A 114,631-nucleotide genomic window follows, 5' to 3' on the forward strand; every position below is an offset into this window, starting at 1 on the left:
GCAGATCCCGCGCGCCGCCTTCCGACCCGAAAAGGGTAAAATCGCGGCGAGCAACTGTCCTACTCCACAGACTTGTCCATGGCATCCGCAGAATCGCACCCGCAAAACGACTTCATGAACGCCGCGCGCAAAGAGCGCAAGCGCGTCGAAATCTATCTCGTCAACGGTATCCGGCTGACGGGCTGCATCGAGTCGTTCGACCAGTATCTGGTCATGCTGCGCACGCCGGTCGGCCTGCAAGGCATCTACAAGCGCGCCATTTCGACGATCCAGCTCGACACCGGCACCCGCCCGTCGCCGCGCCCGGGCGGCCGCACATCGCACGGCGAACACGGCACGCGCGGACCGCACGGCCCCCGCGAACCGCGTGAACACCGCGAACCGCGCGAGTTCCGCGACTCGCGCGACACCTATTCCGCGCCCGCTGAACGCACCCCCTCGGAACGCGCGCCGGGCGACGGCCCGGTGGTCGTCACGCGCCGGCGCCGGCTGTTCGGCACGGGCTCCGGCAGCGGCGGCGGCGACAACAACGGCGGGCACGGCGGCAACGCCTGAGACGCGCCCGCACGGGCGTGGCCGCGCGCAGATGACGCGGCCGTCCCGCATGCATCCCGCTAGCGGCCCGCTAGCCTCGCGCGATCGTTGCGACACAAGCCGGCTGCTTCGTCACGGCCCACCGCCCCCGGCCGGGTCTGCGCAACGCACGCGTCCCTCTTGTCCTCGTTGCCGCCATTCGGCCAGGTGACGCGCGCGAACCCGTTTGCGCTATGCTGGTTCCCCGACGTTCAATCGCGGAGCCCGCCATGGCCAAGCCGAAGTCCACCGCCCCCGCGCCGTTCAGCCAGACCGACGCCCGTCTCGACGAAGCGCTCGACGAAACGTTTCCCGCCAGCGATCCGATCGCAGTCCACCCGACCACCCCGGCGCCCGTCGCTGCCCCGGTCCGGCATGCGCCGCGCAAGCCCGCCCGCGCGGCACCGGCCCGCCGCACCGCCCACTGAGCGGCAATCCGCGCGCGCCGTCAGCGGCGCCTCAACGCCATCGGCAGCCGGCGCGCCTGTCCGCCGGCCGCCCGGGCACTGCCGGAAACCGCGCGGCAACCACCCGGGTAGCGCCCGATCTACCCTCCCACGCTACGAGGAACGCCCCGCATGACCGAGCCTACCGGCCAGCCGCTGCTGGCCCGCCCCGCGCGTTTCCTGCGCGCGCGCGACGGACACGAAGCGCGCGTCACCTACGTCGAGCTGTTCTTCGACCTGATTTACGCGTTCGCCGTCACGCAACTGTCGCACCGGCTCGTGCACGACCTGAGCCTCACCGGCGTGTTGCAGACACTCGTCCTGTGGTTCGCCGTGTGGCTCGGCTGGCAATACACCTGCTGGGTCACCAACTGGTTCGACCCGGAGCGCCTCGCGGTGCGCCTGCTGCTGTTCGCAGTGATGGTGGTCGGCATGGTGATGGCGGCCAGCCTGCCGCTCGCCTACGGCCCGCGCGGACTGCTGTTCGCGCTCAGCTACGTGACGATCCAGGTCGGCCGCAGCATCGCCGTGCTGCGTTTTCTCGGCCCGCACCACGCGCTCACGCCGAATTTCCGCCGCATCTGCGGCTGGCTTGCGATCTCCGGTGTCGCATGGATCGCCGGAGGCCTCGCCGGCGGCCTGCCGCGCTTCGCATGGTGGAGCGCCGCGGTGCTGTGCGAGTACGTGTCGCCGATGTTCGGCTTCGCGCTGCCGCTGCTCGGGCGGTCGCGCGCGGCCGACTGGCGCAGCGCCGCGGGCGGCCACATCGCCGAGCGCTGCCAGGCGTTCGTGATCCTCGCGCTCGGCGAGTCCGTGCTGATGACCGGCGGCACGCTGTCAGACGAGATACGGTGGAGCGCGCCGGCGCTCGCCGCATTCCTCGTCTGCTTCGCGGGCAGCGTCGCCATGTGGTGGATGTACTTCGACACCGGCAGCCTCGCCGGCAACCGCGCAATCGAGCGCACGGACGAGCCTGGGCTGATGGCCGCCGGGTTCCAGTACGTGCATGTGGTCCTCGTGGCCGGCATCGTCGGCTGGGCCGCAGCGGACGACCTCGTGATCCTGCAGCCGCACGCGCCCGCCGGCACGGCCGTCGCCGCACTGCTGCTCGGCGGCCCCGCCCTCTATCTCGCGGGCAGTGGACTGTACAAGCGGATCGTCTACGGATGGTTTCCGCTGTCGCACTGGATCGGACTCGCGCTGTTCGCGCTCGCTGCGCCGCTCGTCGTGCATGCGAATCTGCTGGCGGCCAGCGCGCTCACCACCGGGGCGATGATCGTCGTGGCCGCATGGGAAAGCGTGTCGCGCCGCGGGTCGGCCCACGCGGACACGGTCGGCACAGACTAGGCGCATCCACCCGGCGCGCCGCAGCGGCGCACCTCGCCCGCGCGCGAAGCCGTACCGGCCCGCCCGCACCGCGCGGTGCGCGCGGACGCTAACGTTTGCCCGGTGAGCGGCCCGCTTGCCCGCTGTTGCGTGCGGCTAACGCGGCGAAGCCGGCAGGCCGCTATCCAGCTCGCGCTGCAGCTCCTGCACCTGCCGCTGCGTCGCGCGCAACTGGTTCTGCGCCTGGGTCTTCTGCTGCGCGAGCGCCGTGGCTTCCGCGTGCGCCTGCTGCTGCTGGCTGGACACGATGCTCTGCTGCTGGTGCACGACATCGAGATCGGCCTGCAGGCGGTTCGCGCGATCCTGCTGCAGCGCGACCAGATGCTCGGTGAAGGTCTTTTGCGCCGCCAGCAGCGTCCGGCGAATTTCGACGTCGGACAGCCGCACGGTTTCGTTGACGAAATCCCGGTAGATCATCTCGGCGCGCGCTTCGTCATCGGTCTTGATGACACGCCAGAACGTCTTGTTCTGGAACAGCGCAACGTAATACGTCATGTCCTTGCCGAGAAACAGCAGGCTCGCCCCGTACGTCCCGTTATACGTGGTGCGCAATTCGCTCAGTTCGGTGCCGCGGATCAACTGCTGCAGTTCGGCGACATTGCCGCTTGCCGACTGTTTCGCCTCGTCCGGCGTCAGCGCGGTGGTTTGCGCGCCGCTTGCCGGCGTGGCCGGCAATGCGGCGGGGGTCGACGGCTCCGAAACGACCGCTGCGCTGGCCGCGCTGTCGGACAGCGCCTGCGCGTGCACACCCTGCATGGCCCCCAGCGCCAGCGCCGCACCGAAGGCAATCTGTCGAAGTTTCGACCGAAGTTTCGACTCGTGGTCCATGTATTTCCTGCTTGAACAGTGTTTTGTTGTGGCACAGCCGTCGCATTATTACTCACTTTCGCGAATTTCGGGTTCTTCGTCGAAAATTTGGTACTTGCGCATCTTCTCCCAGAGCACCTTGCGGCTGATGCCGAGATGGCTCGCGGTATCCTGGCGTCGCCAGCCGTTCGCCTCCAGCGCGGCAATCACGCGGTTGCGCTCGGCCATGTCCCACTTGCTGCGATCCACCAGCACTTCCGCCGCGCTTTCCGCCGGCACCGGCTGGGTGCTGCGCGCGAGCGCGAGCAGCCGCTGCAGCCGCACCGCATCCCACGAACCGACCTGGCGCACCGTCACGCCGATCCGCTCGGCCAGGTTGCGCAGCTCCCGCACGTTGCCGGGGAAATAGGTGTCGGCGACCGCGTCGGCCAGCCAGTACGGGATGTCCGGCAGCGCCGCGAGCCGGTCCGGGCCGACCACCGACGCGATGAACGACTTGAAGAGCGCAATCTTGTCGACCGCGCCGCGCTCCTCCAGCGACGGAATCTTCAGTTCGATCACCGCGAGCCGGTAGAACAGGTCCGCGCGGAACGCGCCGTCCTTCACGAGCTGGCCAAGGTGCTTGTTGGTCGCGGCGACCAGCCGGAAATCCAGCTTCACCGGCGTCGCCGAGCCGATCCGCGTGACCGCGCTGTCCTCCAGCACGCGCAGCAGCTTCACCTGCTGATAGAGCGGCAGATCGCCGATCTCGTCCAGAAACAGCGTGCCGCCGTCGGCCTGCTCGAAGTAGCCCTTGTGCGCGACGACCGCACCGGTAAACGAGCCCTTCGAGTGGCCGAAAAACAGCGACTCGAACAGCCCGTCCGGAATCGCGCCGCAGTTGACCGGCACGAACGGCCCCTTGCCGTAGACCGAATGCTTCTCGTGCAGCAGTTGCGCGATGCGCTCCTTGCCGACGCCGGTCTCGCCGTGCACCAGCACGCTGGTGTCGCAGTCGGCGAAGGTGTCGACCTCGTGCAGCAGCGCCTGCATGCACTCCGAGTTCGCCACGAGCGCGCTCGATTCGAGCGTCTGCGCGCTGTGCGCGCGCAGCTGCACGACGAGCTTCGTGACCATCCCGCGCAATTCCGCGCAGGTGAAGTCGAGCGGCAGGATGTGCGAGTACTCGGCCGGATATTTCGCCGGATCGTGATCGCGCGGCGCGGCGCCGACCCACACGACCGGCATCCCGTACGACGTCTGCCAGTCGCGCAGGCTCAGCGCGCCGCTGTCGATCACCGAGACGCTGATGATCGCCAGCGACGGCCGCAACGCGGTGCGCTCCGGCGAGATCGCGATGTCGTCCGCGCGGATCACCTCGACGTCGAAGCTCGCCATGCAGCGCGCGACCCGGTCGACGATGTCGGCCTTGCCTTCCCAGACATAGATATCGAGTTCCTCGATTTTGGCGGCAGTTCTCATAAGCGAATTCAATCTACCAGTTGTGCCTGACCGCACGACAGCCCGAGATCGTGGACCGTCGCCACGCCGATCTGTACGCCGAGCAGTTGCAGCAAGGGGACGACGAGCGCATCGAGCGACGACAGCACCGGGCTCAGCGCCGTGCTGACTGCGCTCAGCAGCGGTTGCAGAAGCGCGGCGACCACGGGCCCCGGCGTCGCGCCGCCGACGGTCAGATAAAGGGAGGAAGGCAGCACGCTCGCGAGCTGCGCGATCAGATCGCTGGCCACGGAGCCGACCGCATTCGAATTGGTCGACTGGTAGGCGTCCGCGTCATCGGGAATGCCGTTGAACGTGAGCGGCGTCGCCTCCGGCGGCTCGATCGTCAGTTGCAAGCCGGTCTGGGTCGAAGGTTTGCCGGCATACAGCGTGATCGCCGGATAGCCGAGTATCGACACGTTGGTGAGCGGCGCAGGCTGCGTGCAGCTCGCGCTCGTGGTCGTGTTCGTGAAATCGGCGAGCGCGTTGTTGCCCACGCACAGGCTCGCGAGTCCCGGCTGGGCGAGGATCACGCTCTGGCTGGTCGCCTGCGAGGTCGTGCATATCGTGCTTTCGAGCTGGGCGGTGCCGGGCGCCACCTCGATGTAGAGCGGCAGGTTCAGCGCGCTGACGCTTGCAAGGCCGAGATTCAGGTTCAGCAGGTTCAGGTTCAGGTAAAGGCGCACCTGTGCGGAGTGCGCGCTCGTGCGCCAGGTGCCGTCCGCATTCTGCCCGGCTTCGCCGACCGCAATGACCGGCGGCTCCATGACCTTCAGCTGCGTGGTCACGTTCGCGAGCGGGCCGAGGCTCACCGCGGGCCCGAGATTGACGGCGGACTGGCCGTTTGCGATTTCGGCGGCCACGAGCAGCATGTCGAGCACGTTGACCGTCGCGTTCGCGGCCGCCTGCGGGTCGCCGAGCGCGACCGACAGCAGCCCGTTCTGCGTCGACGTCGCACCGAGCGCGATCGACGTGCCGCCCGGGATCGCGGCCGCGAGGGTGCCCAGGTCGGTCACGGCAGTCGCGCTTGCGGTAGTGCTCTGCCCGAGCGCGGTGACCATCGCGGCCGCGAGTTGCGCGACCGTCACGCGGGTCGTCAGCAACTGGCTGATCGTCCCCACGCCGAGCGCGGTCGCGAGATCGCCCAGCGTGATCTGCGCGGACGCCAGCCCTTCATACGACGCAACACCCAGATTCACGCTCGCGCCCAGCAGTCCGTTCAGCAGCCCGTTGAGCACGCCGCCCGACAGGCTCGCGACGGCCGTCGTGATCGAGAATGCGCGGATGTCGGTCGCCGTCGCCGTGGCGCTCGCCTGGAGCGTGCGCGCCGGTCCGAGGAAAAAGTACGGCACGCTCTGCTGCACGGTGACCTGAACCGCGTTCATCGGCGTGCCGGAGGTCGAAAAGTACGACGGCGCGCTATTGACCGACGGATCCCAGCGGCCGCAGACGACCGTCAGCGTCGCGCTCGACGGCAGGCTGTTCCCGCTCGCCGCATTCTGCTGCGCCGATGCGGTCGCGGCCGCGCAGCCCCCGGTGCTGCTCGTGCTGCTGCCGATGGTCTGGGCTCCGGCGGCGGCCGCGAGGTCGGCGGTGCGCTGCAGTTCGCGGCGCACGAAATAGTCATGACCGACGTCGAGCGTGCCGAGCGCCGCCACCACCAGGCCGAGCGAGATTGCCGCGAGCACCATCGTCGCGCCGCATCCCCGAAGGGCGGCCGACGAAGCAGGTGGCGCGGCGACTTCATCTCAGTTCTGCGGCGCCGTGCCGCCGGTGCCGCCGGTGCCGCCGCCCCCGCCCTGATCGAGCGCGGAGCCGTACAGCGCCGGAATTTTCGCGGTGAACGACTGCAGATAACGCTGGTACGCAAGGCTCGCTTCGGCGCCGAGCATCGGCTGCGCCGGCGCGGCGGCCGCGTTGCTGCGCTGCAGGTCGAGCCAGGCGAGCGTCGCGTGGTCCACTTCGCTCGCGGGCGGCTGGGCCCGCGCGACGCCGGCGGCCGCGAGCAGCAGCAGCCCGGCGAGCCGCGCCCTTCGTCCGGTGATGGTCAGATCGGTCATGCGCACTCCCCTGGCGGCGCTCGCGCGGGCGCCGGTCATTGTGAAAAACGCTGCAACAGCGGCGGCGCGAGCACGAGATCCTGCGCGCTCGCGAGCGGCGCCGGGCGATGCGCCGCCGTGTTCGCCGTGTTCGCCGTGTTCGCCACGTTCTCCGCGTCCGCTGTGTGCGCCGCGGCGTCCGCCTCCCCCGCCCGCGTCGCCGCGTGCGGCGCCGGCGCGTACGCAGCGACGCGTTGCGCGCCGGCCACCGCCAGCGCGTCGCGGCGGATGGCCGCGCGCACGTCCGCGTCCAGATGCTGCGCGTCCATCAGCGCCGTCGCGCGCGCGTCGTCGCCCTGCGCGAGCAGGTAGAGCGCGACGTTGCTGATGATCCGCGGATTGCCCGGATCGAGTTCGGCCGCCTTCATCAGCGGCACGCGCGCGCCGCTCGCGTCGCCCGCGCGCAGCTGCGCATAGCCGAGGTCCGACAGCGTGGCCGCGTCGGTCGGCGCGAGCCGCACCGCGTCCTGCAACTGGGCGGCGGCCCCGCGGAAGTCGCCCGCCGCGCCCGCCAGCAGGCCGAGCCCGCGATGCCCGCGCGCCGCGAGCGGCGTGTCCAGCAGCTTCGTATAAACGGCGGCCGCGGCCTGCGGCTGGCCCGTCATGCGCAGCGCGTCCGCGCGCAGCAATTCGGCGCGCGGCGACATCCCATACTGCTTCTCGTACGCGTCGATATGCGCAAGCGACGCGAAGTACAGCCCGCGAGCCTGCATCCGGCCGATCAGGTCGAGATAGACATCCGGTGCGGCCGGTGCCGGATCGCGGCTCGCCTGCTGCATCTCGGCCGCGCGCTCGGCCTGCGCGCCGACGCCGTAGCCGGTCGTCGCCGAGCACGCGCCGAGCAGCGCGAGCGCGCCGAGCGCCGCCGCGCGAAGGCCCGCGCGCGCGGCAAGAGACATCGGGGTCGGTAAGGCGGTCATCGCGGATTCCTAACGTTTCGTGTTCTGCAGCGAATGCGTGACGGCGAGAATGCCCGGCCCGGCGGTCACGATCATCAGCGCCGGCAGCAGCGTGACCACCATCACGCCGGTCATCTTGACGGCGAGCCGTCCGACCCGTTCGCGCAGCATCGCGCGACGCACCTCGCGCAGCCGGTCGCCGAACTGCTTGAGCGGTTCCTGCACCGCGCCGCCATGCCGGTCGACCTGCACGAGCAGCCGCACGATCGCGCGCAGATCCTCGTTTTCGTAACTCGACGCGAGCCGCTGCAGCGACTGCTCGCGCGTGCGGCCAGTGACGAACTGACGCTGCGCGATCTCCAGTTCGCGCGACAGCACCGGCAGCACGCCGCGAAAATCGCCGACCATCACCTGCAGGCTCTGGTCGAGCGACAGCCCGACACCCTGCAGCAGGCGCAACAGATCGACCAGCATCGGCAGCTCGTCGACGACGGCGCGCCGGCGCGCGGCGGCGCGGCGCTGGATATAGATCTTCGGCAGCATGAAGCCGCCGATCAGCGCGAACGCGACGAAGACCGCCTCGCGCCCGCTGCTCACGTGCCCCGCCGCCAGCATCGCGACGGCCACCGGCAGCACGATCGCGCCGGCAAGCCGCGCGACGAGAAACAGGCTGCGCGCCCGCGTATCGACAAAGCCGCATTGTTCGAGCAGCCGCCGGTCCTCCGGCGCGACGAGCTGGCGGCCGGCGCGCGTATCGAGCCAGCCGGCGCCCATCCGTGCGAAGCGCTCGACGAGTCTGCCCGGGTCGCGCGCCGGCGGCGCGGACGACGACGAGGACGCCGCCCCCGCCGAGAGCGGCGACGCGGACGACGGCGACGCAGCGCCCGCCGCGGACGGTGCGCTGTGCTGCGCGCGCTGGTCGAGCGCGCGCGCGAGCGTGCGCTCGCTGCGCCGCGCGGCAGCCGCGCGCGCCAGCGCGAGCCCCGCGATCAGCAGCAACGCGAGCGCGAGCAAGGCGAACGCGAGGGCGGCGAGCTGGTTGCTTTGCATCAGCGGCCTCCGAGCCGGGTCATCCGGTACAGCACCCACGCGCCGACGATCTGCAGCGCAAACGCGAGATACACGAGATCGCGCCCGAACGGGTCGTACCACATCGCGCCGAAATAATGCGGATTGCCAAGAATCAGCAAACCACCGATGCCGACCGGCATCAGCGCGAGCACCCACGCCGACAGGCGCGTTTCCGCGGACATCGCGGCGAGTTCGTGCTCCGCCTGTTCGAGATCGCGCATGAACGACGCCATGCGGTCGAGCATCACGTCCGCGCGGCCGCCGTACTTGACCGACAGCCGCAGCACCGCGCCGACCAGTTCGAGCTCGCGGGCGCCATAGCGCAGCGCCGCGAGCGACAGCGCGCGATCGATCTCGACGCCGGTGCGCAGCATCCGCGACACCTGGTCGAGGCAGTCGCGCAGCGGCGCCTCGGTGCTCAGCAGCGCGCCCTGAAACGCCGCCGGCACGCTGTTGCCGAGCGTGATCAGCCGCACGATGCCGTCGAGGAACGACGGCAGCTGCCGCACGATCGCCCGGCGCCGCCGCTGCATCCGCATCGACAGCAGGAACGCGACGAAGCACAGGCATGCGAGCAGCGCGACGGTCGCCGCCGCGAGGCCGCCTTCGCGCGCCGCGCTCACGCACAACAGCAGCGCCGCGCCCAGCGTGACGAGCGCGAGCGCGCGCGCATGAGCGATGCCGGCGCGGCTCATCAGCGTATCGAGCGCGTGCCGCGCGCGCAGCGTCAGCGCGGCGAGGCGCCCGCGCGGCGCCTGCGGACTGTGCAGCCCCTGCTGAGCGTGCTGAGCATGCACCCCTTGCGCCCCGCGCGCGGCGGCCGTGGCCGCCCACCCCGCGCCCCCCGCGCCCCCCGGCCGCGGCGCCGCGGCGCCGCGCGGCGCGGCCGCACCGGGGGCCGCTGCGGCAGGCGCCATCCGGCTGTCGATGAAGCGCTCGGCGCCGGCCTGCTCCTTGCGCTGCGCATCGCGCTGCAGCAGCAGCAGCGCGAGCGCCGCGCAGACCAGCGCAAGCGCGATGACGACGAGCAGCGCGCTAGACATTGAAGCCCCCGCCGAAGCCGCCGAAGCGCTCCTGCGGCTCGCCGGCGCCCAGCGCCTGCCGGAAGCGCGCGAGCTTCGGCGAATGCGGATGAATGCCGAGCGAGGTCCAGTTGTCGAGCTCGTCGCCCTCCTGCGTCGGCAGCGGCTCGTAGCGGTACAGCTCCTGGGTTGCGATGATGTTGTCGGACAGACCCGTGACCTCGGTGACCGACAGGATGCGCCGGCGCCCGTTCGAGAGCCGCCCGATCTGCACGATGAAGTCGATCGCGTTGGCGATCTGCCGCCGCAGGCTCGACTCGGTGCCCTGAAAGCCCGCGAAGCCCGCCAGCATTTCGAGCCGGTACAGGCATTCGCGCGGCGAACTCGCGTGCACGGTGCCCATCGAGCCGTCGTGGCCGGTATTCATCGCCTGCAGCATTTCGAGCACTTCGCCGCCTCGCACTTCGCCGACGATGATGCGATCCGGGCGCATCCGCAGCGTGTTGCGCAGCAGGTCGCGTATCGACACGACGCCCGCGCCGTCGAAGCCGCCCGGGCGGCTTTCGAGGCGCACCACGTGCGGGTGGTTCAGCGACAGCTCGGCGGTGTCCTCGATCGTCACGACGCGCTCGGCCTCGGGGATATGAAACGCGAGCGCGTTCAGCAGCGAGGTCTTGCCCGAGCTCGTGCCGCCGGACACGAGCACGTTGCACCGCGCCGCCACCGCGGCTTCGAGCAGCGCGCCGATCTCCGCGTTGTAGGTACCGTTGCCGAGCAGGTCGTCGGGACGCAGCGGATCCTTGCGGAACTTGCGGATCGACACGACCGGCCCGTCGATCGAGAGCGGCTCGATCACGACGTTCACGCGTCCGCCGTTGGGCAGCCGCGCGTCGACCATCGGGTTCGACTCGTCCAGACGCCGCCCGATCGGCGCGAGAATACGCCGGACGATCCGCAGCAGATGCGCGTTGTCCGCGAAGCGCACCGGAATCTTCGCGAGGATCCCGTGGCGCGACACGTACACGTCGTTGTAGCCGTTCACGAGGATGTCCTCGACCGCCGGATCGTTCAGCAGGTCCTCGATCGGCCCGAAGCCCGCCAGCTCCTTGGTGAGCGCCTCGGCAATCAGCCGCACCTCGCTCTCGTTGATCGGAATCCGGCGCAGCCGCACGAAGCTGTCCATTTCGAGGTCGACGAACTGGTTGATCGCGTTGCGCGACCAGCGGCCGAACTCCGCGCCGAGCTCCTCGATGCGCGTGAGCAGATGCTCGTGCGCCGCGTTCTTGATGTCCTGGAACTGCTGGCTTTGCGCGAACGAAGGCGCGTCGTCGGCGAATTCGATGTCTTTAGCCATCTCGTCTATGACCGCTTGCTGGAGGTTGGAATGAAGCGCCGCAGCGCACCGAGCGCCGCGCGGCCGCGCGGCTCGGCGCCCTGGGACGCGCCGCCGAGCCGCTCGACGAGCGGTTCGAGCGCCCGCACGTAGGCGTCGCGCGGCGCCGTGTCGGCAAGCAGCGTGCCGTGATTCGCGGCCTGCCCGAGCGGCACGCGGCGCTCCGGCAGCGTCGCGAGCAGCGGCAATTCGAGCCGCTGCGCGATCTGCGCGGCAGCGAGACCGAGATCCGGATCGAACCGGTTGACGATCAGGTGCACGTTGTCGGTGCCGACGCCGGCTTCGCGCAAGCCGTCGAGCACGCCGACGGCCGACACGATCGACGCGACGCCCTGATCGCAGACGAGCCACGCATCGTCCGCGGCCTGCACCGCCTGCGCGATGAACTCGTTGTTGCTGAAGCCGCCGAGATCGACGATCTGCTGGTCGAAGAACGCGCGCAGCCGGTTGAACAGGCTCACCGCGCCCGCATACGAGACCTCGCGCATCTCGCCCAGATCCGGCGGCAGCGACGTGAGCGCAAGGCCGCTCGCGTGATGCGACAGCGCGGTATGCACGAAGGTCTGGTCGAAGCGGCGCAGGTTGCGCACCGCGTCGACGAAATGGAATTCGCAACGCGTGTTGAGCAGCAGCGCGCCGTCGCCGCCGGGCAGGCCGAGATCGAACAGCACGGCCTGCTTGCCGCACACCGCGTCGCGCCGGTGCAGCAGCACGGCCAGGTTGGTCGCGAGCGTGCTCACGCCCATCCCGACCCGCGCGCCGAGCAGCACGGTCAGACGGCCGTGACGGCTGACCGGCTCGACGAGGTTGTCGAGCACCGAGCGTGTGACGCGCAGCGCATCCTCGGCCGGCGCCGCGAGATCGACGAAGTCGCGCACGCCCGCGCGCAGCGCGGCGAGCGCGCTCTCGGGCTCGGCAAGCGAGCCGACCGCGACGATCTGCAGACCCGGATACGCGGCGCGCACGGCCGCGCTCGCCGCGCTCGCCGCCGCGGCGCGCCCGCCGGAAAAGTCGACGAACACGAGCGACGGATTGAGCGCCGCAATGCGCTGCGTGAGCAGCGCCGCGTCGAGCGTCGCCGACTCGACCGCGCCCGCGGACACGAGCGTATCCGATAGCCAGTGCACGTGCGCGTCGGCCAGCGACGCGAACACGAAATAATCGGTGACGGCCCGTTCAGTCAATGACAGCGTTCTCGCGTTCATGTCGCACTTCCCCATGCGGCTGCGCCCGCGCAGCCGCCGAATCGCTCTCCACGCCGCATGAGCCGCGCGTCCCGGCATGTGCCGCCGCGCTCATCGCGAGAATCCCGGCGCCGCATCGGAGGACAGCGCGCCGCCGAGCAGCGCGCGCCAGACCGGCCCGTCGCGCTGCTCGGACTGCTCGCCCGGCAGCGCCGGCAACGCCGCGCCCCGCGCGATCGGCGACACCAGATGCGGCGTGACGATGATCACCAGCTCCTTGTCCGCCTGCGAATAGCTCAACTGCTTGAAGAACGCGCCGATGATCGGCAGATCGCCCAGCAGCGGCACTTTCGACACGTTGGACAGCGTCTCGCGATCGATCAGCCCGCCGATCACGAAGCTCTCGCCGTCGCCGAGCTCGACCGTCGTGTCGGCGCGCCGCGTGGTGATGGCCGGCACCGACACGCCGTCGATCGTCACCGCGTTGGTGAAGTCGAGCTCGCTCGCCTCCGGCGCCACCTTCAGCGCGATGCGCTCGGGACTCAGCACGGTCGGCGTGAGCGTGAGCCCCACGCCGTACGGCTTGAATTCGATCGACGTGGTGCCGAGCCCCTGCGGCACCGGCACCGGAATCTCGCCGCCGGCCAGAAAGCTCGCGCTTTGCCCCGACAGCGCGACGAGCGTCGGCTCGGCCAGCACGCGCGCAAGGTCGTTGCTCTCGAGCAGGCTCAGGTTGGCGGCAAGGCCGCGCGTCGCCGAATTGAACACCAGGTTGAACGCGGACGAGATCGGCGAGGTCGACTGGAACTGCGGCGACGCGCCGTACGTCGCCGACGTCAGCGCCGACGGCGCAAACGAGCCGAACGAGAAGCCGTTGTTCTGCTTCAGGATGTTCAGCCCGACCTCCTTGAGCACCGAGCGGCTGAATTCGACGACCCGCACGTCGACCTGCACCACCGGACGCGTGGCCACCGTCGACAGGTCGACCACCGCGCCACTGCCGGCCGCGCCGCCGCTGCCGCCGCCGCTACCGCCGCTACCGCCGCTGCTGGCCGCGCCCTGCCCGCCCGTGCCCTTGCCGGCCGGCAGTCCCGCGCCGCCGCTCGCTGCGTTCGCGTCGGCGAGCGCGGCCGCCCGGGCGCGCGCCTGCGCGTCGGCGACGGCCACCGCGCGTTGATGCTGCTCCATCGTCGCGGCCGAACCCGTGATCAGCGCGGTATCGCCGAGCGTTCTGACCGAGGGCGTCTGCGGGCCGAGCAGCGCGCGCGCCGCCGCGGTCGTCACATTCACCGTATACGTCAGCGGCGCGGTACGGCCGCGCTCCCAGAGCATCACCGTGGTCGTGCCCGGCGACTTGCCGATCAGCAGCAGTCCGCCGTGCCGCTCGCCGCGCAGCACCAGCACGTCGGCCACGCTCGGGTCGCCGACCGCGACGCGCTCCAGCGCGCCGGTATCGGCGAGCGTCCGCTGTGTGCCGACCGTGATGTCGAGCGTGCGCGGCAACGCGTCGGCCGCGCACGCGGGCGCCGCCGACAGCATCGCCGCGACCAGCCAAAGCCCCGTCTGGCATGCATCAATACGTTTTTTCATATTCTCCTGGACGCCCGTGGCCGCCCGCTCAAAGGCCTATCGGGCGACCATCCCGGCCTGCCCGCCTCGTATCACTTCGATGCTGCCGTACGCCCGCCCCGCCTCGCCGCGCTCCGCGGGCCGCGGCCGCGGTTCGCCCGGCGCGGCATGCGCGGTCGCGCTCCCCGCCGCGCCAGACAGTTCGTCGAGCGCAAGCCCCTGGGCCGCGCGGGTCAGCGCTTGCGCGGCCACCCCGGGCGGCACGTTCGCCGCGAGCTTCAGCACGCCGCGCGGCGGCGCGAACGCGGCCGCGTCGATTATTTCGTTATCCTTTGGATTGCGCAGGGCGAAGACGAGCCGGCCCGACGCCTGTGCGAGCGTCAGCTCGTCGACGTCGGCCACCGGCACCGCCAGCACGGCGGTGTGCACGATGCTGTTCATGCCGCCCTGCGCGTCGGTGCCCGCGGTCGCGTTGCCGAAGGCCAGCACGCGGACCTTCGACAGCAGCAGGCGCGCCTGGCTGCGCGCGATCTCCGTGCCGCCCAGGCCGTTGTTGTCGCGCTTGAGCGTGAAGAAAACGTCGACCATGTTGCCCGGGCGCAGACGGCTGCCCACCGCGTTGTCCTCATCGACGCGCACCGCCACCGCGCGCTCGCCGGGGCCGATTTCTTCCGCCAGTCCCGACGACAGTTGCGAGGCGAGCACCGGCGTCTCGACGCCGATCGCCACGGTCGGCACGCGCCCCGTCAGTTGCGCCGGATCGGAGAACGCACCGTTCGGGTGGATCGGCAGCGCCTCGACGCGCAACGCGCCGGGCGAAATCGGCTCGCCGGCGGCCAGCGTGCGCGCCGCGACCACCACCGGAAAGCTGGCGCGCACAAGGGTCGCGGATGCGCGCACGGGCGGGCGGCGCGACAACGACCACGCGAGAAAGCCCAGCAGCAGCGCGAGCGCGATCAGCACGCCAGCGAGGATTCGGGTGAGGTTCGGCTTTGACATCACGCGGCGTCCCACCGGGTCGGCGCGCAGCGCGGCCGGTCACATGGGCGCTGCGCACGCGCAGTCTCGGATCGGCAAACGGAGCGTCGGATCACAGCAGGTTTTCCGGGTTGAGTTGAACGGTGGCACTGCTGGCAAGCGTGGCCGGCACGACGAACTTCATCAGCGGCAGCGTCGGCACGAGCGGCGTGGCGGCATAGTCGTAGGTGAGCGTGACGTTCACGCAATCCATGGCCGAGTTGTAGCTGCACGACGTGGCGTTCGCCACACAGTGCGCACTGCTGACGATCGACGCCACCATGTTGCTCGCCGCGCTGCACGCGGCAGCCGTGCGCGCACTCAGCGCGGCCGCGACGCTGCTGGCCTGCTGGTAGTTGAGCGCGGCGCGCGCGCCTTCTTCAGCGGCAAGCGTCAGATTCTGCTCGGCGACGAAAATCAGGCTGAACGTGACGATCCCGTACAGCAGCGTGAAGAAAAGCGGAAACACCATCACGAACTCGATGGCGGCGACGCCGCGCGACGCGCGCGCGCGTGCCGCATCGGCATGCCTGCGGGGCGCTGCGATGTTGCGTGCACGCGTCATCGCACGCCTCCCGCGAGGCCGAGCCACGCGAGCCAGCCGAGCGCCGCGAGCGTCAGGAACGCCGCGTAGGGTGCACCGCGGCGGCTGCCGAGCGCAAACGTACGGCCACGGTTCGCCGCGAGCGCGGCAAGGGGGCCGCGCGTCGCGCCCAGCACCCACAGCGCATGCACACCGCCCGCGAGGCTCGCGGCGATCCACAGGCCCGCAAGCGCGTGCACGCCGCACCATGCGCCCAGCACCGCGAACACTTTCACATCCGCAGCGCCCATCACACCCAGCGCAAAAAACGGCAGCAACGCGAGCAACCCCACCACGGCGCCGAGCGCGGCGCCGCCGGGCGACACGCCAAACGGCGCGCGCGCGAACGCCGCGCACAGCCCCGCAGCCGCGAGGCCCGCGACGACGAGCGCGTTCGTGACGCGCCGGTAGCGGAAGTCGCTTGCGGCGACCGCCACAGCCCAGAGCGCGAACATCGCGCAGGCGACGACGATGAGATTCATCGAAGACTCGATGGACGAGACAGGCCGGGGCGCGGCATCACGATGCCCGCCCTCGCCGCACCGGGCAGCGCGACTGCGGAGAACAAACGAAGACCGGCCGCGAGGCCGGCCCCGACGATGTTTGCGCCTGCAGGAGCGACCGCCGTTGCGCGGTCAGCTCGTCATAGCGCGTTTGTAATAGAGGTGAACACGCCCTCGATCGCCGTCGTGACGCCGTTGATCGACGTCACCAGCGCGACTGCGATCAACCCCGCAATCAGCGCGTACTCGATGGCCGTAACCCCTTTGTTATCTCTCAGGAAGCTTGTGGTGAACTTTTTCATTTTGCCCTCGGAACTGCTGTATTCGTTGATTTTCGCGCTGCGCGGGACGCATGTTGGCAGTGCTGTGCGCGCCGATTCTCTCTGTCGGCACTCACGGGTCAAATGCACTGTCGCATCCATTTCATCGCAGCCGGACTGTCGCTAGCAACTTGAGTCAGCCGTCTGTTCGATATCGCACCTCCTCGTCTAAACCAGTGCTTGGCCGATTTATAACGCAACAAAGTCATTTAGGCAATTGGTGGCGGCGGTTTTTCTAATCTGTTTGCCTTTGTCTGTCCACACAGATTAGCGCGCGCGGGTGCGACAGCGTACATAGGACTAACCATAGTTTAGATTGAAGTGACTAATTCCGCGTTTGAGCGCGCCGTTTCAAGCGTTACGCGACCGCCGACGTTACGCCATTCGCCGTAACGGCAAAGCAGGTTCGTTACGTTACGCAATCCCCGCAAACGTTTTCTTTACTGCGTTATTCGATCCGCTTTTCATTCGAAAAACGCTCCATCAATCGCCCGCAAATCCACGCGGTATCTGCTTTCTGCGCCATTCAGCGCATTTTTCCGGCGCGTGCCGGGAGCCGAATGGCACGGCTGTTGCAGAGAGTAGACCGCGGCACCAACCAACAACACATGCGATGCGAGGGCGACATGACAATTCAAACGATCAACCACACGATTCGGACAACGATGATCGCCGCGGCAGTGACAGCCATGCTGTCGCTCGCCGCGTGCGGCGGTTCGGGAACGTTGAGCCAGGGTCAGACGGGGACGGGGGGAAGCGGGAGTGCGGGTGGCACGCTGACGACCACCGGCAGCGGTTCGACGGGCGCCGACGGGTCCGGTGCATCGACCACGGATTCGGGTTCGACGAGTACCTCGTCGAACAGCTCCGGCGGCAGCACGACCGGCACCGGCGGCACGACAGCCGTCGCCAATGCGCTCGGCACGGTGGCAGGCAACACCGGCGACGTCGTGAGCAATGTGGGCTCCACCGTGTCGGGCGTGGGCTCGGTGATCGCTTCGCAATCGGTCCCGGGGCTGAGCGCGGCGACCACGCAGTCCGCGGGCGCGGTGGTCGAGGACGTCGGCAACGCGGTGTCGACGCTCGGCAACGGCGTCACGTCAGGGCTCGGTCAGCTCGGCACCGGCGGCAACCCGGTCGGCACGACCGTCGCGAGCGTGGGCGGAGTCGTCGGCAACGTCGGCGATGCCGTGAGCGATACGGGCAACCTCGTCACCAGTCTCGGCAGCGGACCGCTCGCGCCGCTTGCAGCAGTGACCTCGCCGCTGGGCAGCGCGCTCGGCACCGTGGGCAGCGCAGTGACGAATGGCGGCAGCACGCTCGGCACCGCGCTATCGAGCGGTCCGGTCGAGCAGGTCACGCAGACGCTCAGCACCGCGATCACGCCGATCACGTCGATGCTTGCGTCCACAACTGAAACCGTCGGCACCGCGAGCGGTCTCGGCACGCCGGTGAACGGCCTGCTCGCGACCCTTGGCAGCGGCCTCGGCAAGGCCGGCAGTACGATCGCCGCGACCGGCAACAACCCGGTCACGAGCGGGCTCGGCAACGTGGTCAGCAGCACCGGCACCACCGTCGCATCGGTCGGCGGCCTGCTGACGGGCGGCTCGACAAATCCGGCTGCGCCGCTCTCGGCGCTGCTCGGCGGGTTGAGCTCGGCGGCAGGCGGCAGCACCGGCAGCGGCCCGCTCGCCCCTGTCACGAGCCTGCTCAGCAGCGTGACCAGTACTGCGGGCGGCACCACCGGCAGCAGTCCGCTCGCACCCGTCACGAGCCTGCTCAGCAGCGTGACCAGTGCTGCAGGCGGCACCACCGGCAGCGGTCCGCTGGCTCCCGTCACGAGCCTGCTCAGCAGCGTGACCGGCGCAGCGGGCGGCACCACCGGCAGCGGTCCGCTCGCACCCGTCACGAGCCTGCTTGGCAGCGTGACGAGCACGGTGAGCAGCGCGGCAAGCAAGGGCAGTTCGACCGCATCGGGCAGCGCACTCACAAGCGGACTCACAAGCGGGCTGTCGTCCACGAGCGGCAGTACCGCTGCGGGCAGCCTGCTGTCGCCGGTCACGTCGCTGGTAGGCGGCCTGCTCGGCGGCATCAGCAAGAAGTAACCGTGACGGCGCCATGCACGGCATGCCGTGCATGGCGCCCGATCTGAAGCGAGCCGCGCCGGAACGGACACTCGACACCCTCGACGCGCGCCCTCCCACGAAATCCAGAAGACCTCGAGGAGCACACATGTCCAACGTATCTTTCCCCCTTCCCCGCGCGGCGCGCGCCCCGTTGACGGCCATCGCGCTCGCGTGCCTGCTGAGCGCCTGCGGCGGCAACGGCGTCACGGTGCCGTCAAGCGCGTCGACCAGCCCGACCGGCGGCGGCTCGAACGGCGGCACCACGACGACCACCGGCTCCACCGGCACGTCCGGCGTCGTGACGACCGTCTCGAAGACCGTCAGCGATGTCGGCAGCACGATCGCATCGCAAACGATCCCGGGGCTGAGTCCGCAGGTCACGCAAGGCCTCGGCAACACCGTATCGGCCACGAGCGGCACGCTGAACGCCCTCGCGGACGCCGTCAGCGACGGCATCGGCCAGACCGGTTCGACGGCCAATCCCGTCGGCACCACGGTGGCCGGGCTCGGCTCGGTCGTCAGCTCGACGAGCGGCGTGGCGCAAGGCCTCGCCACGACGGTCGGCGGCCTCGGCACCGGCAACCTCGCGCCGCTGGCGCCGGTGACCACGCCGCTCGCGAGCACGCTCGACACGGTGGCCAACGCACTGAACGCGGGCGGCGCGACGCTCGGCAACTCGCTCTCGTCAGCACCGGTGCAGCAGATCACGCAACCGCTCAGCACCGCGATCACGCCGATCGTGCAGAGCGCGGACGTCCTCACGCAGACCGTCGGCACCGACAGCGGCCTCGCGACGCCGGTCTCCGGCGTGCTCGCCCAGGTGGGCGGCGCGCTCACGACAGCCGGCACGACGGTCGGTGCATCGACGCAGAACCCGATCGGCAGCGATGTCGGCAACGTGGTCGGTGCGCTCGGCAATACCGTCACGAATGCGGGCGGTCTCGTGAACCCGAATGGCCCGAACGGCGCCGCGCCGATTCCCGGTCTGATCACGAGCCTGGTTGGCAGTTCGAACGTCGCCGTGGCCGGCGGGCCGCCGACCGGCGCAGCGGCCAACGGCCCGCTCGGGCCGCTGAACGCGGCGCTCGCCAGCCTCGGGCTCGGCAGCAGTCCGCTCAGCTCGCTCACCTCGGTGGTCGGCGGCACGCCGCTGTCCGCGCTGACGACGGCCACGAGCGGCACGCCGCTCGCATCGGTCACTTCGCTGCTCAGCGGCGGACCGCTCAGCTCGCTCACCTCGACGCTGACCGGCGCCACGAGCAGTTCGAACCCGCTGTCAGCCGTCACCAGCACGCTCGGCAGCGCGAACCCGTTGTCGGCCGTCACCAGCACACTCGGCAGTTCGAACCCGTTGTCGGCCGTCACCAGCACGCTCGGCAGCGCGACCGGCAGCAGTGCGGGCAGCTCGCTGCTCGCGCCGGTCACGGGCCTCGTGAGTCAGGTGACGGGCGCGCTCGGCAGCGCGACGGGCTCGTCGTCCACGGCGACGGGCGGTCTCGGATCCGTGTTGGGCGGCCTCGCGCTGGTACAACATAAGTAGTCCGTAGTAATTTTCATTGCATCCGGCAGCGAACAGGTGCGCCGCACCGAACGGCGCACGTGGCGCCGCGCGCAAACTCATGGCAGTATGCGCGAAGCCACACACGGGCGGGCATGACCGGTCGGGCCAGACCGGCATGCCCACTCCATAACAAAAGGGCCTACGAGGAAAGCACATGAAACGCGGGTATCGCAGATGCACCCTTCTGCTGGCGGCCGCCGCGGCCAGCACCGTCCATGCGCAGTCGAGAGCGCCGGGGGGCCCACCGGCGCTGGGCGCGCCCCCCGCCGGCATCGCCACACCGGGTGGCAATCCCCTCAACGCGCTGCCGCAGGTCACGGCGCCCGACAAGGGGCCGAAGGTGACACTCCAGGTGCAGCCACAGGCACCGCGGCTGCAGGCGTTGCTCGCCACCCACCTGACGCCGAAGAAGTTCGAAGTCGAGGGCGTGAAATCCCTTCCGTTCGCCGAGGTCGCGCAGCGCTTCACACCGCTCGTCGGCAAGGACGTGACGATCGGCGAGCTGATCCAGATCGCGGACGGCGTGACGAAGCTCTACCAGTCGCGCGGCTATGCGCTGTCGTTCGCGTTCATTCCCGCGCAACACTTCGAAAACGGCGTGGTGCGCGTCACGGTGGTGGAGGGCTATGTGTCGACGGTGGACATCACCGGCGACCCGGGCCGGGAGGAAGCGAAGATTCGCGCGATCGCCGCGCATATCCAGCAGGACCGCCCGCTGCGTCACGCGACCTTCGAGCGCTACATCAACGTGCTGGGGCTGCTGCCCGGCATTAGCGTCGCCGCGAACGTGCCGCCGCCGAAAAATACCGACGGCGCAACCACGCTCGAACTGAAAGTCACGCACAAGACGGTCAATTTCAGCACCGGGATCGCCGCCAACCAGCCCGGTGTGCAGGGGCTGCTCACCGCGACGGAGAACGGGCTGACCTCGCTCGGCGAGCAGCTGAGCGTGTCGGCGCTGCTGCCGAAGGGCCCGGAAAACATCACGTACCTCGCGGTGAACGGCGCGCTGCCGATCGGCAGCGACGGGCTGATCGCGAAGATCAACGCATCGCACTACAGCGGCAATCCGATCAACACGGGCCTGCCCTCGTACGTCAAGAGCACGGTGATCAACGACAAGCTCGGCGGCTCGCTCGCCTATCCGCTTCTGCTCAGCAACAGCCAGAGCGTGATCGGCACGGTATCCGCCTACGCGTCGCACGACGAGGACCGCTACGCGAACACGATCAACGGCGCGCAGATCGGGCTGCGCTCGCAGGTGCGGGTGCTGCAATTGCAGGCCGATTACGCGAGCGTGGCGACCGGCCAGGTGCGCAAGGCAAGCATCGACGTCGCGCAGGGGTTCAATGTGCTCGGTGCGTCGAAAGCGGGCGAATCGAATATTCCGGGCGTCGTCGAGACCAATCCGATATCGCTGAACTTCACGCGCACCGGCGCGAGCTTCTCGCAGACCAACGAATGGCCGATGAAGATCGGCACCGCCATTGCGATGATCGGCCAGTACAGCCCCGATTCGCTGCCGCCCTCCGAGCAGATCTCGTTCGGTGCGCAGCATTTCGCGCAAGGGTACGAGCCCGGCGAGGCGTCCGGCGATTCGGGATGGGCCGCGTCGTTTGAAATCAATCGCGGCTTCACGCCGGGCTACCGGTACCTGCAGACGTTCACGCCCTATGTCTCGTTCGACATGGCGCGTGTCTACCTGCACGCAGGCATGCCTGCCCCGGCGAGACTCGCCTCGTTCGCGCTGGGCTTTCGCGTCACCGACGCGAAGTATTACTCGCTCGACCTGTCGGTCGCGCGCGCGGTGGGCGATGCGCCGATCGAGAGCCCGTCGCGCAGTCCGCGGGTCAACGCGACGTTTTCGTACCAGTTGAACTAGCGCGCCGCGACGGCTCGATTAGAGGATCCACTATCAATCGGCCTGCGCGGTTTCGCCGCCAGGATGACGTATGCTGCGGCGACACGCTGCATGATCGCGTGCCGCGCCACGCGCGCGCGGCACGCCGCACACACAAGACGTCGCGACCACGATCGCGCGAACCGTTCATCAAGGAGGAAGACAATGACGCACTTTGCCCCGCTCCGCGCGCCGACGCGCGCCACGTTTGCACGTATGGCGAAACATGCCGCCATCGCCGGCGTGCTGCTGGCCAGTGCCGCCTCGGCGCTCGCCGATGCGGCCTCGCCGGTCGGCGTCTGGAAAACCATCGACGATCACACGGGCAAGCCCAAAGCGCTCGTACAGATCACCCAGGACGGCGACGGCACGCTCGAAGGCAAGGTGATCAAGGGGCTCGGCCCGAACGACCAGCCCGATCGCCGCTGCACCGCGTGCACGGATTCGCGCAAGGATCAGTTGATCCTCGGCATGACGATCCTGAACGACATGAAGCCGGATAACGGCGTCTGGGACGGCGGCAGGATCCTCGACCCGGAAAACGGCAAGATCTACAAGTGCAAGATGCACCTTGAAGACGATGGCAGCAAGCTCGTGGTCCGCGGCTACATCGGCATTTCGCTGCTGGGCCGGTCGCAGACCTGGATTCGCGAGCAATAAGCGGCGGCCGCACTCTATTGCCCGCGAAAAAGCCGGCCGGCGACGCACGTCGGCCGGCCGGATAAAGACAGCGCGCTGGGCGCGGCCCGTCAGGCCGCGTGCTTGTACGCGTCCGCGTAGTCGAAGACCGACGGGCTACTGGACAGCGGGTTCGCCGCGCTGGAGGTTTCCACGCCCAGCGCCTTGACGTCCTGGCTTTGCGCAAGCTTCTGCTCCGCGCCGGCATGAATGCGCATGCGCGACTCCATTATCTTGACCAGTTCGTCGCCCGACTCGCCGTAGAGCTCCTGCATGATGCCTCTGAGCGCACCGGACTCGTGCCACGCCTTGAAGCGCCGGTGGCAGGTCTGATAGGACGGGTAGCGGCGCGGCATGGCCGACCAGGTGGCGCCGCTGTACATTACCCACAGCACGCCGTTGAGCACGGCGCGCGTGTTGGCGAGCGGACGGCCGCGCAATTCGGAACGCGGACGCAGTTCAGGGAGCTGCGGCGCGACGCGCTGCCATTCTTCGTCGTTGATATCGCGATACGGGGTCATGGAATTCTCCGCTGTCAATGGACCATGACAACGAAGATATCGGCTCGCCCGTCGGGCGAACATAAGACCAATCCGAATCTTGAAAATGACTGCCCGGCTTGCGCGCAGGCGCACCCTGCCTCGTGCCGGCTCACGCGCTCACGCACGCGAAGCCGGCAGCGGACGCATCAGGTCAGCGACGTATCGACCAGCCGGCGCGGCGCGTCCAGATATTCGCGCGACTGCATCTCGACGATCCGCGACACCGTGCGCGCGAACTCGTTGGCCATCGGTCCGTCGGTGTAGAGCACTTCCGCCGGCACCGCCGCCGACATCAGCAGCTTCACCTTGTGGTCATAGAACACGTCGATGAGCCACGTGAAGCGGCGCGCCTCGGATGCCATGCGTGCGCTCATCTGCGGGATGCCGGACAGGATCACCGCGTGGAAGCGGCTCGCCAGTTCGAGATAGTCGTTCTGCGAGCGCGGACCGCCGCACAGTGTCGCGAAGTCGAACCAGACCACGCCGTCGGCGCGGCGCAGCGCCTTCAGTTCGCGCTTCTCGATATGCAGGATCGGACTTTCGTCCGGCACCGCGGCGAGGCTCGCGAACGCCGCGCGCAGCGCCTTGTCGGACGCGGCGCCGAGCGGCGTGTGATAGACGGAAACCTGTGACAGCGTGCGCTGGCGGTAGTCGATGCCGGCATCGACGTTGATCACGTCGAGCCGCGCCTTCAGCAGCTCGATTGCCGGCAGCATGCGATCGCGGTGCAGGCCGTCGGGATAGAGCGTGTCCGGATCGTAATTGGACGTCATCACGAACTGCACGCCGTTCGTGAACAGCCGGTCCAGCAGCCGATACAGGATCATCGCATCCGCGATATCGGACACGTGGAATTCGTCGAAGCAGATCAGCCGGTAGCGGCGCGCGATGCGGCGCGCGAGCTCGTCGAGCGGGTCGGCCTGCCCTTTCAGCTCTTCGAGTTCGCGGTGCACCTCGCGCATGAACTCGTGAAAGTGCAAACGCGTCTTGCGGGTGAGCGGCACGACGGAATAGAAGCTATCCATCAGGAAGCTCTTGCCGCGCCCGACGCCGCCCCACATATAGATGCCGCGCGGCAGTTCCGGATGGATCAGCAGCTTCCTGAACGCGTTCGAGCGGCGCGCCTTGTACGCGCTCCACGCATCGAAGCACTGCTGCAGACGGTCCACCGCCGCGCGTTGCGCCGGGTCGGATTGATAACCGCGATTCTGCAGTTCCTTTTCGTAGTACTCGGTGACGTTCATGCTATGGCGGCAAAAAAAGAAGGCGGACGGGGTCGACCCCGCCCGCCTTCGTCGTGATGCATCGTGCGATCAGGGAGCGCGACGGGTGCGCATCACATGTTCAGTGCGCGCTTGTCGACGGCGAGCGCCGCCTCGCGCATCACTTCGGACAACGACGGGTGCGGATGGCAGATGCGCCCGATATCCTCGGAGGCCGCCTTGAACTCCATCGCCACCACGGCCTCGGCAATCAGATCCGACGCGTTCGCCGCGATGACGTGCACGCCGAGCAGCTCGTCGGTCTTCGCATCGGCGATCATCTTGACGAAACCTTCCGCCTTGTTGATGCCGAGTGCGCGGCCGTTGGCCATGAACGGGAACTGGCCGGTCCTGATTTCGCGGCCTTCCGCCTTCAGCTGCTGCTCGGTCTTGCCGACCCATGCGATTTCCGGCTCGGTGTAGATCACCCACGGAATGCAGTTGTAGTCGATGTGCGGCTTCTGGCCGTCGATCACCTCGGCCACCAGCACGCCTTCGTCTTCGGCCTTGTGCGCGAGCATCGGGCCGCGCACCACGTCGCCGATCGCGTAGACGTTCGGCACCGCGGTCGCGCAGTGGTCGTCCACGTCGATGAAGCCGCGTTCGCCGGCCTTCAGGCCGATCGCCTCGAGGCCGAGGTTGTCGGTGTTCGGCACGCGGCCGACCGACACGATCAGACGGTCGGCTTCGAGCGTGTGCGCGTTGCCGTCCTTGTCGGTGTAGTTCAGCGTGACGCCGTTGCCGGTGTTCTTCACCTCGCCGACCTTCACGCCGACGTGAATGTCGAGACCCTGCTTTCTGAACTGCTTGGCCGCTTCCTTCGCGAGCGCCTGGTCGGCCGCGCCGAGGAATTCCGGCAGCGCTTCGAGCACCGTCACGTCGGCGCCGAGGCGGCGCCAGACCGAGCCGAGCTCCAGACCGATCACGCCCGCGCCGATCACGGCGAGCTTCTTCGGCACCGTGTCGAAGCTGAGCGCGCCTTCGTTGTCGGCAATGATCGTGTTGTCGACCGGAATGCCCGGCAGGTGGCGGGCTTTCGAGCCCGTCGCGATGATCACGTTCTTCGCGGTGACGACTTCGGTTTCGCCTTCGCCGCTCACCTCGATCTGCACGCCGGCGTCGGTGCGGCCGGTGAACTTGCCATGACCCTTGAGCCACGTGATCTTGTTCTTGCGGAACAGGAACTCGATGCCCTTGGTCATCTTCTCGACGATCGATTCCTTGCGGCCCAGCATCTTCGCAATGTCGATCTTCACGTCCGACACCGCGATGCCGTGATCGGCCAGATGGTGCTGCGCGTTCTCGAACTCCTCGGACGACGCGAGCAGCGCCTTCGACGGAATGCAGCCGACGTTCAGGCACGTGCCGCCGAGCTTCAGCGCACCGGCCGGGTTCTTCCACTTTTCGATGCAGGCCACCGACTTGCCGAGCTGTGCCGCGCGAATGGCCGCGATGTAGCCGCCGGGACCGGCACCGATCACGACGACGTCGAATTCTTTGGACATGACAATCCTTTGGATGACGAAGCGGCGCGGCCGCGCTTCGCGGCGCGCGCTCCGGGTACTGCGCAATGCGGACAAATGCGGCCCGGGCGTGACCCGGGCCCGGGCTTACAGGTCGAGCAGCAGGCGCGCCGGGTCTTCCAGCGCGTCCTTCATCGCGACCAGCGACAGCACCGCTTCGCGGCCGTCGATGATCCGGTGGTCATACGACAGCGCGAGATAGTTCATCGGACGGATCACGATCTGGCCGTTCTCGACCACCGCGCGCTCCTTGGTCGCGTGCACGCCGAGGATCGCCGACTGCGGCGGGTTGATGATCGGCGTCGACAGCATCGAGCCGAACACGCCGCCGTTCGAGATCGAGAACGTGCCGCCGGTCATTTCCTCGATCGACAGCTTGCCGTCCTTCGCTTTCTGGCCGAACTCGGCGATCTTCTTCTCGATGTCCGCGAGGCTCATCTGATCCGCGTTGCGCAGGATCGGCACGACGAGGCCGCGCGGCGAACCGACCGCGATGCCGATGTCGAAGTAGCCGTGATAGACGATGTCGTTGCCGTCGATCGACGCGTTCACGAGCGGGAACTTCTTCAGCGCGTGCACGGCCGCCTTCACGAAGAACGACATGAAGCCGAGCTTCACGCCGTGTTCCTTCTCGAAGCGGTCCTTGTACTTGTTGCGCAGGTCCATGACCGGCGCCATGTTCACTTCGTTGAACGTCGTGAGGATCGCGTTGGTCTGCTGCGATTCGAGCAGGCGCTCGGCGATCCGCGCGCGCAGACGCGACATCGGCACGCGCTGCTCCGGGCGATCCTTCAGCCATGCATCGGCCGAAGCCGGCGCCTTCACGTCCGGCAGCGACGGCTTCGCGGCCCGCGGCGCGGGAGCGGCAGCCGGCGCGGCCTTCGCGGCCGGCGCGCCGGAAGCGAGCACGTCGCCCTTCGTGATGCGGCCGTCGCGGCCGGAGCCGGCAACGTCGGCCGCGCCCAGATTCTTTTCCGCCATCAGCTTCGTCGCGGCCGGCGAGGCGGCCGTGCTTGCCGCCGGTGCGGCGGCGGCCTGGGCGGCCGGCGCCGGGGTGGCGACCGGGGCGGGCTTGACTTCCGCTTCGATCGCGGCGGCGCCCGCCTTGCCTTCGGTGTCGATCTTCGCGATCACCTGCTCGGCGACGACCGTGTCGCCGTCGTTCGCGATCACCTGCGCGAGCACGCCCGCGGAGGGCGCCGGCACTTCGAGCACGACCTTGTCGGTTTCGATTTCAATGAGAATTTCGTCCTGGGCAACCGCTTCGCCCGGCTTTTTCTTCCACTGCAGCATGGTGGCTTCCGAAACCGACTCCGAAAGCTGGGGAACCTTGACTTCTACAATAGCCATTGTGATTTTCCTGAATACGTATCGGGTGACAACGAACCGTCTGCGAACCGTGAGCGAGCCGTCAAACGCAGTGCGGGAAAGCGCGCGGCGCTTTCCCGGTTCGTCTGTTGACGTTACTTGACGATCGACGCGCTCTTCAGACGGCCGAATGCCCCTTCGATCAGCGCCTTCTGCTGCTCGTAGTGCTTCGCGTAGTAGCCGACTGCCGGCGAGGCCGAGGCCGGACGGCCGCTATACGCGAGCTTCTGGCCTTCCCTCATGCCTTCGCGCAGGTGATGCTCGACGTAGAACCACGGACCCTGGTTCTGCGGTTCGTCCTGCACCCACACCACTTCGGTCGCGTTGTCGTACTTCTTCATTTCCGCTTCGAACTGCTTGTGCCCGAACGGATAGAGCTGCTCGATCCGCACGATCGCGACGTCGTTCGCCTTCGCCTCGCGGCGATGCGCGACGAGGTCGTAGTACACGCGGCCCGAGCACGCGACCACGCGCTTGACCTTCTTCGCGTCGATCGCTTCGTCCACTTCGCCGATCACGGTCTGGAACGAGCCCTTCGCCAGTTCCGACAGGTCCGACACGGCTTCCTTGTGACGCAGCAGCGACTTCGGCGTGAAGACGATCAGCGGCTTGCGGAACAGGCGGATCATCTGGCGGCGCAGCAGGTGGAAGATCTGCGCCGGCGTGGTCGGCTGCACGACCTGCATGTTGTGCTCCGCGCACAACTGCAGGAAGCGCTCGATCCGCGCGGACGAGTGCTCCGGACCCTGGCCTTCGTAGCCGTGCGGCAGCAGCATCGTAAGGCCCGATACGCGACCCCACTTCACTTCGCCCGACGAGATGAACTGGTCGATCACGACCTGCGCGCCGTTCACGAAGTCGCCGAACTGCGCTTCCCAGGCGACGAACGTGTTCGGCTCCGCGGTCGAGTAGCCGTATTCGAAGCCGAGCACCGCTTCTTCGGACAGCACCGAGTCGATCACCGTGAACTTCGCCTGGCCGTCGGCGATGTTCTGCAGCGGCACGTAGGTGCCGTCGTTCCAGCGCTCGCGGTTCTGGTCGTGCAGCACCGCGTGGCGGTGCGTGAAGGTGCCGCGGCCCGAGTCCTGACCGGTCAGGCGCACTGCGTAGCCCGATGCGAGCAGCGACGCGAACGCCAGGTGCTCGCCCATGCCCCAGTCGAGCTTCGCTTCGCCACGGCCCATCGCGCGGCGGTCGTTGATCACGCGCTCGACGAGCGGGTGCACCTTGAAGTTTTCCGGGATCGTCGTGATGCGCTCGGCCAGACGCTTGAGCTCCGCGAGCGGCACCGCGGTATCGGCGGCGTCGGTCCACTTGCGGTTCAGGAACGGCACCCAGTCGACCGCGTACTTGCTCTTGTAGTTCGACAGGACCGGGTCGACCGTGTGATGACCCTCGTCCATCGCGCGGCGGTAGGCCTTCACGAATTCGTCCGCGTCGTCCGCGCCGATCACGCCCTGCTGCACGAGCTTCTCCGCGTACAGCGCGCGGGTGCCCGGATGCTTGGCGATGGTCTTGTACATCAGCGGCTGCGTGACCGCCGGCGTGTCCTGCTCGTTGTGGCCGAGCTTGCGGAAGCAGACGATGTCGACGACGACGTCCTTGTGGAACTGCATCCGGAAGTCGATCGCGATCTGCGTGGCGAGCACGACGGCCTCGGGATCGTCGCCGTTCACGTGCAGCACCGGCGCCTCGATCATCTTGACGACGTCCGAGCAGTACAGCGTCGAGCGCGAGTCGCGCGGATCCGACGTCGTGAAGCCGATCTGGTTGTTGATGACGATGTGCAGCGTGCCGTGCGTGCCGTAGCCGCGCGTCTGCGCGAGGTTCAGCGTTTCCATCACGACGCCCTGGCCGGCAAAGGCCGCGTCGCCGTGGATCTGCACCGGCAGCACCTGCAGGCCGTTGTCGTCGCCGCGGCGGTCCATGCGTGCCTTCGCGGAGCCTTCGACCACCGGATTGACGATTTCGAGGTGCGACGGGTTGAATGCGAGCGACAGGTGAACCGGGCCGCCTTCGGTCGAGACGTCCGACGAAAAACCCTTGTGGTACTTCACGTCGCCGGCCGGCAGGTCGTCCACGTGCTTGCCTTCGAATTCGGCGAAGAGGTCCGCCGGCATCTTGCCGAGCGTGTTGACCAGCACGTTCAGACGGCCGCGGTGCGCCATGCCGATGACGATTTCCTGCACGCCGCGCGCGCCCCCGTGCCGCACGACCTCGTCCATCGACGCGATGAAGCTCTCGCCGCCTTCGAGCGAGAAGCGCTTCTGGCCGACGTACTTGGTGTGCAGGAAGCGCTCGAGGCCTTCCGCCGCGGTGAGGCGGTTCAGGATGTGCTTCTTCTTGTCGGCCGAAAAGTTCGGCGTCGAGCGGATCGATTCGAGCCGCTCCTTCCACCAGCGCTTCTGCTCCGGGTCGCTCAGGTACATGTATTCGGCGCCGATCGTGCCGCAATACGTGTCGCGCAGCGCCTTGACGATGTCGCGCAGCGTCGCCCGCTCGAAACCGAAGTACAGGTTCGTCGCGCTGAACTCCTGGTCCATGTCGGCTTCGGTGAAGTCGTAGAACGCGGGTTCGAGCTCGGGGATGGCGGGACGTTCGCGGCGCTTTAGCGGATCGAGATTGGCCCATTGCGAGCCGAGGAAGCGATAGGCGCCGATGAGGGACTGGACATAGACCTGCTTGCGCGCGGTGGCGAGGTCTTCGCCGCCGGTGGCGGCACGCGGGATGAAGGCATTGGCCTTGGCCCGCTGCGCAAACGACTCGACGATCGGGCCGTGGGCCACGTCGTTGGCGCTGCTGCCATCCGATGCGGGAACGTTCTGCAGCGCATCGAAATAGGTACGCCAGTTCTCGGGCACTGACGCCGGATTATCGAGATATGCCTCGTACAATTCTTCCACGTACGGAGCATTGCCGCCGAACAGGTAGGAGTTCGACTGGAATTGCTTCATCATGTTACGCTCACCTTTCTTCGAGTTTCTCGAGAAATAGCGGGTTGCTCAAACCTTCCGCGACACGGCCTGACCGTTTGGCGGATTGCGCGAATCAAGTCTTGCTTGGAAGGACCTTAACTTGCATCCGCACAAGCATATCACAGAACGGATACTGCAGATAGCAGCCGAAGTGCCGCGAAGCCCCGTCACAGCGGGCTTTCAGCGGCCTTAAACCAACCCGCCGTCGCCATCGCGTTCCGCCGCTGCCGCGCCCCCGGCCAGGCCCCCGTCGACCCTTGACGGCCCGCTTGCGTCACCCCGAGCGTCACCCCGAGCGCCACACTAAGCGCACACTAAGCGCACACTGAGCGCACCCCGAGCGTCACCACGAAAAAAGCCGCCCGAAGGCGGCTTTCGTGCTGCGTTGCGCAATGCGCGCGCGGTCAGTCGACCGCGGCTTCGCGGCTGGCGCGGCGGCGCTCGTGTTCCTTCAGATGACGCTTGCGCAGACGGATCGACTGCGGCGTCACCTCGACCAGCTCGTCGTCGTCGATGAACTCGACCGCGTACTCGAGCGACAGCTGGATCGGCGGAACGAGCCGCACGGCTTCGTCGGTGCCCGACGCGCGGACGTTGGTCAGCTGCTTGCCCTTGATCGGGTTCACGACGAGGTCGTTGTCGCGGCTGTGGATGCCGATGATCATGCCCTCGTAGAGCGCGTCGCCCGGCTTCACGAACATGCGGCCGCGATCCTGCAGCTTCCACAGCGCATAGGCGACAGCCGCGCCGTCGTCCTGCGAGATCAGCACGCCGTTGCGGCGCTCGCCGAGCGAGCCCTCGCGCAGCGGCGCGTATTCGTCGAACACGTGGCTCATCAGGCCCGTGCCGCGCGTAAGCGTGAGGAACTCGCCCTGGAAGCCGATCAGCCCGCGCGCCGGAATGCGATATTCCAGACGCGTGCGGCCGCGGCCGTCCGAGGCCATGTCGAGCATTTCGCCCTTGCGGCGGCCGAGTTCTTCCATCACGCCGCCCTGATGCGCGTCTTCGACGTCCACCGTCAACAGCTCATAAGGCTCATGGCGCACGCCGTCGACCTCGTGCATCACCACGCGCGGGCGCGACACCGCCAGCTCGTAGCCTTCGCGGCGCATGTTCTCGATCAGGATGGTCAGGTGCAGCTCGCCGCGCCCCGACACTTCGAACACCGTTTCGTCGCCGGTATCGCGCACGCGCAGCGCGACGTTGTGGTTCAGTTCGCGCATCAGGCGGTCGCGAATCTGGCGGCTCGTGACGAACTTGCCTTCCTTGCCCGCGAGCGGCGACGAGTTGACGAGGAAGTTCATCGTCAGCGTCGGCTCGTCGACGGTGATCATCGGCAGCGCCTCGGGCGTGTCCTGCGCGCAGATCGTCGCGCCGATGCCGATTTCCTCGATGCCGTTGATCAGCACGATGTCGCCCGCCTGCGCCTCATCGACCTGCACGCGCTCGAGCCCATGGAACGACAGCACCTGGTTGATCTTGCGGTTCACGATCTCGCCTTCCGGGCCGAAGCGCAGCGCGACCGGCTGCCCCGGACGGATGCGCCCGCGCGCGATCCGGCCGACGCCGATGCGGCCGACGTAGGTCGAGTAGTCGAGCGACGTGATCTGCAGCTGCAGCGGACCGTCCGGGTCGGCCGGGCGCACCGGCACGTGCGCGAGGATCGCCTCGAACAGCGGCCGCATGTCGCCTTCGCGCGCGGCCGGATCGAGCGACGCATAGCCGTTCAGCCCCGACGCGTAGACGATCGGGAAGTCGAGCTGCTCCTCGGTCGCGCCGAGCTTGTCGAACAGGTCGAAGGTCTGGTTGATCACCCAGTCGATGCGCGCGCCCGGACGGTCGATCTTGTTGACGACGACGATCGGCTTCAGGCCGAGCGCGAGCGCCTTCTTGGTCACGAAGCGGGTCTGCGGCATCGGCCCCTCGACCGCGTCGACGAGCAGCAGCACCGAGTCGACCATCGACAGCACGCGCTCCACCTCGCCGCCGAAATCGGCGTGCCCCGGCGTGTCGACGATATTGATGTGGGTGCCCTCGTATTCGACCGCGCAGTTTTTCGCCAGGATCGTGATCCCGCGCTCCTTTTCGATGTCGTTCGAGTCCATCACGCGCTCGGCAATCTGCTGGTTCTCGCGGAACGTGCCGGACTGGCGAAGGAGCTGGTCGACGAGCGTGGTCTTGCCGTGGTCGACGTGGGCGATGATGGCGATGTTGCGTAGGGCGCGGGTCATAGGAACCTGGAGACAGTTGGGTGTGCCGGCGGCCGGCGGCAGCCGCAGGCGTCGGGCCGGAGCCGCCCGGAAGGGAGCCCGGAGACAGCCCCGGTGGCGGCCCGGATACAGGATAGGCAGCCCGGACTCCGGCAAGCGATGCCGGACACACTTTTGGGAACCCAAAATTATAGCACGTCCGGATGACACCGCTCGTGCCGCCCGCGAAGCCGCCCGTCCGGCGCCCGCAGCGGTGCGCCCGCCCTGTCTTGAGTGCGTCAAATCCTTTGCCTAAGCTGTGATAACGCTTGTCGCGTCAACTAACGCTGTCTTATAATCATGCCTGGTCAACCATTGCAATCGCATGAGAATCATGACGGATGAGCTCCCCGCGCCGCCGGCCGAAGTCATGTCCTATCCTTTCGGCGAAAGCGTAGGCTATCTGATCAGCCGGGCCCGCTCGACGATGGCCAACCTCGTCACGCAGCGCACGATGGCCGAACTCGGCATCACCAGCCAGCAGGCCAGCGTCCTGTTCATGGTGGCGAGCGGCAAATGCCTGCTGGCCGCCGAACTCGCGCGCGAATACGGCATCGACGCGAGCGCCGTCACCCGTCTGGTCGACCGGCTGGAGAAGCGCAACCTCGTCAGGCGGGTGCGCAGCAGCGAGGACCGGCGGGTCGTGCGGCTCGCGCTGACGCCCGAGGGCCAGAGCATCGCCATGCGCATGCCGGCGATCTTCAGCAGCGTGATGGACGAGTTGCTCGCCGGTTTCACCCCCGAGGAAGTGGGCTTTCTGAAGAGCATGCTGCGGCGCGTACTGACCAATGCCGGCTGCGATCTATCCAGCATAACCCGTGACGCAGCAAGTAATCCGGACGCCAGGCCGGCGTGACTTGCTTGCCCGGTCCACTATTACTTTTCCCTGACACTCAAAGAGTCGAGCGATGAAATCCTTTTTCCCGTCGGCGCCCTCCCTGTCGTGCCGGGTCGCTGTCGCCGCGGCGGCAGCAGCGTTCGCCCTCGCCGGGTGCGCGAACTACAGCGGCATCCGCAGCGACAGGCAGATGACGTCGCCGGCCCAGTATGAAACGGCCCGCAGCCTGCCGTCGCAGGGCGGCCAGTGGCCGTCGCTCGACTGGGCGAACCGGTTCGGCGACCCGCAGTTGCCGCAGCTGATCGACGAGGCGCTGGCCGGCAGCCCGACGGTCGCCCAGGCGCAGGCGCGGCTCGCGAAGGCGTCGTCGTACATCGAAACCACGCGCGCGGACCTGTATCCGAAAATCAACGGCAGCTACTCGTGGACCCGCGAACGCTTCTCGGGCAACGCGCTCTACCCGCCTCCGTACGGCGGCACCTGGTACAGCGAGAACAACGTGCTCGCCAGCGCGTCGTGGGACCTGGACCTGTGGGGCAAGAACCGCCAGCGTCTCGCCCAGGCGGTGTCGCAGCAGAGAGCCGCCCAGGCCGACCTGCAGCAGGCGCGCGTGATGCTCGCTGCGTCGGTCGCGAGCACCTACAACCAGCTCGCCCGGCTGTACGCGCTGCGCGACATCGCCGCGCGCGAGATCGCCAATCGCGACGACATCCGCCGCATCACCGACGGCCGCGTGAACGCCGGCCTCGACACGAACGTCGAGCGCCAGACGGCGAACGGCAACCTCGCAACGAGCCGCGCGAGCCTGACCGACCTCGACGGCCAGATCACGAGCGTGCGCTACCAGCTCGGCGCGCTGCTCGGCAAGGGGCCGGACCGCGGCCTGCAGATCGCGAAGCCGGTGCTCGGCCCCGGCAGCCCGGTCACGCTGCCCGACGACGTGCCGGCCGATCTGGTCGCGCGCCGCCCGGACCTCGTCGCCGCGCGCTGGCAGGTCGAGGCGGCGCTGCACGGCGTGAAGGAAGCGAAGGCAGAGTTTTTCCCCGACATCAACCTCGCCGCCGGCTTCGGCTTCGACGCGTTCGGCTGGGGCCGCTTCCTCACCGCCGGCAGCCGGCAGATCCAGGCGGGCCCGGCGGTCCATCTGCCGATCTTCGACGCCGGCGCGTTGCGCGCGCAGCTGAAGGGCCGCTATGCGGACTTCGACCTCGACGTCGCCAACTACAACCAGACGCTGATCAACGCGCTGTCCGACGTGGCCACGCAGATCACGTCGATCCGCTCGATCGACCAGCAGATGGGCGAGGCGTCGCGCGCGCTCGACGCCTCGACGAAGGCTTACCAGCTCGCGGTGATCCGCTACAAGGCGGGGCTCTCCGAACAGCTGCAGGTGCTGGCCGCGGACCAGAACCGCCTCGCCGCCGAGCAGACCGTGACCGACCTGAAGATGCGCCGCCGCGATCTGCAGATCGCGCTGATCAAGGCACTCGGCGGCGGCTTCGACGCACGGGCAAGCGGACTCGCGGCGCCGTCCGCCGACGCTGCCGCGCCGGGCGCGCCGCAGGCCGCCGCGAACTGAACCCGCACGCCCATCCGACCATACGACGAAGACTGAAAGAACCCGGAGCCTACTCATGAGCACTCCCCAGCAACCGGCCGGCGGCGCACAACCGGCGAACAACGGCAAGCGCAAACGCATGATGACGCTGCTCGTCATCGTGATCCTGATTGCGGCGATCGCGTACGGCCTCTACTACTTCCTCGTCGCGCGCTTCCATGAGTCGACCGACGACGCGTATGTGAACGGCAACGTCGTGCAGATCACGCCGCAGGTCACCGGCACCGTGGTCGCGGTCAACGCGGACGACACGCAGACCGTGAAGGTCGGCGCGCCGCTCGTGGAACTCGACCCGGCCGATGCGCGCATCGCGCTGCAGCAGGCGGAAGCGAATCTCGGCCAGGTGGTGCGCCAGGTGCGCGGCCTGTTCGCCGACGACGCGCAGTATGAAGCGCAGGTGCAGCTGCGCGAGGCCGATCTGTCCCGTGCGCAGCAGGATCTGCGCCGCCGCGTGCAGATCGCGCAGACCGGCGCGGTTTCGCAGGAAGAGATTTCGCACGCGCGCGACGCGGTGAAGACCGCGCAGGCCTCGCTCGTCGCCGCGCAGCAGCAGCTCGCGTCGAACCGCGCGCTGACCGCGAACACCACGGTCGTCAACCAGCCGAACGTGCTCGCCGCGGCCGCGAAGGTGCGCGACGCGTACCTCGCCTACGCGCGCAACACGCTGCCCGCGCCGGTCACCGGCTATGTCGCGAAGCGCTCGGTGCAGGTCGGCCAGCGCGTGTCGCCGGGCACCCCGCTGATGGCGATCGTGCCGCTGAACGACGTATGGGTCGACGCGAACTTCAAGGAAGTGCAGCTGACCCACATGCGCATCGGCCAGCCGGTCGAGATGACCGCCGACGTCTATGGCTCGTCGGTCGTTTATCACGGCAAGGTGGTGGGCTTCTCGGCCGGCACCGGTTCGGCGTTCTCGCTGCTGCCGGCGCAGAACGCGACCGGCAACTGGATCAAGGTCGTGCAGCGCCTGCCGGTGCGCATCTCGCTCGATCCGCAGGAGCTCGCCCAGCATCCGCTGCGCATCGGCCTGTCGATGAACGTCGACGTCGACATCAAGAACGACAGCGGCAGCCAGTTGAGCAATGCGCAGAACACGGTCTATCAGACCAGCGTGTTCGACAAGTACGGCGATCAGGCCGACGCGGAAATCGCGCGGATCATCGCCGAAAACGCCGGCAAGGACCCGGTCCGCGCGGACGCGCAGAAGTCCGCCGCGCATCGGGCGATGTAAGCGCCCTCACGTATCACGCATCACGCAAATCAGGCAAGGCTGAATCCATGGCTCAGGCTCAGGCGGGCGCCGCGCACCCGCCGCTCGAGGGTGCGCAACTCGTGATCGGCACCATTGCGGTGTCGCTCGCGGTGTTCATGAACGTGCTCGACACGTCGATCGCGAACGTGTCGATCCCGGCCATCTCGGGCGATCTCGGCGTGTCCTCGGATCAGGGCACGTGGGTCATCACGTCGTTCGCCGTCGCCAACGCGATCTCGGTGCCGCTCACCGGCTGGCTCACCGAACGGATCGGCCAGGTGCGGCTTTTCATGGCGTCGATCGTGCTCTTCGTGATCTCGTCGTGGATGTGCGGCCTCGCGCCGTCGCTGCCGTTCCTGCTCGCGTCGCGCGTGCTGCAGGGCGCGGTCGCCGGCCCGATGATCCCGCTGTCGCAGACGCTGCTGCTCGCGAGCTATCCGCGCGCCAAGGCGCCGATGGCGCTGTCGATGTGGGCGATGACCACGCTGATCGCACCGGTGGCCGGCCCGATCCTCGGCGGCTGGATTTCGGACAACATCTCGTGGCCGTGGATTTTCTACGTCAACATTCCAGTCGGCACGGTCGCTGCGATCGCCACATGGTCGATCTTCCGGCACCGCGACTCGGCGATCCGCAAGGCGCCGATCGACGGCGTCGGGCTCGGTCTGCTGATCGTCTGGGTCGGTTCGCTGCAGGTCATGCTCGACCAGGGCAAGGACCTCGACTGGTTCGCGTCGCCGACCATCGTGGTGCTCGCGCTGACCGCGGTGATCGCGCTCGCGTTCTTCATCATCTGGGAACTGACCGCCGCGCATCCGGTGGTGGACCTGTCGCTGTTCGCGAAGCGCAACTTCACGGGCGGCACGGTGGCGCTGTCGATCGGCTATGGGCTCTACTTCGGCAACCTCGTGCTGCTGCCGCTGTGGCTGCAGACCGACATCGGCTACACCGCAACGGACGCGGGTCTCGTGATGGCGCCGGTCGGCCTGTTCGCGATCCTGCTGTCGCCGGTCACCGGCAAGGTGCTCCCGCGCACCGATCCGCGCTACATCGCGACGCTGTCGTTCGTCATCTTCGCGCTGTGCTTCTGGATGCGCTCGCGCTACACGACCGGCGTCGACGTGCGCTCGTTGTTGCTGCCCACGCTGATCCAGGGGATCGGCATGGCGGGCTTCTTCATTCCGCTCGTGTCGATCACGCTCTCCGGGCTGCCCGGCCACCGCATTCCGGCAGCGTCCGGCCTGTCGAACTTCGTGCGGATCATGTGCGGCGGGATCGGCACGTCGATCTTCGAAACCGCCTGGGATCATCGCTCGACGCTTCATCACGCGCAGCTCGCGGTGCAGGCGAATCCGTATAACCCGGTATTCGACCAGTCGATCCAGCAGATGGGCGCGGCAGGCTTCAGCCGGCCCCAGGCGTATGGCCTGTTCAACGAGATGGTGACCCAGCAGGCGGCGCAGCTCGGCGTGAACGATCTGTTCTTCCTCTCCGCGGGCATCTTCATCGTGCTGATCGCGCTGATCTGGATCACGAAACCCGAGCGCGCGGGCCGGGGCGGCGATGGCGGCGCGGCCGCGGCGGCGGCGCACTGACGTCCGGCCGCGCGCGCAGGCGCTGACAAAAAAGGCGGAACCGCTTCACAGCGGTTCCGCCTTTTTCATGCACAACGTTACGTGATGGCCCGCGCCGGCGGCGCCCGCCGGACTTCAGCCCGCCTGCCCGCTCGCGACCAGCCGCTCGGGCGCGAGCACCCCCTCGCCGACTTTCGCGACGCCGAGCAGCCGGCCTCGCGCGGCGTCGTAGACGCGCACCCGCGCCGCGCGTGCGGCGGCGTCGTCGAGCGTCAGCTCCGCGAGCCGCAGCCGCTGGCCGTGCAGGAAACGACGGCTCGCTTCGGCGTCGAGCTGCAGCGCGGGAAAATCCGACAGTAGCGCGTCGACAGGCTGCAGCCAGGCGTCGCGCTCGCTGGCGGCACGCGCCGCCAGCGCGTCGAGCGTCACCGCGTGCTCGAGCGTGAGCGAGCCGACGCCGGTACGCCGCAGCATCACCAGATGCGCGCCGCAGCCGAGCGCCTCGCCGATGTCCTCCGCCAGCGTGCGCACATAGGTCCCCTTGCTGCAGGTCACGCGAAACGTCACGTCCGGCAGCGTGCACGCAAGCAGATCGAGTGCGTGGATCGTCACCGCGCGCGCTTCGCGCTCGACCGTCTGGCCGGCGCGGGCGTACTCGTACAACGGTTTGCCGTCGCGCTTGAGCGCGGAATACATCGGCGGTATCTGGACGATGTCGCCGCGAAAACGCGCAAGCGCCGCTTCGATCGCCGCTTCGTCGCATGCGGGCACGCGGGTCTGCACGACGTCGCCCTCGGCGTCGCCGGTCGTCGTGCGGATGCCGAGCCGCATCGTCGCTTCATAAGTCTTGTCGGCGTCGAGCAGATCCTGCGAAAACTTGGTTGCTTCGCCGAAGCAAAGCGGCAGCAGACCCGAAGCGAGCGGATCGAGCGTGCCCGTGTGGCCGGCCTTCTTCGCGAGCAGCAGGCGCTTCGCCTGGATCAGCGCGTCGTTGCTCGACAGGCCGAGCGGCTTGTCGAGCAGCAGCACGCCGTCGAGGACGCGACGCGGCACGCGGGGCCGTTGAGGTGCAGTCATGGCGGACAGTCAAACGAATGGAAACGTTGCGCGGCGCGGCGGCCGCGCCCATCAATCGTCTTTGGCGCGAGTCGCGTTCGCCTCGTCGATCAGGCGCGACATCTCGACGGCGCGCTCGATGGTCTGGTCGTAATGGAAATGCAGCGTCGGCACCGTATGGATATGCAGCCGCCTGAACAGCTGGTTGTGCAGATGGCCCGCCGCATGGGAGAGCGCGGCGAGCGTCTGCTGCGGATCGCCGGTAAGCGTGGTGAAGTACACCTTCGCGTGCGCGTAGTCCGGCGTGAGCTCCACGCTCTGGATCGTCACGATGCCGATGCGCGGATCCTTGACCTCGCGCAGCAGCTCGGAAAGGTCGCGCTGGATCTGATCGGCGATCTGCACGTTGCGATTCGGGGAAGTACGTTTCCTGGGCATATTCAATCCATCATCCGGCGGGCCGGAAAGCCTGGGACAGCTCGCCTGTCGCATGACACGCGAGCCGCTCCGCAAAAACAAGGGGCGGAGCCGGCCGTCGCGCCCGCTCCGCCCCTTCGCGTGGCGCCGGATTTACAGCGTCCGCGCGACTTCGGTGACCTCGAAGACTTCGAACTGGTCGCCTTCGACGATGTCGTTGAAGTTCTTCACCGACATCCCGCACTCGAAGCCCTGGCGCACTTCCTTCACGTCGTCCTTGAAGCGCTTGAGCGAATCGAGTTCGCCGGTATGGATGACGACGTTGTTGCGCAGCACCCGCACCGACGACGACCGCTTGACGATGCCGTCCGTGACCATACAGCCGGCCACCGCGCCGACCTTCGGCACGCGGAACACCTGACGCACCTCGACCATACCGGTGATAACCTCGCGCTTTTCGGGCGCGAGCATCCCCGACATCGCCGCCTTCACTTCGTCCACCGCATCGTAAATGATGTTGTAGTAGCGAATGTCGATGCCGTTGGCTTCGGCCAGCTTGCGCGCCTGCGCATCGGCCCGCGTATTGAAGCCGATGATGACCGCCTTCGAAGCCGTTGCCAGGTTGACGTCGCTTTCGCTGATGCCGCCCACCGCCGCGTGCACGATCTGCACGCGCACTTCGTCGGTCGAGAGCTTCTGCAGCGACTGCACCAGCGCTTCCTGCGACCCCTGCACGTCGGCCTTGACGATGAGCGGCAGGTACTGCACTTCGCCCTCGCCCATCTGCTCCAGCATGTTTTCCAGCTTGGCTGCCTGCTGCTTCGCGAGCTTCACGTCGCGGAACTTGCCCTGACGGAACAGCGCGACTTCACGCGCCTTGCGCTCGTCCGGCATCACGATCATTTCTTCGCCGGCCTGCGGCACTTCCGACAGACCCTGAATCTCGACCGGAATCGACGGGCCCGCCGAACGGGTCGGCTTGCCGGTTTCGTCGAGCATCGCACGCACGCGGCCGTACGCGCTGCCGGCCAGCACCACGTCGCCGCGGTTCAGCGTGCCGGACTGCACGAGGATCGTCGCGACCGGGCCCTTGCCCTTGTCGAGCTTCGCTTCGATCACGAGGCCCTTCGCGGGCGCCTCGACCGGCGCCGTCAGTTCCAGCACTTCGGCCTGCAGCAGCACGTTCTCGAGCAGCTCGTCGATGCCCGCGCCCGTCTTCGCCGAGACCGGCACGAACGGCGAATCGCCGCCGTACTCTTCCGGCACGACGCCTTCGGCGACCAGTTCCTGCTTGACGCGCTCGAGGTTGGCATCGGGCTTGTCGATCTTGTTGATCGCGACGACGAGCGGCACCCCGCCCGCCTTCGCGTGCGAAATCGCTTCCTTCGTCTGCGGCATCACGCCGTCGTCGGCAGCCACCACCAGAATGACGATGTCGGTCGCCTTCGCACCGCGCGCGCGCATCGCCGTGAACGCCTCGTGACCCGGCGTGTCGAGGAACGTGATGACGCCGCGCGGCGTCTCGACGTGATACGCGCCGATGTGCTGCGTGATCCCGCCCGCTTCGCCCGCGGCCACCTTGGCGCGGCGCACGTAGTCGAGCAGCGAGGTCTTGCCGTGGTCGACGTGACCCATCACCGTGACGACCGGCGGACGCGGCAGCAGTTCGGCATCCGACACTTCGCCTTCGACAAGCAGCGCTTCCGGATCGTCGAGCTTTGCGGCGACCGCGCGATGGCCCAGTTCCTCGACGACGATCATCGCCGTTTCCTGGTCCAGCATCTGGTTGATCGTCACCATCTGGCCGAGCTTCATCATGACCTTGATGACTTCCGACGCCTTCACGGCCATCTTGTGCGCGAGATCGGCCACGGTGATCGTTTCCGGCACATGCACTTCGCGCACGATCGGCTCGGTCGGCGCCTGGAACGAGGTCGCCTGCTCCTGATGCTTGCCGCGCCCCTTCGGGCCGCCGCGCCAGCCGCGATCGACGCCGCCGCTGGTGTCGCCGCGCGTCTTGATGCCGCGGCGCTTCGCCGCGTCGTCCTGCCAGCCGCTCTTGCCGGCGCCCGGCTTCTTCCGGTCGGCTGCCGCCGGTGCGCCTGCGGGCGCCGACGGCGCCGCAGTGGTCGTCGCCGGCTTCTTCGCCGCCGGACGCGCGGAGGCCTCGCCGGCCGGACGCGCCGGCTTGTGCAGCGTGCCCTTGGCTTCGGCGGCCTTGGCCGGCTCGGCCGGCTTGGCCGGCGCCGGTTCCGGCGCCTTCACCTGGGCCTTGCGCGGCGTGTTCATCATCTCGCGGATCGCGCGCGCTTCGGCTTCGGCCGCGGCACGGCGCCGCGCGATTTCTTCCTGCTCCGCACGCGCCTTTTCAGCAGCCTGACGCGCCGCGTCTTCCGCCTTCTTCGCGGCTTCACGCTGCGCGGCCCGCTCGGCAGCGGCCCGCTGTTCGGCGTCCTGCTCGGCGACCGGCGCACGGGCAGCCGCTGCCGATTGTGCAGATTGCGCGGACTGTGCCGCCTGCTCGGCCTTGCGCAGCTCCGCCGCTTCGGCAGCCGCCACGGCGTGCTTGCGAGCCGTTTCCTCTTCGGCACGGCGCCGCTCGGCCTCGGCCGCCTGTTCGCGTGCCTGGCGCTCGGCCTCTTCGCGCTCGAGCTGCTCCTGGCGCGCCTTCAGCTCCTGCGCCTGCTGCTCGAGCAGCTCGGCCGCATGGCGCGCTTCTTCCTCGCGGCGCTGCAGTTCGAGATCCTCGCCGTCGGCCTCGATCTCGGCCACCTGATTCGATGCATCGCCGCCTTCGCCGCCGGCCTCGTCCCGGCGCACGAACGTGCGCTTCTTGCGCACCTCGACCTGAATGGTGCGAGCCTTACCCGTCGCGTCGGACTGCTTGATCTCCGACGTATGCCGGCGCGTCAGCGTGATCTTGCGCTTGTCGGCATCCGACGAGCCGTGCGACTTGCGCAAGTGATCGAGCAAACGCGCCTTGTCCGTTTCCGACAAGGTGTCGTCTTCGCTCGCTTTCTGGACGCCCGCTGCCTGCAGCTGCTCGAGCAGCAGCCCAGCAGGCATTTTCAGTTCCGCGGCAAATTGGGCTACGTTGTTACTCGCCATTCATTCCTCTTAGTGCAAGGACCGATTCCTTGCGGTTAGCATCGGGTCATACGGCCTTGCGGCCGCGTTCAGGTCAGTGCGTCATGGTCATTTCTCACTGGAACCAGTGTTCTCGTGCTTTCATGATCAGCGTCCTGGCAGCATCTTCCTGCATGCTGGTCATCTCAACCAGTTCGTCCACGGCCAGTTCGGCCAGTTCGTCGCGCGTATGAATCTGGTGCTCGGCAAGCCGGCCGAGCAGATCGGCGTCCACGCCTTCGAGGCTCTTCAGGTCGAGTGCGACGTTCTCGACTTTTTCCTCGTTCGCGATCGCCATCGTGAGCAGTGCGTCGCGCGCCCGGTTGCGCAGCTCGTGCACGGTGTCCTCGTCGAACGCCTCGATTTCGAGCATTTCGTTCAGGGGCACGTAGGCGATCTCTTCGAGGCTCGTGAAGCCTTCGTCGATCAGGATGTCCGCGACTTCCTCGTCAACGTCGAGACGCGCCATGAACAGGTCGCGCAACACGCCGCGCTCCAGGTTCTGCTTCTGCGCGGATTCGTCCGGCGTCATGATATTGATCTGCCAGCCGGTAAGCTCGCTGGCAAGACGCACGTTCTGGCCGCTGCGGCCGATGGCGACCGCCAGCTCGTTTTCGTCGACGACGACGTCCATCGAGTGTTTTTCCTCGTCGACGACGATCGACTGCACGGCGGCCGGCGCGAGCGCGCCGATGACAAACTGGGCGGGATCTTCCGACCATAGCACGATGTCGACGTTTTCGCCACCGAGCTCGTTGCGCACCGCCTGCACGCGCGAACCGCGGATGCCGACGCAGGTGCCGATCGGGTCGATCCGCTTGTCGTACGCGACCACGCCGATCTTCGCGCGCACGCCCGGATCGCGCGCCGCCGCCTTGATTTCGAGCAGGCCCTGCTCGATTTCCGGCACTTCCATCTCGAACAGCTTCATCAGGAATTCGGGCGCGGTGCGCGACAGCTCGATCTGCGGACCGCGCGCGGTGCGGTCCACCTTCGCGATGTAGGCGCGCACGCGGTCGCCCACGCGCAGGTTTTCCTTCGGAATCAGCTGGTCGCGGCGCAGCAGCGCCTCGACGCGGCCCGACTCGACGATGAAATTGCCCTTGTCGAGCCGCTTGACCGTGCCGGTCATGATGTTCTCGCCGCGCTCGAGGAAGTCGTTCAGGATCTGCTCGCGCTCGGCGTCGCGCACCTTCTGCAGGATCACCTGCTTGGCGGCCTGCGCGCCGATGCGGCCGAATTCGATGGACGGCACCGGTTCCTCGATGTACTCGTCGAGCTGGACGTCGGGCTTCTGTTCGCGCGCCTCGAACAGCAGGATCTGCTGGTCCGGCTCCTGCAGGCCGGCCTCGTCCGGCACGACGAGCCAGCGGCGATACGTCTCGTGCTCGCCGCTTTCACGGTCGATGTGAACGCGGATATCCGCATCTTCAGCGAAGAGCTTCTTGGACGCCGAAGCGAGGGCCGCTTCGAGCGCAGCAAATACGACGTCCTTGTCGACGTTCTTTTCGCGTGCCAGCGCGTCCACCAGCATCAACACTTCGCGACTCATTGTTTGCGGCTCCTAAAGTCAACTTTCGGAACGAGGCGTGCCTTGTCGATATCCGCGAGCGTGAAATCCAGCATCGCGGCGCCTTCCTTCCCTTCAAATTCCAGACCGATGGTTTCGCCCTCGGGCGCATGCAGGATGCCCCGGTACGACTTCCGTCCGTCCAATGGCTTTTTCAATGTGATCACCGCCTCGCTGCCCGCAAAGCGTTCGAAATCCATCAGTTTTTTCAGCGGCCGGTCGAGGCCCGGCGAAGACACTTCGAGGCGCTCGTAATCGATATTCTCGACCGTCAGTACGTGCTGGAGCTGACGCGTGACCTTCTCGCAATCCTCGATGGCGATGCCGGCCGGCTGGTCGATGTACACGCACAGCATGCCGCGCCCGGTACGCTCGAGATCGACGAGCTCGTAGCCGAGTCCGGCGACCGTGGTTTCAATCAGTTCCGTCAGTTGCACAATGCCCTCTAGGATGTTCGCGCGACAAGCCTGCGTCACATCCGTGCGGGCCGCGCGCCAAGCCGGCGCACGATCGCGCTACCCGAGATGCCGGACCACAAACGGGAGCGGCAAAAAAAAATGGGCGAAACGCCCATCATTTTATTGCCGGTGGTGGTCGCACCTGAGCCGCACAAAAACTGCAATCGCACGCCCAGCGACTTTGCGATTGTAGCCTTTTTTCATGTCAAACGCAAACCATCGCCCGCGATGACACGCGCATTTCCGCCCGATTTCGCCGCAATCGTGTCGCGCCGACACACGCGAACCCGAACCCGCGACGCGGGCCGGACGGACATCGGCCGCGACACCGGGCCCGTCGCGCAGACTGCCTGCGCGACGACGCCCCGTGGCGCCCCTAGCGCCCGCGCGAACGGCCCCGGCCCGCACCCGGCTTCGCGTTGCCGCCGGTGGTGCTGCGATTGCCGTTTGCACGATTGCCGTTCGCACGATTGCCGCCCGCGCGATTGCCGTTGACATTGCCACCGCCGCCCGCCCCCGCGCCCGCGACGCTGCTGCCGCGCTTGCCGGCGCGCTTGCCGTTGCCGGCCGGCGCCCGATTGCCGTCGACGTCGCGCCCGCCGCGGCCCGGGCCGGTGCCGGCACCGCCGCCGCTCATCGGCCCGCTCATCGGCCCGCTGAAGCCCCGGCCGTAACCGCCGCCGAAGCCCGATCCCAGCGCACCGAACGCATTCGCGCCGCCGCGCCGCTGGCCGCCGCGCCCTTGCGAATCGAACTGGCCGTGCGACATCAGCACTGGCTCGCGATTGATGAAGCCCATCGACGTCTGCATCGGATCCGGCTGCTTGCGCTCGGGCGCGTGGCGAGCGCCCTTGTCCTCGCTCGGCGCCTTCAGGCCGACTGCGGCCATCAGACTGCGCACCTGGTTGTCTTCGAGCTCTTCCCAGCGGCCGCGTTTCAGGCCGCGCGGCAGCGAGATCGGGCCGTGACGCGTGCGGATCAGCCGGCTCACCATCAGGCCGACGGCTTCGAACATGCGGCGCACCTCGCGGTTGCGTCCTTCGGCGAGCGCAACGTGATACCAGTGATTGGTGCCCTCGCCGCCGCCGTCGCGAATCCGCAGGAAGTTCGCCGGGCCGTCCTCGAGTTCGACGCCGCTCAGCAGCTTCTGACGCATCCCCTCGGGGAGTTCGCCGACGACCCGCACCGCGTATTCGCGCTCGACGCTGTAGCGCGGGTGCATGAACCGGTTCGCCAGATCGCCCGACGTCGTGAGCATCAGCAGCCCTTCGGTGTTGAAGTCGAGGCGGCCGACCGCGACCCATTTGGCGGTCTTCATCGGCGGCAGCTTGTCGAACACCGACGGACGGCCATCCGGATCCGCGTGGCTCACGATCTCGCCGGCCGGCTTGTGATAGAGCAGCACGCGCGGCGGCTTGTTCGGCGCCTTGCGCTTGAGCGGCTTGCCGTTGATGCGCACCTGGTCGGTCGGCAGGATGCGCTGCCCGATATGCGCCGGCTCGCCGTTCACCGACACGCGGCCGGCAATGATCAGCTCTTCCATGTCGCGCCGCGAACCCATGCCCGCATCGGCGAGCACCTTGTGCAGCTTCGGCGCGTCGTCGTCGGGCGACAGCACGCGCTTCGGCGCGGCCTTGCCCCGGCGCAGCATCGGCGCGCGCACGCCGCCGCCTGCGCTGTTGTCCGCGTCGAACGCGGGCGAGATCACATACGAAAACAGGTCGTCCTGCGCGTCGGCTGCGTCGCCCTCGCGGCGGTTCGGCCGGCCGCGCCCGGTGTCGCGCTGCGGCGCGCCGTCGCGCGCGGCGCCCGCCTCGCGGCGCCCGCCTGCCTGGTTGCGGCGCCCGCCCTGCGAACCCTGGCCCTGGCCGCCCTGGCCACCGCCCGCCCCTTTCGCGTTCGCGCCCTTGCGCGGCGCGCGCGCCGGCTGGGCAGCCGCGTCGCCGTCCGGCGGCACGCCGGCGGACGGCGCGTCCGGTGTCGCTTCGGCGTTCTTCGCCTTCGCGCCCGCGCGACGACGCGCGATCAGGCTGCGCGGCCCCCGCCGCAAACCGCGCCGCGGCCGCTCGTCGTTGCCCTCGGCCTGCGCCGGGCGAGCCTCGTCCGCGCGCGCAGCGGGTGCGGCGTACTCGGATTCGGACGAATCAGTGTCGTGAATATCAGTCAAAACAACCTCAAAATGTCAGGTCGCGCGCCCGGCGCGGGCGCGATAAAGGTTGGGTTACGTCAAGCGCGACGCGACGTGTCAGCGCCGTCGGTCAGCATGCCTGCGTCCTGTGCGTCGTCGAGGCGATCTTCTGGATCGCCGTGCGCCGCGCCGGTCGATCCGGCGTCGGCCGGATGCGGGGCGCGCGGAGCATCCGCCGCGTGCGCAGCGGGTTCCGTGGAGACGTCGTCCGTCACGGCCGCCGGCATGGTCTCGCCCGTGGCGGCGTCCTGCTGCGCGCCGGGTGCGGCGCCATCCGGCGCGCCGGACCGCGCGGCGTCGTCTTCGGGCACCGCGGCGTCTTCGGGCGCCGTGCCGTGACCCGCGGCGGCATCCATCACGTCCGGGCCGGCCTCGGCCTGCGCCGCAACGGATTGCGCCACCGCAGCGTCTTCGGTATCGAGCGCGTCCGCTTGATCATCGCCCGCTCGATCATCGCCCGCCTGCTCGCCGCCCGCCGCTTCCGCAAATTCGATCGCATGTTGACCGAGCAGATCTGCGTTGATCTGCGCGGACGGATCGTCGAGCGGCGGCAGTTCGTCGAGCGCGCTCAGGCCGAGGTCGTCCAGAAACTGCCGCGTCGTCGCATAAAGCGCCGGACGGCCGGGTACGTCCCGATGACCGATCACCTCGATCCACCCCCGGTCTTCGAGCTGCTTGACGATCTGGGTATTCACCGTCACGCCGCGAATTTCCTCGATATCGCCTCGCGTCACCGGCTGCCGGTACGCAATGATCGCCAGGGTTTCCAGCACGGCCCGCGAATACTTCGGCGGCTTTTCCGGATGCAGGCGGTCCAGATAGACCCGCATCGCCGGCTTGCTCTGGAAGCGCCAGCCCGACGCCAGCCCCACCAGTTCGATTCCGCGGCCGGACCAGTCGTGCCGGAGGTCTTCGAGCAGCGTACGGACGGTATCGGCCGACACGTCGTCGGCAAAAAGCTTGCGCAGCTCATTCAGCTTGAGCGGCTCCTGCGCGCAGATCAAGGCAGTCTCGAGGACGATCTTCGCCTCTTGGGTATTCATGCAGCTAGGTCAGACCCTGTGGTCAAAGAACCGGATCGAACAGACGATTTGGAACTGAAGACGCGCTCGCCCGATTCTGATCGGTCATATTGATGGGAGCACGCGCCGGGGGGAGGCGAAACAAGCCAATCGAGCCAATCCCAGCCGGACGGAGCAGCGAAATTCCTGAAAGGAACTGCGTGACTGGTCGCCATCTTACGCAAAAACCCGCGGGGCGTAAAGCCGAAATCCGGCCCGCGGCGCCCGGCGGCCGGACGACGTCACGCGAGGCAGGCCGGCGCGCAACGCCCCGCCCCCTGCACCGTCGCACCCGCGCCCGGCGGCGTCGCCGTCAGCGCACGCGGCGCGTCTCGAGAAACCGGGCGAGGCGCGCGACGCCGTCGTCCAGCCGCCCGGTATCGCACGCATAGCACCAGCGCACGAAACCTTCGCCTTCGGGCCCGAACGCACTGCCCGGCGCGAGCCCGAGGCCCGCCTCGCGCACCAGCGTCTTGCACAGTTCGAGGCTGCGCGCGGCCCCCGGCAGCCGGAAAAAGAGATACATCGACCCGGGCGGCGCCTTCGCGTCCACCCCCGGCAACGCCGACAGTGCGCGCACCAGGTGGTCGCGCGCGGCCTTCAGGTCGCCCACCAGCGCGCGCGTGCACGACTCGCCCTGCTGGACGGCCGCGATGCCGGCCTGCTGCACGAATGCCGGCGCGCATGACGTGTTGTATTCGATCAGCTTGCCCAGATCGTCCATCAGCACGGCCGGCGCGACCAGCCAGCCGAGCCGCCAGCCGGTCATCAGCCACGCCTTCGAGAACGAATTCACGCAGATCACGCGCTCGTCGCGCCCGGCCAGATCGAGGAACGACGGCGCGACCGGCGCCGCCCGGTCCGTCGCGGCCGTGCCGTAGTAGAGGCGCTCGTAGACCTCGTCGGCGACGATCCAGATCCCGTGGCGGCGGCAATGGTCGAGCACCATCTGCTGCTGGTCGGCGCTCATCACCCAGCCGGTCGGATTGTTCGGCGAGTTGACCAGCAGCAGCTTCGTGTCGGGCGTGAGCGCCGCGAGCAGCCGCTCGACGTCGAGCGCCCAGCCATGCGGGCCGTAATCGAGCGCGACAGTCTCGACACGCGCACCGAGGATCTTCGGAATCTCGACCAGGTTCGGCCACAGCGGCGTAAGCGCGACCACCCGGTCGCCCGCGCCCACCACCAGCTGCGCGGCCAGCATCAGCGCGCTCACGCCCGCGCTCGTCAGCGCGACGTGCTCCGCTGCGGTCGCGCCGTGCAGGCGGCTCACGTAGTCGGCCAGCGCGGCTCGCAGCGGCGCAATGCCGAGGTTGTGCGTATAGAACGTCGCGCCGCCCGCCAGCGCGTCGCTCGCGGCGGCGCGGATGAACGCCGGCGTCACCCGGTCGGACTCGCCGAACCAGAACGGCAGCACGTTTTCCACGCCGAAGCCGGCGTTCGCCACTTCGCGAATCTGCGACGGACGCAGCGCGCGCACGGCGTCGCGCGCATGAGGTATCGGGATATCGTGCGGATCCGGGGCGGTCATCGGTGCGTCCAGCGGGGTCTGAGGGAACCGCGAGTGTAGCGCGGGCGGCACCGCGCCCGCATGCTGCCGCGCACAGCCGCGGCGCATGCGCGCGGGCCGCCGGCGCGCCGGGCGCTACGTCAGATCCTCCGCGCGCGCGGGCGACTGCCTGATCAGCCCCCAGACCGCCTCGGCCGCCGGCGACAGCGAGCGATCGCGCCGCCGCACCAGTTCGACGGTCCGCTCGGCGCGCGGCACGAGCGGCTTTGCGATCAGCGACGTACCGGCCGGCAGCGGCAGCGCAAGCCACGGCAGCACGCTGATTCCCACGCCGGCCTCGACCAGCCCGAAGACCGTCGCGGAATGCCCGAGCTCCTGCACGACGGTGACGCTCACGCCGCGCTCGAGGATGACTGCATCGATGATCGGCCGGCTGCCGGACGCGTAATCGAGCAACACGAGGCGCGCGCCGTCGAGATCGCGCCACGCGACCTGCGTGCGCATCGCAAACGGATGATCGTCGCGTGCGACGACGCAGAACGAATCGGTCATCAGCGGCTCGCCATACAGGTCATCGGCCGCAAACGGGCCGATGACCACGCCGAAATCGACCTCCCCCGACTTGACCTTGCGCACGACGTCGCTCTGCACGTCGTCGCGCAGCCCCAGCGTGATGTACGGAAACTGGCGCCCGCATGCGGCGACCACCGCCGGCATCAGCCGGCAGGCGACGGTCGGGCTGGCGGCCACCATCACCCGCCCGCGCCGCTGCTCGCCGATCTCGCGAATCTCGCGCAATGCGTCGTCCAGGTCGGTGAGCAGGCGCGACACGCTCGCGACGAGATTGCTGCCGACATCGGTCAACTGGACCTCGCGGGTCGTGCGGTCGATCAGCTTCAGGCCGATTTCCCCCTCCAGCTCGCGCACGCAGCGGCTCACGGCCGACTGCGTGAGGCCGATTTCGTCGCCGGCGCGGCTGAAGCTCTGCCGACGCGCGACCTCGATGAAAACGCGCAACTGGCGCAGCGTCACATTCATCCGCAAACCTCATGAATTATCCGTTCTGATGAGCATTTTATTCGACCAGACGGTTCGCCGCCGCATCCCGGCACGCGGCGCTGCAATGCAGCAATACAGCGCAAACGCACGCTGGACGGGCCCGGTTGCACAAGATTGGTGATTGTCCCGATTTTCGGCGGGGTCTTTTTGGATTCTTATACGGCCCTGACTAACCCCGGCGTTTGCCTGACGTGACAAGGCTAAGCGGCTGTTTGACGCAAAGTGGCACGCTTCATGCGTTGCTATGCGCACAGGGTAGGCGCCACGGACCGGAACCAACCGGCACGCCGTGGCTCAGCCGACCCGCCTGGCACCCGGGATCGGGTGCGAGCAGAGTGCGCGGCGCGGGGCAGCGCACCGGAGTTAGCTTCGCTGAGGTGAGACATGATGCTGTTCGACGATTTGAGAGACAACGAGTGGGCGCTGGTCGAGGCGTTGTTCTGTGCGGAGCCGGCACGGAGCGAGCGGCGGGGACGACCGAGAGTGGAAGCGCGCGCGGTTGTCAATGCCGTGCTGTGGGTGCTGTCGACGGGTGAAGGCTGGTCCAAGCTGCCCGGCCGCTATCCGTCGCCGCCGACCTGTCGTCGGCGCTTCGACGAATGGCAGGCCGACGGCACGCTGGCGGAGATCGTGAAGCGGCTGAGTTCGAGCGGCCGGGAAATCTCGCTGCGCGGGCGCATCGGCGCGACGGCGGCGAAACCGCCGGCGCCGCCGAGCCGCGACCGTCTGCGCGGCGCGTTCTGGACCAATCCGGAGTCGTGGCGCGCGCCGGTCAAGATGGCCTGACGCCGACTGCTGTCATTCCCGCTGGGCGCCGCAAGGCGCCCAGCGCGCATCTGGACTCGCGGCTCGACGGCGCCGCGCTCACCGGCCTGATGCGGCGCCGGGTCTCGCCCGCGGGTTCTCGCCTGCGGCCTCATGCTGTGCCGCGTCTTGCGCGCGCCGCCCGCGCAGAGGCCAGCCATTTCCCGTCGACCCTGCCGGCACGCACACCCGTTCGCCGCTCGCGCGGGCAGGTCGCGCGCGAATGAAACATCCATTTACGATTACTTACAGCACCCTTTCGTCCCGGCTCCTATCGTGACAGCATGGATATCGGCCTGACCCTTCAGGTTTGAATGGAGCCCAGCATGAAAGCAATGCCACGACTGGTGTGCGGCATTGTCCTGTCACTGATTGCCGCACCGACGCTAACCCAGCAGCGCGTCCCGGCGTGGAATGAGGAATCCGCCGCGGCCGTCGCGCCCAGCGCCTGGCACGAGAACCCGCGACCGCACGACTTCCGGCCGCCGGTACCGCGTGGCGATTTGCGCGGAGACATCGAAAGTATCGCGCGCGAGCGGCTCGACACCCCGCGCCCCGACGCTCAGCGGCGCCGCTAGCACCCGCGCCGCCGGCTGGCGCGCCGCGGCGCCTCGCGTCGCGCCGGCATTCCGCGTTGCGCCTCCCCTTGCCCGTGCCCCCGTGCCGGATCCCGTGACGCAAACAGGTGCACGGCCTGGGAGGTGCACGGCCTGGGACGCGGCGAAGTACGCGGCAAGGTGCGCGACGGCTGCACGGCGAGCGCACAGCGCCATCCCGCCGGATCGCATGCCACCGGCAACCCGCCTCCGCCCCGAACGCGGACGTCGGCGCTAGCGCTCGGCGCCGAGATCGGCCGCGCCGACCTCCGCCGCCACATAGACGCGCTCGCGGTCGGCGCTCCACGCGAGCGAGCGCTCGTCGCGCGCCAGCCGGGCGAACTCCGCCCGACCGCGCTCGGTCAGCACGGCAATATCGACGGGAGCGTGAAAACCCGGAGCAGGCGCAACCGTGCGCTGCCGGACTGTCTCCATGAGGCCTAGCGCACGCAGATATTCGAACACGCCTGGACGGCGCGCCCACGGCACCTGACGATATTGCGCACGCCGCAACGCCTCGAGCACTGCCTGGTTGGAATACGTGGTCATCTCACTTCTTTCTTAAAGTGCAGCCATGACACATCTCTGGCGGGTCACGGTATCGCGCAGCCACCATGCATGGAGCGCCTGCGTGCTCCTGCGTGCGGTTCCAGCCGCACGATCGCCACGCCGCCGGCGCGCCGCCAACGGTTATTCCACAGGATGGGGACCCCGGTCGAACGCTGTGCTAGCGTCCTGTTCACGTGCGGCCGATGCGCCTGCGGCGGCGCGATTGCAGCAGCATGACCCACCCCAAACCGCTACGTTACCCTATTCAAATTGATTCTATTCACCTTACTGGGGCTTTTTTTTGTCACAATCGCCGTGGCGCCGCGTGCCCGGGCGCCCCTGAGCATCGCCGCTGCGGTGCTTTTCTGGCTGCTCGCGACCGGCTGGCTAAGCGCCCCGCTGCTCGATCGCGTGCAGCGCCCGGACGCACCCGCGGCGCCGCTGCGCTTCGGTGCACACACCGTCATCGTACTGCTTGGCAGCGGCACCCGGTACGACGTCCATCGCCAGCCGGTCCCCACGCGCGACGCGCTTGCCCGCATTGCCCGCAGCGCGGCCATTCATGCTGCATGCATTCGCAGCGGCGCGCGCTGCGTGATCGTCGTGAGCGGAGGCGACCCGCAGCGGCACGGCCGCACGGAAGCGGACACGTACCTGCCCTACCTGCTGCGCGCGCAGGTGCCGCGCGCCGACATCCTGCTCGAAAACCGCAGCCGCACCACGTATGAAAACGCCCGCAACGTGGCCGCCCTGCTGCAGCCGCTGCATGACGATGCATTGATCCTCGTCACGTCAGCCTATCAGATGCGCCGTGCGCTCCTCGACTTTCATCGCTTCGGACTCGCGCCGCAGCCCGCGGTCGCGAATACACGTCATGTGCGCACCGGCTGGCTGCCGCGCTACCAGAACCTGCGCGACACGGAGACCGCATTGCACGAAACGCTCGGCATTGCGCAGTTTTACGTTTACCGGTGGCTCGGCTGGTTCTAGCGCGGCGACGGGATGAACCGGCGGCAAATCGGTAAGGCATCCCGATCGTTGTCGGGCGGAAACCCCGTTGCGCCATGACTGCCGCGGGCCGCGTTATGCGCCGCGCGCGTAACAAGATGTAACTATCCGTCAAATCTGTTACAGATAATCGGCTGGAGCAGATATTGCTCGCTAGAATGCATTGTCTTTCCAACAGGACAGGCCACACCTGGCCACCACCACTCGACGGAGGTAACGATGAAAAAAATGTCCCTGGCGATCCTGGTCTCCCTCACGGCCGTCACCGGCGCCGCTTATGCGCAGGGCGAAAACGGCGTCACGATGAGCACGGATCCGGCCACGGCCGCGGCGGTCGAGCAGCATGCGCAGGAGCTGCAATCCCGGCAGGAATCGATGGAAAACATGCCGATGCACGAGCATGAGCATCATCCGCATCACAAGATGGCGCCGCATCACAAGATGGAACCCCACCACAAGATGATGATGAAGAAGCCCGCCGAGCCGAAACCCGCGAGCGAGTAAGCAGACAGCGAAGCCATCGCGCAGGGGCCGCGCAAGGACGTACTGCGCCGCCGCGGCGCGACATTGCAGCAAGCCGAAGCCGGTTCGTCCGGCTTCGGCTTTTTATTGGGTCCAGCCCCGCCAGGCGGTATGCTAAAGTCGCGCACCTGATCGCCCCCCAACCCGTGCGCCTCAAGGTGCGGAGAACCGAATGAGCAACATCCAGCTGGACATCGAGTGGACCGAAGCCGCGTCCCGCAAAATCGAAAAACTGATGCCGCGCGGCAGCCAGGACGCCTATCTCGCGCTGCCGCCCGTCGAATGCCTGCCGATGGAAGGCGACGTGCTGTTTCTCGGGCCGCAGGGCAAGCAGCAGCCGTTCATCGTCGCCGAGCGCCAGTACCATCACGATGGCGACGCGGACTGGACGATCATCCTGATTCTCGACGTCCCGCAAGCCACGCACTGAACGCGGCCGCGCCGTCGCTCAGCCTGTGTGATTACCCGAACATTCACGGCTATGACGACCTGCTAGACTGTCTTCGACCAATCAGTCGGGGGCCAGCATGGCTGGTTTTGCTCTCCGCCGCTTCGCGCACCGCCTCGCGCGCCTCGCCCCGCGCCGCACCGGCAACGCCGCGCCGGCCGCGTTGCGCGCGCCCGGCCGGGCGGCGCCCCCCGTCCCGCATCACGCGCTCGCTGTGCGGCCGCCATGCCCACCGTCGCAGAGCTGACGCTCAGCGGGCTGCTGCCCCATCTGGTGCGCGACGACGTCGGCTGGACCGCGACGTGGCGCGCGCTGACCCTGCATAGCGTATTCCAGCCGGTGCTCTCGATCACGCATCAGTGCGTGGTCGGCTACGAAGCGCTGCTGCGCGCGATCGACCCGGTCGGGTTGCCGGTCTCGCCCGACCTGCTGTTCGCGCGCACACGCAGCCCCGGCGAGGCGCGCGAACTCGACCGCATTGCGCGCTGCCTGCACGTGGCCAACTTCATCGAGCAGAACGTGCCGGTCGGCTGGCTGTTCATCAACACGCGCCCGCAGGTGTTCGAAACCGGCTGGCCGCAGCGCGCGTTCATCGACGAACTGTCGTCCCACTTCGGGCTGCCGCAGGAGCGCATCGTCATCGAGGTGCTGGAACAGCCCGCCGACGACGAATCCGCGGTCGCCAGCATGCTCGACGCGTCGCAGCCGCGCGACTTCCTGATCGCGATCGACGACTTCGGCACCGGCTTCTCGAACTTCGATCGCGTGTGGCGCTTTCGCCCGGACATCGTCAAGCTCGATCGCTCGCTCGTCGCGCGCGCCGGCCAACGGCGCGGCGACGAATCGCTGATGGGCCACCTGATCGCGATGCTGCATCAGTCCGGCGCGCTGGTGCTCGCCGAGGGCGTCGAAACCGACGACGAGCTGATGATCCTGATGGAAGCCGACGTCGACTTCGTGCAGGGCTTCTGGCTCGGCCAGCCCAAACGGACGATCCGCGCTGCGAGCGCGCGCGTGCCCGCGCTGATCGACTCGATGTGGCGCAAGTATGTCGAGTTCGACAGCCGCCACGCCCGCCACCACCCGCTCGGCTTCGAGGGGCTTGCGGACGCCGTCCTCGACACCGCTCGCCTCTACGCGCAGAGCGGCGATCTCGCGCTCGCCGCGCAGCGGGCGTTCCTGATCCCCGAAGCACGCCGGGTATTCATCACCGATATCCACGGCGAGCAGACGCTGCCTTCGGTCTGCGCGCCCGGGGTGCCGGCTCCGCCCGCGCGTCTTGCGCCGCTGCTGAACGTCGTGCGCAGCAACTGGTCGCGCCGCTCGTATTTCCGGCACGCACTCGCGGCGCCGGGCCGCGTGGCGATGATGGGGCCGCACTATTCGCTGCTCGACGGGCAAGACTGCTATACGGCCGCGGTCACGTTCGAGCGCGACGGCAGTCGCGCGATGCTGTGCGTCGACTTCATCCCGGCCGCGCCGCGCGCCGGCCGCCATTAGCGGCGCGGGCGCGGCGTCCGGTACGCCGCCGACACGCGCCGTTGCACGAACCGCAGGCGCTACACGCGCTACAACGGATGCACGGCGCGTCACGCGCGCCTTCCGAAGCCTCGCGCACCGCGCAGGCGCGCGGCGCCGGCGCAATCAGCGGCTGCACAGCCGCCATGCAGCCGCTGTTCAGTCGGTGACGCGGCCGCGCCCCGCCTTGATCCCGGCGCGGCGCGTTTTGCTGTCGAGCCGCCGCGCGACGGAAGCGCGCGTCGGCCGGGTTGCGACGCGCGGCGCACGCACGACGCTCACGCTGTCGATCAGCTGCGCGAGCCGTTCGAGCGCCGCCGCGCGATTCATCTCCTGGGTGCGATGCACCTGTGCCTTGATCACGATCACCCCGTCGCGCGTCACGCGCTGATCCGGCAGCGCCAGCAGCCGCATCTTGATCACTTCGGGCAGCGACGACGCGCGCACGTCGAAGCGTAGATGAATCGCGCTCGATACCTTGTTGACGTTCTGGCCGCCCGCGCCTTGTGCGCGCACGGCGGTCAGTTCGATTTCATCGGGCGGGATAGCGTAACGGGTTCGCATGACGGCTCAGGCAGGGTTCAGGCGCCAGTGTAACCGCGCGCCGCCCGCGCGAGGCACACCCCGCCCGCGACAGTTGCCCCGCCGCCGCCGCTCGCCGATACTGCCGGCTGCTCCGCTTTCCCGAGACACCCATGAAACTGCGCCCCGCCTTCGTGCTGGAACTGCTGGTCAACCTGCTGCTGCCGTGGCTCGCGTATCGCCTCGCCGCGCCGCATTGGGGAGAGACCGGCGGCCTGCTCGCGTCGGCTGTGCCGCCGGTGCTCTGGAGCCTCGTCGAGCTCGCGCGGTTTCGCCGCGTCGACGCGCTGAGCGTGATCGTCGTGCTCGGCATCGCGCTGTCGCTCGGCGCGATGGCGCTCGGCGGCAGCCCGCGCATGTTGCTGATGCGCGAGTCGCTCGTGTCGGGCGCGATCGGCGTCGCGTTTCTCGCCTCGCTGCCGATGCGCCGCCCGCTCGTCTTTTACCTTGCGCGCGCCACCCTGGCGCGCGAAACGACCGACGGCGCGGCACGCATCGAAACGCTGTGGCACGACAGCCCCGCTTTCGCCGGCTCGATCCGCCTGATGACGGCCGTATGGGGCGCGGGCCTGAGCGGCGAAACCGTGCTGCGCGCCTGGATGGCATGGAGCTGGCCGATCGCGCGCTTTCTGCTGGTCTCGCCGTTCATCGGCTATGGCGTTTATGGCGCGCTGCTGCTGTGGACGCTGTGGTATCGCAGGACGCTGCGCGGCCGCGGCGGCCCGCCGCCCGCGTCGCCCGTTGCGTGACGCAGCCTGGCCGGACGGACGAGGTCAGATGCGGCACGAAATCAGTTAGACTCGTCAGCGGTTTGGGCGTCCCTGTCGCTCCTTTTCGTCGCAGCAAGCAACTCCAGGCAGTCGATGCGCTACTCCATAGAGATAAGAAAATTCCTCTATAGCCAGTACTTTTATGGCGGACTGCGCATCGCGGTCGGCATCTCGCTGCCGGCCGTCGTCTGCCTGCTGCTGTTTCACGACCGCGAACTCGGCTTCACGATCGCCACCGGCGCGCTGGGCGCCTGCGTCGTGGACATGCCGGGGCCGCTCAAGTACAAGCACAACGAGATGCTCGCGTGCAGCGTGATCGGCGCGCTCGCCGCGCTTGCCACCGGGCTTGCCACGCTCAATCCGGTGGTGCTCTGGTGCACGATCGTGCCGCTCACGTTCGTGCTGTCGCTGATCGTCGTCTACGGCAACCGCTGGCCGCAGATCAGCTTCGCCACGCTGTTCATGATGATCCTCACGCTGGAGGACCACTTCTCGCCGCAGCAGGCGCTCGTCAACGCCGCGTGGATCCTCGCCGGCGGGCTCTGGTACACGTACTGGTCCACGCTCGTGAGCCGGCTGATGATGCACCGCATCGAGCAGCAGGCGCTCGCCGAAAGCGTGTTCGCATGCGCGGACTACCTGCTCGCGCGGGCCGACTTCTACGATCTCGACAACGAACTCGGCGAGTGCTACCGCAATCTGGTCGCGCGGCAGATCGCGGCCGTCGAGCGCCAGGACGCCGCGCGCGACATCGTGCTGCGCAATCTGCCGAAGCTGCGGCGCGGCGTGCTCGAACCGCGCCGCGCGATGCTGTTCAACCTGTTCATCAACACGGTGGACCTGCACGAGCTGTTCGTCGGCGCCCACACCGACTATCCGCTCGTGCGCAACACGTTCGGCGGGGCGGACGTGCTGGTGTTCTATCGCGACCTGATCCGCAAGGCCGCGGCCGATCTCGAGGAGATCGGCCTCGCGGTGCTGCAGAACCAGCCGCCGGGGCGGCGCCGCGTCAATGTGAAAGCCGAGCTGCGCGCCATCGAATACGAACTCGAACTGATGCGCAAGCAGGCGCTGCCCACCGCGAATCCCGAAGCCTACGCGGCGGTCTCGGCCACGTTCCGGCGCATCTGGAGCGCCACGCGGCTGATCGACAAGATGCGCCAGAGCCTGTCGAGCGAAGCCCGCACCACCGAAACGGAGCTGCGCCTCGACCAGGCGCTGTCGCGTTTCGTGTCGGGCCGGCGCGTGCCGTTCGGACAGATTTTCTCGAACCTGACGATGGCCTCGCCGAGCTTTCGCCACGCGCTGCGCGTGACGATCGCGGTCGCGGTCGGATTCTGGATCGGGCGTCTGCTGCCGCTCACGAACGCTTACTGGATCGTCATGACGAGCGTCATCATTCTGAAGCCCGGCTACTCGCTCACCAAGCAGCGCAACGGGCAGCGGATCGTCGGCACGCTGATCGGCTGCACGGCGAGCATCGCGCTCATCATGTTCGTGAAGGACCCGCACATCCTGCTCGTCGTGATGTTCGCGTCGATGGTGATGAGCTACAGCCTGCTGCTGTTCAATTACGCCGCAAGCGTCGTGTTCACGTCCTCCTACGTGCTGTTGCTGTTTCACCTGCTTGCGCCGGGCGGGCTGCGCATCATCGGCGAGCGCGCAATCGACACGGTCGTGGGCTGCGCGATCGCGATCGCCGCGAGTCACCTGTTCCCGTACTGGGAATACCGGCTGATGGGCAAGCTCGTCAACGCGATGATCGCCGCCACCCGGCAATATCTCGAAGCCAGCTGGTGGTGGAGCGGCAAGCCGGAGGCGCCGCTCGCCGCGACGCTCGTCACCGAAGCCGGCGCGCGCGCGCCGGCAGCCGCGCTCGCCGCGTCGACATCGCCCGCCCGAGCCGGCGCGGCAGGCGCGCGCCCTGCGGGCGCTGCGCGCGGCGGCGCGGGCGCGCTGCCGCCCGACCTCGCGTCCGCCGCCGCGGCCGCGCAGTCCGGTGCGGAGCGCAAAGCGGGCAACGCGGCCGCCTCGGCTGCGGCGTCGGCGCTGGCGCGCGATTATCGCTACCGGCTCGCGCGCAAGAACATGCACGTCGCGTTCGCGAACCTGGGACAGGCCTTCCAGCGCATGATGCTCGAGCCGAAGTCCGCACAGAAATTCGTCCCCGAACTGAACGACCTGCTGGTGCAGAGCCACGTGCTTGCATCGCAGATCACCGCGACGGCGCTGCTGTTGCGCACGAGCGCCCAGCAACCGCCGACGGTATCGCTCGAACCGCTGCACCGGATGCTCGACATCGTGCGCGACAATCTTGCCCAGGCGGAGGCCGGCGTCGCGCCGCCGCCCGACCGGCTCGAACAGACGCGGCAACTCGCGCGCGAACTCGACCAGATGGTCGTCGACGCGGAGACATCGTCCGGCCAGTCCGCCGACGCGGTGCACGAACTGAAACTGCTCGCCCATCAGGGCAAACAGATGCTCGCGGCGGCCAGTCTGATCCGCAAGGATGCGAGCGTGATCCGCCTGCCGGACGCATGACGCCGCACACCGCCCGCGCGTAGGCCTGCGCGCACGGCGCTGCGAAGCGCGCGCGGCGAACTACTGCGCCGCGCTGCTCGCGCTGACCGCCGTTGCCGGCGCGGCGGGCGTCGCCGCCATTTCACGATCGTACGCAAGCTTGCCGCTGATGGCGTTGTAGAGAATGGTCGCGATGACCAGCAGCACGACCACGACGATAAACACGGCCAGGCCGAAGGTGGGATTTTTCCTGCGCGATTCGTTCATGAGGCGGCTCGACTCTCGAAGAACAGGCAAAACAGGCAGAACGCGGGGCATTCTACGCCCGGCGGGCTTGCATCGTGCTTGCATAGTGCTTGCATCGGGCTGGCGTGCAGCGCCGCCGCCCGGTCGCAGCGCGCCAGACAGCGGCCCGGTAACGCCGCCGCGCCTAGCGGCCCTCGGCGATCGCCGCGGGCCGCACCGGCAGCGCGGTCGAATATTTGAGCTGCTCCATCGCGAAGCTCGAACTGACGTCGTGCAGCGGCACTGCCGCGATCAGCTGCTTGTAGATCCGGTCGTAGTCGCCGATGTCCGACACCACCACTCGCAGCAGGTAGTCGGTTTCGCCGCTCATCCGGTACGCTTCGACCACTTCGGGAATCGCCGCGACCGCGCGCGTGAACAGTGCCGCCCACGCTTCGGTGTGCTCATTCGTGCGCACCGCCACGAACACCGTGGTGCCGACCCCCAGCTTGCGCGCATCGCACAGCGCCACCTGGCCGCGGATCACGCCCGTGTCCTTCAGGCGCTGGACCCGCTTCCAGCACGGCGTCTGAGACAGGTTCACGCGTTGCGCGAGTTCGGCGACCGGCATCGTCGCGTCCTGCTGGAGCAGTTCGAGCAACTTGCGGTCGATGATGTCCATTCCCATGTCATTCCCCTGATAGAAAAATATTCTATGAACCATGGAGATCAGGGAATTATATGGAAACTCTTTCTCGACGGAAACCGGTATAAAACAGGTATCCCAACCTTGGCCGTTTTCGTGCCCCTGCTTTCCGCCATGAGCCAGCCGATCCTCTCGCCGACCCCCTCCAGCGCGCCGCCGACTCGCCATCCGGCGTCCGGCGGCCCGGGTGCCCCGCTTGCCTCGGGTGCCTCGGGTACCGCTGTTTCTCCCGTTTCCGCCCTTTCGTCCCGCGGCGCGCGGGCGCGCCGGAACCTGCCCCGCACGCCGCTCGAGCGGCTGTGCGACGCCGTCGACGCCGCGTTCGCGCCCGGGGCCGCCGACCCGACCCGCAGCGCGCACTTCGCGCAGGCGCTGCGCGAAGCGCTCGGCGAAGTCGCCGCGGATGCCCGCTGGCTGCCGGACGCGCAACGCGAAGGCGGCGCGCAGACCTATCGTCGCCACCTGCTCGCAGCCGACCCGCGCGGGCGCTACGCGGTCGCCGCGCTCGTCTGGATGCCGGGGCAGGCGAGCCCGATCCACGCGCATCAGACGTGGTGCGGCTACGCGGTTCTGGCGGGCACGCTCAGCGAAACGCTCTATGACTGGCACGAGGCGCAGCAGCAGGCGCGGGAAGTCCGCTCGCATGCCCGGGCGTGCGGCGCGGTGTCGTTCGTGCGCGCCGGCCGCGCGAGCATTCACCGGCTGGGCAATGCGGGCAGCGCGCCGGCGGTGTCGCTGCACGTCTACGGCGTCGAAGCCGCGCACCTTGGTTCGCACGTGAACGACCTGCTGCAGCCGGTCGCGCCGCCGCCCGCTCACGCCCAATAGGTCCACTTTTCCGCAAACACCGGGGCACTTCGCCGGTGTGCCGGTGTGCCGGTGTGCCGGTGTGCCGGTGTGCCGGTGTGCCGGTGTGCCGGTGTGCCGCTGTGCCGCTGTGCCGCTGTGCCGCTGTGCCGCTGTGCCGCTGTGCCGCTGTGCCGCTGTGCCGCTGTGACGGGGGGCGGGGGCGGGGGCGCGCCTGCGCGTGCATCGCTGGCGCACCGGGCCCCTCCGTCGGAGCGCTAGGGCTGCCGGTCGCCGGCAGTCGGGATCTGTGGCGACACCGGCATCTCCTGCGCGGTGGGCGGCGGCGCCGGCCGCGGTGCATGGGCCAGGTCACGCGCGACGCCGCCGCTCTCCGCCCCAGACACCCCAGACGCCCGAATCGCCCCAGACATCCGCGCCGCCGCGGCCCGCGCCGCCTCCGGCCGCGCGTCGTGCGCAGCGCCATCGTCCTGCATGAACGCCTGCCCCTCCTCGTCGTTCGACGACATGAACACGCGCATCTGCGGCACCGGAATGTCGATCCCCGCCGCGTCCATCTTGCGCTTCAGGCGCAGGTTGAACGCGCGCGCGACGCTCCATTGCTGCAGCGGCCGCGTCTTGATCTGGCCTTTGACGACCATCCAGTTCGGGTCGAAGCGGTCGAGCCCCCACACCTCGACAGGCCCGAGCATCTCGTGACGGTAGCGCGCATCGGCGAGCAGGTCCGCGCCGACCTCGCGAATCATCCCGGTCACCTGGTCGACGTCGGTCGAGAAGCTCATCCGCACTTCGAACACCGCATACGCAAAGTCGCGCGACAGGTTCTTCACGATCTTGATCTGCGAAAACGGAATCGCGTGAATCGCCCCCTGTCCGTCGCGCAGGCGCACCGTGCGTAGCGACAGATGCTCGACCGTGCCGGCGTGCCCGCCGTCGACGTCGATCCAGTCGCCGACCGAAATCGTGTCCTCGATCAGGATGAAAAGCCCGGTGATCAGGTCCGTGACGAGCGACTGCGCGCCAAAGCCGATCGCAAGGCCGATCACGCCGGCGCCGGCGAGCAGCGGCGTCACGTTCACGCCGAGATTCGCGGCGGTGACGATGCCGGCAATCGTGACGATCATGGCGAACAGCGCGTGGCGCACCAGCGGCAACAGCGTGCGCGCGCGCGTGCTGCCGTTGCGCGAGCGGTTGCGCGCGCCGCCGGGGCTCAGCGCCTCGGTGATCGCGGTATCGACCAGAATCCACAGCAGCCACGCGATCAGCAGCGTCGCCACGATCGCCATGACCGCGTGCGCAATGCCGCGCGCGGCGACGTTCTGCTCGACCGTCCGCGCGAGCGACACGCCCCACAGCCGCGCGGCCAGTTCGAAAAACGCCAGCCAGACGCACAGCGTGACCAGCGTGCCCGCAAAGCGCAGGAGCCGCGTCAGATAGGGCGAGCGGCGCCGCCGCCGCGCGTCGCGCACGCGCGTGATCCGCAGCACGACGGCCGACAGGAAGAACGCCAGCACCAGCAGCAGCGCGGTCACCAGCGAAATCTGCAGCACGTTCTCATTGGTGCCCGCACCGCCGATCGTCGCGCTCACCGACGCCCCCGCGAGCAGCAGCACCGGCACGTGCCATAACGACGCGAGCACGTCGAAAGCCTCGGTGGCGGCGCGATGATCGTGACGCACGTCGTATGCGCGGTTGCGGATCAGATGCGCGACCGGCCGCCGGAACGCCAGTGCGAAATAGCCGGTCAGCACGGCGGCGCTCATGTTCGCGATCGTCGAGATCAATCCGGCGAGATGCGTGCCGAGCTGATGCGCGACGTCGTAGTTCACCGCCGCATCGCCGAACGCGCCGCACACGCCGATCGCGAACAGCAGCCGGCGGGCCTGCTCCAGCAGCACGCGCACCGCGACGCGCCGGTGCCCGGAGCCGAACAGCGAGAACATGATCAGGCAGATCGCGGAGAACACCGCGCCGGCGACGATTGCATACGCAACCACCATCCCGAGCGTGCGGCCGAGCGCCACCGGCATCGCATGCGCGAACACCAGCGCCGCGACGAACGCGACGATCCACGGGCCGACCCGCCGCAGCGCGAACACCAGCAGCGCGCTGGTCGACGGATCCGGCGCAAGCCCGACGCCAATACCGAGGCGCCGATGGATCCGGCGCTGCAGCGCGATTAGCGCCCACGCGCACGCTCCCCAGCCGGCGAGCATCGCGGCCATGTCGGCGACGATCCGGCCCAATGGCTGCGGCCCGTCGCCGGCGACGATCGCGTACAGTTCGTCGCCGGCCGCGTCGAAGCGTCCGGCCCATGCGCGCAGCGGCGTGCGTCCGTGCTGCACGCCCGATTCGAACGACGCGATGCCCGACGCGATCGCGCCCAGCAGCCCCGGATTCGGTGGCGGCGGCGCGCCCGGCGCGACGTGGCGCGTGACGTCGCGCAGCTTCTTCAGTTGCGCGACCAGCGCCGTGCGTTGCCGGTCGTTGTCGAGCGTGGCGATCACGCCGTCGAGCTCATGCGCGAGTTGCGCCTCGCTCGCCGGCGACGGCGTCGACGCGGCATCCGCCGCCGAAGCCGGCGACGTCACGGTAGCGCTATTGATGAGGCTTTGCAGCGCCGGAATCACCGGCGTGCCGGCGGCGGCGTGCGCAGCCGGCGAGGCCAGCAGCACGCACAGCATGACGCGCCGCCACAGCGCGCCCGCGCACAGCGCACGCGCGAAAACGGCGCACGCAGTCAGGTCATCCAGGCACAAGAGGCCGCGCCGGCTCGCGCGGGCTGCGGGCAGCACGCGGATGCAGGCGCGCCACGCGCAAACGAGACCGGCACGGGCAAACGAGGCCGCCGGTGCGCGGCGCATCGGACAAGACTTCATGGGAATCCGGGACGTAACGGCAGGCGCCAAGTGTAGCGGCTGATGCCAGTCGGATCCGTGTCGATGCGTAACCGATTGTTAGCGCGCTTGCGTGCGGCGCGGGGCGTTCCGCCCGGTAGCCGGGACGCCCCGCGCGCCCGCGCGTGCCGGCACACCCCTGGGGTAAAACCGCTCAGTACGCCGCCGTCGCGATCGTGCGTACGTAGCGCCCCTGCTCGATTTCGTCGACGAACGCGATCGCGTAGTCTTCGGCCGAGATGCGGCTCTCGCCCTGCGCATCGGTCAACAGCGTCGCGGCACCGGTGCGGAACGCACCGGTGCGCTCGCCCGGCGCAATCAGCGCAGCCGGCGCGAAGAACGTCCAGTCGAGATCCGCGATGGTGCGGTAATACGTGAGCGCGTCGCGATGCGCGAGCGCCACGGCCTTGTACGCATCGGGAAAGCCGGCCGTATCGACCAGTTGCGTACCGGGCGCGACGAGCAGCGAGCCCGCGCCCCCCACCACGACGATCCGCTTCAGACCCGCCGCGCGCACACCGTCGACCAGCGCGCGCGTCGCGGACGCGAGCACAGCCGCATCGTCGCGCGGCGGCGCGTAGGCACTGGCCACCACGTCGTGCCCGCGCACCGCCGCGGCGACGCTCGCTGCGTCCAGCAGGTTGGCCGCGACGCCGCGCAGGTTCGCGCCGCCGGCGGGCAGGCGCGCCGGCTCGCGCACCAGCGCGCTCACCTGATGGCCGCGGCGCGCAGCCTCGGCGGCAATGCGCGAACCGATCATGCCTGTTGCGCCAAACAGCGCGATCTTCAATGCGGTACTCATGTGCATGCTCCTGACTTTAAAAGTAACTATATTAGTTACATATAAGATGAAAAAAGGGGACGCCCCCCTCCCGAACGCCCTAGCGATGCTCGCCCGCCGCCCGGCGTTTGCGCTCGCGCTGCTGCTCGGTACGGACGACGTCCGCCGTCGCATCCGCCAGCGTGCGGGAGGCCAGCGCATGCTCCATGGCCTGCTGCGCCTCGCCGATAATGCCGCGCAACACGTGCTGGATATTGCGCCCCACCATGCACGCCGGATTCGGCTCCTCGCGATGCAGCGCAAACAGTTGCGCGTCGTCGACCGCGCGGTAGACGTCGAGCAGCGTGATCTTCTGCGGCGCGCGCGCGAGCAGCGCGCCGCCGCCCGCGCCGAGTTGCGACGTCGTCAGGCCCGCGTCCGCGAGCATCGACAGCAGGCGCCGGATCAACGCGGCATTCGTGTTGACGCTGCCCGCAATGACTTCCGACGACAACGGCACACCGTCCTGCAGCGACAGCAACGCCAGCACGTGAACCGCGAATGCAAACCGGCTGCTCGTATTCATCACGCACCTGCCTTGCGACGATATGTAACCATATTAATTACACTTATGCCGGCTGTCAACGACACGGCTTCGATGAACGGAACGCGGCGCAAGCGCGTCGCTCAGTTGCCCTGCGACGCGGGCGCGTCGCTCGCACCGGACGCCGCGGCGGCCGACGACGCGACCGTGTTCGACCATTGCTGAAGCTTGCGGCCCATCGCTTCGAGGCGCGCGCCGCTCGCCGACGCGGCTTGCGCGAGACCGGCATTCGCGGCGCTGGCGGCGCCTTGCAGATGCGCCTGCGCGGCGGACGCGAGCGTAGCGGCGTCGACAGGCATCGACGGCGCGGACGCCGCGTCGATGCCCTGCTTCGTCGCATCGACCTTTTGGCCGACGAAGCTCGCCGCCTGATCGAGCGCCTGCTTCGCCTGCTGGGCGGCGGCGTCGGCCGTGGCGGCCGGCCCGTTGCCGGCTGCGTCGTGCTTCCCGCACGCGCTTAACGCGCCCAGAACGAGGGCGGCCATGAGACCGCTGCGCACGAGTGTGTTTCGGATCTGTTCGGTCATGGTCGGATCTGTACCCTGGAAAGCGATTGCGATTCGGTTGCGATTGGGTTGTACTTCGGGCGCACTTCGGGTGCGTTCAGCCGGTTCGTCCATCATACAGGCGGCATGCACCGCGCGCCGCGGCACAACGCCGCCCCCAGCGCGAAGCACGGTTGCCGGTTTTGCGCTGCCGGTTTTGCGCGGTCATTTTTAGCACTGCTCATCATAACGGAAAGCTTCTCGCCGGCGTGCGCGCCTTTCCGGGCACACGCGGCCCGGCCGCGCGCACAACGCGGCCGGTGCGCGCGTCACAGGGTGCCAAACCCAGGCGCGTCGTCGACGAGGGCATCGGCGGACTCACGCGTCTCGCGCGCGGGCGCCTGCGGCAATGAAAAATAGAAAGTCGTGCCGACGCCCTCGGCCGACTCGGCCCAGATGCGTCCGCCGTGCCGCTCGATCACGCGCCGCACCAGCGCGAGGCCGATGCCCTCGCCGGCCGCCACCTGGCCATGCAGGCGCTGGAACGCGCTGAACAGGCGCGGCATCGCGACGGCCGGAATGCCGAGCCCGTTGTCCGCCACGTAGAAGATGTGCAGCGACTGCACGCCAGGCGGCGCCGCGGTCGTGCCGATCTCGATACGGCCCTCGCGGCCCGGATCGAGATAGTTGACCGCATTGCCGAGCAGGTTTGCGAACACCTGCTCGAGCGAGGTCGGATCGCCCCACACCGGCGGCAGCGGATGCACGGTCACGCGGGCATTGCGCGCGCGGATCGACGCCTGCATCGCGTCGACCACGCGCTGCACGAGATCGCCGACGCCGACCGGCTGGCGCCGGTACTCGACACGCCCGACGCGCGAGAGCCGCAGCAACGCGTCGATGATGTGCGACGCGCGCAGCACCGCCGTCTGCAGGAAATGCAGCGCCTCGCCGATATCCTCGTCGACGAGGCGCTCGATCGTCGCGCGCGGCGCGGGCGCGAGCGGCGAGTCGCGCAGCACGCCGCGCAGGTCGTCGCAGGCGTGGCGCAATTCGTTCGAGAAGCCCTGCAGGTTGACGAGCGGCGCACGCAGGTCGTGCGACACGCTGTAGATGAACATCTCGTTCTCCTGCGTCTGCTGGCGCAGCGTCTCGTTGATGCGCACGAGTTCGTCGGCGCGCCGCGCGAGGTCCGACTGGTAGCGCGCCTGCAAGCGCTCCGCTTCGAGCAGGCGGCGGCTCGTCTCCTGCAGCGCCGCGCCGAGCTGGCCGATCTCGTCGCCCCCCGCGTCGACCGGCGCGAGCAGTTCGTTCCCCGCGAGCCGGCCGGTGTTGTCGGCAAGCCGCACGAGCCGGCCGCGCACGCCGCGTGTGAACAGCCACACCGCGAGCGCGATGAACACCAGCGAGCCCAGCACCGCCGCGCCGACCAGAAGCTGCTGACGGGTGCGCGCGGCATCGGCTTCGGCCGCGCGCTGCGCGTCGAGGCGACGCTCGTCGGCCTGAAACGTGGCGATCTCCGCGCGCACCGCATCGAGCGCATCGGCGCGGACCAGTTCGTTCACGCGCGCCAGCACTTCGGCGCGATGTCCCGCATGCAGCAGATCCTGCATCCGGTCGGACCACTGGCGATACCCCTGCACCGCTTCGCGCACCTGCTCGACCCGCTCGACCTGCGCGGGATTGTCGGCCACGAGGTCAGACAGCTGGTCGATGCGGCGATCGAGATCCGTCCATAGCGTGACGGGCTCGTCCACGTCGTCCTCGCCGCGCAGGATCGCGCCGCGCAACCGCACGGAATCGAGCAGGACCGGCTCGAGCACGGCCGCGCTCCCGCGCAGCACGTCCTCGCCGTGCAGGCTCCAGCGCTCGGCCTGTGCCACCTCGGACTGCGCTTTCACCAGCCCGGCGAGGATCGCCAGCTCGAACAGCGCGGGAATCGCGATCAGCAACAGCCCTTTCGTTGTCAGTCTCATGCGTGGTGCGAATGGGTTCGGAGGCGGTTTGCCGGGCAATGCGGCAAACCATTATGTCGGCCTTTGTGCCCCATGACAAAACCCGTCGCGCAAAACGGCACATTGTCAGCCAAATGAAATAACAAAATGCAAAACGCCATAAGAGGGAATTCATGCCCCATTTCGGTATTCATGCACATTTGATGTGCATTTGCGCACACCAGCCGGCGCCGCGCGAACGCCTGTCACGCACCAGTTCCGGTATGGAAAAGCCACATCGGTGCGTTTTCGCACCGGATTAACGCGTGCCGCGCGTCGTCTCGCCCCACTTTGGCCCAGAACTTGCATTCCTCGTCCGATTTTTTGGCGCTTGCGGAAACTGAACGATGGAAAGTCTGAAATCCGGTACCGATACCCTCTTCCTGCTGCTAGGCGCGGCCATGGTGCTGGCCATGCACGCAGGCTTTGCCTTTCTGGAACTGGGCACGGTGCGCAAGAAAAACCAGGTCAATGCGCTCGTGAAGATTCTCGTCGACTTCTCGGTGTCGACCATTGCGTATTTCTTCATCGGCTACACGATCGCCTATGGCGTGCAGTTCTTCGGCAGCGCGACGTCGCTGGCCGAGCACAACGGCTACGCGCTCGTACGCTTCTTTTTCCTGCTGACCTTCGCGGCGGCCATTCCGGCGATCGTGTCCGGCGGCATTGCGGAGCGCTCGAAATTCAATCCGCAGTTGTGCGCGACGTTCATCCTCGTCGGCTTCGTCTATCCGTTCTTCGAGGGCATCGCATGGAATAACCGCTTCGGCGTCCAGGCCTGGCTCACGCAGACCTTCGGCGCGCCGTTTCACGATTTCGCCGGCTCGGTCGTCGTGCACGCGTTCGGCGGCTGGGTCGCGCTGCCCGCGGTGCTGCTGCTCGGCGCACGGCATGGCCGCTATCAGCGCGACGGCCGCATCGCCGCCCATCCGCCGTCGAACATTCCGTTCCTTGCGCTCGGCGCATGGGTGCTCGCGGTGGGCTGGTTCGGCTTCAATGTGATGAGCGCGCAATCCATCGACAAGATCAGCGGGCTCGTCGCGGTCAACTCGCTGATGGCGATGGTCGGCGGCACGCTCACCGCATGGCTCGCCGGACGCAACGACCCGGGCTTCACGTACAACGGTCCGCTCGCCGGGCTGGTCGCGGTCTGCGCGGGCTCGGACGTCATGCACCCGCTGGGCGCGCTCGTCACCGGCGGGATCGCGGGGGCGCTGTTCGTCTATATGTTCACCTGCGTGCAGAACCGCTGGCGCATCGACGACGTGCTCGGCGTGTGGCCGCTGCACGGCCTGTGCGGCGCGTGGGGCGGCATCGCGGCGGGCATTTTCGGCCTGCGCGCGCTCGGCGGCACCGGCGGCGTGTCGCTCGCCGCGCAGTTGATCGGCACGCTCGGCGGCATCGCGATCGCTACGCTCGGCGGCACGCTCGTGTACGGCGTGATCCGCGCGACAGTCGGCTTGCGGCTCGACCAGGAAGACGAATTCAATGGCGCCGACCTGTCGATCCACAAGATCTCGTCGACGCCGGAGCGCGAAACAGTCGGCTAACGCCGCGCGCGCACACCGCCGCGCGCCGTCCGATGATAGACTGGCGCGCCTGGCCCCCTTCCCGTCAGCCCCGCGCCGTGCGCGGCATGCGCCCCGCATCATCGCGCGCGGCCGGCGGGCGGCGCCGAAGACCCGCGGCTGGCGGGCCGCGAGATTTCACATTCGATTCTCCATGTATCTGTCTATTCTGGCCGTCGGTCTCGGCGGCGCACTCGGCTCGCTGCTGCGCTGGGTCCTCGGGATCCGGCTGAACGGCCTCTTTCCGTCGTTGCCGCTCGGCACGCTCGCGGCCAACGTGATCGCGGGCTACGTGATCGGCCTCGCAGTCGCGTTCTTTGCGCGGCTGCCCGCGCTCGCCCCCGAATGGCGGCTATTCGTCATCACGGGCCTGATGGGCGGCCTCTCGACGTTCTCGACGTTCTCCGCCGAAGTGGTGCAGCGCCTGCAGGAAGGCCGCCTCGGCTGGGCAGCCGGCGAAATCGCCATCCACGTCGGCGCGTCGCTGCTCATGACAACGCTCGGCATCGCCACCCTTTCCGCCTTCGCACGCTGAGCGCGCGCGGCCTCAGACCTCGGGGAGCCCGTGAAGCTCCAGCCGCGATCCACGCTGGATCCGCGCGGCGAAAACGTTGACCCATTCGATCAGCAATTCCCGGTCTGCCCGATGCAGACGGCCGAGCACCGAGGACAGCGCGACCGCCTGATCGCTTTCCCGGTCGGACGTTTCCGTGACCAGTTGCGCAATATCGCACTGATAGATCTCCGCCAGCGTGGCGAGGCGAGCCACGGTCAGATTGGCCACGCCGCGCTCCATCCGCGAGATCGCTTCCTGGCCCACCCCCAGGCGTTCGGCGACCTGTTCCTGCGTATAGCCTGCGAGCGCCCGGCGGCGCGCGATGGCTTTTCCTATCGTTCGAGCCACGGTGTTTTTGCTCTTGTTCATTCCCATCTCCTTGCGCCAGATACAACCCGAATAGTGGCAATGCCACCACTTGACATGAAGGACTTGAACGGTTGTAATCACTCAACTTTTCAAGTGGCAAACAATGTCGTTATTCGGCCTAATAGCGCTTATCGACGGCAGCGTTGTTTCAGGCGACGCCATCCAGAATGAAACGCGGAACACTGCGCGAAACCGAACGCGGGTCAACCCGCCAGACAGAACGACAACGAATGCCGACATGCGCCGAGGAAGCGGGACACGCACGCGTCGGAACCACGGAGGCGGGGTGGCCAGAGACCCTGTTGCGGCAAGCACGCGATTGCCGGAAAAGCTGCCCGCGCCCCTGCGTCATCGCGCAGCCCGAGCCGATCTGATTAATCACCTGCTGATCCTCGTCGGCATAGCCTCGTTCTCGCTCGCCCTGATCCTGCTATTTGCAGCGCTGCTAATAGATATCAGGACTTTATTGAAATGAAATGCGGGTAAATCATTCGGTGTACAGATCGATTCAGAGTGGGCTGCATCTGGAACGGCCGTTCAGGCCGGCTTTGTTGCATCGTTGTTGCATTCCGGCCGGACAAAAAAAAGGCGTCACGTGACCGTGACGCCTTAAAAAGTTCTAGCCATTCCGAGGGCCGTGCTAGAACCTGAGAGACGGGATCCAAAAGCCCGGTACGCGAGACGCGCACATTACCCAAAAAATGGGATTTAGGCAGACTTCCGAAACTGGATTCCATTTTTTATGGTAATGCTGACTAAGTCAAGCAAAATATAAAGATAAGGCCCAAGGCCGTTGTTAACCATCAACTACAATGATCTACGGGCATCGGCGCAATACCGATGCGCCATAATGGTGCGGGTTCGGCGCTACCATCTGTTGTTCGGCTGCACCGTACAATTTAGAATTCTGAAATGTAGTTTCATTTTCGCTAACATACGCCGACATGACCCGACACCCGATGCCCGTTAGCACCACCGACCCGGTCAAGGAAAAAGACAATTCGGGAGACGAAGTCGCGGCGCTCGCGCGCGGCCTGACCGTGTTGCGCTGCGTCGCGACCGCGGAGGCGCCGCTCAGCAATCGCGAACTGGCCAGTCTGACCGGCATTCCGAAGCCCTCGGTGTCGCGCATCACGGCCACGCTCGTTCACTCCGGCTATCTGTCGCGACTGCCGGACAGCGAGCGCTTCATGCTGACGTCGTCGGTGCTCGAACTGAGCCACGGCTTTCTGCGCAACTTCGACATCCGCGCGCGCTCGCGGCCGTTTCTGCTCGAACTGGCCGAGCAGACTTCGCTGTCCGTGCATCTGGCCGTGCGGGACCGGCTCGACATGGTCGTCATCGACGCGATCAAGCCGCGCTCGGCCATTCTCGTCTCGCGGCTGGATGTCGGCTCGCGGATCAACCTGGGCCGCACCGCGGTCGGCCGGGCCTACCTCGCCGCATTGCCGCCGGCCGAACGCGACACGCTGATCGCGTGCCTGCGGGCGACCGAAGGCGACGACGGCTGGCCGCTCGCCGGGCGCATCGACAGCGCGCTGCAAAGCATCGCGGAGCAAGGCTATGCGATCGCGACCGGCGAGTGGTATGCGGGGTTGAATGCGATCGCCGCGGCCTTCGTCGGGCCGTCGGGCGAGCGCTATGCGGTCAATTGCGGCGGCGCCGCGCAGCAATGCCCGCGCGAATGGCTGATCGCGCATGCCGCGCCGCTGCTGCTCGACTGCGTCGCGAAGATCGTCGCCGAAATCGGCGGCACGCCGGAGCGGCGGCTCGAAAACTAGCGCAGCGCACGCGCCCACGTCACACGCGCTACACGCGCTACACGCGTCCCGCGAGTCACACGCGCCACGCGCTTGCCGTGGCAGGGCGCGCGCGCCAGCCATGCCGCGCACGGCGCGCGGGACATCACAGCTTCTGCGTCATCGCGAGCCCGATGATGCGCGACCACTGCCGCGCCTGTCTGCGGTCGCGCATCGGCAGCGGCCACACCGCATGCCGCGCGTCGCGCACCTTCAGCGCAAGCTGCCAGCCGGAGCCGACCGCTTCGACCTCGGCACCCTGCAGGTCCGCGAAGATGTACTCGCCGCGTTCGCCGCCCAGTTGCACGTTGCACAGCCGCTTGCCGGCCGCAAGACGCAGTTCGCCCCAGTCCGCCGCCAGCCGGTGGGTCCAGTCGCCGTCCGCGATATTCGACGCCACCTCGCGCCGCCGCTGCAGCGCATAGCCGAGCGCAGCAGCCAGCACGAGCGCCGCGCTCACCGCCGCGCCCACCGCGACGCCGGCGCCGAACTGCCGCGACAGTCCATCGAACGCCCGCACGGCGCCATAGGCCAGCGCGGCGAGCGCGCCCAGCACGACGAAGACCGGCATCAGCGACGCGCCTCGCGCATCCGTGCGGAACCGTCCGTCCCGCGCGCGCGGCACGCAGCCGGGCGCGCTATTGCCGGTGCGTCGCGGTCCACTGCTTCAGCGCTTCGAGCGTATTGGCGACGTGCTTCTCCGGCGACAGGCTCGTGTACTCGTAGATGATCTTGCCGTCCGGCGCGATCACGTACGACACGCGGTCGGCCATCGTGCTGGCAAGCGGCATGCGCGCATCGTAGGCGCGAATCACCTTCGCGTCGGGATCGGCCGCGACCGGGAATTTGCTGCGGCACTCGCTGACCGAAAATTTCGTCAGCGTGGCGATGTTGTCGTGCGACACGCCGATCACCGTCGCGCCGTACTTCTTGTACTCGTCGACCGCCTCGGCAAATTCGTGCGCCTCGATCGTGCACCCCTTCGTGAACGCCGCCGGATAGAAGTACAGCACGACCGGCCCCTTCTTCAGCGCGTCGGCCAGCGTGTACGTGAACGTCTTGCCGCCCAGCGACGCCTGCGCAGTGAAGTCAGGCGCCGCATCGCCCGGCTTCAGCGTGGCCGATGCCGTGGGCGCGTGCAGCGCGAATCCGAGCGCGACGGCGCCCGCCAGCATGAATGACATGAACCTGTGTTTCATCTCGACTCCTTTCGATGCGTTGACGCACGGCGCGTGCGCACCGCGCCTGGACTGCGGCCGGCGTGGTCGCCGGCACCGCCGCGCGCGGTCGCGGTCGCCGCGCGCGCTGCCATCCGCTATTGGATCACGTTCGGCCAACGCCCGCAGTCCCGCGCACACGGCGTCAGGCGATTCGCACACCGCGTCAGGCAACGCCCGCGTGCGCGCCGAACCACGCGGCCGCCGACAGGTTCAGCTCCGCCAGCACCGCCGGCGTGAGCTCGGCGAAGCCGGGCGGCGCGTCCGGCGCCGCGGCAATCGATGCGGCATCGGGGCCGTCGCCGGCGCCTTCGTCGGCCGCCTGGGCGATGCGCAGCAGCGTGCCGAGCCGCCCGCGATGTCCGACGATCGCATCGCGGATCGGCGCCGCGAGCCCGAGCCGGTCGAGCGTCTCGCGCGGCGTCGAGCCGAGCACCACATGCACCAGCGAGAAGATCCCGGTCATGAAGGCCGCGTCCGCGAACTCTTCGTCGGACGGGCACAGCCAGCGCGCGGCAAGCTCCATGAAGCGCGAGCGCGTGCCGGCCAGCTGCACGAGCGGATCGGAGCGCCACGGCAGCTCGCCGCCGTCCGCGTAGAGCAGCAGTTGCGCCCAGCGGGCGATCTGGCGCGTGCCGGTCGCGATGATCGCCTCGCGCAGCGACGCGATATTGCGGCCGAGTCCGAACGCGCTCGAATTGACGAGCCGCAGCAACTGCACGACGACGTTCGGGTTGCGCTTGAGCTCGTCCTCCAGCTCCAGGATGCCGGCATCGCGTGCGAGCAGCGCGAGCAGCCGCAGCAGCGCCGAGCGCGACGAATGGTTGCGCGGCGCAGCGAGCACCTGCGGCCGCGCAAAGAAGTAGCCCTGGAACAGCTCGAAGCCGAGTTCGCGCGCGAGCGCGAAGTCCTCGTGCGTCTCGACCTTCTCGGCAATCAGCGTCTTGCCGTGCGCCCGCACCACGGCCGCGAGCTTCGGCAGCGCGGCGCGCGGCGTCAGCAGAAAATCGATCTTCACGAAGTCGGTATGCGGCAGCACTGCGAGCAGGCCATCGGACAGCGCGCTCACGTCGTCGAGCGCCACGCGAAAGCCCGCGCCGCGCAACTCCTTCAGGCGCCGCACGAGGTGTGCGTCGAACTCGACGGTTTCGAGAATTTCGAGCACGAAGCGCTCGGGCGGCATCAGGTGAACGATGTCGTCGAACAGCAGCTCGCGCCCGATATTCACATAGCCGCGGTGCGCGCCGAGCACGGCCGGCACGCCGATTCCGCCGATCGTGCGCGCGACGACCTGGGCCGTCGCCTGGGCGTCGTCGCTCACTTCCGCATAGTTGTGCGCGCCGGCGCGAAACAGCAGTTCGTACGCATGCAGTGCGCCGTTGCGATCGAGAATCGGCTGGCGCCCCAGGTAGACGAAGGGCGCCTGCGCGGCGGCCTGACCGAGCCTCGCATGCTGCGCCAGCACTTCGACGTACCCAGGCTGGACCCTGGTGGAAAACGGATCGGACATGGCTCCCCAGTGCTCGATACGGAAAGACTGTGTAAGGCAAGCACCGCCGCCGCGCGCCGCGCGTGCGCGGCCGCGGACGAACGGCAATCCGCGCCACTTTAACCGAATCTGCGGGGCAACAGAAACGATTCCACCGTTGCGGCGACGAGCGCGCGTTTTTTGAAGGTTTCGTTAAAGATTTCCGCCCAGCGGTCGTTATCGCGTTCTGATAGGCGGGTGAATACCCCGACGTCCCGGTCCGGATCGACGGGCATGTCGGATCCGCCGGTAGACGAACACGGTTGCCAGCGACAGACACTCCATGGAAGCGAACAGGATCACCGCGCCCCGCCGGGGCCCCTTGCGCACGGTCATCGAGCGGATCCGCGCGCTGGGCCGCCGCACCGGAGCCGCGGGCGCGCCGGGCGCGGCCTGCGGGCACCTCGAACAGGCGGCCGGCGCGGTCGACCTGCTCGCGCATGTGGACCGCGGCCTGCGCTTTCTGTACGTGTCGGCGGCGAGCCTGCGCTTCATCGGCTATCACCTCGAATACCTGCAGACGATCTCGCTGCACGACATCGTCGCGCCGGGCGACATCGAGCGGCTCGATGCGCTGTTCGCGCGCGCCTCGGCCACCGGGGTGATCGAGAAGGCGACGATCGGGCTGATCCGCTCGCTCACCTATCCGATCACCGTCGAGCTGCGCGTCGTGCGCAATAGCCACAACGGCACCGAGGGCTTCGCGCTTGCCGGCTTCGACGTGTCGGACTGGCGCGCCACCGAGGAGCGTCTCACGCACGCGCTGCATCATGACCGCCTGACCGGCCTCGCGAATCATGCCGCGCTCGCAGCCAGCCTCATCGACGCGCAGCAGCATGCCGACACGCACGGCACGACCGCGACCCTGCTGCTGCTCGACATCGACGACTACCAGCGCGTGAACCGCGCGCTCGGCTACGATGCCGGCGACGAGATGCTGCGCGAAACCGCGCGGCGCATCGCGAACACCGCGACCCAGGGCGAGCGGATCGCGCGGGTCGCGAGCGACGAGTTCGCGCTCACGCTCGCGGCCGCGACGAGCCGCGCGGACGCGAGCGCGACGGCCGAGGCCCTCGCGCGGCGCCTGCTCACCGCGATCCAGCAGCCCTATGTGTTCAGCGGCCAGCAGGTGCACCTGTCGGCGAGCATCGGCATCGCGCTGTACCCGGACCCGCGCGACGCGGACAGCGGCGGCACCGACGGCAATCACCTGATGCGCTGGGCCGACCATGCGCTGCTGCAGGCGAAGGCCGCGGGCGGCAACACGCTCGCGTTCTACGTGCCGGACGACGACCCCGCCGACGCCGAGCGCCTGAAGCTCGAAGCCGATCTCTACGACGGCGTGCGCAACGGCGAATTCTCGTTGCATTTTCAACCGATCACGAGCAGCCTGAGCCGCGGCGTGGTTGGGGTCGAGGCGCTGATCCGCTGGCTGCATCCGGTGCACGGGCTGGTGCCGCCGTCGATGTTCATCCCGCTCGCCGAATCGGTCGGCCTCATCAACTACCTGGGCAACTGGGTGCTGAAGGCCGCCTGCATGCAGCTGATCCAGTGGGATGCGCGCGGCATCCGGCTGCAGTACATGGCGGTGAACGTGTCGCCGCAGCAGTTTCGCAATCCGCGTTTCAAGGACAACGTGCGCGAGGCGATCGCGCTCACGGGCATCGATCCGCGCCGGCTTGTGTTCGAGATCACCGAAAGCCTGCTGATGCACGATCCGGTACACGCGAAGGCGCTGCTCGAAGAGCTCACCGGCATGGGCATCCGCTTTGCGATCGACGATTTCGGCACCGGCTACTCGAGTCTCGCGTACCTGCAACGTTTTCCGCTCGCAAAACTGAAGATAGACCGGAGCTTCGTCGAGAATCTGCTAACCTCGCGAAACGATCAGGCAATCGTTAGCGCCGTGGTCGGGCTCGCGCAGACGCTCGATCTCGAACTCGTCGCCGAAGGCGTCGAGACCGAGGCGCAGCGCGCGCTGCTGACCGAGATGGGATGCGGCCACATCCAGGGCTGGCTCGTCTGCAAGGCGCTGCCGTCCGACGAGCTGGCGCAACGCTTCGAGTCGCGCGCGCTGCATCTGCACGAACCGGCATAATGCGCCACGGGCGGATCACGCGGCCGCGGCGCGCCGCCGGCAGGCGACTCACAGGATCATGAATGGCTTTAGCGGAATTCACATGGTAAAGGCAGCAGTGCTCGACAGACTCTGGACGCGGATGAGCGAGCGCGGCGATTTCCCGATGCTGTCGCAGTCGCTGCGTACGACGATGGCCGCCATGAACAACGACGACCTCGATTTCTCGGGGCTCGTGCAGATCGTGCTGTCGGACTTCGCGCTCACGCAGAAAGTGCTGCGGCTCGCGAACTCGGCCATGTACATGGCGTTCGGCGGCAACATCACGACCGTGTCGCGCGCGCTGATGGTGCTCGGCATGGACGCGGTCGGCCATCTCGTCGTCGGCCTGAAGATCGTCGACCACTTCCATCACAGCGCGCCGCGCCGCATCGACGCGAAGCTGGAGCTGAACCGCACGCTGCTCTCGGGCTGCGTCGCGCGCAAGCTGACCGAGCGCGGCGACCTGCGCGCCGGCGAGGAAGCTGTCGTGTGCACGCTGATGCGCCAGATCGGCAAGCTGCTGGTCGTGTTCTACCTCGACGCCGAGTGGGACCAGATCCGCCGCCAGGTCGAGGCGGACGTCGACGAGGCCGAGGCCTGCGCCGCGGTGCTCGGCGTCACGTTCGACGAGATCGGGCTGGAGGCCGCCACGCGCTGGCGCCTGCCCGACATGATCCGCTCCGGGATGGGCGAGTTCGATCCGCTCGACACCGAGGAGCCGCGCCAGGTGCAGTGGCTGCGTGCGATCACGAACTATTCGACCGACGTGGCGAGCGTGCTCACCACGCCGAACCTGCCCGAAGGGCAGCGCGAGATGCGCATCGCGGAACTCGCGCACCGCTACAGCCGCGCGCTGAATACGGACGCCGACACGCTCGTCGAGACGAGCAACGCGCTCGCCCGCGAGGAAGCCGGCGAAGGCGTGATGCGCGAAATCGTCGAGCTGCGCGCGAACGCCGATGCGATCGCGCGCGAAGCGCTGCCGCCGCAGGCACGCATCAGCGCGGGCGTCGCGGACCTGCGCGCGCTCGCCGCCGGCAGCGGCCTCGCGCCGGCCCTCGCGATGGCCTCCGAGACGGTCCACGCAAGCCTGTCGTTCGCGCGCACCGTGATGTTCGTGCGCGACGGCCAGGGCATGTTCAAGGCGCGCATGGGTTTCGGGCCGAACATGGAAGCGGCGCTGCCCGCGCTGTCGTTCAACACCGCGTTCGAGCCCGACGTGTTTCATCTCGCGATCGCCAACGCGGTGGGCATCTTCATCGAAAACGCACGCGACCCGAAAATGGTCGCGCGGCTGCCGGACTGGTTCCGCCGCACCTTCACCGAAACGCGCGCCTTCGTGCTGCTGCCGGTGCGCGGCGAAAACCAGACCACCGTGGCGCTGCTCTACGGCGACTGGTCGCATGCGGACGAACCGCGCCGCATCTCGCAGGCGGAGATGGCGTCGCTGAACGAGCTGGCACGGGAGCTCGGGCGTTTTTTTTCCCGTGCGCCGATGCAGGAGATGGCGCTGCAGTAGCGGACTGAGCGGCGCGGCGCACCGCCCGCGCTGTCAGTCCTCGATTCGCTGCAGACCGCTTGCCTCGGCGCTACGATCCGCAATCCCGGCCCATGCGGCCGCGCTCAGCGCGAGCTGCGCGGCCTCGCTCGCCGTCAGCGGCGCGAGGCGCTCGCACACCGCCTCGACGTCGGCCCACGCGCCGTGTTCGAGCGCCTCGATCGCCGCGAGCAGTTGCCCCAGCACGCCTTCGCGATGCAGGATCGCTGCCTGGATCGGCTTCGCGAGCGCGAGCACGTTCAGCGTACCGGCAAGCGAGCCGCCGAACACCGCATCGACGAACGAGAACACGCCGGTCAGAAAGGCCGAATCGGCCTCTTCGCGATCCGCCTCCGGCAGCGTCATCACCGCGAGTTCCATGAAGCGCGCGCGCGTGGCGGCCAGTTGCAGCAGCGGGTCGTCTTCGAGCGCCACCTTGCGGCCGTCCGCGTAAAGCAGCAGCTGGGTCCAGCGCGCAATGCGGTTCGTGCCGGTCGCATTGATCGCCTCGCGCAGCGACGTGACCTTGTGGCCGAGCGCGAGACCGCTCGAATTGGCGAGCTTCATCAGGTGCATGACCAGCACCGGGTTCAGCTTGAGTTCCGCCTCGAGCTGCGCGACCGTCGGATCGCCCGCCAGCAGTTGCAGCAGATTGAGCAGCGCATGGCGCGGCGCGCTTACCTTGCGCGCGCGGGCGCTCTGCGCCCGCGCGAAGTAATAGCCCTGAAAACGGTCGAAGCCGAGTTCGTGCGCGGCGTCGAAATCGTCCTGGGTTTCAGTGTCGCCCGCGATCAGCAGCTTGCCGGCGGACTTCAGCACGTTCGCGAACTTCGGCAGCAGCGCGCGCGAGATCGCCGTCATCGCGATCTTGACGCCCTCCGCGTAGGGCAGCAGCTTTGCAAACGCTTCGTTCGGCACGCTCACGCCGTCGATCACGAAGCGGTAGCGGCGTGCGTGCAGCGCGACCAGCCGCGCGATCAGCGCGGCATCGACGTCGATCTGCGGCGAAATCTCGAACACGAAGCGCTCGGGCGCGATCCGCAAGATCGCCTCGTCGAACAGCATCTCGCGATCGGCGTCCAGGTAGCCCGGATGCCCCGCCATCGCATGACGCAGGTTCGGCCGCGCGAGCGCATCCGCAATCGCGCCGGTGCGCGTCGGCGCTGCCTGCGTGCCGTATGCCTCGTGCGCGGTGGACGCGGCGGGCTCTTCGGCCTTCGCCACGCAGTGCACTTTCAGTTCGAACCCGCAAAGCATGCCCTCGCGATCGAGAATCGGCTGGCGTGCAAAACACACGTCGATCCGGGCGCCGTCCGTCCGGGCGGGCGCTGCGCCCGTCCCGTGCGGCTCGCCGATTGCGATACTGGACATTCCACTCCCCCGACTGGTGCTGTTCCATGACGATGGCTTGCGGCGCAGCCTCGCCTCGACACGGGTGCGCGCACAGCGCCGCACGAGCCATCTGGCGTCCCCTTGCGGCGCCCTGCGATTTTACCCGCTCGCGCGCAGGCGAGTCCCGGCTTCATAAAAATATTCGGTTACGTGTACGACGCTGCGCACGGCGCGCGAATCGACGATACTGCGTTGTGCAGTGCAAAATCGCTGTGCGGAATCCGCCGTGCAGCGTCGTTTCCCCCCGACCGATCCAGAAAGCAGAAAGGAAAGCCATGGACCTGAACACCGTGCTGTCGAAAGCCTTTGCCATGCCGATCACGAGCCCCGCGTTTCCCATCGGCCCGTACCGTTTCATCAATCGCGAATTCCTGATCATCACCTACCGCACCGACCCCGCGAAGCTGCGCGAGGTGGTGCCCGAGCCGCTGCAGGTGGGCGAGCCGCTCGTGCACTACGAATTCATCCGCATGCCCGACTCCACCGGCTTCGGCGACTACACCGAAAGCGGCCAGGTGATCCCGGTGACGCTCGACGGCGTCGCAGGCAGCTATACGCTCGCGATGTATCTGGACGATCATCCGCCGATCGCCGGCGGCCGCGAGCTATGGGGCTTTCCGAAGAAGCTCGCGAAACCGGTACTCGAAGTGCATACGGACACGCTGGTCGGCACGCTCGACTACGGTCCCGTGCGCATCGCGACCGCGACCATGGGCTACAAGCACACGCAGCTCGATCTCGCGGAACAGAAAAAGCGCCTCGAAGCGCCGAACTTCCTGCTGAAGGTGATGCCGCACGTCGACGGCTCGCCGCGGATCTGCGAACTGGTGCGCTACTACCTGCAGGACATCGAACTGAAAGGCGCATGGACCGCGCCGGCGTCGCTGCAGCTTGCGCCCCATGCGCTGGCCCCGGTGGCCGAGCTGCCGGTGCTGGAGATCGTCGAGGCGCGCCATCTGGTGGCCGACCTCACGCTCGGGCTGGGCGAAGTCGCGTTCGACTATCTGAAGTGAACTGAAGCGAACGCGGGCAGCGCGGCGCGCGTTCACGGCGCGCGCCGCGTGGCGTCTAGCGGATCACCACCTTCACGGTGAAATACTTCGCGGCGATCCGCTCGATCGTGCCGTCCGCCTTCAGTTCGCGCAGTGCGCCGTTCAGCGCGTTCTGGAGCGCCGTGTCGCCCTTGCGCAAGCCATAGCCGACGCCGCCGCCGAGCAGCGTCGGGTCGCTCACCGGCGGCCCCGCGAACGCAAAGCCCGCGCCCTGCGGCCGGTTCAGAAAGCCTTTCGAGGCCGCCTCGGCATCCTGAAACGCGGCGTCGAGCCGGCCCGATGCGAGGTCGGCATAGATCTGGTCCTGGGTCTCGTACGAGACGACGTCGACGCCGGCCGGCGCCCACCGGGCCTTCGCGTACGCTTCCTGGATCGTGCCCTGCAGCACGCCGACGTGCTTGCCCTTCAGCGACGCCGCCGTCGGCAGCAGGCCGCTGCCCTTGCGCGCGATCATCTGGTTCGGGATCGCGTAGATCGGATCGGTGAAGTCGATGGCCGCGCGGCGCTGCGCGGTAATCGTCATGTCGGAATTGATCGCATCGAACTTGCGTGCGCGCAGTGCGGGAATCAGGCCGTCGAACGAATTTTCGACCCACACGCATTTCGCTTTCAGCTTCGCGCATACGGCGTTGCCGACGTCGATGTCGAAGCCCTGCAGTGCGCCGGAAGGCGACTTCGACTCGAACGGCGCGTACGAGGCCTCCACGCCGAAGCGGATTTCCTTGATGTCCGCCGCCGACGCGTGCTGGGCCGCGATCGCGGTGCAGGCGGCCAGCAACAGCGCGGCCGTGTTTCGCCCAATCATGTTCATTCCTGGTATTCCTCTACAAGTGACGATAAAACCGCGTTGAATCCGTGCTGCATCATTCCAGTGACGAGCGCACGATTCAATCGCGCGCGGCTGCCGTGATGCAATGCAACAGCCGCCGGGCCGCGATTGTATCGCGCGCGCGGGCCGTCGTGGCGGGCACGCCGCGCGCCGCAGCGCGCGTGACGCACGATACACGCGCGGCGAACCCGCAAATTCGTGTCGCGATCCGGCAAGGCGGCGCCCCGCTGCGTGCCCGCCTCAGGCGAACGCAGCGAAGCGGTGAACGCGGTGAAATGAACAGGGAGAAAAAAGCACGCGCCAACAGGCAAAAACACGCAGACACACCCACGCGCCCGCGCGGTCGTATCAGCCGAGTTCGGCAAGCGTCTGCGCAGTCGTGTCGACCACCAGCAGGCCGGCGCGCAGACCGGGTTTGACGGCGGGATTCGGGAACACCAGACGCTCCACCGCATGCCGCACGGTGTAGCGATAAGCGCCGTCGCGCGCGAGCAAGGTGCCCTGCTCGAACGGCGTGAAGTTCGGCACGTCGGCGGCAACCAGCAACTCGAATGCATCGCTTTGCTTCGTGATCTGGTCGATTACCGTGAAGACGGCCGGCAGCGGCGCGCCCCCGTCACGCGGACGATCCGCGAGCAGGCGGCGCAGCGCGTCGTCGGCGCCGGCGAAGCGTGCGAGATCGTTCTGTCCGAACGGCATCACCTTGCCGAGTTCCAGCGTGCACGCGAGCGCGCCGCACGTCTGCGCGGTGAAATGCGAATACGTGTTGCCCTTCGTCGTATGCAACAGCACGGCCGCGATGCGCGCGTCGCCGAGCCAGTCGAACAGCACCCGCGACGGCGCCGCGCCGGTATGCGGCAGCAGCGCGAACTGCTCGAATGCAGAGGCGCGGATCGCCGTATGCATGTCGATGTGCCAGCGTGCATGTTTCGCTTCGGACGCCGAATCAAAAAACTTCCGCGCCGCCTGTTCCAGCGCGGCCGCGCGCGGCGCCTCGCGGCTATCGGCCAGTTGCGCGTGACGGCCGCTGAACAGCCGGTTCAGGTCGTCGTCGACATGACGGCGGCCGGCGCGCATCGCGGCGATATTGCCGAGCACCACCAGCAGCCGGCACGCTAGCGGGATGCGCGCCGTCGCGATATCGCGCGCGAGCCGCGCCAGCAGTTCGATCGGCGCGGTCTCGTCGCCATGCACGCCGGCCGACACGAGCACGCTGCGCGTCGATGCCGCCTGTCCCGGTTCTGCCGGTTCCAGCTGCAGCACCCCGTCGTCGAGCCAGCGCCAGCGTACGCCGTCCGCGCAGCGCCCTTGCGCGGCACCGGCCGGGGGACGCTCACCCGCGAGCGTGAACGCGAGAAAATCGTCGAGCAGCCGGTGCATGCGCGGCTCAGCGCTGGAAGTCATACAGCGACCCGAGGCCGAGAATCTGCGTGAGCTCGTCGAGCGCGGTGCGCGACCCGGTCAGCAGCGCCGGGTCGGCGAGGTCCGCCGGCGCGAGACGGTCACGATAGTGACGTTCGATCCATGCATCGAGCCGCGCGAACAGCGTGTCGTCGATCCACACACCCGGGCTCACCGCCGCGCGTTCGGCATCGTTCAGCACGACGCGCAGCCGCAGACACGCGGGACCGCCGCCGTTCTTCATGCTTTCGCGCAGATCGAACACGAGCACGTCGTCGATCCCGACGGGCCGCGCGACGAGCGCATCCAGATACGCGGCCACGCGGGCGTTCTCGCGGCACTCCTGCGGCACCACCAGCACCTGGCGGCCATCGGGCCGCGTCAGCAGCTGGCTGTTGAACAGATACGACGACACCGCGTCCGCGACGCTCACCTGCGCATCGGGCACTTCGATCACATCGAAGCCGGCATGCTGCGCGGCGAGGCGCGCGCGCAGCGCGTCATACACCGCGTGCTGATCGACGAACGCGCGCTCGTGGCAAAAAAGCGTCGTGCGGTTGCCGACCGCGATCACGTCGTTATGGAACACGCCCGCATCGATCACGTCGGGGCTCTGCTGGGCGTAGACGGTCCCCGCGTCGTCGAGGCCGTGCCGTTGCGCGACCGCGCGGCTCGCCTCGAAGGTCTGCCGGGCCGGATAGCGCTTCGGCTCCGGTCCGCGGCGGTATTCGCTGCGCCCGTAGACAAAGAACTCGACACCGCGCGCGCCATATTCCGCGCAAAAACGCGTGTGATTCGCCGCGCCTTCGTCGCCGAGCGCCGGCGTGCCCGGCAACGCCTCGTGCACCGCGAAGCGGGCCGGATCGGCGAACATCGCGCGCAGCGTCCGGCGCGTCGATTCGTGCTCGATCGCGCGATGCAGCTTGCTGCACAGATTCGCGGGCGTGAAGTGCACGCGGCCGTCGTGCGTGTCCGCGGACGGGCTCACCGTCGCCGCGTTCGCGGTCCACATCGCCGAGGCCGAACTCGCCGCGGCCAGCAGCTCCGGTGCGTCCTTCGCGACGCGCGCCATCACGGCCGCGTCGGGGCCGGAGAAGCCGAGCTCGCGCAGGAGCCGCATCGACGGCCGCTCCTGCGGCGGCAGCACGCCTTGCGCAAAGCCGAGATCGGCAAGCTGCTTCATCTTGCGCAGCCCCTGCTTCGCGGCGGCCTGCGGATTGGCCACGGACTTTTCATGCGTCTGCGACGCGATGTTGCCGTAGGACAGCCCGGCGTAGTTGTGGGTCGGACCGACGAGTCCGTCGAAATTCGCTTCAGTGGCTTGCATCGTCGATCCTCAGAAATGAAGGCCCGGCGACACGCTCGCGGGCATCTGCAGATGGGCGCTTTCGACGGACGCCATCGGGTAGGCGCAGTAGTCGGCCGCGTAGTACGCGCTCGGCCGGTGATTGCCGGAGCGGCCGGTGCCGCCGAACGGCGCGGCCGACGACGCGCCGTTGGTCGGCCGGTTCCAGTTGACGATGCCCGCGCGGATCGTGCGCTGGAACTGCGTCCACAGCGCTTCGTCGTCCGCGAGCAGCCCCGCCGACAGACCGAACGCGGTGTCGTTCGCGTGCTCGATCGCCTCGTCGAAATGCGCATAGCGGACGATCTGCGCGAGCGGCCCGAAGTGCTCTTCGTCGGGCAGACCGGTCACGCCGGTGACATCGAGGATCGCCGGCGTGACGAAGCCGAGCTGCGGGTCGCGCTGCGTCATCGTCGCGAGCGGGCGCGCGCCAGCCGCGACGAGACGCGCCTGCGCATCGACCAGCCGCTGCGCGGCGCGCGCCGAGATGAGCGCGCCCATGAACGGCTGCGGCTCGGCGTCGTAGAGGCCGACGCCGATGCGCGACGTGACGTCGACGAAGCGCTCGACGAAGCGCGCGCCGAACGCGTCGTCCGGCACGAGGATGCGCCGCGCGCACGTGCAGCGCTGGCCGGCCGACAGGAACGCGGACTGGATCGTGTGATGCACGGCGGCGTCGAGATCGGCGAGCGGCGCGACGACGAGCGGGTTGTTGCCGCCCATCTCCAGCGCGAGCACGATCTCGGGCCGTCCGCCGAACTGCCGGTGCAGCAGCGTGCCGGTGTCGGAGCTGCCGGTGAAGAACAGCCCGTCGATCTGCCGGTGATTCGCCAGCGCGACGCCGGTATCCTTCTCGCCCTGCACGAGATTCAGCACGCCCGCCGGCAGGCCGGCCTCGCGCCACACCTCGACGGTGGCGCGCGCGACGCCCGGCGCCAGCTCCGACGGCTTGAACACGACCGTGTTGCCGGCGATCAGCGCCGGCACGATGTGCCCGTTCGGCAAATGCCCCGGGAAGTTATACGGCCCGAACACCGCGACGACGCCGTGCGGACGATGGCGCAGCACCGCCGTGCCGTCGGCCATCGGCAGGCGCTTCTCGCCGGTGCGCTCGTTGTACGCCTGGATCGAGATCTCGATCTTCGCCGCCATCGCCGCGACCTCGGTGCGCGCTTCCCAAAGCGGCTTGCCGGTCTCGCGGCCGATCGCGCCGGCGAGCGCCTCCTTGCGCTCGCCGAGCAGCGCCGCGAAGCGGCGCACGATCACGCAGCGCGCGTCGAGCGGCAGCGCCGACCACGCCGCGCACGCGCGGCGCGCGGCCTGCACCGCGCGTCCGACATCGTCCGCGCTGGCGCTGCGGCCTTCCCATACTGTCTCGCCGGTCCCCGGGTTGCGCGATGCGAAGGCGGGGCCCGTGCCGCCGGTCCATTCGCCGTCGATGAAAAGCTCGGTCATGATCATCCCTGTTTGTGTTTCAGCGGCAGCACCCGCACCGGGTCGCCGTCGCGCACCGCAAGCGCCGCAGCCTGCCGCGCGTCCAGATGGAAACCGTCGGCCTGCGCGACGCCGCTCACCGCGCCGACGCGAAAATCGGCCAGCGACGTGTTCGACACGAGCGACTTCGGCGCATCCCGCACGTCGCCGCGCGGGGCTTCGTCATGCGGGGCTTCGTCACGCACCGCGCCGACGCGCGCCGGCACGACGACGCTCTCGCGCACCGTGCGCAGATCGGCGATGTGGCATTCGAGCACCGGCCCCGCGTCGAAGATATCGACGTGGTTTTCATAGCGCAGCCCTTCGGCTTCGAGCATGCGCCGCGCCGGAATCGTGTCGTCGTGCGTGAGGCCGACGCAGCGCTGCGCCGCCTGCGGCAGCAGTTCGACGTAGACCGGATAACGCGGCATCAGCTCGGCGAGGAACGCCTTGCGGCCGTGCGAGCTCAGATAGTCCGCCGCATTGAAGTCGATCTGGTAGAAATGCGAACCCACCGCGCGCCAGAACGGCGATGCGCCTTCCGCGTCGAAATGGCCGCGCAGCTCCGCGCACAGACGCTGCGGAAAGCGCTCGCGAAACTGCGCGAGGAACATGAAGCGCGAGCGCGACAGCAGGCTGCCGACGCCGCCCGTCCGGTACCGCGGGCTCAGGAACAGCGAGCACACCTCGGCATAGCCGGTCAGGTCGTGCGAGATGTTCAGCGCGTGCATCTTCGTCCAGATGCCGAGATCCTGGCTCGCGTGCACGACCGTGCTCACGCGATAGTTGTAGAACGGCTGCTGCAGCCCGACTGCGGTTTCGATCCCGCACACGCCGGCCACGTCGCCGCTCGCGGTGTCTTCCATCACGAAGAAGTAGCCGGCCTCGTGCGGCTCGGCGCGGTCTTCCAGCGTGCGGCGCGTGCGCGCGATACGCGCGGCGAGCGCGTCGCGGTCCGGCTTGAAGGTGGTGAGACCGGGCCCGGTCTCCTGGGCGAGCGCGACGAGCGCGTCCACATCGCCCGTCTGCACGACGCGCACGACGATCATGATGCGTCCCCTCCGAAGGCCAGGTCTTCCTGCGTCCGATGCAGCGGCACGCAGCGCACCGCGTCGCCGTGCTGCACGCCAAGCGCCGCGCGCGCGGCCTGCGGCAGCGGCGCGCCGGCTTCGCGCGCGGCCGGCAGTTGGGCCAGCACGCAGCGAAACCCGCCCGCGCTGTCCGTCGCGACGAGCCACGTGTCGCCGTGCGGCGCGCTCGCGACTTCGTGCACGGTGCGCGTTTCGTTGTGACGCACGCACGCGCTGCGATCGACCTGCGCGGTCAGCACCGGCCCCGCGTCGAAGATGTCGACGAAGCGGTCGGTCTCGAAGCCTTCCTCGAGATGGATCTCGTACGCGAGCAGCGCGCGCTCGTCGGGCTCGCCGAGCACGCGCTGCGCCGACTCCGGCAGCAGCGGCACATAGAGCGGATAACTCGGCATCACCTCGGCGATGAAGGTCCGGCTGCGGCCGCCCGACTCGACCTCGATCGCCGCGAAATCGCGCCCGAAAAACTTGCGGCCCACCGCTTCCCAGAACGGCGACACGCCGTCTTCGCCCGTCACGCCGAGCAGCAGCGAGAAGACTTCCGGCGTGAAGCGTCTGCGGTGCGCCGCGACGTACATCATCCGCGCGCGCGAGATCAGGTGCGCGGCTGCTTCGCCGCGCAGCGCCGGATCGATGTAGAAGCCGGCGAGCCGGCTCCTGCCGGTCAGTTCGTGCGACATCGTCAGTGCGTGGATCTTGCGGTTCACGTGCAGCTCGCGCGACGCATGGATCAGCGCATCGTTGCGAAATGCGTAGAACGGCTCCGCGTAGCCCGCCGCCGCGACGATGCTCGCAGTGCCGAGCAGCCGCCCGGTCTCGCTGTCCTCGAGCACGAACAGGTAGAACTCCTCGCCCGGAAAATCCACTTCCGCGCGAAACGAGTCCTCCGACAGCGCGATGCGCGCCTCCAGCGCGCGGCGGTCGTGCGGCAGCGAATGCAGCACGGGCTGTGCGGTGCGCGCCATCTGCTGGAGCGCATCGAGGTCGGCGAGACGGCCGGGGCGTACGAAGAGCATCGTCGTCGTTCCTGTGGTGAAGAGGGGGACGGTCCTAGCGGGCGGCGGCGTCCGCGGTGGCGTCGACCAGTTCCGCGAGCGCCTTCGCCAGACGCGCGAAACCCTCGTACAGATCGTCGAGCGGAATGATCAGCGACGGCGCGAAGCGCAGCACGTCCGGCCCCGCCATCAGCATGATCACGCCGTGCCGGCCGGCCGCGGTGACGACGTCCTTCGCGCGGCCGCGCAGCGCTCCGTCGAGTTCCGCGCCGATCAGCAGCCCCTTGCCGCGCACGTCGCGAAACAGGCCGAAGCGTTCGTTGAGCTTCGCGAGCTGCGCCTTCAGCGCTTCGCCGCGCGAGCGCACGCCCGCGAGCAGCTTCGGATCGCTGACGAGCTCGACCACCTTGCCGGCGATCGCCGCGCCGAGCGGATTGCCGCCATACGTGGTGCCGTGCACGCCGACCTTGAAGTGCGCGGCGATCGCCTGCGTGGTCAGCATCGCGCCGATCGGAAAGCCGTTGCCGAGCGCCTTCGCGGTGGTGAGGATATCCGGCGTCACGCCCGTGTCCTCGTACGCGTAGAAGGTGCCGGTGCGGCCGACGCCGGTCTGCACCTCGTCGAAGATCAGCAGCGCGCCGTGCGCATCGCACGCTTCGCGCAGTGCTTTCAGGAAGGCCGGATCCGCGGGAATCACGCCGCCCTCGCCCTGCACCGGCTCGACGATCACCGCGCAGGTCTGCGGGCCGATCGCGTTGCGTGCGGCCTCGATGTCGTTGTACGGCAGATGCGTGATGTCTTGCGGCACCGGCCCGAAGCCTTCCGAATACTTCGGCTGGCCGCCGACGCTGACCGTGAAGAACGTGCGCCCGTGAAACGACTGCGTGAACGAGACGATTTCGGCCTTCTGCTCGCCGTGCCGCTCGAATGCGACGCGGCGCGCCAGCTTCAGCGCCGCTTCGTTCGCTTCCGCGCCCGAGTTCGCGAAGAACGCCCGGTCCGCGAAGGTCAGCGCTTCGAGGCGCTGCGCGAGGCGCAGCACCGGCTCGTTGGTATAGCCGTTGCCGATGTGCCAGAGCTTGCCGCCCTGCCCGGCGAGCACCTCCAGCAGCGCCGGATGCGCGTGCCCGAGCGCGGTCACCGCGATGCCGCCGGCGAAATCGACATAGTCGCGGCCCTCCGTGTCCCAGACGCGCGAACCGACCCCGCGATCCGGTACGAAAGCGGCCGGGGAGAACACCGGCACCATCACTTCATCAAAGGTCTGGCGCGTCACAGTCAGCTCGTTCATGGCAATTCCTCGTTGCAGGTCATGACGCTAGTGTAGGAAACCGCCGCGCAAACGTCTTGCGCATTCGCGACGCGTTCTGTCGGCGTTGCCGCGCAGCTTGCGCCGCTAGCGCTCGGGCTCGTCCGGGCGCTCGATCAGCGCGGCCGGGCGCGGCTCGTTCGCGTTGCGCCCGTCGCCGCCGGTCTGTTTCTCGATCCAGTTGCGCCGGTCCTCGCGCGGCGTCACGCCGAAATGCTCGCGGTACGCGTTCGAAAAGTGCGCCGCCGACGAGAACCCGCACGCGAGGCTGATCTGCACGACCGACTTGCTGGTGCGCTGCAACTGCGTGCGCGCCTTCGCCAGACGCAGGCCCAGATAGTATTTCGACGGCATCGAGCCGAGATACTGGCGAAACAGCCGCTCCAGCTGGCGGCGCGAGATGCCGACGAGGCCGGCGATCTCGTCGCTCGTGAGCGGATCCTCGATGTTCGCTTCCATCAGCAGCAGCGCATCGTTCAGGCGCGGATGACGCTCGCCCGGCGCGGTCACGAACGGGATGCGCTGACGCTCCTCGCCCGCGCGCAGCGCGCCGACGCCGAGCGTGTCGGCGATGCGCTCGGCGAGCGCCTGGCCGTGCTCGCGCGCGATCATCGCGAGCATGAAGTCGACGCTCGCCTGGCCGCCCGCGCAGGTTGCGCGATCGCGGTCGATCTCGAAGATCTGCTGCGTGACGATCGAGCGCTCGAACTGCTCGGCGAACTGCTGGTAGGTTTCCCAGTTGACGCTCACGCGATAGCCGGACAGTTGCCCGGCCATCGCAAGCCACCAGACGCCGTGGTGAATGCCAGTGACGAGCGGCGTGCGCTGGCCGACGCGCGCAAGGCTCGCGAGGAACAGCCGGTAATCGGCGAACTGCTGGAAGCGCTCGCTGACGACGATCAGCCAGTCGCACACGATCGCATCGCCGAACGCGGCATCGGCCGGCCAGAGGGCGCCGCCCGCGAGCGGCACCGCGCGGCCGTCCCACGAGCACACCTGCCAGCGGTACAGCGCGCGGCCATCGATTTCGTTGGCGAGATTCAGCGCATCGACGATCGGCCCGACGCCCGACATCGACACCGGCGGCAGCGCGACGATCGCCACCTGGGTCGTGCGCGCGGGAACGGACGGGCGGGCCATCGGCGGGCGGACGCAGCCGCGCCTACTTGAGGCTGCCGGAGAGGAACTGCTTCAGGCGCTCGCTGCGCGGCGCGGCGAGCACCTCCGCGGGCGCACCCTCCTCTTCGGTGCGGCCCTGATGCAGGAACATCACGTGGTTCGATACGTTGCGCGCAAAGCCCATTTCGTGCGTGACGACGATCATCGTGCGGCCTTCCTCCGCGAGTTTCTGCATCACCTTCAGCACTTCGCCGACCAGCTCCGGGTCGAGCGCCGAGGTCGGCTCGTCGAACAGCATCACGTCCGGGTTCATCGCCAGCGCGCGCGCGATCGCGACGCGCTGCTGCTGGCCGCCCGACAGGTGCGACGGATACTGCTTTTCGAGGCGCGGCGCGAGCCCCACCTTCTCCAGATAGGTGCGCGCGCGCTCCTCGGCCTCGCGGCGCGGCACGCCGAGCACGTGGATCGGCGCTTCGACCACGTTTTCCAGCACCGTCATGTGCGCCCACAGGTTGAAGTGCTGAAACACCATCGCGAGCTTCGTGCGGATGCGCTGCAGTTGCCTGTGATCGGCGACTTCGAGATTGCCGAGGCGATCGCTCTTCGTGCGCACGGCCTCGCCGTCGACGACGATCTGCCCCGCGTTCGGACGTTCGAGAAAGTTGATGCAGCGCAGGAACGTGCTCTTGCCCGACCCGCTCGCGCCGATGATGCTGATCACGTCGCCCTTGTTCGCGTTCAGCGACACGCCCTTGAGCACTTCATTGTCGCCGTAGCGCTTGTGGATGTCCTGCACGGCGAGCTTGCAGGCTTCAGTCTGAGTGGTGTGGAGCAAGATGCTCTCCCAGGAGGAATGCGGGCCGTCTGCCGACGGGATGAATCAATGCGGACGCACCGCGAGATAGCCGAGCCAGCGCTGCTCCGCGCGCCGGAACAGCGCCACCAGCGCGAACGACACCACGAGGTAGATCAGCGCCGCGACACCGAATGCGGCAAACGAATTGTAGGTGGCCGAGTTCGCGTCGCGCGCGACCTTCAGCACGTCCGGCACGGTCGCAGCGAACGCAACCGTGGTCGCATGCAGCATCAGGATCACCTCGTTACTGTACAACGGCAGCGCGCGGCGCAGCGCGGACGGCAGGATCACACGGCGATACATCGTGAACGCGCTCATTCCGTAGGCCCGCGCGGCTTCGACCTCGCCGTGCGACGTCGAGCGGATCGCGCCGGCGAAGATCTCGGTCGTGTAGGCGCAGGTGTTCAGCGCGAACGCGAGAATAGCGCAGTGAAAGCCGCTGCGGAAAAACGCGTTGAGCAGTTCGTGCGAGTGCACGAACGCCAGACTGTAGAGGCCCGTGTAGATGAGCAGCAACTGCACGTAGAGCGGCGTGCCGCGAAACACGTAGGTGTACGCGCGCACCGGCATCGACAGCCAGCGCTTTCTCGACACGCGCGCGACCGAGAGCGGCACCGCGCAGACGAAACCGATGCCGACCGACGCGGCGAGCAGCCACAGCGTCACCGCAAGGCCGGAGAGGCGCTCGCCGTCCCAGTACAGGAACGCGCGGCCGAATTGCGAGAGGATCTCGATCATGGCCGCCTCACAGTTCCGCGTGACGCACGCCGATCGAATAGCGCCGCTCCAGCCACATCAGCACGACGTTCGACGCGGTCGTGATGACGAGGTAGATCAGCGCCGCGACCAGGATGAAGAAGAACATCCGGAACGTGCTCTTGCCGGCGTCCTGGGCGGCTTTCACGACATCGGCGAGACCGATGATCGACACGAGCGCGGTCGCCTTCACGAGCACCTGCCAGTTGTTGCCGATGCCCGGCAGCGCGAAGCGCATCATCTGCGGAAACAGGATGCGCGAGAACACCCGGGCGCCGCCCATGCCGAACGCGGCGCCCGCTTCGAGCTGGCCGCGCGGCACCGCGAGGAACGCGCCGCGAAAGGTTTCGGTGAAGTACGCGCCGTAAATGAAGCCGAGCGTGATCACGCCGGCGGCGAACGGGTCGATGTCGAACTGCGGCAGATGCAGCGCATCGGTCAGATGGTTGACCGCGATCTGGATGCTGTAGAACAGCAGCAGCATCAGCACCAGGTCGGGCACCGAGCGGATCAGCGTCGTATAGCCGGTCGCGACGGTGCGCAGCGGCCGGTTCAGCGACAGCTTCGCGGCAGCGCCGGCCAGACCGAGCAGCACCGCGGCCGCGAGCGACAGCACCGACAGTTCGATTGTCTGGATCGTACCGGCGGCGAGCAACGGGCCAAAGCCATACAGGATCACGTGAGTCTTCCTCCGCAGGTTGAACGGCCGGCGCACGGTGCACGTCACCCGGCTGGCATGGCGCGGATACTCGCAAGCGAAAATGATTTGCTCAAACTGCCCCCGGACGGATTGCTGCGATGCAGCAATCCATGCTGGCCGGGTAGATGGACGCGTGAGCCCTGTCGTGGCGCGCGCAATGCGCCGGCGTCGCGGTTTGGCGACGGGCGCGCGCGCCGCGATTTGGCAAGTTTGGGGTCGCTTTTTCGATAGGTGCGGGAAGGGGCAACGCTCTCCCGACGCGCGTCGCCGGTGTCGCTCCGGGCCGCACGCGTTGGCCGGATGCCCGTGAACAAACGACGCCGACGCGACGCCGACGCGTCAATCCATCGCGAGCCGCGCCCGGATCGCCGGCAGCATCCGCTCGACCGCCGCGCGCCCCTCGGCGATCGCCGGTTCGGCGCGGTGAAAGTCGAAGATGCCCATGCCGCCCAGACGCGGCTGGATCAGGATGTCCGCCGGCTCGCCCGCGAGCCGGCTGCGCGTGATCCGCACCTGCATGATGTCGATGCTCTGCGCAACCGAACTCAGCATCGACGGCACGCGTGCGCTCGGCGCCGGCGACACGCGCACGTCGCCGTCCGCGCCCGGCTCCGCCGGCGCGAGCCAGCGCGGCCACGGCTTGCCGTTCTTGCGCAGCGAACCGGGCGGCGGCGCGAGCGGATCCGGTGCCGGCTCCGCCTCAGGCATGCCGCCGAGATCGCGGCCGTTCAGTATGTCGTTGTTCAGGTCGATCGCAATCACGCAATCCGCGCGCATCCCGCGCGCGACCGACACCGGCACCGGATTGCACAGGCCGCCGTCGACGAGCCATACGCCGTTGTGCCACACCGGCGTGAAAATGCCCGGAATCGCGATCGACGCCCGCACCGCATCGACGACGCCGCCGTCCTGCATCCAGATTTCGCGCCCCGAGTCGAGCTCGGTCGCCACCGCTGCGAACGGCATCTGCAGCGCGCCGATCTCGCAGCCATTGAAGCGGTCCGCGAACACCTGGATCACCTTGCGCCCGCCGAGCAGGCCGCCCGAAATACGCAAATCGAGCAGCCGCACCACGGTCTGCCAGGTCAGCATCGACACCCACTCCTCAAGCCAGTCGAGGTCGCCGTTCGCATAGACGGCGCCGACCAGCGCGCCGATCGACGTGCCGCACACGACGTCCGGCCGGATGCCCGCGTCGTGCAGCGCGCGGATCGCGCCGATATGGGCCCAGCCGCGCGCGGCGCCGCCGCCAAGCACGAGCCCGAGGCACGAATGAGGACGTCGCCGCAGCATGCTGTTTCCTCCCTGTGCGTCCTATCGCCCGCGCATCACGTCGGAGCGCGAGGTCGTATGGACCGTTTGGAACGCGTCGAAATGCACGTTGAAGTAGCCGTCGCCGGTCACGCCGCCTTCGCGCCATTTCCAGCGCCAGACCGTTTCCGGCTTCAGCGGAAACACCTGCACCTGATCGGGCTTGCCGAGCCGTTGACGGACTTCGTCTCCGGTCATGCCCGGCACGATCGCCGCGAAGCTCGCCGCCACCCGCACCTGGGCGATCGCGCGCAGCCGGTCGTCCGGACCGATGTCGACCATGTAGGTGGCGAGCCCCTGCGGCCCGCGCGGATATTCGAGCCGCGCCGAGCCGTCGGCGAAGCGGCGCTCGGTCTCCGGCGCGCCCATCTGCGCGCGCACCTGCTGCCCGGTCGTCACACCGGGCGTCAATCCGCGCAGCAGCAGCGCATCGGGCTTGATCGCATTGAAGAAGTCCTTCAGCTTTGACACGGTCTGCCGGTCCTGTCGATCGTCGCACCCGCGCCGCGCACGGCGTCGCCCAGGCCAGCGGCAACAGCAAACGGTGGACGGGCGCGAGTGCGTTTATCGTGTGAATAAACAGTCACAGGATAACAAAACCGCACGGCGCCGCGCAGCAGCGCGCAGCCGCCGTAAACGGAAAACGGCGCAGTGCAATGCGCCGTTCGGACCTCACTCCACGGGAGTCGCAGGGAAAGCAGGACTGCGGTGCGGCACCGGGGCCATCGCGATGGCCGGCACCACCGTCGCGAGCGGACGACTGGCAGCGGCCCAGTGCGGTGCGGCGCCGGTCAGCCGCCGGCGACGCGGAACGCACCGTCGATCGGCCGCTGCGGGCCTGGCCGTCTGGTCCCTCAACTGTGATGCTCCGGTGAGCACAATGTAGACGCAATCGGGATGCGCGGCGAGAGCGCGTTTACACCCAATCGGCTGACGATTCGCCGCGCTGGAGCGGATCAGACGCGCTCGCCCTCGACGACAGCGGCGCGCAGCGCGGCGCGGCTTCGGACCAGTTCGGCGAGTTGCCACGACACGAGGGCCGCACAACCGAACACGATCTCGCGCATCCGCTTGACGAGCGCGAGCGACAGCGCGACTTCGCGATCGACGCCGAACATCTGCGCGAGCAGCACGACCGCGGCATCCTGCACGCCGAGCCCCGCCGGCACGAAGAACGCGGCATGGCGCACCGCCTGGGTCAGCGCCTCGATCGCGAGCGCGCCCGCCAGCGAGACCGGATGCCCCAGCAGCGCCAGCGCCCACCATGTTTCGAGCGCGCCGACCATATAGCCGGCAAGCTGCCACAGAAATGCGCGCAGCAAGAGCGTCGCGCGCGACATCAGCGCGTCGATGTCCGCGTCGAGCTGACGGCCGTCGACGCCGAGCCCGAGCGTCGTTCCGGGCAGCAGACGGGCCGCCCAGCGCTCCAGCGCATGGAACACGCCGCCGCGCCGCACCAGCGCCACCGCGATCACCGGCAACGGCAGCGACAGCAGCAGCGCGAGGCCGATCGTGCGCAGCGCGTCGGCATGATGCGTCGATGCGATGATCAGCACGAGCCCGAGCGCGGAGAACACGTACTGCACCGCCATCGTCACCATCACTTCGACGACGACCGAAGCGCTCACGCGCGCCGCATCGTTCACGCGCCAGCGCGCGAGCCGGATGCCGACGATCTCGCCGCCGATGCCCGCCGCCGGCAGCAGCCGGCTCACCGCCTCGCGCACCGTCGCGCTCCACCACAGGAACGGCAGCGACGCGCGCCGGTCGAGCAGCAGATGCCACGCGTACGCATCGGGCAGCAGCGGCAGCGCATGAAACGGCACGAGCCACAGCAGCGCGAAGCCCGCCTGGCCGATCGCCTGCAGGATGCCGCCGACCCCGTCGTGCAGCACGAGCGCAATCAGGATGCCGATGCCGACCGGCAACCCGGCCCAGCGCAGCGCTCTCACGACAGGCTCACGCGCGGGCGCGGCACGGCGTCGCCCAGCACGTCGGCAAAGCCGCCGCGCGTGGCGCCCGCTGCGACGATCGCATCCGCGACACGCGGCGACAGCAGCGCGTCGAGTTCGTCCGCGTGCCGGTAGGCGCGCATGCCGTCGCTAAGCGGGCCGTCGCCCGCCACCGCCGGATGGCAATAGATTTCGCCGACGCCCGCCGGCAGATGGGCGAGCGCATCGAGCAGCACCGTTTCGTCCATCTGCCCGGTCCGCGCGATGCCGACCACGTAGTCGTTGTGCGCGACGCCGGCGCGACGCAGGCGCGCGCGCACCAGCGCGATCCACGGCGCGAGCCACGCCGGCGCGTGTGCCTCGCACGGCAGCCGCACCGCGCGCATGCCGTAGTCGCGGCCGATGTCGAGGATCAGCCCGAGCACCGTCGGATGAAGATGGAAATGCTTGTGTGTGTTGACGTGGTCCAGCGTGAGGCCGGTTCGCGCAAACGCTTCGAATTGCGCGCGGATCTCCAGCGCGAGCTGCCGGCGCACGTGCGGCAGGAAAAAGAAGCGAAAGCCGTCGCGCACCATCGCGTCGCCGAAACGGCCTTGCGCGTCGACCAGCGCGGGAATCGCGTCGCGCGGCAGCAGCGCGGCGCCGTCGGCGAGCACCAGGTGCAGGCCGACGCGCAGCGTCGGCAGCCGGCGCGCACGCGCGAGCGCGTCGCGCGCGGCCGGGGCGGCCACCATCAGGCTCGCGGCGCTCAGCACGCCGTGCAGATGCGCGCGCTCGACCGCCGCGTTGACCCGTTCATGCAGACCGAAATCGTCCGCGGTGAAGATCAGCGCGCGCCGCGCAGCGGCGAGCGTCACGCCTGATGCGCGCGCAGGAAGTGGAAGAACTCCACGCCCTCGCGCAGGCGCCGCTTCATCATGTCCCAGCTCGTGAGCATCTCCCGCACGATCTCCCAGATCTTCGACGGCCGGAAATAGAACCGCTTGTAGAACCGCTCCACGTGGTGATAGATCTCCTCGCGCGACAGGTGCGGGTAGCCGATCGCCGCCAGCTGCACCCCCTCCTTGCTCACCAGGTTGATCACCTTGTTCTCCTCCAGCCACCCGTTCTCCACCGCCTGACGGTACAGCGTCGTGCCCGGATACGGCGCCGCCAGCGACACCTGGATCGTGTGCGGATTGATCTCCTTCGCGTACTCGATCGTCTTCTCGATCGTCTGCGGCGTCTCCCCCGGCAGCCCCAGGATGAACGTCCCGTGAATCTTGATCCCCAGCTTGCGGCAGTCCTCGCTGAAGCGCCGCGCAATGTCCGTGCGCAGCCCCTTCTTGATGTTCAGCAGGATCTGGTCGTCTCCCGACTCGTAGCCCACCAGCAGCAGCCGCAGACCGTTCTCCTTCATGATCTTCAGCGTCGAATACGGCACGTTCGCCTTCGCGTTGCACGACCACGTCACCCCCAGCCGCCCCAGCCCCCGCGCAATCTCCTCCACCCGCGGCTTGAAGTCCGTGAACGTGTCGTCGTCGAACATGATCTCCTTCACCTCCGGCATGTTGTCGCGAATCCACTTCACCTCCGCCAGCACGTTCTCCACCGAACGCGTACGGTACCGGTGTCCCCCCACCGTCTGCGGCCACAGGCAGAACGTGCAGCGCGAGCGGCAACCCCGCCCCGTGTAGATCGACACATACGGGTGCTTCAGATACCCGATGAAGTAGTTTTCGATCTTCAGGTCCCGCTGGTACACCGGCGCCACGAACGGCAGCTCGTCCATGTTCTCCAGGATCGGCCGCGCCTCGTTGTGCTCGATCGACCCGTCCGCACCCCGGTAGCTCAGCCCCAGAATCTGCGCAAACGGCTTGCCCTGCGCCACCTCCTGGCACGTGAAGTCGAACTCCTCACGGCACACGAAATCGATCGCCTCGCTCGCCGTCAGCGAATTGTGCGGATCCACCGCCACCTTCGCCCCCACCATCCCGATCACCACCGACGGCTTGCGCTGCTTCAGGTCCTGCGCAAACATCGCGTCCGTCGGAAACGACGGCGTGCTCGTGTGGATGATCACCAGCTCGTACTGCTGCGCAAGCAGCAGCGTCTCCTCCACCGACAGCCCGTCCGCCGGCGCATCCACCACCCGGCTGTCCGGCACCAGCGCCGCAGGCTGCGCGAGCCACGTCGGATACCAGAACGAGCGGATCTCGCGCTTCGCCTGATAGCGCGAACCCGCGCCACCATCAAATCCGTCATACGACGGCGCCTGCAAAAACAGCGTTTTCATGAACACTCCCGCAAACCTGCGTTGATTCCTGGTAACTGGTTGAATGAAGCCGTGCCGCGCGCGGCCGCCGGACTCAGCCGCGATCGGACATCTCGACGATCGACGTGCGCGGCGGCGTCACCCGGTTGACCACCGGCATCCGCGCGCCGCGCCACACCACGTGCGAGCCGAATACGGCGCCGAGCCACTGCAGCGCGAGCAGGCCGTCGCGCAGCGGCACGAGCGGCAAATCGTGCCAGAACGTGCGCGCATGACGGGCGCTGCGAGCGTGCAGCAGGATGCGCGCGATGATACCCGTAACCGTGCTGATTGACAGGATGGCCGACATCAGCGGGTGCGCGCCGTCGCGCATGGCGCCCAGCAGCAGCGCGCCGGTCAGCAGCCACGGCGACGTGAACGTGATGAACAGCGACGCGAAACCCGGCGGATTCACCGAGCGGATCGTGCGCAGCCAGCGCATCTCGCGCAGCCACAGTGCGGTGAGCGTGGGCTCGATCACGTCGGTGTCGACCATCACCGGCGACAGCACGGTGTTCAGGCCGAGCAGGCGCGCGTGCTCGGCGAGCCAGTAGTCGTCCGCGAGGCAGTCGCGCAGCGCGGCGAAGCCGCCGATGCGCTCGAGCGTCGCGCGGCGCAGCGCGAGCGTCGCGCCGAAGCCGAAGCGCCGCGAACCGCCCGAGTGCGCGATGCGCACCGACGGCGCGAACCACTCGTTGATGAACAGCGCCCCCACCCGCGGCCAGAAGCCGCCGATGCTGCGGGCGCGGTACAGGCAGGTGACGACGCCCGTGGCCGGATCGGCGAGCGGCGCCGTGACCCGCTCCAGATAATCGCGCGCGACCGCGATGTCGCTGTCGGCAAGCACGATCAGGTCGTATTTCGCCCGCTCGGCCATGTTGATCAGGTTGCTGACCTTCAGGTTGCTGCCGTGCACGCGCGGATCGACCACCAGCGCGATGTCGACGCGCGGATAGGCGGCCTGCAGACGCTGCACGACCGCGATGGCCGGATCCGCCGGCGACGACACGCCGAACAGCAACTGGAACGCCGGATGGGTCTGCTCGCAGAACGTGGCCAGATTGTCGTACAGGCGCGGCTCGATGCCGCACAGCGGCTTGAGCACGCTGACCGGCGCGCGGTTGCCGCGCGCCGCGCGCGCCGCGCGGCCGAAGAACGGCATGGCCACCGCCGCCGCCACCGCATAGCCGCTCGCCGCGCAGCACAGCGCGACGACGGCCCACGGCAGCAGCGCTACAAGATGCCACGTCATAGGCAGGCGCTCCCGTTCGGGGTGCCGGACGGGAGCGCGGACGCCGCAGCAGCGGCGCAACGGCTCGACAGATAACGCAGATAGACGCTCGTGCGCACGATATAAGTGAACTCCTTCGGGCTGCGCCCGCGGCGCGGCGCCGGTAGCGGGCCGCAGCGCGAATGCATCGCGTGCGAAAGCATTCCCTGTAATCCTTCGTAATATAAAAGGCGCGCGGATCGCCCATTCGAAAGCAAAAAGACAGGCCGTGACGAGCCGATCGAATAAGCGATCAAACAAAAGCGATCAAACAACCCGATCAGATAGTCAGACGACTAAACGACCAAAAGGTCAAACAAAAGGTCAGCCAAAAGGTCAACCAAAAGCTCAAACGACCAAACGATCCAGACCGGATTGTCTCCGCCGCCGCAGAGGATATGACAGGGAAAGGAAAGCGCGCCTGCCGCCGCCGGAATCGGCCGCGGGGTGCGCCGCTGAATGGCGATCGCACGCACATTCATGAACCCGAAAATTGTAGCAGCGCCCGCGAATCCTTGCTAAGCACGATCGGTCAAATCGCGCCCGACTGTATCGTTTTTGTCGCCTGATTTTGCATTTTTACCGAATTGCACCGCCAGATCGACAACAAGTGGCCGTCAGCCTCCCCCGTCCGGCACGGCGCCGGCATGCGCCGGCGCCCTTTGGCACAATCGGCTTTTGTCCGGCCAGGCGGCCCTCGGATCCCCCGCAATGATTCCTTTTTCCGTTCTCGATCTCTCGCCGATCGCCACCGGTTCGAGCGCCGCGCAGGCGCTCGCGCGCACGCTCGATCTCGCCCGCCATGCCGAGCGCTGGGGCTACCGGCGCTACTGGCTCGCGGAGCACCACAACATGCCCGGCATCGCGAGCGCCGCGACCGCCGTGGTGATCGCGCACGTGGCCGGCGGCACCCGCACGATCCGGGTCGGCTCGGGCGGCATCATGCTGCCGAATCACGCGCCGCTCGTGATCGCCGAGCAGTTCGGCACGCTCGCGGCGCTGTTCCCGGAGCGCATCGATCTCGGCCTCGGCCGCGCGCCCGGCACCGACCCGACCACCGCCCGCGCGCTGCGGCGCGACCTGCAGGGCGGCGCGGAGTCGTTCCCGGACGACGTCGTCGAACTGCAGCGCTACTTCGCCGATCCGGTACCGGGGCAGCGCGTGCGCGCGGTGCCCGGCGCGGGGCTGCAGGTGCCGCTGTGGCTGCTCGGCTCGTCGCTCTACAGCGCCCAGCTGGCCGCCGCGCTCGGCTTGCCGTTCGCGTTCGCGTCGCACTTCGCGCCGGACCAGCTGCTTGCCGCGCTGCGCCTATACCGCAGCGCGTTCCGGCCGTCGGCCGCGCTCGCCGCGCCGTATGCGATGGTGGGCGTGAACCTGTTCGCCGCCGCGACCGACGACGAAGCGCGCCACCTGTTCACGTCGCTGCAGCAGCAGTTCCTGAACCTGCGCCGCGGCACGCCCGGGCAGCTGCCGCCGCCCGCGGCCCGGCTCGACGCGAGCGCGGCCGAACACGAAGGCCTCGCGCGCGCCCTCGGCTGCTCGGCGATCGGCTCGCCCGACACCGTGCGGGCCGCGCTGCAGTCGATCATCGCGCAGACCGGCGCCGACGAGCTGATCCTGACCGCGCAGATCCACGATCATGCGGCGCGGCTGCGCTCGTTCGAGATCGCCGCCGACCTCCGCGACGCGCTCGCGCACGCCTGAAAACCCCGCCCCGACGCACGACGATGCATCACGCATCGTCGCTGCGTGATCCTTCGCACAATTCCGACTTTTCGCGGGCGGCACTTCGGTGCTAGAAATAGCGGACAGGCGCGAGCGGCGCACAGGAGCCGCCAGACCATCCATCCGGGGACACCACGAAGGAAGGGAGACACGCTATGGACACGCTCGCCGGCCTGAACAACCTGCAGCGCGCAACGCTCGCCATCGTCCTCGCGGGCGGGCGCGGCACCCGCCTCGGGCCGCTCACCAACAAGCGCGTGAAGCCGGCGGTGCACTTCGGCGGCAAATACCGGATCATCGACTTCGCGCTGTCGAACTGCCTGAACTCCGGCATCCGCCGCATCGCGGTCGTCACCCAGTACAAGGCGCACTCGCTGATCCGCCATGTGCAGCGCGGCTGGGGTTTCCTGCGCGGCGAGTTCAACGAGTTCATCGACCTGTGGCCGGCGCAGCAGCGCGTCGAAGGCGCGCACTGGTATCGCGGCACCGCCGACGCGGTGTTCCAGAATCTCGACATCATCCGCTCGATCCGCCCGAAGTACGTGGTCGTGCTGGCCGGCGACCACATCTACAAGATGGACTACACGAAGATGATCCGCGATCACGTCGAGAATCGCGCGGACTGCACGGTCGGCTGCATCGAGGTGCCGCGCCTCGACGCGGTCGCGTTCGGCGTCATGCACGTCGACGCGAGCCGCCGCGTGACCGGCTTCGTCGAGAAGCCGGCCGACCCGCCGGGCATGCCGGGGCGGCCCGACACCGCGCTTGCGAGCATGGGCATCTACGTGTTCAACGCCGATTACCTGTACACGCTGCTGGAGGAGAACATCACCAGCGCCGAAACCGATCACGACTTCGGCAAGGACATCCTGCCGCGTGTCGTCACGCAGGGCCAGGCGATCGCGCATCCGTTCAGCCTGTCGTGCGTGTCGTCGGATCCGGACGTCGAGCCGTACTGGCGCGACGTCGGCACGATCGACGCGTACTGGGCCGCGAATCTCGACCTCGCCTCGACGATCCCGACGCTCGACCTGTACGACCGCGACTGGCCGATCTGGACGCACCAGCAGCAGTTGCCGCCCGCGAAGTTCGTGCGCGACATGAACGGACTGCAAGGCTCGGCGACCAATCTGATCGTCTGCGGCGGCTGCGTGATCTCCGGCTCGCAGATCTCGCGCTCGGTCCTGTCGACGAACGTCGTCGTGAATTCGTTCTGTAACATCAATGAGGCAGTCTTGTTACCCCAGGTGACGGTCGGCACGAGTTGCCGGCTGCGCCGGGTCGTGCTCGACCGCGGCTGCACGATCCCGGACGGGACGGTGATCGGCGAGGATGCGGCGCTCGACGCCGAGCGGTTCTATCGCACCGACAGCGGTGTCGTGCTGGTGACGCCGGAGTCGCTGCGCGCGCTGCCGGCGCGTGCATAGAAGCACGCGGCGCGGCGTACGCGGTCGCGCCTCGCCTCGCTGCGCCGCCCTGCAGCGCTGCACCGCTGCATTGCATTGCCTCGGCGGCGTGCTGCGCGCGGGCGACGGCGCGCCGGGCAGCCCCTGGATCACACCGCGGCGCGCGCCGGCCGCACCCGACGCGGCCGCCGTCCGCGCCATCCCTTTCCAACCGGAACCGAGCCCATGACGATTCGCGCATTGCACGTCGCCAGCGAGCTGTACCCGCTTCTGAAGACCGGCGGTCTCGCCGACGTGGTGGGCGCGCTGCCCGCCGCGCTGAACGAGCGCGGCGCCGACGTCCGCGTCCTGCTGCCGGGTTTTCCGGCGGTGACGGCCGGGCTCGCGGCGCTGCGCGAAGTCGCGGTGGCGGGCCCGCGCTTCGGCGCGCCGCGCGTGACGCTCGAAGCCGGCCGGCTGCCCGGCAGCGGCCTCGTCGTCTATGCGATCCGCGCCGATGCGCTCTATGCGCGGCCCGGCAATCCGTATCTGGATGCGGGACACGTCCCGTATGGCGACAACGCACAGCGCTTCGCGCTGCTCGGCTGGTGCGCGGCGCAACTCGCCGGCGGGCTCGACGCGGCCTGGACGCCGCAGATCGTCCATGCACACGACTGGCACGCGGGACTCGCCCCGGCCTATCTGCGCGCGGCCGCCCGCACGCACGGCCGCGCGCCGGTGCCGGGCGTCTTCACGATACACAATCTCGCATATCAGGGAATCTTCCCGGCCCAGCAGTTCGGCATCCTCGAACTGCCGGCCGATTTCTTCGACATGCATGGCGTCGAGTTCTACGGGCAGTTGTCGTTCCTGAAGGCGGGGCTCTACTACAGCGATCGCATCACGACGGTGAGCCCCACGTATGCGCGCGAAATCCAGACGCTCGCGCAGGGCGGCGGCCTCGACGCGCTGCTGCGCGGCCGCGCGCACGACGTCTCCGGGATCCTGAACGGCGTCGACTACACGGTCTGGAACCCCGCGACCGATCCGCTGCTCGCCGCGCGCTACAGCGCCACCCGCCTCGCGGGCAAGCATGCGTGCAAGGCCGCGCTGCAACGGCGCTTCGGACTCGCCGAGAAAAGCGATGCGCTGCTATTCGGCGTCGTCAGCCGGCTCACCGAGCAGAAAGGGCTCGACCTGCTGCTCGCGGCGCTGCCCGAGATCCTGCGCCGCGGCGGCCAGCTCGTCGTGTTCGGCAGCGGCGACCCGGCGCTCGAAACCGGCCTGCAGCGCGTTGCGCACGCGCATCCGGAAGCGGTCGCGGTGGAGCTCGGCTTCGACGAGCCGCTCGCGCACGCGATCATCGCCGGCAGCGACGTCGTCGCGGTGCCGTCGCGCTTCGAGCCGTGCGGGCTCACCCAACTCTACGCGCTCGCGTATGGATCGCTGCCGCTCGTGCACCGGGTTGGCGGCCTCGCGGACACGGTGTGCGACACTTCGCTCGAAAATCTCGCCGACGATCTCGCGACCGGCTTCGTGTTCGAGCGCTTCGAGCCGGAGGCGCTCGGCGCGGCCATCCGCCGCGCGTTCGCGCTGTATGCGCGGCGTACCGAATGGCGCGCGACGCAACGGCGCGCGATGCAGCAGGACTTCGGCTGGGGCGCGTCCGCGCAGCGTTATCTGACGCTTTACCGCGAGCTGGTGGCCGCCTGAGCGTGCGCGGACGCCGACGCTCGGTGGGTGCCGTTCCGAGCGGCTCCGAGTTGCACCGGGCCGCTTCCGCGCTTCTCCCACGCTTCTCCCACGCCAATCCCACGCCTCTCCCACGCCTCTCCCACGCCTCTCCCGCGCCTCTCCCGCGCGTCTCCCACGCCTCTCCCGCGCCCCTCCCATGCCTCCCCCACGCTTCTTCTGACACTCCCCGGAGCGTCTTCCGGCCTTCGCTGCGCCGCCCCTGCCGCGCGCGTCGTGCGAAAGCGGCCGCGGCCGCGCACTGCACGCTGATGGCCGCGCGCAACAGATCAGGGACAGATTACGTGAGTGCGGCCATTCTCATGTATTGTGTGTTGCAGTAGCAGCAATGTCGGCCATTCCAGCCGTACCGGTGCAGGGCCGCGCCGCGGATCGGGCGGGACGAGGCCGATCGGACACAGCAGGTATCCCCTCCGGCGGGCGCCGCGCCCGCCTGCGCATACACTATGAAAAACGTTCTGAGCATCCAGTCGCATGTCGTGTTCGGGCACGCGGGCAACAGCGCCGCGGTGTTCCCAATGCGCCGTCTCGGCGTCAACGTGTGGCCGCTCAATACGGTGCAGTTCTCGAATCACACCGAATACGGCCATTGGACCGGCGACGCACTCGACGCGTCGCAGATGCTCGCGCTCGTCGACGGGATTGGTGCGATCGGCGTGCTGCCGCGCTGCGACGCGGTGTTATCGGGCTATCTGGGCACCCGCGCGCAGGCGCAGGCGGTGATCGAGATCGTCAAGGCAGTCAAGGCAGCCAACCCGCGCGCGTGGTATGTCTGCGATCTGGCGCTCGGCGCCAGCGCCGTCGCCGGGCCCGAGGCGGAACCGGACCTCGAGGCGTTCGTCATCGCGACGATGCCGGCCCTCGCCGACGCGATCGCGCTCAATCATGCGGAGTTGCAGCGCTTTGCCGGACGCGAGATCGACACGGTCGAGGAAGCCGCTCTCACGTGCCGCGAGCTGATCGCGCAGGGCCCCAGGACGGTGCTCGTCAAGCATCTGCTCGACCGCAACAGCCCGGCGGACCGCTTCAACATGCTGGTCGTCACGCCCACCGAGGCGTGGATGGGACAGCGCCCGCTGTACCCGTTCGCGCGCCAGCCGGTGGGCGTCGGCGACCTGACGAGCGCCGTGTTCGTCGCCCGCACGCTGCTCGGCGCGCCGGTGCGGCGGGCCTTCGAGCATGCGCTCGCCGCCACCAATGCCGTCATGAAAGCGACTTGGGGAGCCGGCCGCTACGAACTCGAACTGGTCGCCGCGCAGGACGAAATCGCCCGGCCGCGCGACTGGTTCGACGCGTGGGCCGTGGAGTCGGTATAGCGTCGACGGACGCGGTGGGGGGCGGTGGGGCACGGGTCACTGGGTCGCGGGGTCATTGGGTCGCGGGTCACCGGGTCGCCGGTCACTGGGCGCACGACAGCTTCAGCGCATAGCGCGGAGAAACGACCCGTCGCGCTGGGCATCGATGCGCGATGCCTGTCTCGCCGGTACGATACCGGTGCGTCTTGGGGCACCGGACAACCCGGTGCGCGCGGCGTGACCTTCAGCGGGCGAGGCTGCCCGGCGCGTGCACGCCGCCCCGTTCGAACGACGCGCGCTCGAGGCCGTCGCGCGCGGCAAGCGCCGTGCTCCGCGATGTCGCGTTTACCGCATTGACGTCGGTCACCGCGTCCGCGGCATTCGCCTCGGCGCGCGATGCCGTCGGGTCACCGTCAATCTGCGCGAGCACGGCGGCGCCGCTCAGCCGGGCCGTGCGCATCATCGAAGGCGCGACGCTCAGCGCACCCGCCACGGTCAGCGCGATCGCGCCCGCCGCAAATCCTGCCCCCTTCATCCTGCTCTCCTCGCCACGCCAATCTTTGCGCGAACGCGGGCAGCCGATCGGCCCGCCGCGCGCGACGGGCAGAAGTGTAACCGCTGCGGCGCAGCAATGCATCGCGCAATCTGGAACACACTGTTGCGACGGCGCCACCGCCGGCCGGCCGCGCCGGGCTCGCGCGGACGCCGCCGCCCGCGCGCCATACGCAGCGCACGCCGAGCACCGCCGTGCATCCTATAATGCGTGCCGCGCCTGCATCGCGGCGCCGGCAACCAGCACAGACGAGGCACAGATGGACGGTCAGATCCGCAGCGAGCGGGAAGAATATTTCGAGGCGCTGTGCATCAGCGTCGATGCGGACGAAGCGCACGAGCAGGAAGCGATCGAGTACTTCGAGGCGCAGTTCGGCGAGGACGGGTTCGATCCCGCGCAGTGGCTCGACATTGCGCTTTACTACTCGCCGGCCGTCGCGCGCGGCGTGATCGAGATGGTCGCGCCGGACGACCGCGCGCGCAGCCAGATTGCCCAGGTGATCGCCGAAAGCCTCGACATCTCGTACGGCGACGAGGAGTGCGAGCAGTTTGCGCAGACGCTGCATTTCGCGCTCGCCAACGGCGTGCCGGTCGATCTCGACCTCGTGCTCGACGGCTGCCAGCGCGCGCTCGACGATCTCGAGACCTGGGCCGACGAAGCCACCCAGGCGCCGCTCGTGCGCCTGCGCGAAGAACTGTTGCGCCTGCAGGGCGAGCAATAGCCGGATCGCGGCAGGCGTTAGCCGCCGCTTCACCCGCTTCACCCGCTTCACCCGCTTCACCCGCTTCACCCGCTTCACCCGCTTCACCCGCTTCACCCGCTTCACCCGCTCTACCCGCTCTACCCGCTTCACCCGCCCCCCTTCCTGCGTTGCCCCGCGTTCCCCGCCCTCGCCGCGCCACGCCCGGCGCGCGCGCTCACCCGCCCTGCACGCGCCGCCCACCCGCCGCGTCGCGCCGGCGCCGGCTGCGCCGGCTGCGTCGACTGTGCCGAAATGCTCATGCGACGCGCCGTGAACTGCCAAGACGCTCCCATATTGGCTTCCTATATTCGCGCCAGATGAGCTCGCCCGCACGGCGCGCCGGCCGCGCACCCGCTGTCGTGCCGTCGCGTGGTGTCGGCGGCGCGGGCCGCATCGTGATTCGTCACCTGAACCTGTCGATGGGAGAAGAAAGCATGAGTCGTCGCAATACGCTGAAACCGCTTGCCGCCGCGCTGGTTGCGCTCCTCGCATTCGCCCCGCTGTCGGGCCGGGCAGCCAGTCTGCCGGTCAAGATCGGCTTCGCCGCGCCGCTTACCGGCGTGAACGCCGGCTACGGCAAGGACCTCGAAAACGGCGTGCAGCTTGCGCTGGACGAAGCCAACGCGCAGAAGATCCGGATCGGCGGCAAGGTCGCGCACTTCGAACTGGTCGCCGAGGACGATCAGGCCGACCCGCGCATCGGCGTCGAAGCTGCGCAGAAACTGGTCGATACGCAGGTCTCGGTCGTGGTGGGCCATTTCAATTCGGGCACGACGATTCCAGCCTCCCAGGTCTACGAGCAGGCAGGCATTCCGATGATCGATCCGGCCGCGACGAATCCGCTCATCACCGGCCGGAATTTCGCCAACACCTTCATGGTGATTTCGACCGACGCACAGAACGCCGGCAACGCGGGCGCCTATGCAGTCGAGGTGACGAAGGCGAAGCGCATCGCGATCCTCGACGACCGCACCGCGTTCGGCCAGGGCGAGGCCGACGAGTTCGAGAAGGCGGTCAAGGCGCACGGCGGCACGATCGTCGCGCACGAATACACGAACAACCAGGCGGTCGATTTCAGCACGCAGCTCACCGCGATCAAGGGCGCCGACGCGGACCTGCTGTTCTTCGGCGGCCTCGATACGCAAGCCGCGGACGTCGCGAAGCGGATGAAGCAGCTCGGCCTCACCGCGCAACTGGTGGGCGGCGGCGGCGTGAAGGATCCGGAGTTCATCAAGCTCGCCGGCGACGCGGCCGAGGGCACGATGGCCTGGGAATACGGCCGCCCGCTCGCGCAGTTGCCGGGCGGCAAGGATTTCGCGGCGAAATTTCGCAAGCGCTTCGGCGTGGACATCCTGTCGTACGCGCCGTTCGGCTATGACGCCGCGTGGACCGCGATCAAGGCGATGCAGAAGGCCCAGTCCACGTCGCCGGCCGTCTACCGCCCGGTGCTGAAGACGATCCGCGTCGACGGCATCACCGGCCCGATCGCGTTCGAGCCGGACGGTTCGCTGAAGGACGCCAGCTCGACGCTCTACCAGGTGAAGCACGGACAGTGGGTGCCGGTCGTCACGAAGGGCGGCGGCCACTAGCGCGGCAACGCCTTCACGACCAGTTGCGACGACACGTCGCGATCGATGCGTTCGAGCGCCGGACGCATCGCGTCGAAGGCCTGCGGCGAGCACACCTCGCCGCCGAAGCGCGCCTGCAGATGCCGCGTGATCTGCAGCACGCGCAAGCGCGGATCGAACACGTAATGCGAGGTGTAGACGAAGTAGCGGTCCTGCACGCTCGCATCGTCGGGCACGTCCGTCACCTGCACGGTCGCGGGCAGCGCGATCTGGCCGACCTCGTCGAAGTCCCCGTCGAGACACACCCACGGCTGCGTCCGGCGCGGCTCCTCGAGCCACGTCTGCACCTGGCTCGCGATGCCGCCCGCGAAGCTCGACAGCGCCGGCACCGCGGTGGTCCCGTCGGGCCAGACGACGTGGTCGAGCGTACCGGCAAGCGTCGTCGTGAACGGACCGCGCGTCGCGGCGACGTCGCTCGTCTGCAGCATCGCGCTGCCGTGCAGGCCCGTCGCGAGCAGACGGCTCGCGACGATCTGCTGCGCGCGCTGGGCGCTCGCGCGGCGAAACACGTTGCGTTCGAGTTCGGCCGTCACGCCCGAATCGACCACCCGATACGCGTACGATGCCGCACCGCCGTCGTCCACCGCGAGCTGCAGCCGCACCGCCCGCGCGCGCGGCTCGCTGGCCGGCGTGCGCACGAGCGCGCCGTCGTCGACCCGCAGCGCCGGCCGGTCCATCACGTCGAACGGCAGATAGCCGAAGCTCGTGCCGCCGCCCGCCGTCGTATCGGCAAACCGCTGCAACGGTTCAATCCACGTGATCACATGGTTGATCGCGCTCGCGCCATACCCCGGCACGGCGGGCAGCGTGTAGTCGGGCCCGAGACCGATCAGCACCGCCTCGCTGCGGATGCCGACCGCGGCGAGCAGCGCCGTGTAGAGCGCCACGTGATCCTTGCAGTCGCCGTAGCGGGTGCGCAGGATGTCGAGCGCGTGGTGCGGCACCGCGGCCGTCTCGCCCAGAAAGAGCGCGACATAGCGGATATTCGTGCGGACCCAGTCGTACAGGATGCGCGCCTTCTCGCGCGGGTCCGCCGCATTCGCGGTCAGCGTCCTTGCCAGCGCGACGATGGCCGGATCGTCGCGGGTCGGATCGACGGCCGCATCGCGGTAGCGCGCCGCGAAGTCCGCATAGCGGGGCAGCGTCGACACCATCAGGCGGTCGCCCCAGCTTTCGTACCCGATCGCGCCGGCCTCGACGCGTGCATACGTGCCGTGCCGGTAGTCGAATTCGTAGCGCGTGCGGCCGTGTTCGGTGACCGGCGGCTGCGCGACGTAGCCGCGCGCGTCCGCGTACAGCGGCACATCCGCAGGCAGGTCGAAGATCAGCCGCTGCAGTTCGACGGGCTGCCCGGTCGGTTCGACGAGATACGAAAACGTGCCGGCTTCGAGCGCTTTCGCGCGCGTCTTGCGAAACGCCAGATGAACGCGCGAACCGGGCTCCACGCCGGGAAAGATCACCGTGCGCAGCACGCCGTCCTCGAACGTCGGCGCGCCGGCCGAGCGCGGCTCCTGCACGTCGCGAATGCCGTCCGCGCCGACCGGATGCACGGTGCCGTCCGGGTCGATCGTATCGGCCGCGAGCAGTTGCACCTTCTCGATGTCCTTGTTGAACCAGACGTAGCGCTCGGCAATGTCATCGACACCGCTGGCCGTGTTCGCGCGCAGCACGGTATCGTCGTGCTCTTCGACGGAGCCATCCTTCTGGATAACGAAGTCATGCACGTCGCGCTCGATCGTCGACGGTGCGCGGGCGGCATCCGCCGTGTCCTGCTGCGCGTGCGCCCCGCCGACCGTAGCCAGCCCGAGCGCCACGAGCGCCATCGGTACGACGCGCACGCCGATACGTGCCCCGTGACGGCGCGCGCCGCGGCGGTTCATCTGCCGCCCCGCCCCGCATGCCGCGCCGCGTCGGGACCGGCGCATGCGGCACGCCGCGCCGCCGGGCGCGGCTCGGCGCACGGCATACGCGAAAACGGGCTCTGCGCGGCGGCGGGGTGCATCCAGATCGCTCCTCGTGCCGGGCGCTGTCCGGCGACGACCCGGCGGCTACTGTCGTTGTAGCACATCGCCGGCGCCCGCGAGCGGGCCCGCCCCTAGTGCCCCGCGCCCTCCTGCAGCGCGCGCCGCAGCGACAGCGCGATGCCGTGAGCCGCGCGGCGCACGTCGTCGAGTGCCGGAAAGGTCGGCGCGATCCGCAGGTGCCGGTCGTCCGGGTCGCGCCCGTACGGATACCCGGCGCCGGCCGGCGTCAGCACGAGGCCGGCCGCCGCGGCGAGCGCCACGGTGCGCTTCGCGTAGCCCGGCGGCGTATACAGGCTGATGAAGTAGCCGCCCGCCGGCCGGTTCCAGCTGACCTCCGGGATGCCGGACAGATGCTGTTCGAACGCCGCATCGACCGCCGCGAACTTCGGCGCGAGCAACGCGCGGTGCCGCGCCATCAGCGCTTCGAGCCCGGCCCGGTCGCGCAGGTAGCGAACGTGGCGCAACTGGTTGAGCTTGTCCGGTCCGATCGTGCGGATCGACACCCGCTGCTGCCACCATTGAACGTTGCGCGGCGAAGCGGCAAGAAAAGCGAGCGCCCCGCCGCCGAAGGTGACCTTCGAGAGCGAGGCGAACACCAGCGCGCGATCCGCGTGACCGGCCGCCGCGCACGCGGCGAGCACGTCGGCCGTGCGCAGCGCCTGCGCGCCGAGATGGTGGAAGCGATACGCGTCGTCCCATAACAGCCGGAAGTCCGCGGCGGCGGCCGGCATCGACGCGAGCCGGCGCACTACGTCCGGCGCGTAGATCGCGCCGCTCGGGTTGCTGTAGAGCGGCATGCACCACATCCCCTTGATGGCCGGATCGCGCGCCACCTGCGCCTCGACGAAGTCCATGTCCGGCCCGTCCGCATGCATCGGCACGTTGATCATGCGGATGCCGAGCGCCTCGCAGATCGCGAAATGGCGGTCGTAGCCGGGCACCGGGCACAGGATCGCGACGTCCGGCTGCCGGCCCCACGGCGTGCCGCCCGGCACGCCGGACAGCATCGCGAAGACGAGCGCGTCGTGCATCAGTTCGAGGCTCGAATTGCCGGCCGCCACCACCTGGTCGGCGGGCGCGTCGAGCAGCGCCGCGCCGAATGCGCGCGCTTCGGGCAAACCGAGCACGTGGCCATAGTTGCGGCAGTCGATGCCGTCGCCCGACAGGAAGCCCGCGCCGGCCGCGTCGTCGAGCAGCGCGCGCGACAGATCGAGCTGATCGGGCGCGGGTTTGCCGCGCGACATGTCGAGGCGCACGCCGCGCCGGCAAAAGTCGTCGTAGGTGGTCGGATCGGGAGCGGTCATCGGAGCGTCTCCGCGCGCGCGGCGCGCGCTGTCAGGAAGGGATCAACGCAGAATCGTGCGCACGGCGCGCAGTGCCCGTGCCGCGACGCAACGAGTATGCGTGGCTGGGCACGTTCAGACAAACGCGATATATTGAACGTTCTGATCAGCTTCCCTGATATCCATGAAAACCCTCGATCTCGACGTGCTCGCGATGGTCGTCGCGATCGCCGACGCCGGCAGTTTCGTGCGCGGCGCCGCGCTCGTGCATCGTTCGCAGTCCGCACTAAGCATGCAGATTCGCGCGCTCGAAGACGCGCTCGGCAAGCCGCTGTTCGTGCGCGGCGCGCGCAGCATCACGCCGACGCCGGACGGCCAGGTGCTGATCGCTTACGCGCGCCGCATGCTCGCGCTGCGCGACGAAGCATGGGCCTCGCTCGTGCATCCCGAGGTCAAGGGGCGCGTGTCGATCGGCGTGCCGGACGACTACGCGTCGTCGCTGTTGCCGTCGGTGCTGCGCAAGTTTTCCGCGAACTATCCGAAGGTGGAGATTCAGGTGATTGGCCTGCCGAGCCCTGCGCTCGCGCCGCTGATCCGCGACAACAAGATCGATCTCGCGTGCGCCACGCGGATGAAAGGCGTGACCGGCGATTTCATCCGCTTCGAGCCGATGGTCTGGGCCGGCGCGGCGATGCCGGGCCGCGAGATCTGGAAGGAGCGGCCGCTGCCGATCGCGCTGTTCGAAGCGGGCAGCGTCGCGCGCGCCAACGCCATTCATGCGCTGGAGCACGCGAAGATCGCGTATCGCACGTCGTACGAGAGCCCGAGCCTGATGGGCCTGTACAGCATGGTCGAGGCCGGGCTGGCGATCGCGCCGCTCGCGCGTTGCGCGGTGCCCGCCCATTTCGTGCAGCTTGGGCGCGCGCAGGGCCTGCCGCCGCTGCCGGAGCTGGAGATCGTGCTCGCGCGCAGCGAGCGCTCGAACCGGCCGCCGTGCGATTTCCTCGCCGGACAGATTCTGTCCGAGCTGCGCCTGTAGGCGAGTGACCGGCGAGCTGCGCATTGGCGCATTGGCGCATTGGCGCGTTGGCGCGTTGGCGCCTCAGTGCCTCAGTGCCTCAGTGCCTCAGTGCCTCAGTGCCCCAGTGCCTCAGTGCCTCAGCACACTAGCCCGCCCGTAGTCGAGCGCGGCGCGCATCGCCGATTCGAACCGCGGCGGCACCCGCGCCGCCCGGGCGCCGCGGATCACTGCAGCAGCGCGGCCAGCGCCGCGCGATAGCGCGCGTACACCTGCGCTTCGTCGCGATGGCGGCGCGCGTCGACGATCTTGTCGCCGCCGCAGTAGACATCGCGCACCGGCGTTTCGCCGTGTTCGCAAAACACGACGCCGGACAGCCACGCATCCGGCGCGTGCGCATCGAGCGCGGGATGGGCGGGATCGAGCACGATCCAGTCGGCCCGCTGTCCGGGCGCGAGGCCCGCCGTCGCGCGGCCGCCGGCGCGCGCGCCGCCCGCCAGCGCGGCCGCGAACAGGCGCTCGGCAACCTGCGGGCGCCGAGCCGACGCGAGCACGTTGCGCTGCCGGCTCAGCAGCCGCTGCCCGTATTCGAGCAGACGCAACTCGGCCCGCCAGTCGACCGCGATATGACTGTCCGAACCGATGCCGAACTGCCCTTGCGCCTCGAGATAATCGCGCGCCGGGAAAATGCCGTCGCCGAGATTGGCCTCGGTCGTCAGGCACAGCCCCGCCACCGCGCCGCTGCGCGCCAGCGCCGCGGTTTCCTGCGCGTCGATGTGGGTGGCGTGCACGAGACACCAGCGCGCGTTCACATCGAAGCGGTCGAGCAGCCACTGCACCGGCCGCGCGCCGGTGCTGGCCACGCAGGCCTCGACTTCGGCCGTCTGCTCGGCGATATGGAGGTGCACCGGCGCGCCCGGCAGCTGCGCGTCGAGCCCGTCGAGCAGCGCGCGCAGCGACGTGCCGGACACCGCGCGCAGCGAGTGCGGCGCGACGCCGTAACGGCGCGCGCTATCTTCGGGATGCGTCGTGCGCAGCGTGTCGAGCAGGCCGAGCAGGCTCTCGGGCGTCTCGATGAAGCGCCGCTGATCCGCGCGCGGCGGCTCGCTGCCGAAGCCGCTGTACTGGTACAACACCGGCAGCATCGTGATGCCGATGCCGCTCGCGCGCGCCGCATCGACCACCTGCTCGGCCAGCTCGGCCGGATTCGCGTACGGGCTGCCGTCCGGGCGCCGGTGCACGTAATGGAACTCGCACACCGACGTATAGCCGGCCTTCAGCATCTCGACGTAGAGCCATTGCGCAATCGCGTGAAGGCCCGCCGGCGAGAGCTTCGCC

Annotated in this window: 99 protein-coding genes and 1 pseudogene (1 of these 100 cut by a window edge); 34 read left to right on the plus strand and 66 right to left on the minus strand. The window is 68.5% G+C overall.

Annotated features, from left to right (window positions below):
- Positions 1-78: 78 nt before the first annotated feature.
- The 3 genes from hfq to AC3AP7_RS09635 all read left to right on the plus strand — a co-directional run bounded on the left by hfq (position 79) and on the right by AC3AP7_RS09635 (position 2,366).
- The gene (hfq, locus tag AC3AP7_RS09625; RefSeq protein ID WP_475763628.1) at positions 79-555 is read left to right on the plus strand and encodes an RNA chaperone Hfq; all 477 of its coding nucleotides are present in this window, start codon (positions 79-81) and stop codon (positions 553-555) included.
- Positions 556-803: 248 nt separating this feature from the next.
- Entirely contained in the window at positions 804-1,001 is a 198-nt protein-coding gene (locus AC3AP7_RS09630) for a hypothetical protein (protein ID WP_475763626.1), read from the plus strand.
- A 150-nt stretch (positions 1,002-1,151) separates the two neighbouring features.
- On the plus strand, positions 1,152-2,366 hold the full coding sequence (locus AC3AP7_RS09635) for a low temperature requirement protein A (protein ID WP_475763624.1): 1,215 nt from the start codon (positions 1,152-1,154) through the stop codon (positions 2,364-2,366).
- 135 nt (positions 2,367-2,501) lie between these two features.
- Here the strand turns inward: AC3AP7_RS09635 and AC3AP7_RS09640 are convergent, their stop codons facing one another.
- The 14 genes from AC3AP7_RS09640 to AC3AP7_RS09705 all read right to left on the minus strand — a co-directional run bounded on the left by AC3AP7_RS09640 (position 2,502) and on the right by AC3AP7_RS09705 (position 16,333).
- Positions 2,502-3,233 (minus strand): DUF2968 domain-containing protein, encoded by a 732-nt coding sequence (locus AC3AP7_RS09640; RefSeq protein ID WP_475763622.1) that lies wholly within the window; start codon positions 3,231-3,233, stop codon positions 2,502-2,504.
- Between the two features lie 48 nt (positions 3,234-3,281).
- Positions 3,282-4,673 (minus strand): sigma 54-interacting transcriptional regulator, encoded by a 1,392-nt coding sequence (locus AC3AP7_RS09645; protein ID WP_475763620.1) that lies wholly within the window; start codon positions 4,671-4,673, stop codon positions 3,282-3,284.
- Between the two features lie 8 nt (positions 4,674-4,681).
- On the minus strand, positions 4,682-6,382 hold the full coding sequence (locus tag AC3AP7_RS09650; protein ID WP_487362639.1) for a TadG family pilus assembly protein: 1,701 nt from the start codon (positions 6,380-6,382) through the stop codon (positions 4,682-4,684).
- A gap of 57 nt (positions 6,383-6,439) precedes the next feature.
- A complete protein-coding gene (locus AC3AP7_RS09655) occupies positions 6,440-6,751 on the minus strand; it encodes a DUF3613 domain-containing protein (RefSeq protein WP_475763616.1) in 312 nt (103 codons plus the stop codon).
- Between the two features lie 35 nt (positions 6,752-6,786).
- Positions 6,787-7,710: a tetratricopeptide repeat protein gene (locus tag AC3AP7_RS09660; protein WP_475763614.1), complete on the minus strand. Its 924-nt coding sequence runs from the start codon at positions 7,708-7,710 to the stop codon at positions 6,787-6,789.
- 9 nt (positions 7,711-7,719) lie between these two features.
- The gene (locus tag AC3AP7_RS09665) at positions 7,720-8,739 is read right to left on the minus strand and encodes a type II secretion system F family protein (protein WP_475763612.1); all 1,020 of its coding nucleotides are present in this window, start codon (positions 8,737-8,739) and stop codon (positions 7,720-7,722) included.
- A complete protein-coding gene (locus AC3AP7_RS09670) occupies positions 8,739-9,803 on the minus strand; it encodes a type II secretion system F family protein (protein ID WP_475763610.1) in 1,065 nt (354 codons plus the stop codon). Before AC3AP7_RS09670 ends, AC3AP7_RS09665 begins: the two co-directional genes overlap by 1 nt.
- Positions 9,796-11,136 (minus strand): TadA family conjugal transfer-associated ATPase, encoded by a 1,341-nt coding sequence (locus AC3AP7_RS09675; RefSeq protein ID WP_475763608.1) that lies wholly within the window; start codon positions 11,134-11,136, stop codon positions 9,796-9,798. Before AC3AP7_RS09675 ends, AC3AP7_RS09670 begins: the two co-directional genes overlap by 8 nt.
- 5 nt (positions 11,137-11,141) lie before the next feature.
- The gene (locus AC3AP7_RS09680) at positions 11,142-12,380 is read right to left on the minus strand and encodes a fimbrial protein (protein ID WP_475763606.1); all 1,239 of its coding nucleotides are present in this window, start codon (positions 12,378-12,380) and stop codon (positions 11,142-11,144) included.
- A gap of 90 nt (positions 12,381-12,470) precedes the next feature.
- Positions 12,471-13,949 carry a type II and III secretion system protein family protein gene (locus AC3AP7_RS09685; RefSeq protein WP_475763604.1) on the minus strand — a complete coding sequence of 493 codons (1,479 nt, stop codon included), beginning with the start codon at positions 13,947-13,949 and terminating at the stop codon, positions 12,471-12,473.
- Positions 13,950-13,985: 36 nt separating this feature from the next.
- The gene (gene cpaB, locus AC3AP7_RS09690; protein ID WP_475763602.1) at positions 13,986-14,927 is read right to left on the minus strand and encodes a Flp pilus assembly protein CpaB; all 942 of its coding nucleotides are present in this window, start codon (positions 14,925-14,927) and stop codon (positions 13,986-13,988) included.
- 91 nt (positions 14,928-15,018) lie between these two features.
- On the minus strand, positions 15,019-15,510 hold the full coding sequence (locus AC3AP7_RS09695) for a TadE/TadG family type IV pilus assembly protein (protein WP_475763600.1): 492 nt from the start codon (positions 15,508-15,510) through the stop codon (positions 15,019-15,021).
- The gene (locus AC3AP7_RS09700; protein WP_475763598.1) at positions 15,507-16,010 is read right to left on the minus strand and encodes a prepilin peptidase; all 504 of its coding nucleotides are present in this window, start codon (positions 16,008-16,010) and stop codon (positions 15,507-15,509) included. Before AC3AP7_RS09700 ends, AC3AP7_RS09695 begins: the two co-directional genes overlap by 4 nt.
- Before the next feature lie 161 nt (positions 16,011-16,171).
- The gene (locus AC3AP7_RS09705) at positions 16,172-16,333 is read right to left on the minus strand and encodes a Flp family type IVb pilin (protein WP_475763596.1); all 162 of its coding nucleotides are present in this window, start codon (positions 16,331-16,333) and stop codon (positions 16,172-16,174) included.
- A 644-nt stretch (positions 16,334-16,977) separates the two neighbouring features.
- On the opposite strand from AC3AP7_RS09705, the gene AC3AP7_RS09710 reads away from it, so the two are divergent.
- The 4 genes from AC3AP7_RS09710 (at position 16,978) to AC3AP7_RS09725 (ending at position 22,598) form a co-directional block, all read left to right on the plus strand.
- Positions 16,978-18,456: a collagen-like triple helix repeat-containing protein gene (locus AC3AP7_RS09710; RefSeq protein ID WP_475763594.1), complete on the plus strand. Its 1,479-nt coding sequence runs from the start codon at positions 16,978-16,980 to the stop codon at positions 18,454-18,456.
- A 127-nt stretch (positions 18,457-18,583) separates the two neighbouring features.
- A complete protein-coding gene (locus AC3AP7_RS09715) occupies positions 18,584-20,017 on the plus strand; it encodes a collagen-like triple helix repeat-containing protein (protein WP_475763592.1) in 1,434 nt (477 codons plus the stop codon).
- Positions 20,018-20,192: 175 nt separating this feature from the next.
- Positions 20,193-21,920 carry a ShlB/FhaC/HecB family hemolysin secretion/activation protein gene (locus AC3AP7_RS09720; protein WP_475763590.1) on the plus strand — a complete coding sequence of 576 codons (1,728 nt, stop codon included), beginning with the start codon at positions 20,193-20,195 and terminating at the stop codon, positions 21,918-21,920.
- A 234-nt stretch (positions 21,921-22,154) separates the two neighbouring features.
- Positions 22,155-22,598 (plus strand): DUF2147 domain-containing protein, encoded by a 444-nt coding sequence (locus AC3AP7_RS09725; RefSeq protein ID WP_475763588.1) that lies wholly within the window; start codon positions 22,155-22,157, stop codon positions 22,596-22,598.
- Positions 22,599-22,687: 89 nt separating this feature from the next.
- Here the strand turns inward: AC3AP7_RS09725 and AC3AP7_RS09730 are convergent, their stop codons facing one another.
- The 6 genes from AC3AP7_RS09730 to typA form a co-directional block, all read right to left on the minus strand.
- Positions 22,688-23,137: a transposase gene (locus AC3AP7_RS09730; RefSeq protein ID WP_475763586.1), complete on the minus strand. Its 450-nt coding sequence runs from the start codon at positions 23,135-23,137 to the stop codon at positions 22,688-22,690.
- A 167-nt stretch (positions 23,138-23,304) separates the two neighbouring features.
- Positions 23,305-24,402: a cell division protein ZapE gene (zapE, locus tag AC3AP7_RS09735; RefSeq protein ID WP_475763584.1), complete on the minus strand. Its 1,098-nt coding sequence runs from the start codon at positions 24,400-24,402 to the stop codon at positions 23,305-23,307.
- Between the two features lie 92 nt (positions 24,403-24,494).
- Positions 24,495-25,925, minus strand: coding sequence for a dihydrolipoyl dehydrogenase (gene lpdA, locus AC3AP7_RS09740; RefSeq protein ID WP_475763582.1), 1,431 nt, complete (start codon positions 25,923-25,925; stop codon positions 24,495-24,497).
- A gap of 105 nt (positions 25,926-26,030) precedes the next feature.
- Positions 26,031-27,293 (minus strand): 2-oxoglutarate dehydrogenase complex dihydrolipoyllysine-residue succinyltransferase, encoded by a 1,263-nt coding sequence (odhB, locus tag AC3AP7_RS09745; RefSeq protein ID WP_475763580.1) that lies wholly within the window; start codon positions 27,291-27,293, stop codon positions 26,031-26,033.
- Between the two features lie 113 nt (positions 27,294-27,406).
- The gene (locus AC3AP7_RS09750; RefSeq protein ID WP_475763578.1) at positions 27,407-30,268 is read right to left on the minus strand and encodes a 2-oxoglutarate dehydrogenase E1 component; all 2,862 of its coding nucleotides are present in this window, start codon (positions 30,266-30,268) and stop codon (positions 27,407-27,409) included.
- 422 nt (positions 30,269-30,690) lie between these two features.
- Complete coding sequence (gene typA / locus AC3AP7_RS09755; RefSeq protein ID WP_475763576.1) at positions 30,691-32,517, minus strand: translational GTPase TypA; 1,827 nt, start codon at positions 32,515-32,517, stop codon at positions 30,691-30,693.
- A 352-nt stretch (positions 32,518-32,869) separates the two neighbouring features.
- On the opposite strand from typA, the gene AC3AP7_RS09760 reads away from it, so the two are divergent.
- From AC3AP7_RS09760 to AC3AP7_RS09775, 4 genes are read left to right on the plus strand one after another with little or no spacing between them, the layout of a single operon-like run.
- Positions 32,870-33,391 (plus strand): MarR family winged helix-turn-helix transcriptional regulator, encoded by a 522-nt coding sequence (locus tag AC3AP7_RS09760; protein ID WP_475763574.1) that lies wholly within the window; start codon positions 32,870-32,872, stop codon positions 33,389-33,391.
- Positions 33,392-33,443: 52 nt separating this feature from the next.
- The gene (locus tag AC3AP7_RS09765) at positions 33,444-34,952 is read left to right on the plus strand and encodes an efflux transporter outer membrane subunit (RefSeq protein WP_475763572.1); all 1,509 of its coding nucleotides are present in this window, start codon (positions 33,444-33,446) and stop codon (positions 34,950-34,952) included.
- 55 nt (positions 34,953-35,007) lie between these two features.
- The gene (locus AC3AP7_RS09770; protein WP_475763570.1) at positions 35,008-36,222 is read left to right on the plus strand and encodes an EmrA/EmrK family multidrug efflux transporter periplasmic adaptor subunit; all 1,215 of its coding nucleotides are present in this window, start codon (positions 35,008-35,010) and stop codon (positions 36,220-36,222) included.
- Between the two features lie 47 nt (positions 36,223-36,269).
- Entirely contained in the window at positions 36,270-37,838 is a 1,569-nt protein-coding gene (locus AC3AP7_RS09775) for a DHA2 family efflux MFS transporter permease subunit (protein WP_475763568.1), read from the plus strand.
- A gap of 114 nt (positions 37,839-37,952) precedes the next feature.
- On the opposite strand, the gene truB is transcribed toward AC3AP7_RS09775, so the two are convergent.
- The 9 genes from truB to AC3AP7_RS09820 all read right to left on the minus strand — a co-directional run bounded on the left by truB (position 37,953) and on the right by AC3AP7_RS09820 (position 50,238).
- On the minus strand, positions 37,953-38,894 hold the full coding sequence (gene truB, locus AC3AP7_RS09780; protein WP_475763566.1) for a tRNA pseudouridine(55) synthase TruB: 942 nt from the start codon (positions 38,892-38,894) through the stop codon (positions 37,953-37,955).
- 51 nt (positions 38,895-38,945) lie between these two features.
- Positions 38,946-39,311: a 30S ribosome-binding factor RbfA gene (gene rbfA / locus AC3AP7_RS09785; RefSeq protein WP_475763564.1), complete on the minus strand. Its 366-nt coding sequence runs from the start codon at positions 39,309-39,311 to the stop codon at positions 38,946-38,948.
- Between the two features lie 132 nt (positions 39,312-39,443).
- Entirely contained in the window at positions 39,444-42,398 is a 2,955-nt protein-coding gene (gene infB / locus AC3AP7_RS09790) for a translation initiation factor IF-2 (protein ID WP_475763562.1), read from the minus strand.
- A gap of 94 nt (positions 42,399-42,492) precedes the next feature.
- On the minus strand, positions 42,493-43,968 hold the full coding sequence (gene nusA, locus AC3AP7_RS09795; RefSeq protein WP_475763560.1) for a transcription termination factor NusA: 1,476 nt from the start codon (positions 43,966-43,968) through the stop codon (positions 42,493-42,495).
- Positions 43,965-44,423, minus strand: a complete 459-nt coding sequence (rimP, locus tag AC3AP7_RS09800; RefSeq protein WP_475763558.1) for a ribosome maturation factor RimP — start codon at positions 44,421-44,423, stop codon at positions 43,965-43,967. The genes nusA and rimP overlap by 4 nt, the downstream gene beginning before the upstream one ends.
- A gap of 397 nt (positions 44,424-44,820) precedes the next feature.
- The gene (gene rluB, locus AC3AP7_RS09805; RefSeq protein ID WP_475763556.1) at positions 44,821-46,611 is read right to left on the minus strand and encodes a 23S rRNA pseudouridine(2605) synthase RluB; all 1,791 of its coding nucleotides are present in this window, start codon (positions 46,609-46,611) and stop codon (positions 44,821-44,823) included.
- Between the two features lie 59 nt (positions 46,612-46,670).
- Positions 46,671-47,675 (minus strand): SMC-Scp complex subunit ScpB, encoded by a 1,005-nt coding sequence (gene scpB, locus AC3AP7_RS09810; protein WP_475763554.1) that lies wholly within the window; start codon positions 47,673-47,675, stop codon positions 46,671-46,673.
- Positions 47,676-48,006: 331 nt separating this feature from the next.
- Positions 48,007-49,221 carry a pyridoxal phosphate-dependent aminotransferase gene (locus AC3AP7_RS09815; RefSeq protein WP_475763552.1) on the minus strand — a complete coding sequence of 405 codons (1,215 nt, stop codon included), beginning with the start codon at positions 49,219-49,221 and terminating at the stop codon, positions 48,007-48,009.
- Positions 49,222-49,335: 114 nt separating this feature from the next.
- A complete protein-coding gene (locus tag AC3AP7_RS09820; protein WP_475763550.1) occupies positions 49,336-50,238 on the minus strand; it encodes a LysR family transcriptional regulator in 903 nt (300 codons plus the stop codon).
- Between the two features lie 408 nt (positions 50,239-50,646).
- On the opposite strand from AC3AP7_RS09820, the pseudogene AC3AP7_RS09825 reads away from it, so the two are divergent.
- Positions 50,647-51,042, plus strand: a pseudogene (locus tag AC3AP7_RS09825) (transposase); the annotation flags it as partial.
- Between the two features lie 347 nt (positions 51,043-51,389).
- Positions 51,390-51,641 (plus strand): hypothetical protein, encoded by a 252-nt coding sequence (locus tag AC3AP7_RS09830; protein ID WP_475763548.1) that lies wholly within the window; start codon positions 51,390-51,392, stop codon positions 51,639-51,641.
- 252 nt (positions 51,642-51,893) lie between these two features.
- Here AC3AP7_RS09830 and AC3AP7_RS09835 read toward each other — a convergent pair whose 3' ends face one another.
- A complete protein-coding gene (locus AC3AP7_RS09835; protein ID WP_475763546.1) occupies positions 51,894-52,208 on the minus strand; it encodes a hypothetical protein in 315 nt (104 codons plus the stop codon).
- Between the two features lie 270 nt (positions 52,209-52,478).
- Between AC3AP7_RS09835 and AC3AP7_RS09840 the strand changes: the two genes are divergently transcribed.
- The 4 genes from AC3AP7_RS09840 (at position 52,479) to AC3AP7_RS09855 (ending at position 55,686) form a co-directional block, all read left to right on the plus strand.
- Positions 52,479-53,198, plus strand: coding sequence for a YdcF family protein (locus tag AC3AP7_RS09840; protein ID WP_475763544.1), 720 nt, complete (start codon positions 52,479-52,481; stop codon positions 53,196-53,198).
- 237 nt (positions 53,199-53,435) lie between these two features.
- Positions 53,436-53,720, plus strand: a complete 285-nt coding sequence (locus AC3AP7_RS09845; RefSeq protein WP_475763542.1) for a hypothetical protein — start codon at positions 53,436-53,438, stop codon at positions 53,718-53,720.
- A 190-nt stretch (positions 53,721-53,910) separates the two neighbouring features.
- Entirely contained in the window at positions 53,911-54,168 is a 258-nt protein-coding gene (locus AC3AP7_RS09850; RefSeq protein ID WP_475763540.1) for a DNA-binding protein, read from the plus strand.
- Positions 54,169-54,411: 243 nt separating this feature from the next.
- Complete coding sequence (locus tag AC3AP7_RS09855; RefSeq protein WP_475763538.1) at positions 54,412-55,686, plus strand: EAL domain-containing protein; 1,275 nt, start codon at positions 54,412-54,414, stop codon at positions 55,684-55,686.
- Positions 55,687-55,863: 177 nt separating this feature from the next.
- Here the strand turns inward: AC3AP7_RS09855 and arfB are convergent, their stop codons facing one another.
- Positions 55,864-56,268 carry an alternative ribosome rescue aminoacyl-tRNA hydrolase ArfB gene (arfB, locus tag AC3AP7_RS09860; RefSeq protein ID WP_475763536.1) on the minus strand — a complete coding sequence of 135 codons (405 nt, stop codon included), beginning with the start codon at positions 56,266-56,268 and terminating at the stop codon, positions 55,864-55,866.
- Between the two features lie 131 nt (positions 56,269-56,399).
- On the opposite strand from arfB, the gene AC3AP7_RS09865 reads away from it, so the two are divergent.
- A complete protein-coding gene (locus AC3AP7_RS09865; RefSeq protein WP_475763534.1) occupies positions 56,400-57,035 on the plus strand; it encodes a VC0807 family protein in 636 nt (211 codons plus the stop codon).
- A 114-nt stretch (positions 57,036-57,149) separates the two neighbouring features.
- Positions 57,150-59,597 carry an FUSC family protein gene (locus tag AC3AP7_RS09870; protein WP_475763532.1) on the plus strand — a complete coding sequence of 816 codons (2,448 nt, stop codon included), beginning with the start codon at positions 57,150-57,152 and terminating at the stop codon, positions 59,595-59,597.
- Positions 59,598-59,657: 60 nt separating this feature from the next.
- Here the strand turns inward: AC3AP7_RS09870 and AC3AP7_RS09875 are convergent, their stop codons facing one another.
- Both AC3AP7_RS09875 and AC3AP7_RS09880 read right to left on the minus strand, forming a co-directional pair.
- A complete protein-coding gene (locus tag AC3AP7_RS09875) occupies positions 59,658-59,843 on the minus strand; it encodes a hypothetical protein (protein WP_475763530.1) in 186 nt (61 codons plus the stop codon).
- A 163-nt stretch (positions 59,844-60,006) separates the two neighbouring features.
- A complete protein-coding gene (locus AC3AP7_RS09880) occupies positions 60,007-60,489 on the minus strand; it encodes an Lrp/AsnC family transcriptional regulator (RefSeq protein ID WP_475763528.1) in 483 nt (160 codons plus the stop codon).
- A 132-nt stretch (positions 60,490-60,621) separates the two neighbouring features.
- On the opposite strand from AC3AP7_RS09880, the gene AC3AP7_RS09885 reads away from it, so the two are divergent.
- Positions 60,622-61,335, plus strand: a complete 714-nt coding sequence (locus AC3AP7_RS09885) for a cysteine dioxygenase family protein (protein ID WP_475763526.1) — start codon at positions 60,622-60,624, stop codon at positions 61,333-61,335.
- Between the two features lie 236 nt (positions 61,336-61,571).
- Here AC3AP7_RS09885 and AC3AP7_RS09890 read toward each other — a convergent pair whose 3' ends face one another.
- The 5 genes from AC3AP7_RS09890 to AC3AP7_RS09910 all read right to left on the minus strand — a co-directional run bounded on the left by AC3AP7_RS09890 (position 61,572) and on the right by AC3AP7_RS09910 (position 68,036).
- A complete protein-coding gene (locus tag AC3AP7_RS09890) occupies positions 61,572-64,193 on the minus strand; it encodes a mechanosensitive ion channel family protein (RefSeq protein ID WP_475763524.1) in 2,622 nt (873 codons plus the stop codon).
- Positions 64,194-64,365: 172 nt separating this feature from the next.
- The gene (locus AC3AP7_RS09895; RefSeq protein ID WP_475763522.1) at positions 64,366-65,013 is read right to left on the minus strand and encodes an NAD(P)-dependent oxidoreductase; all 648 of its coding nucleotides are present in this window, start codon (positions 65,011-65,013) and stop codon (positions 64,366-64,368) included.
- Between the two features lie 79 nt (positions 65,014-65,092).
- Entirely contained in the window at positions 65,093-65,557 is a 465-nt protein-coding gene (locus AC3AP7_RS09900) for an Rrf2 family transcriptional regulator (protein WP_475763520.1), read from the minus strand.
- Positions 65,558-65,658: 101 nt separating this feature from the next.
- Positions 65,659-66,060: a BCAL1086 family glycoprotein gene (locus AC3AP7_RS09905; RefSeq protein WP_475763518.1), complete on the minus strand. Its 402-nt coding sequence runs from the start codon at positions 66,058-66,060 to the stop codon at positions 65,659-65,661.
- Positions 66,061-66,389: 329 nt separating this feature from the next.
- Positions 66,390-68,036, minus strand: coding sequence for a sensor histidine kinase (locus tag AC3AP7_RS09910; RefSeq protein ID WP_475763516.1), 1,647 nt, complete (start codon positions 68,034-68,036; stop codon positions 66,390-66,392).
- A gap of 365 nt (positions 68,037-68,401) precedes the next feature.
- Between AC3AP7_RS09910 and AC3AP7_RS09915 the strand changes: the two genes are divergently transcribed.
- Together AC3AP7_RS09915 and crcB are read left to right on the plus strand one after the other, a co-directional pair.
- The gene (locus AC3AP7_RS09915; RefSeq protein ID WP_475763514.1) at positions 68,402-69,604 is read left to right on the plus strand and encodes an ammonium transporter; all 1,203 of its coding nucleotides are present in this window, start codon (positions 68,402-68,404) and stop codon (positions 69,602-69,604) included.
- A gap of 172 nt (positions 69,605-69,776) precedes the next feature.
- Positions 69,777-70,157: a fluoride efflux transporter CrcB gene (gene crcB / locus AC3AP7_RS09920; RefSeq protein ID WP_475763512.1), complete on the plus strand. Its 381-nt coding sequence runs from the start codon at positions 69,777-69,779 to the stop codon at positions 70,155-70,157.
- A gap of 12 nt (positions 70,158-70,169) precedes the next feature.
- Here the strand turns inward: crcB and AC3AP7_RS09925 are convergent, their stop codons facing one another.
- Entirely contained in the window at positions 70,170-70,547 is a 378-nt protein-coding gene (locus AC3AP7_RS09925) for a helix-turn-helix domain-containing protein (protein WP_475763510.1), read from the minus strand.
- A 286-nt stretch (positions 70,548-70,833) separates the two neighbouring features.
- Here AC3AP7_RS09925 and AC3AP7_RS09930 point away from each other — a divergent pair, with 286 nt between their 5' ends.
- Both AC3AP7_RS09930 and AC3AP7_RS09935 read left to right on the plus strand, forming a co-directional pair.
- On the plus strand, positions 70,834-71,022 hold the full coding sequence (locus tag AC3AP7_RS09930) for a hypothetical protein (RefSeq protein ID WP_475763508.1): 189 nt from the start codon (positions 70,834-70,836) through the stop codon (positions 71,020-71,022).
- Between the two features lie 484 nt (positions 71,023-71,506).
- Positions 71,507-72,328: an IclR family transcriptional regulator gene (locus tag AC3AP7_RS09935; RefSeq protein WP_475763506.1), complete on the plus strand. Its 822-nt coding sequence runs from the start codon at positions 71,507-71,509 to the stop codon at positions 72,326-72,328.
- Positions 72,329-72,452: 124 nt separating this feature from the next.
- Here AC3AP7_RS09935 and AC3AP7_RS09940 read toward each other — a convergent pair whose 3' ends face one another.
- From AC3AP7_RS09940 to AC3AP7_RS09955, 4 genes are all read right to left on the minus strand, one after another.
- Positions 72,453-72,917, minus strand: coding sequence for a hypothetical protein (locus tag AC3AP7_RS09940; protein WP_475763504.1), 465 nt, complete (start codon positions 72,915-72,917; stop codon positions 72,453-72,455).
- Positions 72,918-72,984: 67 nt separating this feature from the next.
- The gene (locus AC3AP7_RS09945; RefSeq protein WP_475763502.1) at positions 72,985-73,545 is read right to left on the minus strand and encodes a peroxiredoxin; all 561 of its coding nucleotides are present in this window, start codon (positions 73,543-73,545) and stop codon (positions 72,985-72,987) included.
- A gap of 184 nt (positions 73,546-73,729) precedes the next feature.
- Positions 73,730-75,073, minus strand: coding sequence for an EAL and HDOD domain-containing protein (locus tag AC3AP7_RS09950; protein ID WP_475763499.1), 1,344 nt, complete (start codon positions 75,071-75,073; stop codon positions 73,730-73,732).
- 98 nt (positions 75,074-75,171) lie between these two features.
- A complete protein-coding gene (locus tag AC3AP7_RS09955) occupies positions 75,172-75,327 on the minus strand; it encodes a hypothetical protein (RefSeq protein ID WP_475763497.1) in 156 nt (51 codons plus the stop codon).
- Between the two features lie 47 nt (positions 75,328-75,374).
- On the opposite strand from AC3AP7_RS09955, the gene AC3AP7_RS09960 reads away from it, so the two are divergent.
- Positions 75,375-77,189 carry a putative bifunctional diguanylate cyclase/phosphodiesterase gene (locus tag AC3AP7_RS09960; RefSeq protein WP_475763495.1) on the plus strand — a complete coding sequence of 605 codons (1,815 nt, stop codon included), beginning with the start codon at positions 75,375-75,377 and terminating at the stop codon, positions 77,187-77,189.
- Between the two features lie 82 nt (positions 77,190-77,271).
- The gene (locus AC3AP7_RS09965; protein ID WP_475763493.1) at positions 77,272-78,729 is read left to right on the plus strand and encodes an HDOD domain-containing protein; all 1,458 of its coding nucleotides are present in this window, start codon (positions 77,272-77,274) and stop codon (positions 78,727-78,729) included.
- 33 nt (positions 78,730-78,762) lie between these two features.
- On the opposite strand, the gene AC3AP7_RS09970 is transcribed toward AC3AP7_RS09965, so the two are convergent.
- Positions 78,763-80,118, minus strand: coding sequence for an EAL and HDOD domain-containing protein (locus AC3AP7_RS09970; protein WP_475763491.1), 1,356 nt, complete (start codon positions 80,116-80,118; stop codon positions 78,763-78,765).
- A gap of 296 nt (positions 80,119-80,414) precedes the next feature.
- Between AC3AP7_RS09970 and AC3AP7_RS09975 the strand changes: the two genes are divergently transcribed.
- A complete protein-coding gene (locus AC3AP7_RS09975; protein ID WP_475763489.1) occupies positions 80,415-81,152 on the plus strand; it encodes an acetoacetate decarboxylase in 738 nt (245 codons plus the stop codon).
- 55 nt (positions 81,153-81,207) lie between these two features.
- On the opposite strand, the gene AC3AP7_RS09980 is transcribed toward AC3AP7_RS09975, so the two are convergent.
- From AC3AP7_RS09980 to hpnI, 18 genes are all read right to left on the minus strand, one after another.
- Complete coding sequence (locus AC3AP7_RS09980; RefSeq protein ID WP_475763487.1) at positions 81,208-82,002, minus strand: ABC transporter substrate-binding protein; 795 nt, start codon at positions 82,000-82,002, stop codon at positions 81,208-81,210.
- Positions 81,999-82,337: a hypothetical protein gene (locus AC3AP7_RS09985; protein WP_475763485.1), complete on the minus strand. Its 339-nt coding sequence runs from the start codon at positions 82,335-82,337 to the stop codon at positions 81,999-82,001. The genes AC3AP7_RS09980 and AC3AP7_RS09985 overlap by 4 nt, the downstream gene beginning before the upstream one ends.
- Positions 82,338-82,368: 31 nt before the next feature.
- Positions 82,369-83,424, minus strand: coding sequence for a succinylglutamate desuccinylase (gene astE / locus AC3AP7_RS09990; RefSeq protein ID WP_475763483.1), 1,056 nt, complete (start codon positions 83,422-83,424; stop codon positions 82,369-82,371).
- Positions 83,408-84,748, minus strand: coding sequence for an N-succinylarginine dihydrolase (astB, locus tag AC3AP7_RS09995; protein WP_475763481.1), 1,341 nt, complete (start codon positions 84,746-84,748; stop codon positions 83,408-83,410). Before astB ends, astE begins: the two co-directional genes overlap by 17 nt.
- Positions 84,749-84,757: 9 nt before the next feature.
- Positions 84,758-86,221 carry a succinylglutamate-semialdehyde dehydrogenase gene (gene astD, locus AC3AP7_RS10000; RefSeq protein WP_475763479.1) on the minus strand — a complete coding sequence of 488 codons (1,464 nt, stop codon included), beginning with the start codon at positions 86,219-86,221 and terminating at the stop codon, positions 84,758-84,760.
- A gap of 2 nt (positions 86,222-86,223) precedes the next feature.
- The gene (gene astA, locus AC3AP7_RS10005) at positions 86,224-87,288 is read right to left on the minus strand and encodes an arginine N-succinyltransferase (protein WP_475763477.1); all 1,065 of its coding nucleotides are present in this window, start codon (positions 87,286-87,288) and stop codon (positions 86,224-86,226) included.
- Positions 87,285-88,343: an arginine/ornithine succinyltransferase subunit alpha gene (gene aruF / locus AC3AP7_RS10010; RefSeq protein ID WP_475763475.1), complete on the minus strand. Its 1,059-nt coding sequence runs from the start codon at positions 88,341-88,343 to the stop codon at positions 87,285-87,287. Before aruF ends, astA begins: the two co-directional genes overlap by 4 nt.
- A 34-nt stretch (positions 88,344-88,377) precedes the next feature.
- Positions 88,378-89,613, minus strand: coding sequence for an aspartate aminotransferase family protein (locus tag AC3AP7_RS10015; protein ID WP_475763473.1), 1,236 nt, complete (start codon positions 89,611-89,613; stop codon positions 88,378-88,380).
- A gap of 105 nt (positions 89,614-89,718) precedes the next feature.
- Positions 89,719-90,771 (minus strand): GlxA family transcriptional regulator, encoded by a 1,053-nt coding sequence (locus AC3AP7_RS10020; RefSeq protein ID WP_475763471.1) that lies wholly within the window; start codon positions 90,769-90,771, stop codon positions 89,719-89,721.
- A 22-nt stretch (positions 90,772-90,793) separates the two neighbouring features.
- The gene (locus AC3AP7_RS10025; RefSeq protein ID WP_475763468.1) at positions 90,794-91,585 is read right to left on the minus strand and encodes an ABC transporter ATP-binding protein; all 792 of its coding nucleotides are present in this window, start codon (positions 91,583-91,585) and stop codon (positions 90,794-90,796) included.
- Positions 91,586-91,630: 45 nt separating this feature from the next.
- Positions 91,631-92,344: an ABC transporter permease gene (locus AC3AP7_RS10030; RefSeq protein WP_475763466.1), complete on the minus strand. Its 714-nt coding sequence runs from the start codon at positions 92,342-92,344 to the stop codon at positions 91,631-91,633.
- Positions 92,345-92,351: 7 nt separating this feature from the next.
- Positions 92,352-93,041 (minus strand): ABC transporter permease, encoded by a 690-nt coding sequence (locus AC3AP7_RS10035; protein WP_475763464.1) that lies wholly within the window; start codon positions 93,039-93,041, stop codon positions 92,352-92,354.
- 360 nt (positions 93,042-93,401) lie between these two features.
- Complete coding sequence (locus AC3AP7_RS10040; protein ID WP_475763462.1) at positions 93,402-94,355, minus strand: patatin-like phospholipase family protein; 954 nt, start codon at positions 94,353-94,355, stop codon at positions 93,402-93,404.
- Positions 94,356-94,376: 21 nt separating this feature from the next.
- Complete coding sequence (locus AC3AP7_RS10045; protein WP_475763460.1) at positions 94,377-94,844, minus strand: hypothetical protein; 468 nt, start codon at positions 94,842-94,844, stop codon at positions 94,377-94,379.
- 485 nt (positions 94,845-95,329) lie between these two features.
- Positions 95,330-96,325: a lysylphosphatidylglycerol synthase domain-containing protein gene (locus AC3AP7_RS10050; protein WP_475763458.1), complete on the minus strand. Its 996-nt coding sequence runs from the start codon at positions 96,323-96,325 to the stop codon at positions 95,330-95,332.
- Positions 96,322-97,182, minus strand: a complete 861-nt coding sequence (gene hpnK / locus AC3AP7_RS10055; RefSeq protein ID WP_475763456.1) for a hopanoid biosynthesis-associated protein HpnK — start codon at positions 97,180-97,182, stop codon at positions 96,322-96,324. The genes AC3AP7_RS10050 and hpnK overlap by 4 nt, the downstream gene beginning before the upstream one ends.
- Positions 97,179-98,600 (minus strand): hopanoid biosynthesis associated radical SAM protein HpnJ, encoded by a 1,422-nt coding sequence (gene hpnJ / locus AC3AP7_RS10060; RefSeq protein ID WP_475763454.1) that lies wholly within the window; start codon positions 98,598-98,600, stop codon positions 97,179-97,181. Before hpnJ ends, hpnK begins: the two co-directional genes overlap by 4 nt.
- A gap of 73 nt (positions 98,601-98,673) precedes the next feature.
- The gene (gene hpnI, locus AC3AP7_RS10065) at positions 98,674-99,870 is read right to left on the minus strand and encodes a bacteriohopanetetrol glucosamine biosynthesis glycosyltransferase HpnI (protein WP_475763452.1); all 1,197 of its coding nucleotides are present in this window, start codon (positions 99,868-99,870) and stop codon (positions 98,674-98,676) included.
- A gap of 729 nt (positions 99,871-100,599) precedes the next feature.
- On the opposite strand from hpnI, the gene AC3AP7_RS10070 reads away from it, so the two are divergent.
- The 4 genes from AC3AP7_RS10070 (at position 100,600) to pdxY (ending at position 106,066) form a co-directional block, all read left to right on the plus strand.
- A complete protein-coding gene (locus AC3AP7_RS10070) occupies positions 100,600-101,592 on the plus strand; it encodes an LLM class flavin-dependent oxidoreductase (RefSeq protein WP_475763450.1) in 993 nt (330 codons plus the stop codon).
- Between the two features lie 176 nt (positions 101,593-101,768).
- The gene (gene glgC / locus AC3AP7_RS10075; RefSeq protein WP_475763448.1) at positions 101,769-103,040 is read left to right on the plus strand and encodes a glucose-1-phosphate adenylyltransferase; all 1,272 of its coding nucleotides are present in this window, start codon (positions 101,769-101,771) and stop codon (positions 103,038-103,040) included.
- Positions 103,041-103,244: 204 nt separating this feature from the next.
- Complete coding sequence (gene glgA, locus AC3AP7_RS10080) at positions 103,245-104,711, plus strand: glycogen synthase GlgA (protein ID WP_475763446.1); 1,467 nt, start codon at positions 103,245-103,247, stop codon at positions 104,709-104,711.
- A 485-nt stretch (positions 104,712-105,196) separates the two neighbouring features.
- Positions 105,197-106,066 carry a pyridoxal kinase PdxY gene (pdxY, locus tag AC3AP7_RS10085; RefSeq protein ID WP_475763444.1) on the plus strand — a complete coding sequence of 290 codons (870 nt, stop codon included), beginning with the start codon at positions 105,197-105,199 and terminating at the stop codon, positions 106,064-106,066.
- Positions 106,067-106,289: 223 nt separating this feature from the next.
- On the opposite strand, the gene AC3AP7_RS10090 is transcribed toward pdxY, so the two are convergent.
- A complete protein-coding gene (locus AC3AP7_RS10090) occupies positions 106,290-106,682 on the minus strand; it encodes a hypothetical protein (protein ID WP_475763442.1) in 393 nt (130 codons plus the stop codon).
- Between the two features lie 175 nt (positions 106,683-106,857).
- Between AC3AP7_RS10090 and AC3AP7_RS10095 the strand changes: the two genes are divergently transcribed.
- Complete coding sequence (locus AC3AP7_RS10095; RefSeq protein WP_475763440.1) at positions 106,858-107,319, plus strand: hypothetical protein; 462 nt, start codon at positions 106,858-106,860, stop codon at positions 107,317-107,319.
- 455 nt (positions 107,320-107,774) lie between these two features.
- Complete coding sequence (locus tag AC3AP7_RS10100) at positions 107,775-108,929, plus strand: branched-chain amino acid ABC transporter substrate-binding protein (RefSeq protein WP_475767995.1); 1,155 nt, start codon at positions 107,775-107,777, stop codon at positions 108,927-108,929.
- Here AC3AP7_RS10100 and AC3AP7_RS10105 read toward each other — a convergent pair.
- The gene (locus AC3AP7_RS10105; RefSeq protein WP_475763438.1) at positions 108,926-110,848 is read right to left on the minus strand and encodes a DUF3857 domain-containing transglutaminase family protein; all 1,923 of its coding nucleotides are present in this window, start codon (positions 110,846-110,848) and stop codon (positions 108,926-108,928) included. The two genes, AC3AP7_RS10100 and AC3AP7_RS10105, sit on opposite strands and share 4 nt — an antisense overlap.
- A gap of 215 nt (positions 110,849-111,063) precedes the next feature.
- Complete coding sequence (locus tag AC3AP7_RS10110; RefSeq protein WP_475763436.1) at positions 111,064-112,296, minus strand: aspartate aminotransferase type Ic; 1,233 nt, start codon at positions 112,294-112,296, stop codon at positions 111,064-111,066.
- A 163-nt stretch (positions 112,297-112,459) separates the two neighbouring features.
- Between AC3AP7_RS10110 and AC3AP7_RS10115 the strand changes: the two genes are divergently transcribed.
- Positions 112,460-113,314, plus strand: a complete 855-nt coding sequence (locus tag AC3AP7_RS10115) for a LysR substrate-binding domain-containing protein (RefSeq protein ID WP_475763435.1) — start codon at positions 112,460-112,462, stop codon at positions 113,312-113,314.
- Positions 113,315-113,520: 206 nt separating this feature from the next.
- Here AC3AP7_RS10115 and AC3AP7_RS10120 read toward each other — a convergent pair whose 3' ends face one another.
- Positions 113,521-114,631, minus strand: partial view of a formimidoylglutamate deiminase gene (locus AC3AP7_RS10120; protein ID WP_475763433.1) — the 3' portion only. It continues 305 nt past the right edge of the window; the window shows 1,111 of its 1,416 coding nt (coding positions 306-1,416); its start codon lies beyond the right edge, outside the window; it ends in the stop codon at positions 113,521-113,523.

The organism is Paraburkholderia sp. PAMB 6770 (assembly GCF_057748135.1).

Bases quoted from the DNA above. Each gene is read 5' to 3' on its own strand.
- hfq (WP_475763628.1), top strand. From the start codon at position 79: ATGGCATCCGCAGAATCGCACCCGCAAAACGACTTCATGAACGCCGCG.
- AC3AP7_RS09630 (WP_475763626.1), top strand. From the start codon at position 804: ATGGCCAAGCCGAAGTCCACCGCCCCCGCGCCGTTCAGCCAGACCGAC.
- AC3AP7_RS09635 (WP_475763624.1), top strand. From the start codon at position 1,152: ATGACCGAGCCTACCGGCCAGCCGCTGCTGGCCCGCCCCGCGCGTTTC.
- AC3AP7_RS09640 (WP_475763622.1), bottom strand. From the start codon at position 3,233: ATGGACCACGAGTCGAAACTTCGGTCGAAACTTCGACAGATTGCCTTC.
- AC3AP7_RS09645 (WP_475763620.1), bottom strand. From the start codon at position 4,673: ATGAGAACTGCCGCCAAAATCGAGGAACTCGATATCTATGTCTGGGAA.
- AC3AP7_RS09650 (WP_487362639.1), bottom strand. From the start codon at position 6,382: ATGGTGCTCGCGGCAATCTCGCTCGGCCTGGTGGTGGCGGCGCTCGGC.
- AC3AP7_RS09655 (WP_475763616.1), bottom strand. From the start codon at position 6,751: ATGACCGATCTGACCATCACCGGACGAAGGGCGCGGCTCGCCGGGCTG.
- AC3AP7_RS09660 (WP_475763614.1), bottom strand. From the start codon at position 7,710: ATGACCGCCTTACCGACCCCGATGTCTCTTGCCGCGCGCGCGGGCCTT.
- AC3AP7_RS09665 (WP_475763612.1), bottom strand. From the start codon at position 8,739: ATGCAAAGCAACCAGCTCGCCGCCCTCGCGTTCGCCTTGCTCGCGCTC.
- AC3AP7_RS09670 (WP_475763610.1), bottom strand. From the start codon at position 9,803: ATGTCTAGCGCGCTGCTCGTCGTCATCGCGCTTGCGCTGGTCTGCGCG.
- AC3AP7_RS09675 (WP_475763608.1), bottom strand. From the start codon at position 11,136: ATGGCTAAAGACATCGAATTCGCCGACGACGCGCCTTCGTTCGCGCAA.
- AC3AP7_RS09680 (WP_475763606.1), bottom strand. From the start codon at position 12,380: ATGAACGCGAGAACGCTGTCATTGACTGAACGGGCCGTCACCGATTAT.
- AC3AP7_RS09685 (WP_475763604.1), bottom strand. From the start codon at position 13,949: ATGAAAAAACGTATTGATGCATGCCAGACGGGGCTTTGGCTGGTCGCG.
- cpaB (WP_475763602.1), bottom strand. From the start codon at position 14,927: ATGTCAAAGCCGAACCTCACCCGAATCCTCGCTGGCGTGCTGATCGCG.
- AC3AP7_RS09695 (WP_475763600.1), bottom strand. From the start codon at position 15,510: ATGACGCGTGCACGCAACATCGCAGCGCCCCGCAGGCATGCCGATGCG.
- AC3AP7_RS09700 (WP_475763598.1), bottom strand. From the start codon at position 16,010: ATGAATCTCATCGTCGTCGCCTGCGCGATGTTCGCGCTCTGGGCTGTG.
- AC3AP7_RS09705 (WP_475763596.1), bottom strand. From the start codon at position 16,333: ATGAAAAAGTTCACCACAAGCTTCCTGAGAGATAACAAAGGGGTTACG.
- AC3AP7_RS09710 (WP_475763594.1), top strand. From the start codon at position 16,978: ATGACAATTCAAACGATCAACCACACGATTCGGACAACGATGATCGCC.
- AC3AP7_RS09715 (WP_475763592.1), top strand. From the start codon at position 18,584: ATGTCCAACGTATCTTTCCCCCTTCCCCGCGCGGCGCGCGCCCCGTTG.
- AC3AP7_RS09720 (WP_475763590.1), top strand. From the start codon at position 20,193: ATGAAACGCGGGTATCGCAGATGCACCCTTCTGCTGGCGGCCGCCGCG.
- AC3AP7_RS09725 (WP_475763588.1), top strand. From the start codon at position 22,155: ATGGCGAAACATGCCGCCATCGCCGGCGTGCTGCTGGCCAGTGCCGCC.
- AC3AP7_RS09730 (WP_475763586.1), bottom strand. From the start codon at position 23,137: ATGACCCCGTATCGCGATATCAACGACGAAGAATGGCAGCGCGTCGCG.
- zapE (WP_475763584.1), bottom strand. From the start codon at position 24,402: ATGAACGTCACCGAGTACTACGAAAAGGAACTGCAGAATCGCGGTTAT.
- lpdA (WP_475763582.1), bottom strand. From the start codon at position 25,925: ATGTCCAAAGAATTCGACGTCGTCGTGATCGGTGCCGGTCCCGGCGGC.
- odhB (WP_475763580.1), bottom strand. From the start codon at position 27,293: ATGGCTATTGTAGAAGTCAAGGTTCCCCAGCTTTCGGAGTCGGTTTCG.
- AC3AP7_RS09750 (WP_475763578.1), bottom strand. From the start codon at position 30,268: ATGATGAAGCAATTCCAGTCGAACTCCTACCTGTTCGGCGGCAATGCT.
- typA (WP_475763576.1), bottom strand. From the start codon at position 32,517: ATGACCCGCGCCCTACGCAACATCGCCATCATCGCCCACGTCGACCAC.
- AC3AP7_RS09760 (WP_475763574.1), top strand. From the start codon at position 32,870: ATGACGGATGAGCTCCCCGCGCCGCCGGCCGAAGTCATGTCCTATCCT.
- AC3AP7_RS09765 (WP_475763572.1), top strand. From the start codon at position 33,444: ATGAAATCCTTTTTCCCGTCGGCGCCCTCCCTGTCGTGCCGGGTCGCT.
- AC3AP7_RS09770 (WP_475763570.1), top strand. From the start codon at position 35,008: ATGAGCACTCCCCAGCAACCGGCCGGCGGCGCACAACCGGCGAACAAC.
- AC3AP7_RS09775 (WP_475763568.1), top strand. From the start codon at position 36,270: ATGGCTCAGGCTCAGGCGGGCGCCGCGCACCCGCCGCTCGAGGGTGCG.
- truB (WP_475763566.1), bottom strand. From the start codon at position 38,894: ATGACTGCACCTCAACGGCCCCGCGTGCCGCGTCGCGTCCTCGACGGC.
- rbfA (WP_475763564.1), bottom strand. From the start codon at position 39,311: ATGCCCAGGAAACGTACTTCCCCGAATCGCAACGTGCAGATCGCCGAT.
- infB (WP_475763562.1), bottom strand. From the start codon at position 42,398: ATGGCGAGTAACAACGTAGCCCAATTTGCCGCGGAACTGAAAATGCCT.
- nusA (WP_475763560.1), bottom strand. From the start codon at position 43,968: ATGAGTCGCGAAGTGTTGATGCTGGTGGACGCGCTGGCACGCGAAAAG.
- scpB (WP_475763554.1), bottom strand. From the start codon at position 47,675: ATGAATACCCAAGAGGCGAAGATCGTCCTCGAGACTGCCTTGATCTGC.
- AC3AP7_RS09815 (WP_475763552.1), bottom strand. From the start codon at position 49,221: ATGACCGCCCCGGATCCGCACGATATCCCGATACCTCATGCGCGCGAC.
- AC3AP7_RS09820 (WP_475763550.1), bottom strand. From the start codon at position 50,238: ATGAATGTGACGCTGCGCCAGTTGCGCGTTTTCATCGAGGTCGCGCGT.
- AC3AP7_RS09830 (WP_475763548.1), top strand. From the start codon at position 51,390: ATGAAAGCAATGCCACGACTGGTGTGCGGCATTGTCCTGTCACTGATT.
- AC3AP7_RS09835 (WP_475763546.1), bottom strand. From the start codon at position 52,208: ATGACCACGTATTCCAACCAGGCAGTGCTCGAGGCGTTGCGGCGTGCG.
- AC3AP7_RS09845 (WP_475763542.1), top strand. From the start codon at position 53,436: ATGAAAAAAATGTCCCTGGCGATCCTGGTCTCCCTCACGGCCGTCACC.
- AC3AP7_RS09850 (WP_475763540.1), top strand. From the start codon at position 53,911: ATGAGCAACATCCAGCTGGACATCGAGTGGACCGAAGCCGCGTCCCGC.
- AC3AP7_RS09855 (WP_475763538.1), top strand. From the start codon at position 54,412: ATGCCCACCGTCGCAGAGCTGACGCTCAGCGGGCTGCTGCCCCATCTG.
- arfB (WP_475763536.1), bottom strand. From the start codon at position 56,268: ATGCGAACCCGTTACGCTATCCCGCCCGATGAAATCGAACTGACCGCC.
- AC3AP7_RS09865 (WP_475763534.1), top strand. From the start codon at position 56,400: ATGAAACTGCGCCCCGCCTTCGTGCTGGAACTGCTGGTCAACCTGCTG.
- AC3AP7_RS09870 (WP_475763532.1), top strand. From the start codon at position 57,150: ATGCGCTACTCCATAGAGATAAGAAAATTCCTCTATAGCCAGTACTTT.
- AC3AP7_RS09875 (WP_475763530.1), bottom strand. From the start codon at position 59,843: ATGAACGAATCGCGCAGGAAAAATCCCACCTTCGGCCTGGCCGTGTTT.
- AC3AP7_RS09880 (WP_475763528.1), bottom strand. From the start codon at position 60,489: ATGGGAATGGACATCATCGACCGCAAGTTGCTCGAACTGCTCCAGCAG.
- AC3AP7_RS09885 (WP_475763526.1), top strand. From the start codon at position 60,622: ATGAGCCAGCCGATCCTCTCGCCGACCCCCTCCAGCGCGCCGCCGACT.
- AC3AP7_RS09890 (WP_475763524.1), bottom strand. From the start codon at position 64,193: ATGAAGTCTTGTCCGATGCGCCGCGCACCGGCGGCCTCGTTTGCCCGT.
- AC3AP7_RS09895 (WP_475763522.1), bottom strand. From the start codon at position 65,013: ATGAGTACCGCATTGAAGATCGCGCTGTTTGGCGCAACAGGCATGATC.
- AC3AP7_RS09900 (WP_475763520.1), bottom strand. From the start codon at position 65,557: ATGAATACGAGCAGCCGGTTTGCATTCGCGGTTCACGTGCTGGCGTTG.
- AC3AP7_RS09905 (WP_475763518.1), bottom strand. From the start codon at position 66,060: ATGGCCGCCCTCGTTCTGGGCGCGTTAAGCGCGTGCGGGAAGCACGAC.
- AC3AP7_RS09910 (WP_475763516.1), bottom strand. From the start codon at position 68,036: ATGAGACTGACAACGAAAGGGCTGTTGCTGATCGCGATTCCCGCGCTG.
- AC3AP7_RS09915 (WP_475763514.1), top strand. From the start codon at position 68,402: ATGGAAAGTCTGAAATCCGGTACCGATACCCTCTTCCTGCTGCTAGGC.
- crcB (WP_475763512.1), top strand. From the start codon at position 69,777: ATGTATCTGTCTATTCTGGCCGTCGGTCTCGGCGGCGCACTCGGCTCG.
- AC3AP7_RS09925 (WP_475763510.1), bottom strand. From the start codon at position 70,547: ATGAACAAGAGCAAAAACACCGTGGCTCGAACGATAGGAAAAGCCATC.
- AC3AP7_RS09935 (WP_475763506.1), top strand. From the start codon at position 71,507: ATGCCCGTTAGCACCACCGACCCGGTCAAGGAAAAAGACAATTCGGGA.
- AC3AP7_RS09940 (WP_475763504.1), bottom strand. From the start codon at position 72,917: ATGCCGGTCTTCGTCGTGCTGGGCGCGCTCGCCGCGCTGGCCTATGGC.
- AC3AP7_RS09945 (WP_475763502.1), bottom strand. From the start codon at position 73,545: ATGAAACACAGGTTCATGTCATTCATGCTGGCGGGCGCCGTCGCGCTC.
- AC3AP7_RS09950 (WP_475763499.1), bottom strand. From the start codon at position 75,073: ATGTCCGATCCGTTTTCCACCAGGGTCCAGCCTGGGTACGTCGAAGTG.
- AC3AP7_RS09955 (WP_475763497.1), bottom strand. From the start codon at position 75,327: ATGCCCGTCGATCCGGACCGGGACGTCGGGGTATTCACCCGCCTATCA.
- AC3AP7_RS09960 (WP_475763495.1), top strand. From the start codon at position 75,375: ATGGAAGCGAACAGGATCACCGCGCCCCGCCGGGGCCCCTTGCGCACG.
- AC3AP7_RS09965 (WP_475763493.1), top strand. From the start codon at position 77,272: ATGGTAAAGGCAGCAGTGCTCGACAGACTCTGGACGCGGATGAGCGAG.
- AC3AP7_RS09970 (WP_475763491.1), bottom strand. From the start codon at position 80,118: ATGTCCAGTATCGCAATCGGCGAGCCGCACGGGACGGGCGCAGCGCCC.
- AC3AP7_RS09975 (WP_475763489.1), top strand. From the start codon at position 80,415: ATGGACCTGAACACCGTGCTGTCGAAAGCCTTTGCCATGCCGATCACG.
- AC3AP7_RS09980 (WP_475763487.1), bottom strand. From the start codon at position 82,002: ATGAACATGATTGGGCGAAACACGGCCGCGCTGTTGCTGGCCGCCTGC.
- astE (WP_475763483.1), bottom strand. From the start codon at position 83,424: ATGACTTCCAGCGCTGAGCCGCGCATGCACCGGCTGCTCGACGATTTT.
- astB (WP_475763481.1), bottom strand. From the start codon at position 84,748: ATGCAAGCCACTGAAGCGAATTTCGACGGACTCGTCGGTCCGACCCAC.
- astD (WP_475763479.1), bottom strand. From the start codon at position 86,221: ATGACCGAGCTTTTCATCGACGGCGAATGGACCGGCGGCACGGGCCCC.
- astA (WP_475763477.1), bottom strand. From the start codon at position 87,288: ATGATCGTCGTGCGCGTCGTGCAGACGGGCGATGTGGACGCGCTCGTC.
- aruF (WP_475763475.1), bottom strand. From the start codon at position 88,343: ATGCTCTTCGTACGCCCCGGCCGTCTCGCCGACCTCGATGCGCTCCAG.
- AC3AP7_RS10015 (WP_475763473.1), bottom strand. From the start codon at position 89,613: ATGAACGAGCTGACTGTGACGCGCCAGACCTTTGATGAAGTGATGGTG.
- AC3AP7_RS10020 (WP_475763471.1), bottom strand. From the start codon at position 90,771: ATGGCCCGCCCGTCCGTTCCCGCGCGCACGACCCAGGTGGCGATCGTC.
- AC3AP7_RS10030 (WP_475763466.1), bottom strand. From the start codon at position 92,344: ATGATCGAGATCCTCTCGCAATTCGGCCGCGCGTTCCTGTACTGGGAC.
- AC3AP7_RS10040 (WP_475763462.1), bottom strand. From the start codon at position 94,355: ATGCTGCGGCGACGTCCTCATTCGTGCCTCGGGCTCGTGCTTGGCGGC.
- hpnJ (WP_475763454.1), bottom strand. From the start codon at position 98,600: ATGAAAACGCTGTTTTTGCAGGCGCCGTCGTATGACGGATTTGATGGT.
- hpnI (WP_475763452.1), bottom strand. From the start codon at position 99,870: ATGACGTGGCATCTTGTAGCGCTGCTGCCGTGGGCCGTCGTCGCGCTG.
- AC3AP7_RS10070 (WP_475763450.1), top strand. From the start codon at position 100,600: ATGATTCCTTTTTCCGTTCTCGATCTCTCGCCGATCGCCACCGGTTCG.
- glgC (WP_475763448.1), top strand. From the start codon at position 101,769: ATGGACACGCTCGCCGGCCTGAACAACCTGCAGCGCGCAACGCTCGCC.
- glgA (WP_475763446.1), top strand. From the start codon at position 103,245: ATGACGATTCGCGCATTGCACGTCGCCAGCGAGCTGTACCCGCTTCTG.
- pdxY (WP_475763444.1), top strand. From the start codon at position 105,197: ATGAAAAACGTTCTGAGCATCCAGTCGCATGTCGTGTTCGGGCACGCG.
- AC3AP7_RS10090 (WP_475763442.1), bottom strand. From the start codon at position 106,682: ATGCATTGCTGCGCCGCAGCGGTTACACTTCTGCCCGTCGCGCGCGGC.
- AC3AP7_RS10095 (WP_475763440.1), top strand. From the start codon at position 106,858: ATGGACGGTCAGATCCGCAGCGAGCGGGAAGAATATTTCGAGGCGCTG.
- AC3AP7_RS10100 (WP_475767995.1), top strand. From the start codon at position 107,775: ATGAGTCGTCGCAATACGCTGAAACCGCTTGCCGCCGCGCTGGTTGCG.
- AC3AP7_RS10105 (WP_475763438.1), bottom strand. From the start codon at position 110,848: ATGAACCGCCGCGGCGCGCGCCGTCACGGGGCACGTATCGGCGTGCGC.
- AC3AP7_RS10110 (WP_475763436.1), bottom strand. From the start codon at position 112,296: ATGACCGCTCCCGATCCGACCACCTACGACGACTTTTGCCGGCGCGGC.
- AC3AP7_RS10115 (WP_475763435.1), top strand. From the start codon at position 112,460: ATGAAAACCCTCGATCTCGACGTGCTCGCGATGGTCGTCGCGATCGCC.